The organism is Streptomyces sp. NBC_01092, from assembly GCF_045039535.1.
Lineage (GTDB): Bacteria > Actinomycetota > Actinomycetes > Streptomycetales > Streptomycetaceae > Streptomyces.
On the sequence record NZ_CP108659.1, the window covers coordinates 9,516,108 to 9,630,070 of the forward strand.

Sequence of the window (113,963 nt, forward strand, 5' to 3'; positions counted from 1 at the left end):
ACCGGGGCGAGCAGGCCCCGCCCATCCGCCACGGGGGAACGGCGGACGGACGGGGAGCTATGAGGCGGGACGTGCGTCCCACTGCTGTTGGTACTGGTGGATGTACTGACGGACGAAGTCACAGCAGCCCTCGCACGCGAAGGCCGGGGCCGTCTCGCCGCCATGCTCGACGGGGCCTATCCAGACCACCATCCGATCGCCTCGGCGACAGAGGAGACACCAGCCGGTGACTAACGGCCTGCGCCTCATGACTTCGGCTCCACAAGCACGTAGTCGGTGACGCTGCGCTTGAAGCGGTTGTGTCCTGTACCGGCGCGATGTACGGCCATCCAAAGGTTCGCCGCCTTCTCGGCGCCCAGGTCGCCTGAGGACGCGCCGCACTCCTCCTCTTCGCCCGACACGCAGACCGCAGCCCAGGTCACTTCCCCAATGGGGTCCCGGTTGATCTTGTAGTCCACGAAGCGGAAGACTGACCTGACACTCATTGGGTCTGCGCCTCGTTCTTCGCCACGTAGATCCTCAACAGGGCAAAGGTGATGGTTGCCAGCTCGTCCATGAACGCAAAGGCGTCATAGGCAGACGTGGCCGGCATAGGGCGGTTGGACAGCTCAAGCTTCCTGTACGCCTGGCGGTACACCTTCATCACGTCGTCGTCCTGGTCGGCTCCCAGGTCCACGGCAAGTAGCTCTCTCAGGTGACTGATGAGGTCATTGGTCCTCGCGTCGATGTCCGCTCGGGTTGACCTGCTCAGCTCCATGAGCTGAACGACGGTGATGGTGTCCCTGAACCAGTCAACTTCGAGAGACGAGCCGTCGATGCCGGTCGTGCGGTTTCCCTCAGTCACGCTCGTCACCACGCTTCTCCCTCCGCTGTGTGTGACCCACAGTCAACGGAGGCTGCGACATCCTCGGTTGCTTAGGTCCGGCCACGAACGTAGAGCGGTCGCCACCCAAGTCCCAAGAAGATTGCGCGAGTTTGCAGCAAGCCGTTTGACGGTCTCGAACGTGTCACCGACCATCAACGTGTCGCGCAAACCGATGCAAGGCAGCGGACGGGAGAGCAACCATGAAGCTACGGTTCCTTGGTAAGAACTCCACTCCTGGAGACAGCCCCACCCTGTACGCCAGCGATAAGGACAGCTACGTCGTCCAAGGCTGGAAGATCTATGCCCAAGACTTGCTCATGCAGCTGGATGTGCCGGAAGGTCAGACGGCCGTCGAGGTGCCGACGGAACTCTTCGAGCACCTGACCAAGGACGGTCTGACGTCCGGCGAGATCAAGAAGTTCGAAGCCCCGATCATGCTTGTCACCGAACAGGGCACGTGCATCGTGCAGGGTCCGATGATGCGTGACGCCGAGGCCCTGAGCCAGATGCGTTTGCCTGACTACGAAGATTGCATCGAGGTCCGCAAATCCTCGATCACGGCCCTACTGGAGGAGAACAGTGGACCTGATCACCCCCGCTGCGCGTGACGAACTGTTCAGCAGCTTCGAACGCGACGCGTTCCATCTGGAGCTGAGGGACGACTACGGCTCGCCGGTAGAGGACACGCCGTACGCCCGCTGGCAGCGGGGTGAGCCTGATGACTACTCCTGGCTCGACCCCTGGATGACACTCATGAAGCGGGTCACGGGCGAGGGCAAAACCGTGCGTCGTGTCCGGGTGATCAGTGAGCCGCACTCCGAGTACGTCACTTGGGAGCACTCGCTGACCCGTCTCAACATTGAGGCCGGCGAGGACATCCGGTGGCTACCGAGGCACCAGCTGCCCGAGGGCATCACGTTCCCGGTGGAGGGGAACGACTGGTGGCTCTACGACGATCGGCTACTTGCTGTCGGCCATTTCGACCCCGAGGGGCGGGTACTGGGATCAGAGCTGGTTGAGGATCCTGGCGCCGTGGCTGAGTGTGTCCGCCTGCGAGACCTCCTCTGGACCATCGCCATCCCACACACCGAGTACAAGCCCTGACCCATCAGTGAGCAACCAAGCACAAGAAGCACGAGAGGCGCTGGGTGCCCGGCTTCGCGGGTTCCGTAAGGATGCGGGGTTCGCGAGCGGTCGGGCATTCGCCCTTGCCACAAGATGGGCAGAGTCCAAGGTCTCTCGCATTGAGAACGGGAAGCAAAACGCCAGCGAGGAAGACATCCGAACTTGGTGCATCGCCACCAACAAACAGGATCAGATCGATGATCTGATCGCGACTGTGCGCCATATTGACGAGCTGTGGCTTGAATGGCGGCGCCAGTTCCAGGGTGGAGCAGAGAAGCGGCAAAGCAAAGCCATACCCGTCTACGCCAAGACCAAGGTCTTCCGCATCTGGCATCCGACCCTCGTATGGGGAACGGTCCAAACCTCGGAGTACGCCGCAGCAACCTTCAGACAGGTTGTGGACTTCTTCGACATTCCCGACGATACGGAAGCTGCCACAGCCAAGCGGCTTGAACGGCAGCAATACCTGTACCAGGGCGATCGGATCTTCAATGTGCTGCTCGCCGAGCAGGCCCTCTATACGAACTTTGGCGGCCCAGAGGTGATGAAGGGCCAGCTCGACCGACTGTTGGCCGTGATGAGACTTGCCCGACTGAGCCTGGGCATCATCCCGAGGTCTGCACCCGTACATATCTGGCCAGGCAACTCATTCTCGATGTTCGATGACAAGCTCGTCCTCGTTGAGACGTACTCCGCAGAGTTCTCCGTCACACAACCGCGCGAAATCGAGCTGTACGCCAAGGCGTTTGCCCTCTTGCAGCAGTCAGCGGTCTACGGAACGGCCGTCCGAGACCTCATCTTCACTGCGATCCAACACTTCGACCGGATGCCAACCGACTAGGAGACAACGACCTTGAAGAACCAACCGAACTGGCGAACCAGCTCGTACACATCCAACGACAACTGCGTAGAGGTCGCCGACAACGACCCCACTGTGGTCAGAATCCGGGACACGAAGCATCGAGAGTACGGACGTATGGACCTCCGGCCAGCCAGCTGGACACACTTCGTCGATTTCACGAAACGGCTACCGCTTTAACGACACCACTCCAGCAAACCGGCCCCATTGCCCTGAGGGGTTTGGCCGGTGGCCTGCCTCGTGTCGGGAAGCAGGGAGACCGCACGCTTGTGAAGTCGGGCAGCACCGCAGCTGCCTCAAGTGCCCGATCAGGTCTTCCTGCGTAGGGCCCCGACACGAGGGAGGTGGGTAAAGCCTCAGGGCCATTTGGTTGAGGCCGCAATTAAATGGTGGATTATTAAGTATCCCTACGAACAGATCTCCGCGAACCCGCCCATGCCAACCTCGCCAAGCAGTATTTTGAGAGCCTGAGGCTGACTACCATGGGCCGCCTGCAATGGTTCAGGAGGTACACAAGGTGCCAAAAGAGAGCCGTTTCCCTAAAGGTGACAAAGAGACCAGTGGAACGTCTCCTGAATCACCGCACAAGGTCCCCCACAAAGATCGACAAATCACAACTACCAAGCGCTCCAAAGAAGAGATTATCTCAATAGTTGAGCCTACCAAGTCTGAGAAAGCGCAAGCAGAAATGCAGGGGGAGCTTTTCGGACTCTCAACATGGTCGGAGCTGGAGACGAGCCCTGAGTTCCCAAGGGAGTTTGGAAGCCATGGCTACGGGAAGTTACGACTGGAAGGCATAACTGAAGAGTCATTCAGTCAGACCTTAGATCGACTGAATGAATTGTCTCGTGGAAAGGTTTTGGAGCTCCAGGGTTCCGCACTTCCCGTAGTCCTCACCCTTGGCGCCTTCACCCTTGGCGAAGTTCAGCTGAATCCAGGAACAGTGGCGGCCGGCGTCGCCATTTCGTGTGTCGGCCCGATTGCGGCTGGGTTCTTCGATGAGCTTGGTCGCAGTTTCTTTGAATACCTTCAGAGTAAACGTCGAGAACTGGCGACGGGGGATCCATTCGCAAAATGTGAAGCCGTACTAAAGCGCAAGCTGGCACTGCCGGAAGACGCACCAGAGTGGTGCCTTGAAAGTGTTACCTTAAAATTTGAGGACGAAAACAACTCCAACGTGCGAATTGACCGAGCTACCTCACCAGCAGGATTCGCAGCTCTCGGAAATATCAGGTTCGATGAGCTCAATACTCCGTTTGAAGCTCACTGGTTCTCCCTCGGCGCAGTCTGGCTGGCCCTGACGAGCGAGCAGCGGGCATACATCTGGAATGGCAGCGCATGGGCACCAGTCAGCGCACAGTAGGAAGCCGTAAGCTTACCCACTACGGGACCAAATAGCGTCCAACCAAAGCATGGCTCACTCAGTGGTCCATCCAACATCCCCCAAAGCTGACTCGAACAGCTATAGGTCATCGATCTAGCGCTACACCACTTAACAACCTCAAAACCCCGTCGCCAGACTTCTATTGTGCGACATGAAAATCAATGGCAAGTTGAAACTATGAGCTGGGTGGGAAGCCGCAGGCAGGATACTCACTACCAGATCCAGTCTTGAGCGCACCTTCGACATAAGCGGCAGTCACTTCGAATTCAGCTTTCTTGAAGGTGCTAGACTTCATAAATCGCTCCGGCCAGCAAGTATTCACGCTGACCTTTGCTTTATGAAGCGACCGTACGTGAGTAAGTTCGAGTGCTCTACCAAGGCTTGCGGCACGTAGATCAGCTCGCGATAGGTCAGCTCCCCGAAACGTCGCTCGCGCGAGGTTGGCCCCAATAAAGTTGGCTCCCGTGAGATCCGCACCCTGAAATACTGCATCTTCTAGATGCGCCTCGTTGAAGTAGGATCCTCGCAAATCTTTGTTCAGAAACATAGCATTCTTCAAGTTTTTCCCACTAAACACTACGCCCTTCACGGGATGTGAACCAGGATCAAACCCTCTTAACTCGGAAGCAAGGGCCAAACTCTGAAGCCATGTATCTCTCGCCTGCGCCTTACGAGTAACTTCTGCAGCTTCCTCCTGCGCTTGGTGAAGCGATTCCTGGACGAAGAGAAAGACAATTCCAATGATGGCACCACTGGCAAATGCAGTACCTGCACCACCTACTAAGTTGATCTTTAGCTCATCTCGACTAGTAAGTCCTTGTTTGTGCAGCATAAGTGCGGCAGATGCCATCCCAATCAAGCCAAGTGCAGCAAATCCAAAAACAAGCCCCTGCTGCCATGCAGGGACATAATCAACGATCAACACACTTCCTCCTGGGTCGCTCTAGCGTCTGCTCAAATAGCTAAACCCAGAGGTGCTGAACATTGCATAGAGCAACACATACGAGTGAATTAATAGACCTAGATGGGTGTAAATGGTTAGCCTTGAGTCTTAACTTTCCCTTCCTCCTAATGACGAAAGGATGCCGCGGCTTCCCTGCGCGTCAAGGACTTCGCACGCCGGCTCCGCCGTTCCTTGACCGCAAGAGGCCGTCAATTAAGGGAGGGAGGGAAAGATAGTCAGTCACGCAACGATGTGGTAGCCAAGCCGAGCGAACGCCTTATCGAAGCCAAAGATCTCGCGCGTCTGGTACTCATCGCAGGACACCATCACAACACAGTCCGTGTGGCTAACGCCCTCAGATGCTTCGGCAAAGAGTTGCAACGAGGCTTTGAGCGACCAGGAGCTGATGTTGTTGAGGATGAGGAAGTGATCTGTCATCTCTTCGGCGACGCGGACCGCAGTATCGTGTCCCATGATTCGCCCGAGAATGTTGAGTAGCTCCAGATAGACCGCAACAGGGACAAGGATTGTGACGTCGCTATCGCGGAGACGCTTGGCGGCTTCGACAGCCCTCGCGTGATTCGAATCCGAAGGGTGGAAGAGGGATACCAGTCCGCTGGTGTCAGCGATGATGATTCTGCGGCTACTCCCCTCCATATAGGTAGTCGTCGAGGCGGGACGATAGATCTGCTGGCCCCGTGACCTTCAGGTCTTTACCGAGCTTCGCCAACCGCAGCAATGCATCACCGGCGGTTTCCCGTGGCTTCTGGCGAGAGGTAATCGGAGCATGCACCTCGCGTCGCAGCCGCTCCGAATGTTCTATGTGTAAAGACGTTTGCAACATATATCCTGCTTATAGCAAATTTCATGATCGAAAGTCAACGTCGGCTTTTCTGGCGAGAGTTGGTCGAGAAGACGGTTCCGGCAGTCGGGGAGAGCTTTCGACTCTGAGTCCGTGGTCGTCGGCCAAGGACGGAAGGAGCCTGCACAATTGGGGCCACCGCGGTCTCTATGGGAGGAGCTGGCTCGAAGTAGTGATCGAGGTAGTACCGCTCGATCTCGTCCAGGCTGCGAAGAACGGGCGGAAGCTCGGAAAGCCTCGGTGTATGAACGCGCTGGAGGCGGTCGTCCGGAAGACGGATGAAGGCTTCGCCGACGTCGAGCTGCTGGATCTGCTGGGTCGTGTGCTCCCACTGCTCGGGGAGCGGGTAGTACGTCGGATGCGTCCGCTTCTCGGCTGCCTCGTCTGAGACCACGTGCTTGACAGCCTCGGTATCGACCGTCCCGAACAGCCGGGCCGAGTACTCCGCGTCAGGTCGGCCTGCCTTGAAGATGGCTTCGATGCCAACGTTTTGAAGCGCTCCCTTGAGGCGGTCTGAGGCCTGGCTCCAGTTCTGGTGCGCCATGACGCAGTACAGCTTGTACTTGCGGGTCTCAGAGAGCATGCGCGTGAGGCTCTCCTCGCTTTGCGCCATGAACTGCGAGAACTCATCGATCATCAGGACATGCGGCGTGCGGAGTCGTCGGCCTGCTGCCCGGAGGTTGGCTCGGCTCAGAGCTGCGGTCTCCATGCCGACGGTGAGCAGACACCCAAAGAGCCGGCGCGTGTCAGGGAACGCCACCGACAGATTGACGATCAGGGACGTACCCGAGTCGATGAGCCGTCGGAAGTCCAGGACGTTGTCCTGATGGCCGAGGGCGTAGCGAAGGATGGGGGAGAGGGTCAGGAGATCCGCCCGGTTGAGCGTGGACTCCTTCATCACGGGCGCGTCTCGTCCCCACTGATCCATGCGCAGCCGGAAGAAGCGGATGACTTGGGGGTCACGGACACGGGTGCGCAGCAGCTCGTTGCGGAAGGCCGTGTCGGTGAGAAGATCTGAGAGGCGCGTGAGGGGGAGATCTGCCTCCCGCAGGGCCACAACCGAGTGCTTCAGGATGTTCTCGAACGTCGGTGCACCGTGGGCCAGCTCCGGCCAGGCTCGCCTGGCTGCCTCGGTGACGTGCTCGGCCATCGCGTGGTCGTCGTAGGGCTGGGCGAGGAAATTGAACGGAAGGTAGCGGCCCTCTGCGGCAGCTGCCGGAATGTCCATGTAGATCAGCCGCTGTCGCTGCTCCTGGGTGTCGAGCTGCCCGAGGGCGACGAGGTGAGCAAGCACCAGTTGGGCCAGGTCGCCGTGTGGATCGATCAAAGTGACGGGCTGACCAGCCAGGTACAGCGAGAGGAAGAGGGACGCGAGGAAGTAGCTCTTGCCGGAGCCGGTCTTGCCCAATACATGCATATGAGTGCGGGCGGCCTCAAGCGGCAAGTACAGCGTCCGAGGAAAGAACCAGTTCCAGTAGGTGCCGAGCGGGATGCGTGGCTGGTGGGCAGGGAAGAGCGTCATTCGAACTCGCGCTGCACCGGCTGCGACAGGTCGTAGTTGAACGCAGGGACAGGCGGGGCGTTGACACTCACCTCCTCATCAGACTGCGGAACATCGAGCAGACTCACGGCATCTTGTTGTCCTACCGGATACCAAAGCGGCCCGAAGAAGAACGTCTTGGGTGGCGTGGTCACGGGGGAGGCCTGGGTGAGGAGGAAGACGTCAGCGAGATCCGAGTGGCCGGTGGCTTCAAGCTCCTGGCGCGTCCAGTCCGAGAGCTGTTCTCGACGGGCGCTCGTCGGCACCACCACGGCCACGGTGATGTTGTCGGTCTCGAAGGCCTCACGGTACGGGCCGATGGCCTAGGCCGTGAGAGAGGCGACCTTGCGGCGCCAGTGCTTCTGATGCTCTGTGCTGCGGTCAAGCTCCAAGGCGATTGAAACCGCCCGACCACCTGGGCCCGCCCGCCCGCGCGACCGCCCGGCCATCCGCGTGATGACGCCCGGACGTCCCCCGCCCGTCACCCGGACCGCATCCCGCAGACCGCGCCCGGATGGTAGAAGCGGGCCATGACCAACTCGCTCATCCCTCCGGCCGGTGCCCGATGACCGCCGGCATCGACACCCCCGACCGCCGCGGCCGCACCGGACTCGACCGGGCGGGCCGGGACCTGACCGGCAATCCCCGCGTCAAGGTGCGGGACGTGGAACTGCTGTCCAGCCACTGGTACGTCGAGCGCGCCACCACCTTCGACCTCCAGCACGCCGACGGCACCTGGAGCACCCAGCAGCGCGAGACCCACGACCGCGGCAACGGCGCGACCATGCTGCTGTACGACGCCGAGCGCGAAACCGTCCTGCTGACCAGGCAGTTCCGCTTCCCGGTGTACGTCAACGGTCACCCCGACGGCATGCTGATCGAGACGCCGGGCGGGGTGCTCGACGACGATGACGAGCACCCGGAGATCGCCGTGCGGCGCGAGGTCGTGGAGGAGACCGGGCACACCATCGGCGACGTCCAGCACGTCTTCGACATCTACATGAGCCCGGGCTCGGTCACCGAACGCGTCAGCTTCTACGCCGCCGCCTACGGCCCCTCGACCCGCACCCACGAGGGCGGCGGCCTGGACGAGGAGGGCGAGGACATCGAGATCCTCGAACTGCCCTTCCGCCGGGCCCTGGAGATGATCCGCACCGGCGAGATCGCCGACGCCAAGACCATCATGCTGCTCCAATGGGCGGCGCTGGAAGGGCCGTTCGCCCGCTGAAGCCTCTCCCGCCGAACGGCCCCGCTGTCTCAGCCCTCGCCGACGAAACGGTCGACCACCGCGTCCACCCCCGCGGCCAGACCCTGCGGCCCGCCCCGCTCGGCGAGGGCCGGGGCGATCGCTCGGAGCGTGGGCAGCTCCTGGGACGGCATGCGGTGCAGGCCGAGACGGAAGGCGGGATCCGGCTCGTCGGGGTTGTCGACCATGGCCCGCAGTTCCACGGAGACGTATCCGAGGACCCACGCGGTGTAGCCGTGGAACACGGCAGCGGTCCGTTCCTCGTCCAGCCCTGCCCCGCGCAGCAGCGCGAGCACCCGCTCATGGTCCCGCAGGACCGCCGGAGCCCTGCGGGCCAGCGGAACCGCCATCATGCGCGTGGCGATCAGCGGCACCACCTGAGGGTGGGCCAGGCAGACCTCGTAAGTGATCAGGGCGATGCGGTGCAGGTCGGCCCGCCACTCGGAAGGCCCGGGAGCGGGGCCCTCGGCGAGACGGTCCTCCAGTTCCAGGTAGAGGGCCTCGACCAGCCCGTCCAGCAGCGCGTCCTTGCCGGCCGCGTAGCGGTACAGGGCCATGGCCTCGACGCCGAGTTCGGATCCCAGACGGCGCATGCTCAGCGCGGAGAGACCTTCGCGATCGACCAGCTCCAGGGCGGCGGCCAGCACCCGCTCCCGACTGAGCCTGCCGTGCCGCCCACGGTCACTCGCACGCCGGGCCGGGCCTGCCTCCGGGTCCTTCGCCATACGCCTTCTCCTTCCCTATACGACGTAAACGTACAGGAGAGGTACCCTGGAAGCGCGGCAAAGTGCACGACGGCGTACTCCCGATCATGAGTTCACCCATCGAGGACTACGCCCTTCTCAGTGACCTGGAAACCGCCGCAATGGTCGGCATGGACGGGTCCATCAACTGGTTGTGCCTGCCTCGATTCGACTCTCCCGCCTGCCTGGCCGCGCTGCTGGGCACTGCGGACAACGGCTTCTGGCGAGTGGCTCCGCGCGCGGGCGGGCGCTGTACGCGCCGGGCCTACCGGCACGACACGCTGGCCCTGGAAACCGAGTGGCGCAGCGGCGGCGACACGGTCCGGGTCACGGACTTCATGCCGCCGCGCACACAGTCGCCGTGCGTGGTCCGCGTCGTCGAGGGCGTGTCGGGTTCCGTCCCCATGCGCAGCGAACTGCGGCTGCGGTTCCACCAGGGCCGGGTCGTGCCGTGGGTCCGGGACACCGAGTCCGGCACGCTCGCGGTCGCCGGGCCGGACGCCGTCTGGCTGCACGCCGACGGGCCGGTCGGCGTGCCCGACCGGCAGGATCCCACCACGCTCGACTTCACGGTCTCGGCCGGTCAGCGGCTGGCTGTGACGCTCGTATGGTCGCCGTCGCACCTGCCCGAGGCACCCGCTCCGCTGTCCGTCCCGGCCGAGACGGCGCTGAAGGAGACCAGTGACTTCTGGCGGCGCTGGACCGCCCGCTGCCGTTACGAGGGACCCTGGCGGGACGCGGTGGTGCGGTCCCTCATCACCCTCAAGGCGCTCACCTACGCCCCGACGGGCGGCATCGTCGCGGCACCGACCGCCTCGCTCCCCGGGTGCATCGGTGGGGAACGCAACTGGGACCACCGGTTCTGCTGGCTGCGCGACTCCACCCTGACCCTGTCCTGCTTGCTGCGCAGCGGCTACCGCGACGAGGCCACGGCATGGCTGAACTGGCTGATGCGAGCCATCGCGGGCGACCCCGCCCATCTCCAGACCGTGTACGGCGTCGGGGGACAGCGGCTCCTGCACGAGACCGAGGCACCCTGGCTGCCCGGCTATGAGCGATCACGGCCGGTCCGGTTCGGCAACTCGGCGGAGAACCAGTTCCAGCTCGACGTGTACGGCGAGGTCCTGGACGCCCTGTGTCTGTCGCTACGGGCGGGGATACCCATGCCGGCCCGGGTGTGGAGTGTGGTGGAGGCGCTGATGAGCGATCTGATCCGGCACTGGCGTGAACCCGATCAGGGGCTGTGGCAGGTGCGTGGTCCGGGGCGGCAGTTCGTCCATTCCAAGGTCATGGCCTGGGTGGCCGCCGACCGGGCGCTGAGCATGGGGGAGCTGCTCGGCCGCAACGGATCCTCCGGCCGGTGGCGGGCGCTGCGCGACGAGGTGCACCGGGAAGTCTGCCGGGAGGGGTGGGACGCGCGACAGGACTCGTTCGTGCAGTCCTACGGCTCCTCGTCCCTGGACGCCTCGGCCCTGCTGATCCCCAGGCTGGGCTTCCTGCCCGCCCGGGACGAGCGGGTGCGCGGCACCGTCCGGGCCGTACAGCGGCTGAAGCACGGCGGGTTCGTCCGGCGGTACGGCCCCTCGGGCGACGCTGTGCACGACGTGGACGGCATACGCGGCCCCGAGGGCACCTTCGTGGCGTGCACCCTGTGGTACGCCGACGCCCTCGCCGCCACCGGGCATCCCGGTCAGGCCCGGGAGGTCTTCGAACGGGCCCTAGCCATCCGCAACGACGTCGGTCTGCTCGCCGAGCAGTGGGACCCGGACGCGGGCCGTCAACTGGGCAACGCGCCGCAGGCGTTCAGCCATATCGCTCTGGTGGAGACGGCGTTCGCCCTGTCATCAGCACCATCCCCGAGTCGCCGTAGTCGGGGAGGGTCGGGTCGGCGTTGATCCGGGTTACCGAGAGTCGCTCGGTCAGCGGCGCGAACACCTCCCGGACCGCGTCCACGTCCACGGGGCAGCCCGGCCAGCGTGAGGCGCGTCCGATGCGGTACGTCGGCATGTTCTCCATGAACGCGGCCACCAGGTACCCGCCCGGGCCGACGCACCGGGCGAACAGACGGCAGAACTCGGTGAACTCCGTGAAGTCCTCGGTCGCGCCCTCGGCGACGAAGTGCATCGACGCGAGACCGTAGGCGCCGGCGGGCAGGGCCCGGACGTCGCCGTGCACGACCCGTACCCGCGCCAGCGCCTCCCCGAGGGTCTCCGGCAGACTCGGGACTTGTCGCCGGCACAGCGCGTAGAAGGGTTGCCAGCAGGCATCGGGGCCGTCGCGGAACTGCCCGGTCAGATAGCGGACGTTGGCCGTACCCGCCTCCACGGCGTCGATGCGGCGGCTGACGGAGGCCGCCAGCATGAGCGGGTACAGATTGGGCCCGGCGCCGAACTCGACGGACCGTGCGATGCCGCCGGGCGTCAACTCCCGGTACAGCCGGGCGTGGTGGGCGATGACCGCGGCGTCGGACGGGTGCAGCTCACGGTAGTTCTCGGCGAGGTAGTCCTGGACGGGCCAGCTGTCCCAGTCCACGTCGTCGTTGCGGATCGGAACGGCGTCGGGGGCCTCGGACGTGACCATGCCGCACTCACCCCCGCAGCCCCAGGACGCGCTGCTCGGCCAGCCGGCTCAGCGTGTCGTTGAGCCGGTCGATGTCCTCGTCGGAGTTGAGCGCCGTGATCTGGATCCGGAAGCCGACCCGGTCGCGGGGGATGAGGGGATAGGCCGCCAGGGTCACGTAGATGCCGCTCTTCCACAGGAACTGGGCGACCGCGTCCAGATCGGCGGCGTCGGCGAGCGGGATCTCCACGATCGGGAACTCGCGGACGCCCGGCGTGTCCAGGCCGAGGCCGCGGACGTGCCGCAGGACCCGTACGGTCTTGCGGTACAGGTCGGCACGGATCGCGTCCCCGCGGCGGTCGTTCACCGCCAGCCCGGCGAGCGCCGTGGCCAGGGACGCCGTCGGCGAGGGACCGGAGTAGAGATAGGGGCCGGCGGCGGTCTTCAGGTGGTCCTTGAGCCGCGAGGGCAGGGCGAGGAAGGCCAGCAGGGAGGAGTACGCCTTGGAGAAACCGCCGACGAGGACGATGCCGTCGTAGCTCTCGCCCGTGTGCCGGACCACGCTGTTGCCACGCGATCCGTACGGGCAGGGCTCCGCTGCCGTCCGCTCCCCGATGACACCGAAACCGTGGGTGTCGTCCACGTACAGCGTCGCGCCCCGGTCCCGGCAGATCCCGGCCAGCACCGGCAGGTCGGGGATGTTCCCGCTCATGCTGTCGACACCGTCCAGGCAGACCAGCCGGGGCCCGTCGGACGGCAGGGCCCGCAGCAGGGCGTTCAGTTCGGCGGGCCGGTCGGCGCGGAAGCGGTGCAGCCGTGCGCCCCGGCCCCGGGCCGACACACAGCCGTCGTACACGGTTTTGTGGGCCCTGGCCTCGACGAAGACATGGCCCGCCCCGGCCAGGACCGGGATCACCGAGCCGTGGATCAGGGTGGCGGTGGGCAGCAGCAGCGTGTCCGGTGCGCCGAGCAGGGCGGCGAGCCGCTCCTCGATGTCCGTGTAGAGCCGGGGGCTGCCCAGCAGCCGCGACCAGCTGGGGTGCGTCCCCCACCGCCGTACGGCCGGTTCGATCTCGTCGATGATCTCGGGGTCCCAGTCGAAGCCCAGGTAGTTGCAGGATGCGAAGTCGATCAGCCAGTGGCTGCCGCTGCGGATGTGCCGCCCGCGCACCTCGTCCAGGACGGCGTCGCTCATGGGGCTCGTCCGTCGCAGGTGGTCGAGGTGGTTCAACCGCGGGTCGGCCCGGCTTCCCGGGGGTGCTATGTCGCCGTCGATTGCGCGCATGGTGTGCTCCCTTGGTTTCAGGCCTGCGGAGACGGCCGGACGCCGCCGTGCCGGCGGAGCACGGCCTCGCCCTGCTCCACGGTCATCGGCCGTGCGAACAGGTAGCCCTGCCCGTACCCGCAGCCGATGTCCGCCAGCAGTTCCCTCTGCCGCTGCTCCTCGATGCCCTCGGCGATCACCTGAAGCCCGAGCGTGTCGGCGAGGTGGATGATGCCCTCGACCAGAGCGACCTGTCGGGGGTCCTTGGGAATGTCGTCGATGAACGTCTTGTCGATCTTGAGTACGTCGATGGGGAAGTCCCGGAGATAGCGCAGCGAGGAGTATCCGGTGCCGAAGTCGTCCACCGCGATGCGGACACCCAGGTCCTTCAGCGCCCGGATGAGCGTGTCGATCTGCTCGGTCCGCTGCATCAGCACCGACTCGGTGAGCTCCAGCAGCAGCGTTTCCGGGTCCATACGAGCGGTGTCCAGGGCCCTGCACACCTCGTTGAGGAAACCCGTGTCCCGCCATTGCCGCGCGGAGACGTTGACGCTGAGGTACGGCGGTCTGGTCCTGTGCTGCTGGAGCCGGGCGATGTCGGCCGTGGCGTGGTGCAGCACCCAGCTGCCGAGCACCGAGATGTTGCCGGTCTCCTCGGCGAGGGGGATGAACTGCCCCGGTGGCACCGGATCGGTTCCTAGGCGCGGCCAGCGTGCCAGTGCCTCGAAGCCCACGATCTCGCCCGCGACGATGTCCACGACGGGCTGGTAGAGCAGCGTGAACTCCTGGCGGGCGATCGCACCGTCGAGGCGCGCCCGGAGGTCGTGGCGTTCCGTCACGCGGGCGCGTTGCCGCGGCTCGAAGCGTCGCCACTGGCGCTTCCCGGAGGTCTTCGCCGCGTACAGAGCCAGATCGGCGAGGGCCAGCAGTTCCTCGGCGTCCGTGGTGTCCCTGGCCGTGGCGACCCCCACGCTGGCGGAGACGCTCACCGATTCGTCGGCCAGCTGGAACGGCCGGTTGAGCGTCTGGATCACCTGAGCGGCCAGCAGCTCGGCGTCGAGGGGCTGTTTCGCGTCCTCCATCAGCACGGCGAATTCGTCGCCGCCGAGCCGGGCCGCCGTGTCGGTCCGGCGCAGCGTCGCCGACAGCCGCTCGCCCACGGCGCGCAGCAGCCGGTCGCCGACGGTGTGGCCCAGCGTGTCATTGACGATCTTGAAGTCGTCCAGGTCGATGAAGAGCAGACAGGTGATCGTCGACTCACGGCGACTGCGCAGCAGAGCGCGCTCCGTACGCTCCAGCAGCAGGGTCCGGTTGGGCAGGCCGGTCAGCGAGTCGTGAAAGGCCCGTTGGGTCAGCTCGTGCTCCAGCTGACGCTGCTCGGTGACGTCCCGCAGCGTCACGACCAGACCACCCACGGTCCGGTCCTGCCGCAGGTCACGGCAGCGCACCTCCACCTCGATACGGTCCTCCTCGCGCACCACCCACCAGTGGTCGTGCGCCTCCTCCCGCCCCCTGTTCCGCAGGGTCGCGAGCGTCCGGATCACCCGGCCCCGGTCCTGCGGATCCAGCAGTTCCGGCAGCTGCCGCCCGGTCAGCTCGACGCTGCCGCCGAACACGGCCTGCGCGGAGGGAGTCGCGTAGCGGACGGTGGTGTCGTCGTTGACGATCAGGATGACGTCCGTGGCGTTGTGCACCAGCGTGCGGAAGTACGCCTCGCTCTCCGTGCGGATGATCTCCCGCCGCAGCGCGATGCGCTCCATCGCCAGTCCCGCGTGCGAGGCGAGGATCTCCAATGAACCCCGGATCTCGGCGAGTTGTCGTTCGGGGCCGGCTGCCAGCATCGCGCCCGGAAGCTCGCCGCCGGCCGGGCGGTCGGGCTGGACCATCGGGCAGACCAGGGCCGTCGGCAGATCCCCGAGCCGGGCGGCGATGACCGGCCCCAGCGCGGTGCCGGGAAGAACGAGGGTGCGGTGGCGGGCGGGATCGGCCGGCCTGCTCCGTGCGGGCTCGGCACGGTCCGTGATCCACCGTCCGCCGATCCGTACGGGGGACCGCGCGAGACGTATGTACAGCTGCTGGGCGTCCCGGGCCGACAGGAGCATGGCCACGTGCGGGGCCTTCGGCCCGAACAGTGTGGCGATCGCCCTGTCGCAGGCCCGGGCGACCTCCTTCGGCCAGGTCGCTCCCACCAGCGAGGCGGCGGCGGTGCGCAGCGCCTGCTCCCGCGCCATGGCCTTGCGGTGCGCCACGACCATCACCGCCAGACGCAGGATCACCAGCAGGAACAACAGACAGGAGAATGCGCCCAGTACCGCCGCGTCGCGCACCCTGCCCGCGAGCTCCTCGTACATCAGGACCGCGGGCGTGATCAGCGTGGCCACCGTGAGCAGCGCGAGCCGGCGCCAGGGCGGCAGCAGGGACTGCGGCTGGGACTGCGAGGCGGTCAGCTCCGCCATCGAGGGGTGCAGCGCGGCCAGTCCCCACGCCGTGTAGAAGATGATCCAGCCCGAGTCCAGCAACGTGCCGGTCTGCCATGTGTCGTTGAGCTGGAGGATCCCGTAGGCGATGTCGAAGCAGAGCAGTGTGAGCGTGCCCAGCACGAGGAGTTGGACGGCGCGGTTGGAGCCGGACACGGGGCTGGGGGCGAGCAGCCGCGCGAGCAGGGCCAGCACCAGGATGTCCCCGAGCGGGTAGGCGATGCTGATCGCGCGCTGCTGCCAGGTGAGGCCCTCCAGTTGGGCGAGCGGCTGCACCAGATACACCCAGACCGGCAGGGCGAGCCCCGCGGTGACGATCAGCGCGTCCAGCAGGCTGGGCAGGTCGTGGCCCACCCAGCGGTAGCGCACCAGACCGAACAGGCCCGCGGCGAACAGCGGATACACGGCGAGATAGCAGGCGTCCGCCGGGGACGGGAACGGATTGGACGCGGCGAAATACGACTCCTGCACGTTGTAGTAGGTGTCGCCCGCGGCGAAGGCCAGCAGCCCGGCGGTGAGCACCCACCACGGCCACCGGTGCGCGGGCCGGTGTACGTGCACGCCGACGAGCATCGCCCCGGCACCGGTCATCCCGATCACGGCCCACAGCGGCGTACGCAGGTCCGGGACGGTCATGTACAGGCCGGTGATGGCCCCGACCAGCACGATGAGGGCGGCCATCAGCCGGTGGGCCAGCAGCAAGGTCAAGCGCCTCCCCGGATCGGAGGACACCGCGCTGCGCGGACTGTGCCAACTTGGGCTTCCTGTATTGATCGTAGGCACGGCGGCTGCCCCGCTGCATCTTGTCGCCCGGCTCGCGAGCAGCGTCGTGAGGCCTCCCGGCGGTGACCGTGGCAGGCGCCGCGGTCGGCCCGCCTCAGGGGGCTCGGGGACTGCCGAGGGCGACACCGGCACTACTCCTTCGGGTCCGGTCGCCAGGTGGAGTCGGCGTAGCCGTGCGGGTTGAGCCGCTGGAAGCGCCACGCGTCCCGGCACAGGTCGGTGAGGTCCCTGGTGGGGTGCCAGCCCCAGGCCCGCGTCACCGCGGTCGGGTCGACGACGAGTTCGGCGACGTCTCCGGGACGGCGGGGCCCGCTGTCGTACGGGACGGGCCTGCCGCACTCCGTGGCGAACGCGGCGACGACGTCCAGGACGGAGCTGCCCTTTCCGACGCCCACGTTGTACACATGCATGCCCGGCCCGTCGGCGAAGTGGTCGAGCGCGACGCGGTGCGCGTCGATCGCGTCCATGACGTGGAGATAGTCGCGGATCGCGGTCCCGTCGCGGGTCGGGTAGTCGCTCCCGAAGACCTCCAGCCGCTCACGTCGGCCATCGGCCACCTGGGCAAGATGGGGCAGCAGGTGATCGGACGCGGAGCGGGCGTCCTCGCCGAGCAGTCCGCTGGGGTGGGCCCCGGCCGTGGTGGTGTACCGCAGGCACAGCACCGTGTACTCGGGGTGGCGGCGGCAGACGTCCGCGAGGATCTGCTCGCAGATCCACTTGGAGGCCGCGTAGGGGTTGGTGGGGCGGGCCGGGGTCGACTCGTCGAGCGGGCCTCGGCCGGCGTCGCCGTAGACCGCACCGGACGACGGGTACACGAGCCGGTGCACCCCGTGCTCGTGCATGGCCGCCAGCAGGGCGGTCGTACCGCCGACGTTGATGTCGTAGTACTCGATGGGCATCCGTGTCGACCTGCCCGCGGCCTTGTGCGCGGCAAAGTGCACAACGGCGTCCACGGAGTGGCGGTCGAAGACGGCCGACAGGGCATGTCGATCACGGATGTCCAGCTCGTAGACGGCACCGACGAAGCGGCCGGCGATCCGTTCCATGCGGGCGAAGACCTGCGAGGTGCTGTTGGAGTAGTCGTCGACCACGATCACCTCGTAGCCGTGCTCCAGGAGTTCCACGCAGGCATGACTGCCGATGAAGCCGGCCCCGCCGGTGACCAGAACGGTCGACGGCGTCCACGGAGCTTCACTTCCTTCGTCTGCACTGCTCGCCATGGCAGGACACTCCTGCTGACAGCATCGAATGCACCGTATATTTACGGTGTATATGTACACTTTGCAACATTGGTCCCGTGGAGTCAAGGCGCCCGGTCGCGCGTGAACGCTTGACTTGAAGAGCACTTCAAGCTGAAGACTCCCGGCACGTGCCCCGACCGCGGGCACGAACGGGAGGGACCACCATGAAGTACCGCACCATCGGCACCGACTCCGGCACTCGCCGCGAGGTCAGCGTCCTCGCGCTCGGCGCGATGCTGTTCGGCTCACGGACCGACGAGGCGACCTCCTTCGCCGTGCTCGACCGCTATGTCGAGGCCGGCGGGACCTTCATCGACACGTCCGACAACTACGCCTTCTGGGAGGACGCCGGCCAGGGCGGACAGAGCGAGGAACTGCTCGGCCGGTGGCGGCGCAGCCGCGGCGTCGGCGACGAGATCGTGATCGCCACCAAGCTCGGCGCCCGCCCGCTGGCCCCCGGCACCGGCTTCGTCGACAACCCGGAGGGCCTGTCGGCGAAGGTGATCCGCGAGTCCGCCGAGCGCAGCCGCGACCGGCTCGGCGTGGCCAGGCTGGACCTGCTCTACGCCCACATCGAGGACCGGAGGGTCCCGCTCCAGGAGACCGTCGAGGGATTCGCCGAGCTGGTGCGCGAGGGCACGGTCGGCCTCCTCGGCGTCAGCAACCACGCGATCTGGCGGGTGGAACGGGCCCGCGCCCTCGCCGCGGCGGCCGGCCTGCCCGGCTACGAGGTGCTCCAGTACGCCCACAGCCACCTGCGGCCCCGCCTCGACGTCCCCGACGGCCTGTTCCCCGATGGCAGCCTGGGCCACGCGGGCCCGGAACTCCTGAGCTACCTGCGCGCCGAACCCGGCCTGACCCTGGTCGCCTACTCACCGCTGCTGAAGGGCGCCTACACCCGCCCGGATGTCGCGCTGCCCGCCGACTTCGACCACCCGGGCACCGCGTCCCGCCTGAAGGTGCTGCGCGAGGTCGCCCGGGAGACGGGCGCCACCGTCAACCAGGTCGTCCTGGCCTGGCAGATCGGAGCCGAACTGCCCATCGTCCCGCTGGTCGGGGCGTCGTCCGTGGCGCAGCTGGAGGAGAGCCTGGCGGCTGTGGACTTGGAGTTGAGCCGGGAGCAGCGGGCCCGACTGGACGCGGCGCACTAGAGGTCCGACGCTGCCAAGTGCCGCGCCAACCGCGGGGAAGCGAACTGCGTCCCGCACACGAACCGCATGACGGGGCCGTACGAAGCCGCAGCGGGAAGCCCGGTGAAGTACAGCCCCGGTACCGACGAGCAGTATCCGGCGCCCAGTTTCGGCGTCCCCCTGCTGACCGCCAGTTCCGTGCACAGCTCAGGGCTGAGGAAGTCCATCGCGGCGATGTCGACCCGGTATCCGGTTCCCGCGATGACGTGGTCGGCGGACAGTTGGCGGGTACGGCCGTCGTCGGTCCGGACGGTCAGTACCGGACGTCGGTCGGGCGCGTCCGCACGGATGATCCGGGCGACTTCGGTGATCTCGGCCTTGCCCTCGAACCGGTCGCGCAGCCACCACGCTCCGAGAGGGCCGAGCACATGGCGGACCAGGTAATGACGGAGTTGGGCAGGGAGGTAGCGGTAGGGATGCGGGTAGTAGCAGAGCGCCCACAGGGACCACGCCCGGCCGAAGGGTGACTGGGGGCGGAACCTCGGCTGCTCCCACGGAGGCGTACCGAACCCGACGCTGCCGCGCCCGCGAACCACCACACGCACTCGCGCTCCCGCCTCCGTCGCCAGCGCCGCCGTCTCCAGGGCGGACTGACCGGCACCTACGACCATCAGGTCCTTGCCGGAGAACCGGCTGAGGTCATGGTGCTGGGAGGCGTGCGAGACGGGGCCCACCGGCGACGGACCGTCCGGTGCGGCGCCGGCGAGTTCCGGCGGGAGGTGGGCGAGGCCCGACAGGCCGGTCGCCACGACGACGGCTCGTGCGGTGAACAACTCGCCCGAGGACAGCTTCAGTTCGAAACCCACGGACGCGGACCCGGGCCCGACACTGCCGCGCCGGTCCACGGAGACCACCCGCACCCGCTCCAACTCCGGTACGAGCCTTTGCTGGAACCAGTCCCCGTAGGCGATGAACGTCTCGATCGGGATGATGTCATCGTCCTTCACCAGCCGGGGTATCCCGGCCGCGTCGCAGAAGTCGACGAGGGTGTGTCCGCGCTGGGGCGCGTCGATGTTGGTGGCGGCGGGGGTCGACTTGAGGAGCATGCCGGCGGGCATGTGGTCGCGCCAGCTCACCATGGGGTCGCCGAACACTCGTACCGGAATGCCGAGTGCCCGCAGATGAGCGGCGGTGGAGAGGCCGAACGGCCCGGCACCGATGACTGCTACCGGAAGATGCATGGTGTTCCTCCCGAGGACGTTGGCGGATTTCGTCAATGGGCAGGCCGACACGGGGGCGGCACAGGTGCCCGGGCCGGACGGGCTGCCCGGCGGTTGGTGCGCCACAGCTGGTACAGGTGTTTCACACCCGGCCGCACGAGGCGCGCGATCATCGTGAGGAACGGCAGCGGGTCGTCACTCGCGAACCAGCCCAGTTCCGTCCCGTTCGCGTGGGTCGGCGCGTGTGGCGTGGTGTAGCCGCTGCGGCGGTAGGCGAGCAGGGCCGGCAGGTCGATGTTCTCCACGATGTAGCGGCGGCCGGTGCACTGTTCGCCTTTCGGTACGGCGCGGCCGGTCAGGTCCAGATGCATGGCGCGTACGACGTCCATGGCGGACTCGTTCTCGAACAGGCGGAACTGGGCGCCCATGCGCGGGTTGAAGTCGAGCAGCTTGTACCGGCTGTCGCGCCGGTCGAAGCGCAGGTCCAGGTCGATGATGCCGCTGAAGCCGATCTGCTTGACGAAGCGTGCGGCGAGGTCGGCGAGTTCCGGGTTGTCGACGATGTAGGCGCAGGCCGTCATCCCCGCGTGCGGCGGCCAGGAGCGGACCTTCACGCCGGTGAACAGGGCGAGCGGGGTGGAGTCCGCGTCGAAGTAGGCGTGCACGATCCAGTCCTCGGCGTCCTCCCTCGGCAGGTACTCCTGAAGGATCACCCCGGGCCGCTCGCCCCAGTCACGGGCGAGGCTGAGCAGCCCCTCCCGGGTGGCGATCCGCGTCGTACCGTTCACCACCGGCTGCCTGCGGCGGACGAACGCCTCACGGTTCTTGGCCACCACCGGGAAGGACGCCTTCTCGGTGAACTCCTCGATCTCCTGGTACGACTGCGGGGAAACAGTCGCAGGGCTGGGGACGCCGTGTTCGAGGCACAGTTCGTGCAGCCCCTGCTTGCTGGCGACGCGGTTCGGGAGGAGCGGATCGACGCGGGGGAAGAGGAAGCAGTCCCGCAGCACATCCTGGTGCTGGGCGATGAGCACCGCGGCCTCTTCGTCGGTCGGGACGAGGACTGCCGGGCGGCCGATGCGCCCTGCGATGCGCACCAGCCCTTCGACGAGCTGCGCGTGATCCTCCGCGCCGGTGGTCGGCCACACGAAGGCGTGGCGAAGGTAGCGGGAGGCGGCCGCAGGTGTGTAGCGGTCCTCGGTGATCGCATACATCGGGACACCCAGACGCCCCAGGGTGCGGATCGCGCCCACGCCGCCGTGATGGAGTGGATAGTCGCCGAACTTCACGATGAGACCTGGCACTTCGCGGTCGGCCTCGAAAGGTATGTCGGCAGTTTCTCTGGTCATGGGATTCCTAAATGCTGCTGAGCCAGCGCACCTGATAGGCGTCCAGGTCGACCGATCGGCCGTCGACGTTCACGTGAACGGGCCGGTCCAGGGTGTTGACCATCAGCATTGCCTTGTCGTCGGCGAGCACGCGCACGGTCTCTGCGTCGTCGCCCGCCATATCAACCGGTCGAAACGCCGAACCGGGCGGGAACTCCGTGTCGAAACGGCGGATCAGGTCCATCATCGGCAGCGCGCCATCGGAGGCATTGCCGGTGACTCCGGAGCTGTGCCAGAGGCAGTCGGTGCACCGCTCGCCCCGTCTCTGCGGATTCCAGTAGAAGGCGGTGGTGGCGCCGCCCTCGGCGATGGCCATCATTGCGGCGACCTGGACGGCGAAGTGCCGCGCCTCGTGCCGGCGCTCACCGGAACCGTCGTCGTCCGACGGTTCGATGTAGTACTCGGTCCACCACAGCGGAACGGAGGTGCGGTCCCGGATCCACCGGCCGATTGCGGTGAACTTGTCGGTTGCCCGGAACTCGTCCGGCAGCGCCTCACCGTCGCGGGTGTAGCTGGCGCCGTCGACGACCACGAAATCGGCTCCGGCCTTGTGCAGGTTCCAGTAGTCGAAGGCCTCGAGGACGCGCCGGTCGACGCTGCCCCATGGGCCCTTGAGGCTGGAGCCGTACCTTGTGTGCCGGGGCCCGAAACTGTCCATGTTCAGGTACGGCCCGCCCACCAGGTTCTCCTTGTTCACCTTCTTCAGCGCGCTGTAGACCTGGTTGTAGAACGCGGTGTACCCCTCGTGGTCCCAGCGCTCTTTCGCGTCGTCGAAGAAACCCTTGAACTCGTTCCAGACGATGAAATGCCGCACGTCCGGATAGCGAGTGGCGACGGTCGCGGCGAGGTCGGCGAAGTCGTCGTAGTGATCGGGGCTCGGGGCCGTCTCCAGGGACCGCCGGGACCAGTCGGTGTGACCCGGCTTGCCGCCCTTCATCCAGTCCGGTGCGCAGCACAAGGTGATGACGGGCGTTCCGTGGGTCTCCCTGATGAGGTCGATCCGTTCGTCCAGGGTCGCGAAGTCGTAGCGGCCCGGGGACGGCTCGGGGTTGTCGGCGCCCCAGCCCATGATGTGCTGGTTCTGCGGCAGTGACTGAGCGGAGAGTGCCCCGCGCGCGGTCCGCACGGCGGCGGGGTCCCCGTCCTCGGCGCTGTACTGGGTGTGCGTGATGCCCCAGCCGAGCGAGGAATCGGCCACCGCGGACGTTGCCCCGCCGTTGCCGGGAAGCGTGACGCACAGCGCGACAACGAGCGCGAGTGTCGCCACCGCCGCGACGACTGCGCTGATCCGCCACGCTCGGGGCCTCATGTCCTGACCTGGCTCAGACACGCGCCCGAGCCGCCTTTCGAACGAACCGTCGGGATCCGCGCAGCAGCGCGTAGCCCTTGGTCAGTGCCCGGTCCACGGCGAACGTGCGGGCAACGGCCCGCCCCTCCACCAGGCGTGCGAACTCCGCAGTACTGGTGCCCCGTCGCACGGTGATTCTCCGTAGTGCATAGGGGCCTTGGCATGGATCGGCCAGCGCGTTGCCCACTGCCAGGGACTGGGCGTATCCGGCAGCGCGCACGGCCCGCCGCACCCGGCGGTTGGAGTAGCCGTACGGGTAGGCGAAGGAGACGGGAGGGACGCCGAGTTGCTCGGTGACGAGCTCTCTGCAGTGCTCCACCTCGTACTGCAACAGGTCGTCGGGGAGCTGGTCCAACTGCGGGTGGGTGTGGCTGTGCCCGCCGATCTCGGCGCCCTCAGCGACGAGTTCGTGCACCTGGTCCCAGTCGAGCATGGTGTCCAGGGCGGCGCCGTCGATCTCGTACGGGCCACGCAGCCAGCCTGTGGTGACGAAGACCGTGGTGGTGAATCCGTGTTGGTGGAGCACGGGCAGAGCATGCTGACGCACGCCCTCGTACCCGTCGTCGAAGGTGATCAGCACGGGATGGTGAGGCAGCGGTGATCCGTCACGCCAGGCTGCCGCAAGGCAGGTCGTGGACACGGGGGTGAACCCGCGTTCCGCGAGCAGTGACATCTGATCGGCGAACATCTCCGGCGAGACGGAGAATGCACGGATCGACGCCGCCGGTGCGTGCCCGATCGCGTGGTACATCAAGATGGGTACGGGTTGAGTCACCGGAAGCTCCCTCGCGGCGGTGGATCACGATGCCTGCGGTCGGGCATGCCCTGGACCTCTGCGGAAGGTCGTCGTGGCGCTACGACGTCCATCCCGGCCGGAGACGGTGCTTGCACCACCCAGGAGGGCGAACCGCCCCTGTGGGCACGCAACATGCCGACCGTGTATCCCGTCGCGGCGGTCACCACTCCGGCCACGATCGCTCCCGCACGCCCCGCCCCTCCACGGCGCCCCAGCAGGGTGTCACGCAACCCGCGGGCCACCCCGGCCGGCAACACGCGTGTGGTGTAGCGGCGCTCGGACTCCAGGCCCTTGCGCGCCCCCACGTGGTGGGTGACCTGGGCCTTGGAAAGCCCCTCGGCGTAGGTGCGGCGGCGGAAGTAGCCGAAACGCTTCCGAGCGTCGGGGACCTTGTGGTGGATGACCGCGCGATCGTCGATGAGGAGAACCGCCTCCGGTACGGCTTGCGTCAGCCGGATGCACAGCTCGGTCTCCTCGCAGCCCAGCGGGCGCTTGTCCCCGTCGCGGCCGATGCCGATGGCGAAGCCGCCCACCGCCTCGAAGGCCGTACGTCGGAAGGAGGCATTCCCTCCCAGCACGTTGCGGACCCGTATCCGTCCTTCCGGGAGCCCCTTGTAGGAGCAGCCGACGACCCAGTCGAACTCCGCGGGGAACCAGCTGGGGCGGCGACCCGACGCCCATGCCGGGACCGTACGGCCGCCCACGGCCATCACCCGTGGATCGGTGTACGGGGCCGCCATGTGCCGCAGCCAGTCCCGTTCGGCCACCGCGTCGTCGTCGAGGAAGGCGATGACCGTGCCCAGGGCCAGGGCGATGCCGGTGTTACGCCCCGCGGACAGGCCCTGCGGGCCCGCGTTGGGGAGCACCCGGACCGCCGGTCCGCGGTATCCGGTGCCCGGGTCCTTGTCGTACTCGTCGCGGAGCCGGTCGAGCAGCGCGGGGTTGTGGTCGACGACCAGCAGCGTCTCCAGAGCGGGCAGGGACTGTTCGCGTACCGATTCCACAGCGGCGAGGGTGTCCTCCCACCGGTCCTCGGTGTATGCGCAGATCACCACGGAGACATCTGTACGGGGCACGTTACTTCTCCTTGTCCGAGAGAGGCGCGAAGCCTGAGGGCCGAGACCCTTCCGGTGCGGACGTCGATGACGAGTCCGCCGGCCGACGGGGCAGCCACTGCGAGCGCCGGACGACGAGGTAAAGGGCGATCAGAGAGAGGGCCACGAGCCAGGCGAGACCTCCTCCGGCCAGGCCGAGTGTGGGCAGGAGGATCAGGGACAGGCCCAGCACGAGTACACAGAGGGCCAGCTGCAGGCCTACGACCAGGCGGAGGCGTCGACGCATCCGGGCCACGTCGACGGCCATGCTCACCAGGAGGTTCGGCAGCGCGGAGAGAGCCATCAGCCGCAGCAGTGTGGTGCCGTGCTCCTCGTACTCCGGCCCGAAGAAGGCGAGGAGACGCGGTGCGATGACGATCATCACGGCGGCCCCTGCGGACATCAGCATCGCCGAGTGACGCAGCACGCGAAACGCATGCTCGGCCAGCCGGTCGGGGTCGTGCGCCGCCTCGACGATCAAGGAACTGCCCATGTTGGTCGCGAGGAGGTAGGGGATGTAGCCGACGATCCAGGCGAGCGAGTAGTAGGCGCTTTGCGCTGGTCCCAGAGTGTTCAGCACCAGAAGGGGCACCAGCGTGTAGGCGGCCATCCGGAACAGCGAACCGAGGTAGTCCGCGGTCGCGTATCCGAGCATGCGGGGCGGCGGTCGTGTCGCTTCTGGAGCAGCTCTCTCGTGACGAGGCACTGCGCGTCGCAGCAGGAAGGCATTGGCCACGAGGATTGCCACGACCAGAGCGCCGGCCCAGGAGATCAGGATGCCTGCAAAGAGAGTCAGGAGGGCCGTGGCTGCCAGCAGAACGATCTTCACTACCGCGAAGATCGCGTTCTCGGTCGCTACCCAGCCCGGGTGCCGCACTCCCGTCAGGGCGCCGTCCTGGAGGGCGAAGATCGCATAGGCGGCCGTATACGTGACGAAGAAGAAGGCCGTCAGCGGGGAGAGGAGGAAGTCCAGGCGGGGACTGATCGTCGGCACCAGGAAGAGGAAGCCGATGGAGACCAGCACGCTGCAGACGACGCTGGCGAGATAGCAGGCCAGGATCAGGGTGCGTGTGTGACGCCCGGCGGACGGTACGAAGCGCACGAGGAAGTCGGAGAGATTGAGCTGGCCGATGGTGGACAGCAGGGTCGCGGCGGAGACGGTGGCGTAGTTGATGCCCACCGTGCTGTCGTCGTACCAGCGTGTGGCGAGCACCCAGAACACCGCTCCCAGCCCGGCGTTGACGAGGGAGCTCATCACGAGGAGATGCCCGTTGCGGAGCAGGGGTTCGCGCGGCAGCACTGCGGCGATTCTGGCGCGGGCACCTGCGGCGAAGGGGCGTTCGGCGGCGCGCGGGGACGGCGTGATCGTCGTCTGCGTCGTCGGCCGTGGGAGGCCTCGCGAACCGGTGAAGGGGGTTCGGCCGTCTGCTCCCTGGGCGGATATCGCTGCGCCGGGGGCCGGGTGACGGTGTTCGCCGGAAGCCTGGGTGGCCATGGATTCTCCAGGACCGATGGATTGCCGCGTTTACGATGTATAGATACATAATAAGCGGCTGGTGTTGTACGTCAATTAACCGGGGCTTATAGGTCTTCGTCGGCGAAACGGGACTGTCGGTGTCGAGGTGTGGTCTAGCGCTGTGGCGCGCGGGCGCGGCTCTTCGACACTCGGAGACCTGACGCCAGTACCGAGGCCGAGGTGAGAACCGCCAGAGCGAGCAGAGCGCGGGTGGGGGTGAACACCTGGCCCACGAAAAGGACCTCGGCGACCAGAGCCGAGACGGCAACGCTGACCGCTCCTGTGAGGGCCACGGATTCGAGGAGGCCCGTCCGTCCGGCTCGGGGCGTGAATGCACGTCCGGTCACCAGCAGCGTTGCGGCCAGTCCCGGACAGACGAGGAGGAAGATCACCGTGGTCGCCACTCGCACCGCAGACGCGTCCGGGAGGGCCGTCATGGCAAGGGCCACCCATCCGGACAGCCCCACACTCCATCGCAGCCAGGTCATCCGGAATTCCCTTCCGGCGGAGGACGGAACCGGTACACGATCGCGTCCGCATTGCGATAGACCGGAGTGAAACCGGGCGCCTTCGACAGCGCGGAGTTCAGTCGCCTCATGAAGTCGGGGGGCATGGCGCCATTCAGCTGGATGTCCGCGTTCTGCGCCCGGGTGAGGAGGACGTACGCCGGCTTGTCCCCCGCCCTCCGCAGGAGCGGCTGGAGCCCGGCCAGTGGGTCCTTCGCCAACAGCTGTTTCGTCGCCAGGCTCTCTTCTGTGATCTCCGCACGTTCGTGCCGGTCGTAGTGCATCTCGAGCCCGGGAGCCGCGAACGTAACAGAAATGATCAACGAGCCGGTCGGCGTCCGGGTCGTCACATACCGGGTGGCCGCGACCTCCCCGGAGGAGAAGCGGTTCATCGCTTCCTTGCTGTAGTAGCCGAACACCAGCCCTCCGAGCATGGCCAGCAGCGCGACGTAGACCACCGGGGTCCGAGCGCGCAGGTGTCCGACCGGCGGCACCAACAGCGCCGCGACCAAGAAGGCGGCGGCCGGTAGCGCGAACATGTAGGCCCGAAAGACCATCTCCCCGCCGTAGGCGTTGATCAGCGCCAGCGGTAGGGGAGAGACCACGAGCAGGGGCAGTGGGGTGCGCCGGGTCCAGCTGTGTACTACGCAGGCGACCGCGGCCGACAGGAAGATGCCCCCCGACAGGCCTCGGTCGATCCAGGCGACCACGACCTGGCTCGGGGCGGCTTCGGCGAGCCTGTTCAGACCGGACCAGACGTTGGCCTCGGGACGGGTGATCGCGCTGACGAAGTCGCCGAGGTGCTTGGACACGTACGGTCTCGCCACACTCGCGTACCAGGCCAGATTGAGTGTGAAGGCACCGGCCAGCGCCGGCAGGACCACTTGCCGGTTGCGCCGGGGCAGGGAGAGCAGCAGCAAAGCACTGATCAGCATGAGGGGGGTCAGCTGGTGGGACGTGACGATCGCGGCTTCGATCACCAGCAGGAGGATGAACCGACCCGGCGGCCAGCCCCGGGGTGACGCCCCCCGATGGGGGATCGCGGACGAGGGCAGTTGCCTGAGGACGAGGCCGATCACGGTCGCGTAGAGAAGAAAGGTGAAGGCCTGCGGTGCGAAGTAGTCCTGCCCCACCCATGAGCAGGAGTAGTAGATCCAGACGGCTCCCCAGATCAGCCTCCGGTTGGTGGTCACCGACCGGTAGATCAGCAGGAGAGGACCGAGCATCGCCACGTTGACGAGCACCTGGGCCCACAGGGCGTACCCCAGGGGGGACTCCAGTCCGGCGGCTCTCAGGAGCATCGCGTTGAACTGGAAGAAACCGGGCCACTGGTTGTAGATGCCGAGGCCTGCGGCGTCGGGTACCTCGCCGTTGTGCCGGATCATCGCGTCGATGACGGCCACGTGCTTCCAGGCCCAGGCATACCGCAGCTCCGAATAGAGCAGTGGTGGCGTGGCGTGGATCAGGCCGATCAGGGCGAGCACATACGCCGCGTAGCAACCGTGAGGGGTCCGCCGGTCGGTCAGCGCCGCACAGAAACCGAGGGCGAGGAGGGCGAGCGCGGCCCAGAACGTCGCGGGAAGCACCTGTAGCAGCCCGAGGTCGTCCATCTGGTCGAGGTGCACATCGCGGAGCGACAGCAACCACAGGGCCAGCACGGCAGGCAGCACGCAGACTGCCGTGCGGACGCCGGGCCCGGCTTGTCGCAGCGGGAACCAGGCGGGCGCGGGAGCCCGGGGGGATGGCGCGAGCCGGGTGTTCCACCAGGTGCTGGGTCCGGCACGCGGCGCAGTGGCATCATCCCCCGCCGGGGCCTTTCCGAGGCCCTCGGGATGATGCCGACCGCTCACTGACGGCTCCGGCCGGACGTGTCCGCTGAGGACAGAAGCGCTCGCTCGAACGACGTGATGAAGGCACGCGCACGCATGAACAGTCCTCCGCGGCGAAACGGCGATGCGGGACAACGAGGGGAACCCCTGCCCGCAGGCGTGATGTGTCAGAAGCGCTGGCATTCCGCGGACACCGGCGGTGGCTTCAACTCCCAGTCCACCATGATCGGTCCGCAACAGCCACTCGGCAGAGCCGGCGGGGCTCGGGATGCCGGGTCGGCTCAACTCGCAGTGCTCGGCCGGGTTCTCTCGGCGGCGGGTGCCGAGCGACTGTTCGGCCGCTCTGAGAGCAGTGTGCGCAACACCCGCTGGCCGTCCGATATGGCGTGCAGGTTGGACCGGCCGCTGCGGCGCGGCAGCTCAAGGCTCGGAACCTCCGCGATCCGCAGACCCGAGCGCAACGCATGCGCGATCATCTCGGTCTCGATCTCGAACCCGGTGGAGTGCAGGTCGAGATCGTCCAGGAAACTGCGGCGGAAGGCGCAGAACCCGTAGCAGAGATCGGTCAGCGAGGCGTGGTACAGGTGGTTCACCGTCGCCAGCAGCGCATGGTTGCCCCAGCGCCGGATGCGCGTGATGTCGAGTGATCCGCCGCCCGCGATGAAGCGCGACCCCTTCACGAAGTCGAAGCCGTTGTCCAGGAAGTGCAGGTAGTGCGGGATCTCCTCGGGCAGCATGCTGCCGTCCGCGTCGATCATCACGATGTAGTCGCCGACCGCGGCGAGGAAACCGGTGCGCAGCGCGTTCCCCTTGCCAGGGCCGCTCTGTTCGACGTGGCGGACGGTCGGCAGGCAGTGCCTGGCCATGTGCACCGTGGCGTCGCTGGAGTCGCCGTCGACCAGGATGACTTCGTCGACGCAGTCCGGGATCTGTTCGAAGACCCAGGGGATGTTGCGCGCCTCGTTACGAGCGGGCACGACCAGGCTGACAGTGGCCCGGGGCGGGGGGCGGTCCTCCGCGCGGCGCAGGGGGTGGGCGGGCCGGTCCGTGGACCTGCGGGCCGGGGGCTGAGGGGCGGCGCCGTTGCGGGACGGTGGAGCGAGGGTGCTGGGTTCTGTCAGATGGGAAGCGTTCATGGTGCTTGCATCTCCGGGCGGGCCGGTTGCGGCAGAGTCGACGCCATATGTTTACGACGTACATATACATGTTTGCCCCATATTGACCGTAAGGTCAAGGCCCGGCTCCACACGGCCCGCCGACCGCGCCCGGAGTACGCTCCGAAAAGGAGCCGAAGGAGAGTGGGCCATGCCTCTGTTCCCCAACGAGCGCAATGTCCGTACGACCCCTGAAGGCCTCCTCTGGGAACCCAGCGAGCGCTGGGTGCGCGGCCTGAAGGGCGACGTCACCGTCGTCGACAGCCGGCACCCCCTCCTGGTCTGGGAACCCGATCTCCCCGTCCCGTGCTACGCGTTCCCGCGGGAGGAGGTCCGCACGGACCTCCTCCGCCCGGCCAAGAACCCGACGCCGGGCAAGCACACCGGGTCGCAGATCTTCTACGACCTCGAAACCGACGGCGAGCCGGTGGAGAACGCGGCGTGGACCTTCCCCGCCGCCGACCTCGCCGGGCACATCGCCTTCGAGTGGTTCTGGCGGTGGGGGAGCGGCCTCGACCACTGGTACGAGGAAGAGGAAGAGATCTTCATCCACCCGCGCGATCCGCACAAACGGGTGGACGCCATGGCCAGCAGCCGTCATGTCCAGGTCGAGGTCGGCGGCACGGTCGTCGCGGACACCCACCGTCCGGTGCTGCTGTTCGAGACCGGTCTGCCGACCCGGTACTACATGCCCCGCGAGGACATCCGCCTCGACCTGTTCGAGCCCACCGACCACAGCACCGGGTGCCCGTACAAGGGCACCGCCCAGTACTGGACCTGGAGCGGCGAGGGCGAGGTCCCGCCGAACATCCTGTGGAGCTACGCCGAGCCGCTGTCCGCGGTGGGCCCCGTCAAGGGGCTCCTGGCCTTCTACAACGAGGCCGTCGACATCCGCTTGGACGGCGAACGGCTACAGCGGCCGGTCACGCCGTTCACCGCGAGCCTCAAGGCCTGACCAGCAGCTGGAAGTCGAACGCGTACCGGGACGCGCGGTAGATGTGTGTCCCGTACTCGACCGGCCGCCCCGTGTCGTCGTACGCCGTGCGCTGCATGGTGAGCAGCGCGGCGCCCTCCTTCTCGTCGAGCCGCTGCGCCTCCTCGGCGGTGGCGCAGCGGGCGCCGATGGTCTGGCGGGCGCTGTGCAGGGTGATGCCGACGGCCCGCATCATCCGGTACAGGCCGGTCGACTCCAGCCGGGCCGTGTCGAGGTCGAGCAGGCTCGCGGGCAGGTAGTTGCAGAGGATGGCCACGGGCTGGCCATGTGTGCAGCGCAGCCGCTCCAGCACCGTGACCTCCGCGCCCTCCGCGAGGCCGAGCGCGGCCGCGACGTCGGCGGCCGCCGGGACAAGCTCGTTGCGGACGACCTGCGTGGTCGGACCCTGCCCCGCCGCCTCCAGGTCGTCGTAGAGACTGCTCAGCTCCAGCGGGCGCTTCACCTGGCTGTGCACCACCTGGGTGCCCACCCCGCGCCGCCGCACCAGCAGCCCCTTGTCGACGAGGGACTGGATGGCCTGCCGGACGGTGGGCCGGGACAGGCCCAGCCGCACCGACAGGTCGACCTCGTTGCCCAGGAGGTTGCCCGGGGCGAGGGCCCCGTGCTCGATCGCCGCCTCCAGCTGCTGGGCGAGCTGGTAGTACAGCGGTACGGGACTGCCCCGGTCCAGGGCGAAGTCCAGTGAGTCCAGCGCGGAGGCGGAGCCGGCACGTGCGGAGCCGCGGGTCTTCGCCATGGGACGACCTCCCGGTCAGGGATCAGGGACTGCTCAGGGGTTGCTAGGAGTTGCTGGGGAAACCGAGGTTGATGCCGCCGTCGGACGGGTCCGGCCAGCGCGTGGTGATCACCTTCCCCTGGGTGTAGAAGGCGATGCCGTCGTTGCCGTAGACGTGCAGGTCGCCGAAGAGCGAGTCCTTCCAGCCACCGAAGGAGTGGTAGCCGACGGGCACCGGGATCGGCACGTTCACGCCCACCATGCCCGCCTTGACCTCCAGCTGGAAGCGGCGGGCGGCGCCGCCGTCCCGGGTGAAGATCGCGGTGCCGTTGCCCCAACGGGAGGCGTTGATCAGCTTGATGGCCTCCTCGTACGTCTCCGCACGCACCACCGCCAGCACCGGACCGAAGATCTCGTCCCGGTACGCGTCCGCCGTCAGCGGCACCCGGTCGAGGAGGGAGACGCCGAGGAAGAAGCCGTCCTCGTGGCCCTCAACGCTGTAACCGGTGCCGTCGACGACGACCTCGGCGCCCTGCTCGGCGGCCGACGACACGTACGACGCCACCTTGTCGCGGTGCTCGCGCGTGATCAGCGGGCCCATCTCGGAGGCCGGGTCATTGCCGGGGCCGATCTTCAGGCTCTTCGCGCGCTCGGCGATCTTGCCGACCAGCTCGTCGCCCGTGTCACCGACCGCGACCACGACCGACACGGCCATGCAGCGCTCGCCGGCCGAGCCGTAGGCGGCGTTGATCGCCTGGTCGGCGGCGAAGTCCAGATCGGCGTCGGGGAGCACGAGCATGTGGTTCTTGGCGCCGCCCAGGGCCTGCACGCGCTTGCCGTGCTCGACCGCCTTGAGCTGGATGTACTTCGCGATCGGCGTCGAGCCGACGAAGGACACCGCCTCGATGTCCGGGTGCTCAAGGAGCCGGTCCACGGCGACCTTGTCGCCCTGGACGACGTTCAGCACACCGTCCGGCAGGCCCGCCTCGGAGGCCAGCTCGGCCAGCCGGTACGACGCCGACGGGTCCTTCTCGCTCGGCTTCAGCACGAAGGTGTTGCCGCACGCGATGGCCAGCGGGAACATCCACATCGGCACCATGGCGGGGAAGTTGAACGGCGTGATGCCGGCGACCACGCCCAGCGGCTGGCGGATCGAGGCCACGTCCACCCGGGACGACACCTGCGTCGACAGCTCGCCCTTCAACTGCACGCTGATCCCGCAGGCCAGCTCCACGATCTCCATGCCGCGTGCGACCTCGCCGAGCGCGTCGGAGTGCACCTTGCCGTGCTCGGCGGTGATCAGCTCCGCGATCTCGTCGCGGTGCGCGTCCAGCAGCTCGCGGTACTTGAAGAGGATCGCCGTGCGCTTGGCCAGGGAGGACTGGCCCCAGCTCTCGAACGCGGCCTTGGCGGAGGCGACGGCGGCGTCCACCTCGTCCACGGTCGCGAAGGCGACCTGCTTCTCCTGGGCGCCGGTGGCCGGGTTGTAGACGGGGGCGAAGCGGCCGGAGCCGCCCTCGACGGGCTTGCCGTCTATCCAGTGGGTGATGGTCTTCATGGTGCGCAAGGGCCTTTCATGAGGGCGTTCGGAGGGGGAGTTCAGAGGTGGCGACGGCGATCACAGGTGGCGACGGCGATCACAGATGGTGGCGGCGTCCGGTGACGTGCCGGTCATAGCGTTCGCGGGCCTCGACGGCGGCCTCACGCGAGGCGACCTCGGCCACGGGCACGTCCCACCAGGCCTCGGCGCCCGGCGAGCCCGGGTTCATGATGTCCGTCTCGACGTACACGCAGGTCGGCCGGTCGGAGGCGCGGGCCGTGGCCAGCGCCTCGCGCAGCTCGCCCACCGTCTTGGCGCGCAGGACGTCCATGCCGAGGCTGGCCGCGTTGGCGGCGAGGTCGACGGGGAGCGGGGCGCCGCTGAAGGTGCCGTCGGCGGCGCGGTAGCGGTAGTCGGTGCCGAAGCGCTCGCCGCCGGTCTCGGCCGACAGTCCGCCGATGGAGGCGTAACCGTGGTTCTGGATCAGGACGATGTTGACCGGCAGTCCCTCCTGGACCGCGGTCACGATCTCGGTCGGCATCATCAGATAGGTGCCGTCGCCGACCAGCGACCACACCGCCGTGTCCGGGGCCGCCTGCTGGATGCCGATCCCGGCCGGGATCTCGTAGCCCATGCAGGAGTAGCCGTACTCCAGGTGGTACTGGCGCGGCGAGCGGGACCGCCACAGTTTGTGCAGGTCGCCCGGGAGCGATCCGGCCGCGTTGATCACCACGTCGTCGTCGCCGACGACCGCGTCCAGCGCGCCCAGCACCTGGGTCTGCGTCGGTACGGCCGTGTCGTCGTCGGCGCGGTAGGCGGCCTCGACGACCGCGTCCCAACGCTCCTTGCCGGTGCGGTACTCGGCCTCGTATGCGGCGTCCACGCGATGGCCGGAAAGCGCCCCCGTCAAGGCCGTGAGCCCGGCCCGCGCGTCGCAGACCAGCGTCCGGGCGGCCAGCTTGTGCGCGTCGAAGCCGGTGATGTTGAGGTTGAGGAAACGCACGCCCGGCTTCTGGAAGAGCGTGCCGGACGCGGTCGTGAAGTCCGTGTACCTCGTCCCCAAGCCGATCACCAGGTCGGCGGTGCGCGCGATGTCGTCGCTGACCGACGTGCCGGTGTGGCCGATGCCGCCGAGGTCGGCGCGGTGGTCGTACCGCAGCGAGCCCTTGCCCGCCTGGGTGGAGGCGACCGGGATGCCGGTGGCCTCGACGAACGCCTTCAACGCGTCCTCGGCCTCGCTGTGGTGGACGCCGCCGCCCGCGACGATCAGGGGGCGCTCGGCGGCCCGGATCGCCTCGACGGCCGCCGCCAGCTCGACCGGGTCCGGCGCGGGACGCCGTACGTACCAGACGCGCTCGGCGAAGAACTCCTGAGGCCAGTCGTATGCCTCCGCCTGCACGTCCTGGGGGAGGGCCAGCGTCACCGCGCCGGTCTCGGCCGGGTCGGCGAGCACGCGCATGGCGTTCAGCGCGGACGGGATCAGGGCCTCGGGGCGGGTGATCCGGTCGAAGTACTTCGACACCGGCCGGAGGGTGTCGTTGACCGACACGTCCGCCTCGGTCGGGTGCTCCAGCTGCTGGAGCAGCGGGTCGGGGGCGTGCGAGGCGAAGTAGTCGCCGGGGAGCAGGAGGACCGGGAGACGGTTGATCGTCGCCAGGGCCGCACCGGTCACCAGGTTCGTCGCGCCCGGACCGATCGACGTCGTCACCGCCTGCGCGGAGAGCCGGTTGAGCTGGCGGGCGTAGCCGACGGCCGCGTGCACCATGGACTGCTCGTTGCGGCCCTGGTGGTACGGCATGACGTCCTCGCCGGCCTGGAGGAGGGCCTGGCCGATGCCGGCCACGTTGCCGTGGCCGAAGATGCCCCAGGTGCCGGCGACCAGCCGGTGCCGTACGCCGTCGCGCTCGGTGTACTGGGCGGACAGGAACCGCACCAGCGCCTGGGCGACGGTCAGGCGGACGGTGGATGGGCTCATCGGGGACCTCACTGGGACGGAGCGGTGTAGAGGGGCAGACGGGGGTCGACGGGCTGGTCCGGCCAGGTGCCGCGGATCCAGGCGTGATCGGGGTGGTCGCAGATCAGCCAGGCGCGCTCGGCCTCGGGGCCCGCCATGACGTTGAGGTAGTACATGTGGTGGCCGGGCACCGCCATGGAGGGCCCGTGCCAGCCGTCGGGGATCAGCACGACGTCGCCGCCGCGGACCTCGGCCAGGACGTCGGTGTTCCGGCCGTGGCCGGACGGGGAGACACGCTGGTATCCGAGGCCGGGGGTGCCTTCGTGGTCGGCGAACTCGAAGTAGTAGATCTCTTCGAGGACCGACTCCTCTCCGGGGCGGTGCTCGTCGTGCTTGTGCGGCGGGAAGGACGACCAGTTGCCGCCCGGCGTGATGACCTCGACCGCGATGAGTTTGTCGCACTCGAAACCCTGTCCATCAGCGCCTCCGGCGCGGGCAGCCGCACCGAAGTTGTTCACCTGGCGGCTGCTGCTGCCCGTGCCGCGCAGCTCCACCGGCACCGACGACGCCGGTCCGTAGCGGGCGGGCAGCCGGCGCGAGCAGCGCGCGCCGGTCAGCGCGAACCGTCCGCCGCCGGGCGACGAGACGGTCGTACGGGCGTCCCGCGGCACGTAGGCGAAGTCGCTGACCGCGCTGAACACGCTGTCGCGGCCGGTGAGTTGAAACGTGTCATGGCCGAAATCGTCGGTGGCCTCGACCGTGCAGCCGCCCTTCAGCGGCAGCACGATCCACTCGCTGTCACCGGTGTCGAAGCTGTGCGAGCCGCCGGGCGGCAGCTCCAGGACCTTCAGGCTGGAGTAGCCCCAGCCGGCCTTCTCGGGCGTGACGTCCACGACGTACGGGCCGCCGAGCGCCTTTCCCGCGGGAAGGTGATACGTCATCGTGTTCCTCCGGGTCACGACAGGCAGGTCACAAGAGGTGGGTCACAACAGGTAGGTCACAACAGGCGGGTCACAGCAGACCGACGGCCGTGTCCACCGCCGTCTCCACACTGCCCTCGGCCGGGTAGAGCAGCGAGCGGCCGACGACCATGCCCTGGACGGTGGGCAGCCTGAGCGCCTTGCGCCAGCGCTCGTACGCCCCCGCTTGTTCTTCGGCGGAGCCCCCCACCTCGCCGCCCAGCAGGACGACGGGGAGCGTGGACGTCTCCAGGACCTCGGCCATGTCGTCGGGGTCGTCGGTGACGGGCAGTTTCAGCCAGGTGTAGGCCGAGGTGCCGCCGAGCCCCGACGCGATGGCGATCGACTTGGTGACGGCCTCCGCGGACAGGTCGTTGCGCACCTTGCCGTCGATCCGCCGGGAGAGGAACGGCTCGACGAACAGCGGCAGCCGCAGCGCCGCCATGGCGTCGATGGCGCGGGCCGTGGACTCCAGGGTGGTCAGCGAGCCCGGGTCGTCGTAGTCGATCCGGACCAGCAGCTTGCCCGCGTCGAAGCGGAGCCTCGCGATGTCCTCGGCGCGGTGGCCGGTGAAGCGGTCGTCCATCTCGAAGCACGCGCCGGCCAGGCCCCCGCGGTTCATGGAGCCCATGACAACCTTGTCGTCCAGCACGCCGAGGAGCAGCAGGTCCTCCAGTATGTCGGCGGTGGCCAGCACTCCGTCCACGCCGGGCCGGGACAGCGCCGTGCACAGGCGTTCCAGCAGATCGGTCCGGTCGGCCATGGCCAGGCGCCGGTCGCCGACGCCGAGGGCGCCGCGGGCCGGGTGGTCGGCCGCCACGATCATCAGGCGGCCGCTGTCGCCGATCAGCGGGCGGCGCACCCGGCGGGCCGCGGCCTCGGCGATCGCCTCGGGGTGCCGGGCTCTGATCGCGGTGAGGTCGGGGATGGTGATGCTCAAAGGAAGCTCCGTTTCAGGGGTGGCTCGGCCGGCCGTCATGACGCCCGCGCGAGGAGGTCCTCGACCTCGGACTCGGTGGGCATCGCGGAGGAGCAGGCGAGGCGGGAGGCGACGAGCGCGCCGGCGGCGTTGGCGTACCGCATGGTTTCGGCCAGATCCCAGCCGGACAGCAGCCCGTGGACCAGTGAGCCGCCGAAGGCGTCGCCCGCGCCGAGCCCGTTGGCGACCTCGACCGGAACCGGCGGCACCTCGGCCTCCGTGCCGTCCCGGTGCACTGCCAGCACGCCCTTGGGGCCCTGCTTGACGACCGCCAGCTCCACGCCGGCCGCCAGGAGCGCCTCGGCGCAGGCACGCGGCTCACGGACCCCGGTGGCGACCTCGCACTCGTCGAGGTTGCCGACGGCGACCGTGGCGTGCCGCAGCGCCTCGGTGTAGTACGGGCGGGCCTGGTCCGGGTCGCGCCAGAACATGGGGCGCCAGTCGAGGTCGAAGACCGTGGTGCCCGCCTTGTCGCGTGCCTTGAGGGCGGCGAGGGTGGCGGAGCGGCTCGGTTCCTCGCTCAGGCCGGTGCCGGTGATCCAGAAGACACGGGCCGCGCGGATCGCCCAGTAGTCCAGTTCGTCGGAGTGTATCTCCAGGTCAGGCGCCTTAGGCTGCCGGTAGAAGTACAGCGGGAAGTCGTCCGGCGGGAAGATCTCGCAGAACGTCACCGGCGTCGGATACGCGGCGACCGGCGTCACCCAGCGGTCGTCGACGCCGAAGTCCTTGAGGGCTTCGTGCAGGTAGGCGCCGAAGGGATCGTCGCCGGTGCGCGTGATCACGGCGGTGGTGCGACCGAGCCGGGCGGCGGCGACGGCGACGTTCGCGGCGGAGCCTCCGAGGAATTTGCCGAACGTCTCCACCTGCGTCAGAGGGAGGCCGGACTGCAAGGGGTAGAGGTCGACTCCTATTCTTCCCATCGTGATCAAGTCGAAGGACTTGGCTGACTCGGCCATGCGTGACGCTCCTAGAGCTGGACAGGGGTTGCAGGTCCCCAGGGGACTGCCGCCTCCCAGGTGTAGGACGTGAAGGCCGACGCTGTCAATACTTTGTACTTACATTCGGACCTGAGTGTGAAATGATGTCTTAACAAAGTATTGACAGCGGGCGCATCTAGGGATTGGATCCCGTCCCAGCGAAGCCGCCGTGTTCCACGGCACAAACGGCCCGGACAGCGCACAGGTCCGGGCCTGGATCCAAGTGATCGTCACTGATCACCACCCTTTCCCCCGTCGCACACCCGTCGCACAGTGAGGTGCTGGAAAGATGGACCGCTCTTACCCCCGCTCCCGCAAGCTGGTCCCCTTGGTGGCCATGGCCGCCGCGGCCGCGTTGACCCTCGCAGGCTGCTCCAGCAGCTCTGGTGGCAAGGAATCCGAGGAGAGCGCGGAAGGCGCCTCCGCGGGCAAGGCCAACACTCCCCGGATGAAGGTCGCCCTGGTGACCCACCAGTCGCCCGGTGACACGTTCTGGGACATCGTCCGCAAGGGCGCCGAGGCGGCCGCCGCCAAGGACAACATCGAGCTGATCTACTCCGCCGACCCGAACGCGGGCAACCAGGCCAACCTGGTCCAGAACGCGATCGACCAGAAGGTCGACGGCATCGCGATCACCCTCGCCAAGCCGGACGCCCTGAAGGATGTCGTCGGCAAGGCGAACAAGGCCGGCATCCCGGTCGTCGGCCTCAACTCCGGCGTCAGCGAATGGCAGAAGCTCGGCCTGATGGAGTTCTTCGGCCAGGACGAGACGGTGGCCGGCGAGGCGCTCGGCAAGCGCCTGAACGAGGCCGGTGCCAAGAAGGCCGTCTGTGTCATCCAGGAACAGGGCAACATCGGCCTCACGCAGCGCTGTGACGGCGTGAAGAAGACGTTCGAGGGCACGACCGAGACCCTGAACGTCAACGGCACGGACATGCCGTCCGTGAAGTCCACGATCACCGCCAAGCTCAAGCAGGACAGCGACATCGACTACGTCGTCGCCCTCGGCGCCCCGTTCGCGCTGACGGCCGCCCAGTCGGTGGACGAGGCGGGCAGCAAGGCGAAGGTCGCGACCTTCGACCTGAACAAGGAACTGACCGGAGCGATCAGCAAGGGCGACATCGAGTTCGCCGTCGACCAGCAGCCCTACCTCCAGGGCTACCTGGCGATCGACTCCCTGTGGCTCTACAAGAACAACGGCAACTACATGGGCGGCGGCGAGGCCCCGGTGCTGACCGGTCCGGCCTTCGTCGACAAGACGAACGTCGAGAAGATCGACGCGTTCGCCTCGAAGGGCACCCGGTGATGAGCATGACCCGACAGGCTGAGCCGGCGGTGACCACACCGCCGGCCTCCGGCCCCGGCAAGGAATCCGACGGGCGGACCCGGCAGCGACCTCTGGCGCTGCGCCTCCTCGCCCGTCCCGAGGTCGGTGTATTCCTCGGTGCGGTCGCGGTGCTGGTCTTCTTCCTCATCACGGCTCCGGCCGTGCGTGACGGCAGCTCGATGGCGAACATCCTGTACCAGTCGTCGACCATCGGGATCATGGCCCTGCCGGTCGCGCTGCTGATGATCGGCGGCGAGTTCGACCTGTCCGCCGGTGTCGCCGTGATCACCTCGGCCCTGACCGCGAGCATGGTCAGCTACCAACTGACCATGAACGTCTGGGTCGGTGTGATCGTCGCCCTGATCGTGTCCCTCGCGGTCGGTCTGTTCAACGGGTGGCTGCTGGTCAAGACCGGGCTGCCGAGCTTCCTCGTCACCCTGGGCACCTTTCTGATCCTGCAGGGTGTGAACCTGGCGGTGACCAAGCTGGTCACCGGCAACGTCGCGACCGACGACATCAGCGACATGGACGGCTTCGAGCAGGCCAAGGCCGTCTTCGCGTCGTCCTTCGACATCGGCGGCGTCAACGTGAAGATCACCGTCGTGTGGTGGCTGGTCTTCGCCGCCATCGCCACCTGGGTGCTGCTGCGTACGAAGTACGGCAACTGGATCTTCGCGGTCGGCGGCAACCAGCAGTCCGCCCGCGCGGTCGGTGTGCCGGTGACGTTCACGAAGATCTCGCTGTTCATGCTGGTCGGCTTCGGCGCCTGGTTCGTCGGTATGCACCAGCTGTTCTCGTTCAACACCGTGCAGTCGGGCGAGGGTGTGGGCCAGGAGCTCATCTACATCGCCGCGGCCGTCATCGGCGGCTGTCTGCTGACCGGTGGTGCGGGTTCCGCGATCGGCCCGGTCTTCGGTGCCTTCATGTTCGGCATGGTCCAGCAGGGCATCGTCTACGCCGGCTGGAACCCCGACTGGTTCAAGGCGTTCCTCGGCGTGATGCTCCTCGGCGCCGTCCTCATCAATCTGTGGGTCCAGCGCACGGCGACCCGGAGGTGACCCGAATGACCAGCAAAGAAACCGGCACCCACGGCGCCATCCTCGAAGACAAGGCCCCCGACAAGGACGCCCCGGTCGTCGAACTGCGAGCGGCGGGCAAGTCGTACGGCAACATCCGCGCCCTGCACGGCGTCGATCTGAAGGTGTTCCCCAGCCAGGTCACCTGCGTGCTGGGCGACAACGGCGCGGGCAAGTCCACCCTCATCAAGATCATCTCGGGTCTGCACCAGCACACCGAGGGCGAGTTCCTCGTCGACGGCCAACCCGTACGGTTCTCCACCCCGCGCGAGGCCCTCGACAAGGGCATCGCCACGGTCTACCAGGACCTCGCCGTCGTCCCGCTGATGCCGGTGTGGCGGAACTTCTTCCTCGGCTCCGAGATGACCAAGGGCCGCTGGCCCGTGCGCCGTCTCGACATCGACAAGATGAAGAAGACCGCCGACGAGGAACTGCGCAACATGGGCATCATCCTCGACGACCTCGAACAGCCCATCGGCACCCTCTCCGGCGGCCAGCGCCAGTGCGTGGCCATCGCCCGCGCCGTCTACTTCGGCGCCCGCGTGCTGATCCTGGACGAGCCGACCGCCGCGCTCGGCGTCAAGCAGTCCGGTGTGGTGCTGAAGTACATCGCCGCCGCCCGCGACCGAGGCCTCGGCGTCATCTTCATCACCCACAACCCGCACCACGCCTACATGGTCGGCGACCACTTCAGCGTCCTGCGCCTGGGCACCATGGAACTCAACGCCTCCCGCGACGAAGTGAGCCTGGAAGAGCTCACCAACCACATGGCCGGCGGCACCGAACTCGCCGCCCTCAAGCACGAGTTGTCCCAGGTCCGCGGAGTCGACGTCGAAGAACTGCCCGAGGCGGCAGACCTCACCGCACCCGTGGCATCCTCGGAAGGGAAGTCCTGACATGGCCCCCCTGCTGGACCGCATCCGGGTCGGCTCGGCCCCCGACTCCTGGGGCGTCTGGTTCCCCGACGACCCTGTCCAGGTGCCCTGGGAACGCTTCCTCGACGAGGTCGCCGAGGCCGGCTACGACTGGATCGAGCTGGGCCCGTACGGCTATCTGCCGACCGACCCGGCGCGCCTGACCCACGAGATCAACAAGCGCAACCTCAAGGTCTCGGCGGGCACGATCTTCACCGGACTGCACCGTGGCCCCTCCGTCTGGGAGTCCACCTGGGAGCACGTCAGCGAGGTCGCCGCGCTCACCCAGGCCATGGGCGCGAAGCACCTTGTCGTCATCCCGTCCTTCTGGCGGGACGACAAGACCGCCGAGATCCTGGAGCCGCCGGAGCTCACCGGTGAGCAGTGGGCCCACCTGACCAAGGGCATGGAGCGGCTGGGGCACGAGGTGCGGGAGCAGTTCGGCCTCGACATCGTCGTGCACCCGCACGCCGACACCCACATCGACACCGAGGCCCACGTCGAGCGCTTCCTCGATTCGACCGACTCCGACCTGGTCAACCTCTGCCTGGACACCGGTCACTACGCCTACTGCGGCGGCGACAGCGTCAAGCTGATCGAGACCTACGGCGAGCGCATCGGCTATCTGCACCTCAAGCAGGTGGACCCCGAGATCCTCGCGGACGTGGTGAAGAACGAGATCCCGTTCGGCCCCGCCGTCCAGCGCGGCGTGATGTGCGAACCCCCGGCCGGCGTACCGGAGTTGGGTCCCGTCCTCACGGCCGCGCAGAAGCTGAACGTGGACCTGTTCGCGATCGTCGAGCAGGACATGTACCCCTGCGAGCCGGACAAGCCGCTGCCCATCGCGGTCCGTACCCGCAAGTTCCTGAGGTCCTGCGGCGCCTGACGACCCGAAAGGACGGCCGATCGCCATGACTCAGCGTCCGCACACGCTCGCAGTCGCAGTCATCGGTACCGGAAAAATGGGCGCGGACCATGTGCGCCGCATTCAGGAGGTCACCAGCGGGGCACGGGTGACCGCCGTCGTGGACGTCGACGCGGAACGCGCCAAATCGGTGGCCGCCCGTGTCGACGGCTGCACCGTCCATACCGACCCGGCCGCCGCGATGGCGTCGGCCGACGTCGACGCGGTGATCATCGCCTCGCCGGGACCCGCCCACGAGGCGGCGCTTCTCGCGGCCTTCGAGCACGATCTGCCGGTGCTGTGCGAGAAGCCGCTCACGCCCGACGCGGCCTCCGCGCTGCGGGTGCTGGAGGCCGAGCAGAAGCTCGGGCACCGCAGGGTCCAGGTGGGCTTCATGCGGCGCTACGACGCCGAGTACATGAAGCTCAAGGCCGTCCTGGAGACGGGCCAGCTGGGCCGTCCGCTGATGCTGCACAACCGGCACCGCAATGTCGCCAGCCCGCCCGGCTGGACGTCCGAGATGCTCATCAACGACTCGGTGACGCACGAGATGGACGTGACCCGCTGGCTGCTCGGCCACGAGATCACGGCCGTCACCGTGCTCGCCCCGACGCCGTCGGGCAACGCGCCGGACGGCATCCGCGACCCCCAGTTCGTCGTGTTCGAGACGGACGGCGGGGCCATCGTCGACGTCGAGATCTACGTCAACTGCGGCTTCGGCTACCAGGTCCAGGCCGAGGTCGTCTGCGAACGCGGCACCGCCCGCGTCGGCGACGGCCACGCCATGGTCACCAACGCCGCCGGCCGCTGGGGCGGCATCATCGCGCAGGACTACATCGAGCGGTTCGCCGACGCCTACGACCGTGAGGTCCAGGCCTGGGTGGACGCCACCCGGCGCGGCGAGGTCGTCGGCCCGAGCGCGTGGGACGGCTACGCCGTGGCCGCGGTGTGCGAGGCGGGCATACGGGCGCTGGAGGAGGGCGGGCGGATCGCTGTGGAACTCGTCGACAGGCCCGTGCTGTACCGGTGAGAGGTGAACGTGTCACCTATGGCGAGCGTCCCGTGCGCTCAGGACAGGGGTGACCGTTGCACCGAGCGTGTTGAGCCGCCGCTGGTGGGCGAAGTCCCTCCGGGCTCATGACGCACGTGCGGTTTTCTCTCCTCGTCGGCCCGTCCGCTCCCCGTGAGCGGACGGGCCGACGAGGCTGTGGGCGAGTCCGCACTCGGCGTGCCTCAAGCGATCAGTCGACGATCTGCCCGCGTCCGGAGCCGCACGGGAGTGCGTCGGGCACGCCGCGGCACGCCGACGTTCAGCGGCTGGGCACGCCGCGGCGCACGAGCGTTCAGCGGGTGGCGGCGAGCGCCGCGAGGACGGCGTGGGTGAGGCGGGTGACGTAGGCATCGTCGGTGGGGCCGCCGACCGCGAGCATCCTGAAGTACAGCGGGGCTCCGAAAATGTCGACGGCCAAGCCCATGTCGATGTCGCCGGGCAACTCGCCGCGGTCCACCGCCTGGCGCAGGAGCGTCGCCACAGCCGCGCGCCGGGGACCAAGGACCGCCTGGTACAGCGCGTCGCGCAGGGAAGGGTTGCGGGCCGACTCGGCCACCAGGTCGGGGATGATCCGGCCGGCCAGGGGATGCCGCAGGTCGGCCATGGTGTGCCGGATGAAGCGCTCGACGTCGTCGTGCAGCGACCCGGAGTCGGCCGTCGCGGGCAGATGTGCGGCGGCGGCCTCCGAGACCAGCTCCACCACCATGACCTCCTTGGCGGGCCAGCGGCGGTAGAGGGCCGCCTTGCCGACACGGGCCCGGCGGGTCACGGCCTCCATGGACATCCGGGCGTATCCGGTCTCGGCCAGTTCCTCGAAGACCGCCCGCCTGATCGTCTCGGTCACGGATTCCCGTAGCACCGCCGAGCCGCTGGGCCTGCGGTCGAACGTGTTCCTGCTGGTGGAGTCCACCGCGCGACATTAACACCGAACGGAACGGTTGCGTTCCGTCGAGGCCGGGTGTACGTTCCGCGGCGAGACGGAACGGGTCCGTTCCGTTCCGCCCCGGAGAAGTCCGGGAAAGGAGGTCACGATGAAGTTCCTCTTCGACGATGTGGCGTTCTCCTTCCAGGCTCTGCGCACCGCCGGGCACGCCGCCTACGCCGGCGCGGACCTCGGCGAGGTCCTCGTCACCTGCCGGAACATCCCGGACGGCGACGAGCAGGCCTGGTACCGGGAGTGGACCGCTCTCGCCGAACGCCTCCACCGCATCGGCGACGAGGTGCTCGCCTCAGGCCACCGGGTCAGCGCCCGCGAGGCCCTGCTGCGGGCCTCGAACTACTACCGGACCGCGGACTTCTTCCGCGTCGACAACCGCGACGCGGACGCCGAGTCGGACCGGCTCGCCCGGTGCTCGCGGCAGACCTTCGCACGGGCGGCCGAACTCTTCGACGTGCCCGCGCTGCGCCTGGAGATCCCTTACGAGAACACCACCCTGCCGGGATACCTGTTCCGCGCCGACGGAGCCGGCGATGCGGCCCGCCGACTGCCCACCGTGATCCACCACGGCGGCTACGACTCGACCCTGGAGGAGCTGTACTTCATGGTGGCGGGCGGCGCGTTGCGCCGCGGCTACCACGTGCTCGCCTTCGAAGGCCCCGGCCAGCAGTCCGTCCGCCGGGAGCGGGGACTCGTCTTCCGGCCGGACTGGGAACACGTGGTCGGCCCTGTGGTCGACCACGCCCTGACCCGTCCGGAGGTGGACCCTGAGAGGCTCGTGTTGTGGGGCACCAGCTTCGGCGGGCTGCTGGCCGCCCGCGCGGCAGCGTTCGAGGACCGCCTCGCCGCGTGCGTCCTGCACAACGGGATCTACGACTTCTACGAACTCCCGCTCCGCGGCATCCCGCCCTACCTCGCCGAGTGGGTGGCGGAGGGCCGCGACGACGTGGCCGGGCCCGCGCTGGACGTCAGCATGGTGCAGAGCACGCGAGTGCGCTGGTTCCTGCGGCACGGCATGTGGGTCTTCGGGGCCAAGACGCCCCCCGAGGCGCTGCGCGCCTGCGCCCCGTACAACCTCGACGGCACGGTCGAGCACGTCACCTGCCCGACCCTGGTCCTCGACGCGGAGAACGACGTGATCTGCCACGGTGAGGCCCGGCGCGTGCACGACGCCCTGCGCTGCCCGAAGGAGCTGATGGTGTTCACCGACGCCGAAGGGGCCGGCGAACACTGCCAGGAAGGTGCGGCGCTCCGCTTCCACCAGCGTGCGTTCGACTGGCTCGACGAACGGCTGTCCCCGGCATGACCGTCGACGCGGACACACGGCCGGACGCCGCGGACGACACCCGGCGCCGCAGTCGCACCGTACTGACCCTGCTCGCGCTGTTCATCGTGATCAATGCTGCCGACAAGGCCGTGCTCGGTCTGACCGCGGGCCCCATCAAGGACGATCTCGATCTCACGGCCACCGAGTTCGGCACCATCGCCAGCAGCTTCTACTTGTTGTTCAGCCTCTCGGCGGTCTCCGTCGGCTTCCTCGGCGACCGCATCTGCCCCCGGCCCCTGCTCGCCGTGCTCGCCCTGGTCTGGGCAGCGGCCCAGCTGCCGATCCTCTTCCCCGCCACAGGATTCGCAGCGCTCGTCGCCACCCGGGTGGTGCTCGGCGCGGGTGAGGGGCCGGGGTACCCCCTGGCCAACTACACGGCCTTCACATGGTTCCCGGAGAAGCGGCGCGCCCTGCCCTCGGCCGTCGTGGTCGCGGGTGCCGCCGGCGGCACCGTCCTGGCCGCCCCGCTGGTCGTCCTGGTCAGTAACAGCCTCGGCTGGCGGGCCGCGTTCGGCCTGCTCGGGGCCGCCGGCGCGGTGTGGGCCGTCGTCTGGCTCAGGCTCGGCGGCGGCGGCCCGTACACCGCACGCCTCGGCCCCGCACAGGACGAACCGTCCAGGGCGGCAGGGGAGCAGCCATCCGTGCCGCTCTGGCGCGTCGTCACCACCGGCACCTGGCTCGGGGCGACGTTCTCGGCGTTCGCGGTCATGTGGACGCTCGCCCTGGGCTTCGCCTGGCTCCCGCTGTTCCTGGAGGAACAGGCCGGGTTCAGCGACGCGGAGGTAAGCGGGATCGTCGGCCTGCCCGCCCTGTCGATGGCCGTCCTCGTCCTCACCGCGGGAGCCGTCGCGCACCGGTTGCTGGGGCGAGGGGGGAGCGCCCGGGTCGCGCAGGGGCTGGTGGGCGCGTCACTTCCGCTCGTCGCCGGCGTCTGCCTGCTCCTGACGACCCGGGCCGGCCCCGCAGTCCTGCTGCCGCTGCTCGTCCTCGCGTTCTCCGCCGGCAACGGACAGACCCCGCTGACCAACGCGGCGATCGCGGACATCTGCCCGCCCGGACGACGCAGTGCGGCCCTGGGAGTGTCCTACGCCCTCGCCGCCCTCTCCAGCCTGCTCGCCCCCTATGTCACCGGGCGGATCATCGACGCCGCGCCCACCGAGTCCGTCGGCTACGGCCGGGCCTTCGACCTGACCGCCGGCCTGCTGATCACCGGTGCCGTCCTCTCCGCGTTCCTGATCCGTCCGGACCGGGACGCCCTCGCCCTGCTGCCCGAACGCCCCGTGACGTCCCCCGTGTCCGGCACGGATGCGGAGCCCTCAGCGAAGGAGTGAGCCCGATGCCCGTAGACATCGCCGTCGTCCACGGGGCCCGCACCCCGATCGGCCGGTACAAAGGCGCACTGAGCGCGGTGCCCGCCCACCGGCTGGGTGCCGTCGTGATCCGGGAGGCGGTCCTGCGCGGCGGACTGGAACCCGACGCCGTGGACGAAGTCGTCCTGGGCTGTGTCGGCCTGGTCGGCCCCGACGCGTTCAACGCCCGGCGCGCGGCATTGCGTGCCGGGCTGCCCGTGCGGACCACCGCGTACAACGTCAACCGGCTGTGCGGATCAGGTCTCCAGGCGGTCTGGTCGGCCGCGCAGAGCCTCACCCTCGGTGCGACCGATGTCGTCGTGGCGGGCGGCAACGAGTCGATGACCCGTCAGCCGCTGCTCGACTACGGCGAACGGGCCCCTGACGAGCTGACCGAAGGAACGACCATCGACGGCACCCTCTCCCTGGTCACCGATCCCTTCGGGGACTACCCCATGGGCATGACGGGCGAGGCGGTGGCCGATCGGTACGGCATCTCTCGGCGGCGCCAGGACCGATGGGCCGCCGAGAGCCAGCGGCGCGCCGCCATCGCTGTGGAGGAGGGACGGTTCCAGGACCAGATCGTGCCCGTGGCCACCGCGCACGGCATCGTCGAGCGGGACGAACACCCCCGGCCCGGTACGACGGAGGAGAAACTCGCGGGCCTGCGCCCCGTCTTCGCGGAGAACGGCACGATCACCGCCGGGAACTCCGCCGGTATCAACGACGGCGGCGCCGCCGTGCTCCTGATGCGCGCGGCCGACGTCGACTCCGGCACCACACCGCTGTGCCGACTGCGTGACGCCGCCGTCACGGCGCTGGAGCCGGAGATCATGGGCGTCGCCCCCGCGGAGACGATCCGCACCCTGCTGCGCCGCAACGACCTCACCCTGGACGAGATCGACGTGATCGAACTCAACGAGGCGTTCGCAGCCCAGGTCCTGGCCGTCATGGACCACCTCAAGCTCGAACCGGACCGGGTCAACCCGAACGGTGGGGCGATCGCCCTGGGCCATCCCATCGGCGCCACCGGATGCGTCCTGCTGCTCAAGGCGGCGCACGAACTGCGCCGCACCGGCGGCCGGCTGGCCGTGGTCGCCCTGTGCATCGGCGGCGGCCAGGGCATCGCCGCACTGATCGAGAATCCGAGCGCGGCCCGATGAGCGCGTACGCCTGGTATCCGACGCAGGAGTTCACCGAGCGGAGCAACATCACGGCGTTCTGCCGCAGGCACGGAGTCGACGGCGGCTACCGCACGCTCCAGGCCAGGTCCGCGGCCGACCCCGAGTGGTTCTGGGAGCGGGCTGTGCAGGACATCGGCATCGTCTGGCACCAGCCGCCGCTGCGCGTCTGCGACGACTCCGGAGGCATCGCGTTCACGCGCTGGTTCCCGGGCGCGTACACCAACCTCGTGGACTCCTGCCTGGAGCGCCGGGTGCGGCAGGGGAGCGGGCAGGCTCCCGCACTGCGCTGGGAGCGGGAGGACGGCACGCACGGGGTGCTGACCTACGGCGAAGCGGCCGCGTACAGCGCCCGGGTGGCGGGCGGGCTGCGCGAGCTCGGTGTCGTGTCCGGGGACCGCGTGGCCGGCTACCTGCCCCCCGGTCCCGAGGCGTTCGTCCTGCTCTTCGCCTGCGCGCGCATCGGTGCCGTACTGGTGCCGCTGTTCTCGGGGTTCGGCGCCGAGGCCATCGCCGTCCGGCTCGTCGATGCCGGCGTCCGGGTCCTGGTGACCGCCGCGAGCGCCGTCCGGCGGGGGCGTCGACAGGACATGGAGGCGGTGGCCCGCACGTCACTGGAGAGCGCCACGTGCGTACGCCATCTCGTCGTCGTCCGGGAGCCGAGCGCGCCACGGCACTCCTCGAAGGGACGAACGGCGCCTTCAGGGACCGGCGGCCACGAACGCGTCGGGCTCGCGACCACGGACTGGCACCGACTGGCCGCCCCCGACCCCGTCCCGGTCGTCTCGGTGCCCGTCACTGCCCCCTTCCTCCTGCTGCACACCTCCGGCACCACCGGCCGCCCGAAAGGGGCGGTCCACACCCACGGCGGCTTCCCGGCACAGGTGGGCAGCGAGACCCGGTACAACCTCGACCTGCGGCCGGACGACGTGGTCTTCTGGGTGACCGACCCCGGCTGGGTCATGTTCCCGCTCATCGCCGTGGGCGGCACTCTCGCAGGCGCCTGCGTCCTGGCGTACGAGGGCGCGATCGACCACCCGGACGTCACCCGCCTGTGGCGCCTGCTCGACGACCACGAGGTCACCGTCTTCGGCAGTTCGCCCAGTCTGTCCCGCATGCTGATGGGCCGTGAGCCGCGCGACCCGGTCGTGCCCTCCCGGCTACGGGTGCTCGGCTCGACCGGGGAGCCGTGGACCGAGGACGCCTGGCGTTGGTACTTCGCCGAGTTCGGCGGCAAACGCTGCCCGGTGATCAATATCTGCGGCGGCACCGAGGTCGGCGGGTCCCTGCTCGCCTCCGCGCCCACCCTGCCCCAGTCGCCGTGCGGGTTCGCGGGCCCCTGCCTGGGCATCGCCGCGGTCGTCGAGGACGACTCCGGCGCGCAGCCGCCCGAGGGGCAGCTCGGCGAGCTGGTCGTCAAGCGCTCTTGGCCGGGCATGACCCGGGGGCTGTGGCGGGCGCGCGAACGCTTCGCCCAGACCTACTTCGTCCGCAGGCCGGGCCGTTGGTCCCACGGCGACCTCGTCTCCCGCACCGGCGACGAGTGGTTCGTCCACGGGCGGCTCGACGATGTCATCAAGCTGGCAGGCAAACGGCTCGGGCCCACCGAGGTCGAGGACGCCGTCGTCGGCGATCCGGCTGTCGCCGAGGCGGCCGCGGTCGGCATCCCGCACCCCGTCAAGGGGGAGGCCCTGTGGTGCTTCGCGGTCCCGGCCGACGGCCGGTCGCTGGGCGAGACGGAGGCCGAGCGGATCCGTGAGCGGGTGGCCGGTTCGCTCGGCGCCGCGTTCCGCCCCGCTCGGGTGGTCGCCGTGCCGGAGCTGCCCCGGACCCGCAACGGCAAGGTGATGCGGCGACTCGTCCGCGGTCTCGTCACCGGCGAGGCACCCGGTGACCTGTCCACGCTCGTCAACCCGGCCTGCCTCGACGCGATCCGTGCCGCCCTGCACGAGCAGTGAAGGCAGGACCCGTGCAGGCGGGCGACCCGCCCCGGCACTCATGCATGCGGACGAGACATCCACAGCTCCAACACGCCCACCACACAAGGGAGTTCCATGCCGACGATCGACATCCTCCTGCCCGGCTTCGCCATCGACACGGACCAGGGCTATCCCGCCTTCTGCGGGGTGTTCCTGGTCCGCGGTCCGGACGCGGCCGGACGGGAGAGGAACATCATCGTCGACGCCGCCCACGTCGGCCGCCGCCCCTTCCTCCGGGACGCGCTCGCCCGACACGGCCTCACCGCCGCGGACATCGACACCGTCGTCCTCACCCACGCCCACTGGGACCACGTCCAGAACATCGACCTCTTCCCACGGGCCACCCTCGTCCTGCACCCCGACGAACGCCGGTACGCGCACCTCCCGCACGCCAACGACTGGGCCACGCCCGCCTGGACGGGGCTGCTGTTGGAACAGCTCCCCGTCCGCGAGGTCACGGACGGGGAGGAGATCATCCCGGGGGTCGGCGTCATCGGCCTGCCCGGCCACTCGCCCGGCAGCATCGGCGTGATCGTGCAGACCGAGCACGGCCGCGCCGCCATCACCGGTGACGCCCTGCACTTCGCGTACGTCGCCCGCACCAGGCGCAACCCCCTGGTGTTCTGGGACGCCGACCAGGCCGCCCACAGCATCGAGCGGGTCCTGACGGTGTCCGATCTGATCTATCCGGGCCACGACCGGCCGTTCCGGCTCACCGTGGCCGGCGACATCGACTACCTGGAGCCGTTCGAGCTCACCCTGACCGGACTGCGGCCCGACGACCACGGCCTCGCGTTCGCCGACGCCTCGGCGCGGCCGCTGTGGGTCATGCCCGGCATCCAGGAGCAGCACACGCTGTACGAGAAGAACGCCGAGGACATCCGGCGGCGGATCAGCCGGGTGCCGCGGGTGGTGCCCCCTGCTCCGCGAGAAGCCGGGCCAGCGAACGGTTGAGCCGGTCGAAGAACGCGTCGGGCGCCTCACGCGGGAAGAAGTGGCCGCCGGGGACCGGAGTCAGGCGGAAGCGGCGCACATACTGCCCCCAGGCCCGCACCCCGGCCGGGTCGACGAGCGGGTCGTCGGTGCCGGCGAACCCCTCGACGGTCAGCGGCAGCCGGGCCCGCTCGTCGTCCGGGTCCGGCAGCCCCGCCCGCTGGTGGCTCGCGCAGATCCGCAGGTCGTCGCGGAGGATCGGCAGCAGCACCCGCAGCCAGTCCTCCCGCCCCAGGAACCGCGGGTCCAGCCCGCCGAAGTCCACGAGCAGGCGGGCAAGTTCACCGTCCTGGTACCGGTCGGGCGGCGGCAGCGTGGGCGTACGGTGCGGGGCCGCGTAAGCCCCCAGGAACAGCGCCTCGGGACCGCGGCCGCCGGCGCGCAGCCGGGCCGCCGCCAGCGCGAAGGACAGCAGGGCGCCCATGCTGTGCCCGTACGCGGCCCACGGTCCCTCATCGAGCCAGGGAGCGAGGTCGCGCCCGAGGGCCGCGACCACCTCCCCGGCGTCCTGGTACCGCGGCTCGCGGTAGCGCGCCTCGCGGCCCGGCAGCTGCACCGGCAGGACGTCGACGTCCGACGGCACGCGCCGGGCCCACGAACTGAAGAACGAGGCCCCGCCGCCGGCGTGGTGAAAGCAGAACAGCCGCAGCCGGGCGTCCGGACGGGGCGCCCGGCTCAGGCAGGAGGCCGGGGCACTCGTCGTCATGCGGGGTCCCCGGCTGACGTACGGGCGAGGCGGTGGCGGGCGCGCAGGACGCGGGCGCGGGCCGAGGCGGCCCGGCGTACGGTACCCGCCGTGCCGGTCATACGCAGCGCCTGCGACAGCAGCCACAGCCGGGTCTCGGCCGCCCGGTCGGGCCGGCCGCCGAGGACATCGTTCTCCACCAGCCGCAGGTGCGGCACGGTCCGCTCCAGCAGCTCGACGTCCGAGGGGGGCGCGATCTCGTCGTCGCGGCTCGCCGCGTAGGCGACCGGCGTGCGCAGCCGGGTGAGCCGCTCCTCGTCCAGCACCCAGTCCGCCAGGGCGGCCGGAAGCAGGTCCACCGGTGTGCGCATGACGTGGGAGAGGGTCAGGTTCACCAGGTGCGGCAGCGGTGTGTGGTCCGCGGCGCGGACGAAGAACTCGCGTACCGGCGCCCCGACGGTGGCCAGCCCCCGGATGCGGTCGTCCTCCAGGGCCTGGCGCAGCGCGAGATGCCCGCCGAAGCTCAGGCCCACGACACAGGTGCGGGAGGCGTCGGCGGCGCGGCCGAGCAGGTCGAGGAGGTAGGTGAGCATGTGGGTGCTGTCCGTTCCGTAGGTGAGGGTGTTCTCGCCGACGCCGGGCAGTTCCGTGACCACGACGGCCGCGCCGAGCCGGTCGGCTCCGGCGAGCACCGGGGCCCACTGCTCCTTGGTGCCGGTGATGCCGCCCAGGACGATGATGAGCGGGAGCCTGTTCCGGGTGGACAGGCCGGCGGCCCAGCAGGCGAAGCCGTTCTCCCCGTACGGCAGATCGAGCCGGGAGATGCCGCGGACGCGTTTGCGCCAGCGGTCGAAGGCCTCGACGCAGGCGCTCTGCGCCGCCTGCCGGAACGGCCCGTCGACGTAGGGGAAGCGGGCCATCGCGTAGCAGCGGACGGCGTCCAGGTCGCGGCCGCGTGCCTCGGCCGCCACGCCGAGCGACGACCACTCGTGCACCCAGGCACCGGGGTCCTCGTCCTTGACGTCCGTGCTGAGGGTCCGCATCACCCGGTGGATGACATCCGCGGGGATGCCCTGGGCGTGCGCGTGGGGGAGGGCGAACCTCCGCAGCTCCGCGAGGGGAATCATCGGGCCGCTCCCTTCTCTTCCGGGATCCGTTCCGGGGCATCGGGCGTACCGTCGGCCGCCCGGCCGTTCCCGCGGCCGGTGACGAGGCGGGCGAGACCGGCTCGCACCCGCCTGCCGAGGCCAGGGGAGAGGAACACGTCGAGCTGGGTGTCGAGGAACAAGGCGTGGAAGTGCACGCAGGCGTCGGGGACGTCGGGCGCGGCGTCGGGTCGGGGGATGGTCACGGGCCCGCCACCACCTGGTACATCTGGCGGAACGTGCGTGCCTGGAGCACGTCGGCCACCGGGACGCGCCGATCGACGACGTCCTCCACGACGGTCACGAGCCTGAGCAGCAGCACCGAGTCCCACTCGGGGAAGTCGTCCAGCGGGCGATCGAGGTCGTCGGCCCGGACGTGCAGGCCGAGTTCCTCCTCCAGGAGCAGGCGGAACTCCGCGATGTCGGAGAGGGCGGTGGTCATGTCGGGTCTCCGTCGAACGGCCCGAACGCGGCGTGCAGCCGCAGATGGGCGGGGGCGGGGGCGAGGTCGGTCAGGTCGTGCCGGAAGAAGACGGCCTCGGGATCGTCCGGGTCGGTGCCGACCGGGGCGAAGCCGTGGCCGGCGTAGAAGGAGGCAAAGGCCGCGTTGCGGGGCGAGGGAAGATAGCGGCCCGTCACGTTGCTCGCTCCGGTGTCCCGGGCGAACCGCAGCACCGCCGCCACACAGGCGCTCTCGATGCCCCGGGAGAACACCCGGCAGCTCAGGACGAAGTTGTCGATGCGCAGCACCTCTCCCTCACGCCGCAGGAACAGCGCGCCGACCAGGCCGTGGTCGCCGAACCGGTCGCGTGCGCGCACGGCGAGCACGTGGTGCCCCGGGCGGTCCACCTGCGCCGACACCTGGGCCGCCTGCAGACGTTCGGTGGCCAGGTGGAACTGGTTGGTGCGCAGCGTGAGCTGGGAGACCCGGGCGATCTCGGACTCGTCCGGCGGCCGCAGGTCGACCTCCAGGCCGAGCCCGTCGAGATAGTCCTCGTAGGAGCCGACGTCCTCACGGAACTCCTGCCGCAGCGTCTCGGTGCGGTAGCGGCCGGCCCGCTCCAGGTCGGCCTCGGTCAGCTCGAACAGGTCGAACCAGCCGTCGGCCAGCAGCGCCGCGGGATGCAGCGCGGGCTCCTCGTCGACCCGGACCACGGCGACCTCGGGCAGCTGCTCGCCGACCAGCCCGCACTCGAAGGTGCTGTCGTCGACGAAGACGAAGCTGTCCAGGCCGAGCCCGAGCCTGTCCGCGATGTCGCGGAGATTGTCGTGCTTGGCCTTCCAGTTGGCGTTGACGCGGACGAAGTCGTCCTCGCGCAGCAGCATGCCCGGGTGGGTGCGCAGCGTGGAGCGGACCAGCTCGGTGTCGTTCTTGCTGCTGACCGCGAGCAGCACGCCCTGCGCGCCGAGCTGTCGCACCGTCCGCTGGAACTCCTGGAAGGCCTCACCGCGCAGCCCCGCGCCGAGCTCGATGCCACCGGGCCCGGCCTCGCCGAGCACCCCGCCCCACAGCGTGCCGTCCAGGTCCAGCACCAGGCACTTGCGGGTGCGGCCGAGGCGGGCGCGTACGACGTGGGCGGTCTCCCGGGCGTAGGCGGCCAGCAGCGCGTCGGAGATCCGGGCCCGGGCGTACTGCGCGGTGCGCGGCTCGCACGCCGGTACACCCTCGGCGACCAGCGGATCGAGATCCACGGTGACCACGCCCGGGTACTGCTCGGCCAGGGACAGCAGCCCGCTGTTGAACTCCCGCCACACCGCGCCGAGCCGGGCCCGCGAGCGCAGGTCGACCAGCTGGTGGGTGTAACGGCGGTGCAGCGGCACGGTGTTCAGAACGAGCAGGCCCCGGCCGGCCTGCTGGTGGGTGCGCACGGCGCCGGTCAGGAGCGAGAGCCTGGCCCGTGCGGCGGCCTCCACGTCCTCGGCTCGCCACGGCACCGTGACGTCGTCGAAGACGGTGTGCGCGTCGAGCAGGCAGAGCGTGAGCTGTGGCTGTTCCTCGTCGGCCGTGGCCGGGCGCATCAGATCCGGGAGGTAGGCGCCGTACGGCGAGACCTTCGCCTCCAGCAGCAGCCCGTGCCGGGCCAGTTCGGCGGTGAGGGGAGCCACCAACCCAGCCACGGTCGAGTGGCCGGTGACGGTGACGGTGACCACCGGCACCTCCGCGTGGCGGCACACCTCCTTGGGATCGAGCCGGGCCAGCAGCTGGCCTGCGGCCGGGAGGTCGGCCGCCGGCATGCGCGACAGCAGGGACCGTACCGAGCCGTACTCCGCCGGGAGCCTGCCCGCGCGGTGAAGGGCGCGCAGCGCGCTCAACGCCTCGGGGTCGTGCCAGGTGGCCGCCGGGTCCGGTGTGCTGCGGTTCCTGGTCGCCGTCATGAACGCTCCAGCGCGACACCGGACTTGATCCACTTGCTGGACTCGATGGCGACGGCGAGGGCGCGCCCGGGGCCGTCCCACTGCCGCAGCAGCTCCTCCAGCTGGAGGAACGGCAGCGCGTTGCCGTTGTTGCCGACGTGGCGCACCACGTTGACGCGGCGGGCGTCCGGGGCGGGCATGCCGTCGGAGATGCGGTCGCTCATCCGGCCGGACAGCTGCGGGGGCAGCAGGAAGTCCAGCTCGTGCGTGCCCCAGCCCACGTCCTCCATGAGTTCCCAGAACGTCTGCTGGGCCAGCGCGGGCACCGCCTCCTCGATCGCCTTGTAGTCCTCGAAGACGGCGGTGCGGTCGGTGTGCCGGTCGCCGAGCCCGAACCAGTCGATGACCTGGCCCGGCTCCCGGCCCAGTCCCACCAGCCGGTTGAGCACCTGGCGGATCACGACGCGGTGCCCGAGCGCCTCGTTGCTGAGCACGGCCGCGCCGGCGCCGTCGCCGAAGAGCACGTAGTTGACCAGCTCGGCCGATGTGCGCGACCCCGGGGCGAAGTCCGTTTCCAGGTGCTTGGCGCACACGTCGCCGCCGATCACCAGTACCGTGCCGCAGCGCTCGGCGAGCAGCATGGTGCGGGCCACGTCGAGGGCCTGCACGGCGCCGGCGCAGCCGGACTGCAGCTGATAGGTGGGGACGTTGTCGATGCCGAGCCGGTCCGCCACCAGGTTCACCGTGGCGGGCATCAGCTGGTCCGGCGTGGCCGTGCCCATGACGACGCAGTCGATGTCGTACGGCTCCAGACCGGCCTGGGTCAGCGCCCGGTCGGCGGCGGTCGCGGCGATGTCGGCCAGCGTGTGCCGTACCTCACCGGTCGGAAGGTCGACGGTGAAGTGCCGGGTCGCGTTGCCGATGAACATCTCGGCCCAGGTCTCGTCGACGCCGACGAGTTTGGCCAGGGTCGCGTTGTCCACGGGGTCACCGGGCAGACAGGTGCCGACCGAGGCCAGATGGACGGTGGGTGGGGTCATCAGCGGGTTCCTTCCGGGGTTGTGGGTACAGGAGCCGCGGCGCCGTCGGCGACGTGCCTCTCGCGCAGGAATCCGACCAGGTCACCCACGGTGCGCAGGCCGGCCAGCAGGTCCTCGATCGGGAGCGTGCCGAGTCGCGGGAGCGCGTCCTCGATCCGGGCCTTGAGCTCCATCACCCGGATCGAGTCGAAACCCAGGTCCTCCTGCAGCCGGTCGTGGTCGTGCACGCGCTCGGGGTCGTGCCCGCCGACCCGGCACACCAGTTGGCGTGTCAGGACGGCGAGAGTGTCCGGCAGGTCACCCGCCGGGGCCGGCGGGCACGATTCCCCGCGGTCCGCACCCCTACGGACCGCGGTGTCCGCGCCAGGAGGGACGGAGGGCGCGGACAGTTCCGGGAGGCCCGGGGCGGTGCCGGTGCGCCAGGCGCGGAACGAGTCGTCGAACACGTACGGCGGCAGTCGGCGGGGCACCCGGTCGGCCTCGGCGTACAGCGCGTCCCATTTCGGCGCGAGCCCGGCGCACCACAGCTCACCGAACAGCTGCTGGGGCCGGTGGTCCGGGGCGTGCTGGCCCGGGTGGGCGGCGTGCAGGCTCACCGGGTGACCGGCGTCCGACTTCAGCCGGGCCAGCAGCGGGGTGAGCACCGCATGCGGGCCGATCTCCACCACGTGGGTCACGCCCGCGGCCAGCAGCGCGCTCGCGGCATCGGCGAACCGCACCGGCGCGGTGATCTGCCGTGCCCAGTAGCCGGCGTCCAGGGTTTCCCCGCCGGTCAGCTCACGGCCGTGCACGGTCGAGAAGAGCGAGAGCGTCGGCCGCCGGTCGGGCACGCCCGCGCATTCCCGGCGGAACTCCTCGACGACGGACTCCATGAGCGGTGAGTGGAAGGCGTGGGAGACGGTGAGCCGCCGGGTGGCCACTTCGCGCTCGGCCAACTCGGCTTGGAGCGCGGCCAGTTCACCGAGGTCGCCGGCGACCACCGTGCTGCGCGGTCCGTTGACGGCGGCCAGGCCGAGCCGCTCCCGCCCCACCAGCAGCGGCTCGACCTCCGCGGCACCCTGGCTCACCGCGAGCATCCCGCCGTTCCCGGGCAGCGCCTCCATCAGCGCCCCGCGCCGGGCGACCAGCCGGGCGGCGTCCGCCACGTCCAGCGCACCGGCCAGGCAGGCGGCGGCGAACTCGCCGATGCTGTGCCCGAGGACGTACGACGGCGCGATCCCGCACTCGACGAGGGCGGCGGCCATCGCGTACCCCACGGCGAACAGCGCCGGCTGGGCCCAGCGCGTCCGGTGGACCTCCGGATCGCCGTCGAGGACCAGGTCGCGCACCGACCGTCCGGTGTGCGGGGCGAGCACTTTGTCGATCTCGTCGAAGTGCCGTGCGTAGGCGGGCCACGACCGGTACCAGGACGCGGCCATACGGGGGTGCTGGGCGCCCTGCCCGGTGAAGGCGAACGCCACCGACGTCGCCGCGCGCCGCCCGCCGTCCACCCGGGCGGCCTCCTCGGCGTGCTCCGCTGCCTTGCGCAACTCGGCGGCCAGCGTGGGCAGATCGGCGGCGGCGACGGCCGCCCGGTACGGCAGGCGGGACTTGACGCGATTGCTGGTCCAGCACAGCTGCGCCAGTTGGTTCTCCGAGCGGCGGGACAGGGCGTCGGACTGCGCCAGCAGATTGGCGCGCAGCCGCTCGGGGGAGCGGGCGGAGACCGTGAACACTCCGGGCGCCCGGTCGCGGCCGCGGTGCACCGCTCGGGGGGCGGAGGCGAGCACCGCGTGGGCGTTGCTGCCGCCCATACCGAAGCTGCTGACCGCGGCGTGCACGGTGCCGGACGGCAGCCTGAGCGGCGCCTTGAGCAGGGAGAGCCGGCGCCCGGGCAGGTCCAGCCTGGGGTTCGCGTCGGCCGCGAACCGGCTGGGCGGCACCGTGCGGTGGTGGAGCGCCAGCACGGCCTTGATCAGCCCGGCGATCCCGGCCGCTCCCTCGGCGTGCCCGAAGTTGCTCTTGACCGAGCCCAGTCCGACGCTGCCGCCGCTGCGGCCGCTGGTCAGCTCGCCGAGCGCCTGCGCCTCGATGAAGTCGCCCAGCAGGGTGCCGGTGCCGTGCGCCTCGACGAACCGGATGTCGTCGGCGGTGACGCCGGCCCGCTGCCAGACGGACTCGATCAGCCGTTGCTGCGCCCAGCGGTTGGGCGCGGTGATGCCGTTGCTGCGCCCGTCCTGGTTGATCCCGGTTTCCTTGAGCACGGCGTACACCGGCTGACGGTCCGCCAGGGCGTCGCTGAGCCTGCGCAGCATCAGCACCGCCACGCCCTCGGACCGTCCGATGCCGTCGGCCGAGGCGCTGAACGGCTTGCAGCGACCGTCGGGCGCCGAGAGGCCGGCCTGGGTGTAGAAGATGTTGATGACCGGCGTCATGATCAGGTTGGTCCCGGCCGCCAGCGCGTAGTCGCACTCACCGGAGCGCAGTGAGCCCATCGCGAGGTGAACGGCGAAGAGCGAGGAGGAGCAGGCGGTGTCCACGGCCAGACTGGGGCCCTTGAGGTCGAGGTGGTACGAGACCCGGTTCGCGCCCATGAAGTAGCCGTTGCCGGAGCCGTACCGGGCGGTGATCCTGTCGTAGTCGGCGAGCTGGAGATACGCCCACTCGTTGGCCATCACCCCGACGAACACACCGGTGTCGGTGCCGGCCAGGTCCTGCGGGGCGACGGCTGCGTCCTCGATGGCCCGCCACGAGCACTGCAGCAGCAGCCGCTGCTGCGGGTCCATGGCGGCGGCCTCCCGCGGAGAGATCCCGAAGAAGTCCGGGTCGAACGCGTCGGGGTCCTGGATGAACCCGCCGCGCACGGTGTTGCTGCGGCCCGGCGGCCGGGCTTCGGAGGCGCTCTGCGGCGCGGTCGACGAGGCGGCGTGGTAGCGGTCGGCGTCCCAGCGCTGGCTGGGAACCCGGTCGGTGCCGTCGCGTCCGTCCATGAGGAGCGACCAGTATTCCCGGGCGTCGCGGGCGCCGGGGAAGCGGCAGTCCAGGCCGACGACGGCGATCGGTTCGCGCTCGGTCATGACGGGTCACCGGAGGCCAGGCGCTCGGCGAGATGCTCACTGATCGCGTGGACGGTCGGGAAGTCGTAGGCGATGGTGGGGGAGACCGCGAGCCGGACGTGCGCCTCGATCTCGCCGCAGATGCTGATCGCCGCGACCGAGTCGATGCCGTAGTCGGCGAGCGGGGTGTCCGGGTCGATCTCCCCGGGGGTCCGGCGCAGAAGGAAGGCCACCCGCTCGGTGAGCCACCCTTCGATGTCCGACGCGCCGGGGTGCGGCGACGGCTGGTCCACGGGGGCGGTGCCGACGGGGGCGGCGGACTGGTCGGTGATGCTCATGGCGTGCTTCTCTCTTCCGGATCTCAGCTGCGGGAGGACACGGCTGCGGTGGGCTCGGACGCCGGGTCCGGGGCGGGGAGCAGGGCGGCGACCGGTTCCTGGAGGCGCTGGTGCAGCACGGGCAGGCCGCCGTCGAGGAACAACTGCCGCATGAGCGTGCGCTGCGTCTTCCCGCTGGTCGTCTTGCGGATCACCCCGGGGCGAACGAGCACCAGGCTTACGCCGGGCAGCTGGAACTGCCGGCTGAGCAGCGCCTGGACGTCGGCTGCGAGGCGGGCCAGGTGCTCCTCGCTGCCGCCCGCGCGGGCCTTGAGCTCCTGCACCACGACCACGTGCGAGCGGTCGGACGCCTCGTCGGCGACGGTGAACACCGCGCCGCCGCCGCGCCGGAACGCCTCCCCGGACTCCTGGACAGCCTGCTCGATGTCCTGCGGGTAGAGATTGCGGCCGTGCTGGATGAGCATCTCCTTGATCCGGCCGGTGACGTAGAGCTCCTCGTCGAGCAGGGCGCCGAGGTCGCCGGTGCGGAAGTAACCGGCCCGGCCGTCGGCCGTGACCGCCTGGAACGTCTCGGTGGTGAGCTCGCGCCGGTTCCAGTAGCCGGCGGCCACCGAGGGGCCGCGCAGCCAGATCTCGCCGATCCGGCCGCCGGGCAGCTCCTGACGGGTCATCGGGTCCGCGATCAGGACCTCGGTGTCCTTCGGCCGGCCGCAGCCCACGAGGGTCCGGGCCGGGCGGTCGCTGCGCACGGGCCGCAGCTCGTCCTGTTCCAACGCGACGGCGTCGACGGTGAGTTCGAGGTGCGGCGCCTCGGTGTCGCCGCCGGAGACCAGCAGGGTGTTTTCGGCCAGGCCGTAGCAGGGCAGCAGGGACTCGGCACGCAGTCCGTTGCCGGCGAAGCGCCGAACGAAGGCGCGCAGGGTGTCGGCGCGCACCGGCTCGGCCCCGTTCAGCGCCACCCGCAGGCTGGACAGGTCCAGCCCCGCCGACTGCTCCTCGGTGACGCGCCGGACGCACAGGTCGTAGCCGAAGTTGGGCGAGGCGGTGCCCTCGACGCGGTAGTCGTGGATCATGCGAAGCCAGCGGTGCGGTTGCTTGATGAAGGAGACCGGTGACATCTGCACGCTGGTGCCGCCCACCCACAGTGGCTGGAGAGTCATCCCGATGAGCCCCATGTCGTGATAGAGCGGCAGCCAGCTGCCCGCCACGACACCCTCCTGGGTCCGCATCGCGGTGCGGATGGCCTCCTCGTTGGCGGCCAGGTTGGCGTGCGTGACCATGACGCCCTTGGGTTCGCTGGTGGAGCCCGAGCTGTACTGGAGGAAGGCCACGTCGGTGTCGCGCACGACGGGCGGTACCCACAGGTCCGGATCGGCTCCGTCCTGGTCGTGCGGGCCGGTCGACAGGCACACCACGTCCCGCTCTCCGGCGGCGGCCAGCCAGGCCCCGATGGCCTGCCGGTACTCGGGGAGCGTCAGCACCGCCCCGACCCCGGCGTCCCGCAGGATGCCGCTGACCCGGGCCAGCCGCTCGCCCGGCTCGTCGGGCAGGGGCGCGGGAATCGCCGTACGCCCGGCGTAGAAGCAGCCGAGGAAGGCCGTCACGAAGTCCAGCGTCGGCGGATAGAGCAACAGGACCGGGCGCGAGGGATCGCCCTTGGACTCGTGGTGCAGCCGGATGGCGACGAGGCGCGCCCGCCGGTCCAGTTCCGCGTAGCCGATCTCCTCGGGTCGCATGGCCGGGCCGTCTTCGTGCAGATACACGAAGGCGGCACGTTCGGGATGGCGGTCCACGCCGGTGCGTACGGCGTCCGTCAAGGTTCGGTGCTGAAGCTGGTGCGCCACAGGCTGTCCTTTCCGCGGTCGGTGACCGGTGCGGTGTGGAACGTCCGGGAGGCACCGAGTGCCATCCGGTGCCTCTCAGCCTCGATGTGCCGTGAAAAGGCGGCGTAAAGCCGAAATTGGCGTGCACGTCATGGGTTTGCGGTTCGCCGGACGGCGCTCGCGGGAGCCTGTACAACGGTGTGTGCGCGGATCGGCACTGTCAGTGCTGGCACGGGGTGCCGGTCAACGGTCGCGGAAGGGGTTGTCATGGTCGAACCGGATGCTCTTCTCGTGGGAGATGAACCCCTCCCTGTCGGTCCGCTGCCCGCGGTGGGGTGGCGTGCGGTTCAGGAGGCCGCGCGGCGGCACGGCTACGCGGTCTGCCACGGCCGGCCGGTGGACTGGGGGCGACAGCCCGGCCCCGGCGCGCGCGAACTGCTCGGGCCTGACTGGTCGCGGTACTGCGCGGCACGCGACCCCCACGTTCGGGCGCGGCTGCTGGGCTCGCGACTGCTGCTGCGCCACACCGTGGCCGCTGTGGCCGGGGCGGAGCCGGACCGGGTCGTGCTGGGCCGCGACGGCCGTGGGCGGCCGGTCCTCCACGAGCCCCCCGGGCTGGACGTGGCCATCAGCCACACGGACGGAATGCTGGTGGTCGGGGCCGCCCGCGGCCGCCTGATCGGAGTGGACGTGGAGGCGTCGGACCGCCCGCTGCTGACGCCCGGACTGGCCGAGAGGTTCTGTCATCCGCGGGAGCTGGTGGAGCTGTCCGGGCTGCCGGCGGCCGAGCGGAATCAGAGACTGGTGCGTCTGTGGACGCTCAAGGAGGCTTATACGAAGGCGCACGGCGTCGGGCTGGCGCGGGACTTCGCACGACTGCGCCCGCGCCCCGGACCGCACGGCGACGCCTGGTGGTCTCTTGAGGCGGCGCCGGGCTGGCGACTGCGCTGCGACCGTGTGGCGGGGCGGTACCTCGTTGCCGGGGCCCTGGGTCCTGACGGTCTGTAACCGCCCTTTCGTCAAGCCGAGTTCGGGTGGGTGTGGAGCAATCGGGAACCGAGTCAAGGTTGTTTCGATACACCGTTGACTCGATTGGTCGCCAGGTCTACCGTCGGCCGTACACGGCACGAGAACGGCACTCAGCTCACGACCCCCCTCTTTCCGAGGAGCGGAATCCGTGACTTCTCAGCCTCACCTCAGGCTTGCCGAGCAAACCCCGTCGGCCGCGCACCCGCACAGGTGGCGCGTGCTCGCGGTCCTGCTGGTCAGCCTCCTGCTCGTCGTCCTGGACACCTCGATCCTGAACGTGGCCCTGAAGACCCTCGCCGAGCCGGCACCCGTCGGCCTGGGGGCCACGCAGAGCGAGTTGCAATGGTCGATCGACTCCTACACGCTCGTCTTCGCCGCCCTGCTCTTCACCACCGGTGTGCTCGCCGACCGCTGGGGACGCAAGCGGACGCTGCTGACCGGGCTCGTCGTCTTCGGTGGCTGTTCCCTGTGGTCCGCCCACGCGCACAGCGCCGGTGAACTCGTCGTCGCCCGGGCGGGGCTGGGCGTCGGCGGCGCGCTCGTGCTGCCCGCCACTCTGGCGATCATCATGGCCGTCTTCCCACCCGCCGAACGGGCCAAGGCCATCGGTGTCTGGGCAGGCGCTGCCGGACTCGCCGTGGCGCTGGGCCCCGTCACCGGTGGCGTGCTGCTGGAGCACTTCTGGTGGGGCTCGGTGTTCCTGATCAACCTGCCCATCGTGCTGATCGGCGCCGTAGCCGCGCTGTTCGTCGTACCCGAGTCCCGCGATCCCGGGCGCGGCGGCCTCGACCCGCTCGGCGTCGCCCTGTCCGTCGCCGGCCTGACCGCCCTGGTGTACGGCGTGATCAAGGGGGGCGAGTCCGACGACTGGGCGGACACCGCCGTCTGGGGGCCGATGCTCTGCGGCCTCGCCGTCCTGGGCCTGTTCGTCGTCTGGGAACACCACAGTCGGTGTCCCGCGCTGGACCTCGCCCTGTTCACCGACCGTCGTTTCAGCGCCGCCGTGGCCGTCATCGGGCTGGTCTTCTTCAGCCTGCTCGGCGCCACCTTCTTCCTGGTCTTCTACCTCCAGAGCGTGCGCGGCTGGACCCCGCTGGAGGCCGGGCTCCTGCTGCTGCCCCTGGCGGTGGCCCAGCTGACGTTCGCACCGGCCGCGACGCTCGCCGCCAAGCGGATCGGGGTCCGGCCGGTGTGCGCCGGCGGGATGCTGCTCACCTCGCTCGGCTTCCTCGCGGTGGCCACCGTCGACGAGGGGACCGAGGTCTGGGTCCTGGAGTGCGTCCTGTTCGTGATGGGCGTCGGCATCGCCTGTGTGATGCCCCCGGCGACCTCCGCCGCCATGTCCGCCGTCGGCCCGGGCCGGTCCGGCACCGGAGCGGCGGTCAGCACCACCTTTCGGCAGGTGGGCGGCGCCCTCGGCGTCGCGGTCCTGGGCTCGGTGCTCTCCGTGGCCTACCGCTCCCGGATCGAGGACCACCTGGCGCCGCTGCCCGCCGCGATGAGCGGCCCGGCGCAGGAGTCCGTCGCCGCCACCCTCACCGCCGCGCGGGAACTGGGCCCGGGCGGCGCCGCCATCGAGGACCGCGCGGTCGACGCGTTCGTCTCGGCGATGCACCTCACGTCCCTCGTCGCCGCGGCCGTCACCTTCCTCGGTGCCCTCGCCGCCCTGCTGCTCCTGCCCTCCCGTACGGCCGTCGGCACGCCCGGCGCCGAGGAGGCGACCGCCGAAGAACCCCACACCGCGGAGGTCTGAACCCGTATGCCGCCACACCTCGACCGATCGGCAGCCGCCCCGGGACGCACGGCCCGGGGCGGCCGCCAGCGCGATCCCGCCGCCGACCGGGCGATCCTGAACGGCACCCTCGCCCTGCTCAGCGAAGGGTGCAGCTTCGGCGACCTGTCCATGGACCTGGTCGCCCAGCGAGCCGGGGTGGCCCGCGCCACCATCTACCGCCGCTGGCGCAACAAGGAGGAACTGGTGCTCGCCGCGCTGAGCACCCTTGACCTTCCCGTGCCGCCGCTGACCGGGCTCAGCCTGCGGGACAAACTGGTGACCCTCGTGGACCAGCTGCGCCACCGTGGCCAGGACACCCCGCTGCACCGGCTGATCGGAAGCCTGCTCGGTGAGGCGGTGCGCCGCCCGCACCTGGTGGAGCGATTCGAGCAGACCGTCACCGCCGCCCGGCACGAGGCCCTGCTGGCGGCGCTGCGCGACGGCGTCGACAGCGGTGAGCTGCGCGCCGACCTCGATCTGGAGGATGCGGTCGAGATCCTCACCGGACCGATGGCCGCCCGTCTGATTCTGCGTCAACGCGCTGTGGAATCCAGTGCGTTCGCCGAGTCGATCGTCGACACGTTCCTGAACGGAACCCGCACGACCTGTGCCGGAGCGGGACCCGGCACAGCACCGGAGCACTCCCCACCACCACAGGAGCCGCAGTCATGAAATTCCTCTTCGACGACCCCGCCTTCGACTACCAGGCGCTGCGCACCGCCGGTTACGCCGATTACGGCGGTGCGCAGCTGGGCGAGGTCGTCGCGGTCGCCTCGCGCATCCCGAACGGCGACACCGAAGCCTGGCGGCACGAATGGGCCTCCCTCGCCGAACGCGCCCACCGGCTGGGCACGGCCGCCCGGGGCGAGAGCCGCCGCGACGACGCGCGCGCCGCACTGCTGCGGGCACACAACTACTACCGGACCGCCGAGTTCTTCCAGCGCGACGACCCACGGGGCCCGGAGGCCCTGCGGCTGATGCGGCTGTCCCGGGAGACCTTCGCCGACGCCGCCGAACTCATGGATCGGCCACCGGAGTTCGTGCGCATCCCCTATGAGGACACCTCACTGCCCGGCTACCTGTACCGGGCGGATGACTCCGACGAGCCGCGGCCGATGATCATCCACCACGGCGGCCTCGACTCCACCCTCGAGGAGGGCTACTTCTTCGTGGCGGCCGCGGCACTCGCCCACGGCTACGACTGTCTGTGCTTCGAAGGGCCGGGGCAGGGCTCGGTCCTTCGCGATCAAGGGCTGGCCTTCAGGCCCGACTGGGAGAACGTGGTCACGCCGGTCGTGGACCACGCGCTGTCCCTGCCGGGTGTGGACCCCGACCGCCTGGTGCTGGTCGGGACCAGCCTGGGCGGCCTGCTCGCCGTGCGTGCCGCCGCGTTCGAACACCGGCTGGCCGGCTGTGTCGCCCACGACGCGGTCTGGCAGCTGGGCGATGTCGTGGCGCTGCCGCCGGTCGTGCTGGAGTGGGTCGAGCAGGGCCACGACGACTTCGCCAACCCGGTGATGTGGGGAATCGCCGCGCAGCAGACCTTCACCCGCTGGATGCTGCGGCAAGCCATGTGGACCTTCGACGCCGACACCCCGGCCCAACTGCTGCGCCGGTTACCGGCGTTCGCCCTGGCCGACGTGATCGGCCAGGTGCGCTGTCCCGTGCTCGTCCTCGACGCGGAGGAAGACCTGTTCTTCACGGGGCTGGAGCACGCGAAGAAGGTGTACACGGGCCTGAACTCGCCCAAGACGCTGCACGTCTTCACGACCGACGAGGGCGGCGGGGCGCACTGCCACTCCGGTGCCATGCGCCTGTTCCACGACCGGCTCTTCTCATGGCTGCTGGAGACTCTCGGGGCGGACCGGCCAGCGGCGGCCTGACCGGCGGCGGCCGGTCCGCGGCACATCCAGGCCGAAGCAGCCCGGCCCGCTCCCCGCGGGCCGGGCTGCTCGGCTCAGAGCCACCCGGCGGTTCGTGGGAGGCGGCCGATTTCTTTCCGGTTGCCTCCCGTCGGACCGCCGAATTTCATTCTCCTTAATGACCGTGTAACGAGCGAGACTGGTATCGAAGAACAAGCTCGCATATGCTGCACGTCATAGCGAGGAAATCGCTTATCGTTTGTCGCCCCCAGACCAGGGGCGGACGGGGGATCCGAAATTTAGTTGAATGCGTTCGATGCATTCGGGGGGTTGTCGTGTCCCTGTCCCCTTTAGTGGCTGACCAAACTCTGCACTATGCGCTACTGGGGCGGCTGCGGGTGTCCCGCGGCGACGCCGATCTCACACCCGAGCCGCCCAAGCTCGCCAAACTCCTCGCCCTTCTGCTGGTCAGGGCGGGTGAGACGGTGCCGGGGGAAAAGCTGATGGCGGAACTGTGGGAGCGGGAGCCGCCGCGCTGCGCGTCCACGAGCCTGCGCGTGTACGTCTCACAGCTGCGAAAATTGCTGAATGGCGATCAACAAGCCTCCCCGATCGTCACGACCCCGCCCGGGTACATTCTCGATGTAAGCGGTGCGGTGACCGATTCTCATGAATTCGAAACGCTCTACGGTCGAGGCCGGGAACGGTACTTCGCGGCCGATTTCCAGCACGCATCCGACCTCCTGCACAGGGCACTGTCCCTGTGGCGAGGACCTGTTCTGGGGGGCATTCCGGGGTCGCTGGACATCGAATCGTTCGCGGCCGTGCAGGAGGAGAAGCGGCTGAACTGCACCGAGCTGAGCATCGACTCCTCGCTGGCACTCGACCGGCACCATGAGGTGTGCGAGCAGCTGAAGGGCCTGCTCGTGCAGCATCCCCTGCGGGAGCCCTTCTACCGTCAGCTGATGGTCGCCCTGTACCGGGCGGGCCGCCAGGGAGACGCACTGCAGGTGTACCGCCGCGCGCGGCGGGTGCTCAAGGAGGAACTCGGGGTCGAACCGGGGCCGGCACTGCGGCTCGCCCAGGAGGCCATCCTGCGGGCTGACCCCGATCGGCTCCAGGCCTCCGGGATGACCCCGTCCGTCCACTGACCGTCAGGGCCGGCCGGTCGGCGACGTCCCGCGGTGCCGGGCCGAACCGCCGACCGGCCATGGCGTGCTCTCGCCATGTCCGGCCCCGCACCGCGTCTGCTTTATCCGGCGTTTGCGGCACCTTAACCGCTCGCCCATATCGTGCGTTCGATCCCGCATGAGCGGGAGAGCTGAGCTGTCGTGCTCGTTCGTGCGTGAGCGGGCACCGGCCACGGTGCCGTGACCGTGGTCCCGGCCGACGCCGCGTTCCGAGGGCCGTCGCCCGCTCAACCTTCTCCGCCCGCACCGTTCCCGCGCTCAGGAGGAGGAGCCATGGACGGTCCGAAAGCCGTCTTCCTCGCACTCTGCCTGATCGGGCTCACCGTCGGCCCGGCGGCGCCCTCGGCGCACGGCGACACCATCGCGCGGCTGAACACCTTCCTCCCCACCCACCACGCCGACGTCGGTTCCGTGGTGCCGCTGGGAGGCGGCCGAGTGCCGTGGCCCGCACGGGCGGCGCTTTGTCCTAGGGCGTGAATTCCCCAGGCTTGCCGGAGACGACGGCGGACGGGACGGCTGCCGAGCGCATGCTTCGGAAGCCGGCCCGTCCGGGCACGGTGGAATTCCGCGGTCCGGGCGTCAACCCACTGTCGTGCGCGGCCGTGGCTCGAACCCCGCCGCCCGGTAGGACGCGTCGATCAGCGACATCGTCGCCAGCGCGTCCTCGGCGTCGAGCGCGAGCGGCGCGTCCCGGCGTATGTGCGCGGCGAACGCCTCCAGTTGGTAGGTGTACGACGAGCGCGTGCCGAGCCGCTCGGTGCGCTCACCCTCGGCCGTACGCACCACGATCCGGTCGTCCAGGTGCGGCAGCACGAAGTTCGGCGCCAGCGCCTCGCCCCGCGAGCCGACGACCCGGCAGCTCATCTCCACCTCGCCGTACGCCATGTGGCAGCGTGCGGAGGCGGTCGCGCCGCCCGGGAACTCCAGGTCGGCGTCGAGCCACTCGTCGACGCCCGGCGCGCCCGCCCGCTCCCCGCCTCGCGCCGAGACCAGCCGTGGCGCACCGCCCGCCCAGGGCGCGAGCATCCGCACCGCGTGCAGGCTGTAGCAGCCGAGGTCCATCACTGCGCCGCCCGCGAGCGCCAGCGACCAGCGCGGGTCGCTGTCGCCGGGTGCCGGTATCGCCACCAGCGTCTCCACCCGTTGCAGCTCGCCGAGTTCACCGCTCGCCAGGATCTCGTGCAGGCGCCGCGTGACCGGGTGGAAGAGGTAGTGGAAGGCCTCCATGAAGACGCTGCCGGACTTGGCGACCGCCTCCCGCACCTCGGCCGCCTCCTGGGCGTTGCTCGCCGACGGCTTCTCCGACAGGACGTGCTTGCCGGCCGCGAGCGCGGCGAGGTTCCACGGCCCGTGCAGCCCGTTGGCGAGCGAAGCGAGATGGGGGTACCCCCGGACGGAGTCTGGGGGAGGGTTGTAGACGACCTCGACCTCGGGGTCGGCGAGCAGGTCGGCGTAGGAGTCCACCACCCGCTCCACATCGTGCTCGTCGGCGAACGCCTCGGCACGGGACCGGTCGCGCGCGGCCACCGCCACGAGGCGGTGACCGGTCGTCCGGGCCGGACCGACGAGGGAGAGCTCGGTGATGCGTGCCGCGCCCAGTACTCCGATGCGCAGCGGCTCCCGGCCCGAGTCGTTCATCCCTGCCGTACCTCCTCGATCGTCACCGGACGGTGCGCGTGCAGCGACAGGGTGCAGGCGTCGGCGATCCAGCCCGCCTCCAGGGCGTCCTCGATCGTGCAGGGCGAGGGCCGGGAACCCGCCACGACCTCGGTGAACGCGGTGAGTTCGGCGCGGTAGGCCTCGGTGAACCGGTCCATGAAGAAGTCGTGCGGGGTGCCCGCCGGGAACGTCACGCCGGGCTCGACCGACCGCAGCGGCAGCTTGTCCTCCAGGCCGACCGCGATGGAGTCCGTGAAGCCGTGGATCTCCATGCGGACGTCGTAACCCCGGGCGTTGTGGCGGGAGTTGGAGACCACCGCGATCGTGCCGTCGTCCAGGGTGAGGATCGCGCCGGTGGTGTCGGCGTCGCCCGCCTCCTTGATGAAGTCGGCGCCCCTGTTGCCGCCGACGGCGTACACCTCGGTCACCTCCCGGCCGGTCACCCAGCGGATGATGTCGAAGTCGTGCACCGAGCAGTCCCGGAAGATGCCGCCGGAGGCGGCGATGTACGCGGCGGGCGGCGGCGCCGGGTCCAGCGTGGTCGAGCGGACCGTGTGCAGCTTGCCGAGCTCACCGCTCCGCACGGCGGCGCGGGCGTTGACGAACCCGGTGTCGAAGCGACGGTTGTAGCCGATCTGGATCGGCACGTCCGAGCCCTGGACGGCCTTCAGTACCTCGACGCCCTCGGCCATGGTCTTGGCGACGGGCTTCTCGCAGAAGACGGGGACGCCGGCCTCGACGCCCGCCAGGATCAGCGCGGGGTGGGCGTCGGTCGCCGCCGCGACGACGATGCCGTCCACGCCGGCCGCCAGCAGGGCCTCCGGCGAGTCGACGACCTCGGCGCCGAAGCGCTCGGCGGCGGCCTTGGCGGCGCCCGCGAACGGGTCGGTGACGACGAGGGAGTCGACCGCGTCGAGTCCGGAGAGGGTCTCGGCGTGGAAGGCGCCGATGCGGCCGAGGCCGAGGATTCCGATACGCATGAGCTCCGCTGCTTTCTTGGTGTGTGGTTGCTGTTCGTTGCCGGGACCCCGCCCCGGACCCCGGTCGCCCTTCGGGCTCGTCCTCAATCGCCGGACGGGCTGAATCAGTCCAGGCCGCCCAGAACGTTCTGGTCCCAGTCGATCACCGACCCGGTGACCACCCCGGATCGCTCCGACAGCAGGAACACCACGAAGTCGGCGATCTCGTCCGGCTGCCCGAGCTTCCCCATCGGCAGCCCGGCGGCAGCCGACTCGCGCCAGCCGTCGTCGGCACCGTGGAAGGCCCTCTGCGTCGCGTCCTCGCCCTCCGTCGCCGTCCAGCCGATGTTCAGGCCGTTGATCCGGACCCGGTCCCAGCGGTGGGCGTGCGCGGCGTTGCGGGTCAGCCCGATGAGGCCGGCCTTGGCGGAGACGTACGGCGCGAGGAACGGCTGCCCGCCGTGCGCCGAGGACGTGATGATGTTGACGATCGTGCCGGGTGCCTTGCGCGCGACCATGTCCGTGACGGCGGCCTGCATCGCGAAGAACGGCGCCCTGAGGTTGATCGCGATGTGCTGGTCGAACAGCTCGGGGGTGGTGTCGAGGAGCGTGCCCCGGGACGTGAGCCCCGCCGAGTTGACCAGGCAGTCGATCCGCCCGTACGCGTCGACGACCTCGGCGACGGACGCCTTCGCCTGCTCGGCGTCCGACAGGTCGGCCTGCACGAACATGGCTTTGCCCCCGTCGGCGGCCAGCTCGGCCACCAGGGCCTCACCGGATTCCGGGCGGCGCCCGGTGACGGCCACGACCGCCCCCTCGCGCACGGCAGCCCGCGCGATGGCGGCACCGACGCCCTGGCTGCCGCCGTTGACGAGGACGACCTTGTCGTCGAGAAGTCCCATGTCTTTCCGGGTCCTTTCAGCTGTGCTCGGCTCTGGTCAGCTCTGGCGCCGCTCGGCGCCGGCCCGTAGCTCGCCTCGCAGAGCCTCGGGAGTCCATGCCTCGCGCAGCGCGCGGCGTACGACGTCCGCCTGGGAGGGCGGGGCGAGGCCGTCGACCGGCGGGTCGCTGTCGAGGTTGGTCGGGAAGGGGTAGCCCTCGGCGCTCGCGGCGATCACGTTCGCCGTCCACGCCTCGTCCGCGCCCTCGCTCGCACGCTTCAGCAGCACGGGGAACACGGCGTTCGCGACCGCCTCCCGGTCCACCGTCTCCATCGCCCGTCCGAACGCGGAGGACACCTGGAGCAGGTTCGCCATGCGCCGGATGCCCGCCGACCGGTTGGTGCCTGCCGCGTGGAACAGCGCCGGGTTGAAGAAGGCCGCGTCGCCCTTGGCGAGGGGCAGTTGGACGTGGTGCGCCTCGAAGTACTCCTGGAACTCGGGCAGCCGCCACGCGAGGTAGCCGGGCTCGTACGTCTGCGAGTACGGCAGGTACATCGTCGGCCCGGACTCCACCGGCATGTCGCAGTGCGCGACGGCGCCCTGGAGGGTGAGTACGGGGGAGAGGCGGTGGACGTGGGCCGGGTAGGCCGCCGCGACCTCGTTGGAGAGGAAGCCCAGGTGGTAGTCGCGGTGCACGGTCTGCGCCGCGCCGCCCGGGTTGACCACGTTGACCTGCGAGGTCACCTGGTAGCCGGGCCCGAGCCACGCGGAGGAGACCAGCGCCAGGATGTCGTTGGCGTAGTAGTCGGCGAAGGCCTCGGGGTCGTAGAGGGCCGCCTTCTCCAGCGCGTTCCAGACGCGGTCGTTGGCGCCGGGCCTGGCGAAATGGTCCCCGGCGTTCGCTCCCGAGGCGCGCTGCTCGGCGATCAGGGCGTCGAACACGGCACTGAGCCGGTCGACGACCGCCGGGTCCGTGAAGGCACCTTGGAGGACCACGATGCCCGGCCCGTCGGCGAGGGCACGGACCAGTTCGGCCCGCAGCGCACGGTCGTCCTCGGCCCTGCGGAGGCGGTCGCTGTCGTAGACCAGGACATTGCGCTCCACGGCCGAGGCGTACGGATAGTCCGCCAGGTCGGTGGTCCGCTCCACGAGCTCACGGAACTCACCGAGATCGCAGTCGGCCTCGGACAGCCAGGACCGGCGGTGTACGGAGGTGAAGGACATCGGCGTCCTCTCGGTGACAGGGGCGGCTCAGCGCTGCCATTCTTGTCATGACAATCCCCTCGAACAACCAGCAGGCGACCATCAAAAACCCCTCAAGGAGCCGTCGCATGGGCCACCCCTTCCCGATCCGGGAGATCGCACGTCAGGCGGGCCTGAGCGAGGCGACGGTCGACCGGGTCCTCAACGGCAGGGGAGGGGTCCGCGAGAGCACCACGCGGGAGGTCCAGCAGGCGATAGCCGACCTGGACCGGCAGCGCACCCAGGTGCGGCTGCAGGGCCGTACCTTCATGATCGACGTGGTGGCGCAGGCACCCGAGCGGTTCACCACCGCCGTACGCGCCGCCCTGGAGACCGAGCTGCCGTCCCTGCACCCGGCGGTCGTGCGCTCCCGCTTCCACTTCCGGGAGACCGGGCCGGTGGACGAGCTGACCCGGACGCTGGACCGGATCGCGCGCCGCGGCTCGCAGGGCGTCATCCTCAAGGCACCGGACGTCCCCGAGGTCACCGCGGCCGTCGCCCGGCTCGCGGAAGCCGGCATCCCGGTGGTGACCCTGGTGACGGACCTGCCCTCCACCGCGCGCCTCGCCTACGTCGGCATCGACAACCGGGCCGCGGGCGCCACCGCGGCCTACCTCATGGGCCAGTGGCTGGGCGAGCGTCCCGGCAATGTGCTGACCAGCCTCAGCAGCGGCTTCTTCCGCAACGAGGAGGAGCGCGAGATGGGCTTCCGCAGCGCCATGCGGACCCTCCACCCCGACCGCACGCTCGTCGAGATCGCCGAGGGGCAGGGCCTGGACGCCACGCAGTACGAACTCGTCCGGGCCGCGCTGGAACGCGACCCGGACATCCGTGCCGTCTACTCGATCGGCGGCGGCAACATCGCCACGCTGCGGGCCTTCGAGGACGCGGGCCGCGCATGCGCCGTGTTCGTCGCGCACGACCTCGACCACGACAACACCCGCCTGCTGCGCGAGCACCGCCTGTCCGCCGTGCTGCATCACGACCTGCGCCACGACATGCGGGAGGTGTGCCACGTCGTGATGCGGGCGCACGGGGCCCTGCCGCCGGCGGGAGCGACGGGGCCTTCGGCGATCCAGGTGGTTACGCCGTACAACATGCCCTCTTAGGCAGTCCGGCGGCTGCGGGTCCGTTGTGGCTGGTCGCTCCCTCAAGCTCTTGGCTTCGCTCAAGCAGAGGGGACCTCCATCGCGGCGCAGCCCCGCGCCCCTTGCGGGGCGTTACTCGCCGGGGAAGTCGATGCCGGATCACGGCGGGATCCGCGATCACCCCGGCGCCGATCACACCCACCCGCACCGTCATGCCGGCACCTCCACGTCCACCCAGGAACCGCTCTCGGCGGAGCGGGACATGGCGTCCAGGACGGTGGCGCTGTGCACGGCGTCCGCGAGGGTGGCGCCGTGCGGGGTGCCCTCGGCGATCGAGCGCAGGAAGCGGTAGGCCTCGATCACCTTCAGGTCGTCGTAGCCCATGCTCGTCGCGGCACCCGGCTGGAACGCGCCGTACTCACCCTGCGCCGGGCCCACGTACAGCGTGCTGACCGGCTGGTCCTGATAGGTGGTGCCCCGGCTGATGCCGAGCTCGCCCATGCGGCGGAAGTCCCAGAAGACCGCGCCCTTGGTGCCGTGCACCTCGAAGCCGTAGTTGTTCTGCTCGCCGACCGAGACCCGGCAGGCCTCCAGCACCCCGCGGGCGCCGGAGGCGAAGCGCAGCAGGCAGCTGACGTAGTCCTCGTTCTCGACCGGGCCGAGCTCGCCGGTGGCGAGGGTGTGCCCGGCGGTGGCGCCGGTCGGGCGGGCCCGCTCGGGTACGAAGATCGCGGTGTCGGCGGACAGCGAGGCGATGTCACCGAGCAGGAAGCGGGCCAGGTCGGCGCCGTGCGAGGCGAGGTCGCCGAGCACCCCGCTGCCGCCGCGCTCACGCTCGTAGCGCCAGGTCAGGGCGCCCTGGGGGTGGGCGGCGTAGTCGCTGAAGAGGCGCACGCGGACATGTGTGACGGTGCCGATCTCACCGGAGGCGATCAGCTCGCGGGCGGCCTCGACGGCGGGCGCGTTGCGGTAGTTGAAGCCGACGGCGCTCTGCACGCCGGCCTTGGCCGCCGCGTCGGCCACCGCGCGGGCGTCCTCGGCGGTCAGGCCGACCGGCTTCTCGATCCAGAGGTGCTTGCCGGCCTCGGCCATCGCCACACCGATCTCGCGGTGCAGGAAGTTCGGGGCGGTGATGCTGACGGCCTGGACGCGCGGGTCGGCCGCGATGTCACGCCAGTCCCGGGTCGTCGAGGCGAACCCGAACTGCGCGGCGGCCTCCTCGGCCCGGCCGGGCACCTCCTCGGCGACGGTCACGAGCTGCGGGCGCAGGGACAGGTGCGGGAAGTGGTGCGGGATACGGGCGTACGACTGGGTGTGCACCCGCCCCATCCAGCCGAATCCGACGACGGCGACGCCGAGCGTGTCCACCATTGCAGCCCCTCTTTGGACCGGTCCATTTTCTGTCCAGGCCACCTTGGGACTCCGCCGTGACCGGTGTCAACCCTTTCCCCGGCCTTCCCTTCCCTTTGACAAGACGACGCAGCTCATGGAACGGTCCATGTCCATGAGACCGCCGACGATCCGTGACGTGGCCGACCGGGCCGGCGTCTCCAAGTCGCTGGTCTCGCTCGTGCTGCGCGGCTCGGAGCAGGTGCGCCCGGAGAAGCGGGAAGCCGTCCTGCGGGCCGTCCGTGAACTCGGCTACCGCCCGAACGCCGCCGCGCGCAGCCTCAGCGAACAGCGCACCCGCACCGTCGGCGTCCTCCTGAACGACCTGCGCAACCCGTGGTTCGTGGACATGCTGGAGGGCCTCAACTCCCTCCTCCACGACAACGGCCTGCACATGCTCCTGGCCGACGCCCGCCTCAACCGCCGCACCGGCCAGGATCCCGCCGGCCCCTTCCTCGACCTGCGGGTCGACGGCCTGATCGTGGTCGGCACACTGCCCGACCCTGCCGCCCTCGGGACGGTGGCCGAGCGGCTCCCTGTGGTGGTCGCGGGCGCGCGTGAGCCGGCGCTGCCCGGCGTGCACGTCGTCGCCAACGACGACGAGCGGGGCGCCCGCCTGGTCACCGAGCACCTCATCGGCCTCGGTCACCGGCGCATCGCGCACATCGCGGGCTACGGGGCCGTCGGCGAGCTGCGCCGGCGCAGCTTCGAGGCGACGATGCGGGCGCACGGCCTCGCGGACGAGGCGGTCGTCGAGGCGAGCGACATGACCGAGGAGGGCGGCTACCGCACGACGGTCCGGCTGCTGAGCCGCACGGACCGGCCGACGGCCGTCTTCGCGGTCAACGACATCGCCGCGATCGGTGCGCTGTCGGCGGCCGAGGAGTCGGGGCTACGGGTCCCGCGCGACCTCTCCGTCGTCGGCTACGACAACACGAGCATCGCCCGCCTGCGCCACGTCTGGCTCACCACCGTCGACAACGCCAGCCACGAGGTGGGCCGCCGCGCGGCCCGCTGCCTGCTCGACCGGTTCGAGGGCATCCGGGGAGCGGGCGAGATCCATCTGGCGGCCCCGACGCTGGAGATCCGGGGGACGACCGGCCCGCCCGGTGAGGGTGAGTGAAACAACCTCAGGAAGCTTCCGTCGTGGGGTTGATGAATACCGTCGAATCCTCAACCTGTCAGCTTTCAAGGACTTTTCGTGTAGCAGGGTGCTGCGCACAGCGTTAGACTTTTTCTGAGCATTCCTGTGTGGGCCCGGGGATCCATCCGCTCCGATCGAGCGTTCTTTCTTACCCTCCACTCCTGTTGGAGGAGGCCATCATGGTTCAGGGTTATGGCGACCAGCAGAGGAACATGCCGGGCCCGGAGGTCGACAAACCGTTGCGGATGGTCCCGCAGGTCGGTGAACGCAAGGATTCCGACGGGGTGTTGCGCAAGTACGTGGATCCCGGTGCGACGCTTTCTCGTGCGCCGACCGCACGAAAGGCCATCGACGGCTTCATGAGGGCGCGCGCCGATGAGCTCAAGGCGGGCGAGGTCGACCTGCGCGAGGTGGATTCGGTCGAGGGTGCGGCCACGCTGAGGGTGCGCTACCAGCAGTTCCACAACGACCTTCCGATCAGGGGCGCCACCATTCAGGCGGTCGCCGACGTCAAACAGGCCGCCGTCATCCAGGTCGATCACTCCGCGGAGGTCGACGTCTCGGACGCTCCCGAACCCGATACCGCCCGCGCCCGCGAGGATCTCGACAAGGCTGCCCTGGCACCGTTCCGGGATGATTTCGAAACCGCCGAAATCATCGAGGACGAACTCGCCTATGTGCGGTTCACGGAACGGCCCACCTTGCCGGGCAGCAACTACCCCACCGCCACGATCGAGTTGCTGAAGAAGGGGAGCAGGCCTGACGGCGCGCTGCACCTCGTACGCGATCTGCTCGTCGAGACCGGCGGGCCATTCGAGCATTTCCGTGTCGTCGTGGACGCCGTCTCCGGAAAACTTCTCTGGATCGCACTCGCCGGAAAATATGTGACGGCCACTCTCAAAGCCTTCATGCCCGATCCGGTGACCGAGTCGAACGACCCCACCATCCACGGTGGTTCCAGCGCGGCCACGCTCAACGCCTTCCGTCACGACGTCACCGCCGAGGTCGCTCCCGCCGACGGCGGGGGCACGTTCCGGCTCGACGGGGACTGGTTCCGCTGCCTCGACTGGGACCCGCCCGCGTTCGCACAGCCCGTGGAGCCGTCACCGGTCTTCTCCTACGCCAGCTACCCGGCGAACCGCGCCTTCCTGAGCGCGAACGTCTACTACTGGCTCGACAACTTCGCGCGCTACCTGCGCACCCTGGGAAACACGACGCTCAACGCCAACATGGTCAAGGTCGAGGTCGACGCGCAGGCGTACAACAACGCCGACCAGAGCGAATGGCACGGGACGCTGACGCCTCCGCGGATCCGGTTCGGGGAGGGCGGCGCGCCCGACGCCGGCGATCTCGGAGTCATCATCCATGAGTACGTCCATGGCGTGTTCGACTGGCTCGAAGCCAACCACGGCGGATCGTTGTCGTACGAGCACAGCGTCTGCGACGCCGTCCCCGCGATCTACCGTGACCGGTTCAACCCGGGCGGGCACCGGCGTACCGAGACGTTCCCCTTCGACAACAACGCCACCGACCAGTGGAGCACCGAGCGCCGGCTGGACCTTCTCCAGCGGTTCGACGACGCGGGCTTCGGCGGCTACGGCAGCGACCTGCGCAACTCGATGCTCGGTACGGCGCTGTGGCGGTGTTACCTCGGCATGGGCGGCGACTCGACCGATCCCGGTGTGCGGATCGCGGCGGCCGACGCGATGATCAGGACGCTCCTCGAGATGCTGATCGTCACCCCGGACGACACCTCCATCGGCGCCGCGCATGCGGTGAGCATGGCCCAGGGCTGCATCACGGCGGACTCGGCGCTCACCGGTGGTCTCTACAGCAAGGTGATGGACGAGGCCTTCGTGAACCAGGGACTGTGGGCGCCGCGGGCGGTGGACCTCTACATCGCGGACAACCCCGCCGACATCGGCGCGCAGCCGAGCGGCCTGCCCTACTGGACATCCCCCGACCTCTGGGTGCGCAACAACGACATCAGCGCCGGCGACAACCCCGAACTCGGTCACGAGCCGCCCATCAACAACAAGCCCAACTATCTCTACGTCCGTGTGCACAATCGGGGGACCCAAGCGGCCACGAGTGGGGCGTTCCAGGTCGAGGCGTTCCGCTGCGACCCGGGCACGGGCATGATCTGGCCGACGCACTTCCAGTCCCTGGGCACGCTCGTGATCAACCAGGCGATTCCCGCGGGCGGCGCGGTGCGGGTCGGACCGTTCGTGTGGACCCCGCAGATCGTGGATCACGAATGTCTGGTCGCCGTGGTGCACGGGGCACCCGACCCCGCCATCACCGCCACGCTCAACGGGCCGGTGCAGCACGACCGGATCGTCCGGTTCGACAACAACGTGGGGCAGCGCAACGTCGCTCCGCAGATGGCCACGCCGGGCGGCAAGACGCACATGACGATCACCCTGCGGGGCGCGCTGACCACCACGCAGGGTGCCTGGCACCTGGACGCGACCGCGCTGCCCGAGGACACCCGGATCTCGATCCGTACGCTGAGCCGCCTCGCCCGGGATGCCGCGCTGACCGACATCGCGGTGACCGAGTCCGGTCCGGTGCGCAGCACCCTGGAAATGAACGGTGGCGACAAGGCGGTCGTGGAGGGGTTCAAGCTGGACCCGAACGAACAGGTGGCGGCCGACATCACCATCGACTTCTCCCACAACGCCGAGCATCTGCGCCTGTATCCCTTCGTGGCGACGCAGTATCAGGACGGTGTCATCGCCGGGCGTCTGACGATCCAGATCACTGCGGTGAGGGAACTGGAGGACTTCTTCTTCGGCAACCCGCACAGCGGTGAACTGCACGTCTCCACCTGCCCGTACTGGTCGAGGCTCGGCGCGGACAGCAAGGTGCCGTTCCTGCGGGCTCAGGACGCGCTGGCCCGCGGATACAACGGCTGCGCGTACTGCCAACCTGCCCTGAACACAGGCTGAAGGCGGCCCGTGATGCCCTACGACACCCCGCTCGAGGACCAGCCCCTCACTCACCCCGACAAGCGGCACCCGCCCAGCCCGGCAACCCGGGTCGCGACGAAGAAGCGCGAGGACAGGCGTACACCGCCGGACGAACTCGCCGCCGCACTCGTCGAGTCGGTGTCGGCCGACTCCCTGCGGAGCACGGTCGAGGCGCTGTCGGCCTTTCACACCCGGCACACGTTCTCGCCCCTGATCGGGCCGGCCGCCGACGAGATCGTCACGCGGCTGGCCGCGGCGGGGTACTCGGACGTGGTCAGACGCGGCTGGGCCAACGGCGGTCACAGCGCCGACAACGTGATCTGCACCAAACCCGGTACGTCCGCCGACAAGCCCGTCATCATCCTCTGTGCCCACTACGACAGCCGCATGGAGGACGCGAACAACGCCACGGCGCGTGCCCCGGGCGCCGACGACAACGCCAGCGGGGTGGCCGCGATACTGGAGGCCGCCCGGGTGCTGGCCCCGGTCGCGCTGTCGTCCACGGTGCAGTTCGTGGCGTTCTCCGGCGAGGAACAGGGACTGTGGGGATCCGCCGCGTATGCCGCGGCGCTCCACGCCACGGGAACCGAGGCCTACCGCGTGCTGAACCTGGACATGGTGGGGAGACCGCCGGCGGACGGCTCCGTGACGGTGGAGCGCGATCTGGGAAACGCCGTACCGGGTAACGACGCCGCCTCGCAGGCTCTCGGCGCGGTCATGGCACAGGCGGCCGCCGACCACACCGCACTGCCGGTCAGGCTCGGTCCGATCTACGCCAGCGACTACATGCCGTTCGAGGCGCACAGCGATGTGACCATCGGCGCCTACGAGGGCGAGGGGAACCCGCACTACCACCGGACGTCCGACACTCCGGCGACGCTCGACTACGACTACCTCGCCGACATCACCCGGATCACCCTCGCGACCGTGGCCGTCGCGGCGCTCACAGATTGATCGCGTACGCCTTGCGCAGCGTCTCGTGCACCGTCCACGTCGTGCGGTCGCCCTCGCGCAGCACGGCCATGTCGCCGGGCCCGACCCGCAGCGTCGCTCCGCCCTCGACCTCGATCGTGGCCGACCCGCTGATCACGACGAACAGTTCGTCGGCCTCGGTGTCGGTGACCACGCCGGGCGTGATCTGCCAGATGCCCCGCACCTGACGCCCGTCCTCCGACTCCCAGACCACCTTGCCGGTCACCTCGGGTGTCCCGGAGACGATCTGCTCCCGGGCGAGGGGCTCGGGTTCGAGTTCGGCGTCGGGGATGTGCAGTACGAAGCTGTGCGTCATGCGGCGACCCTAACCGGGGTGAGAGTGGGAGCGGCCTCGACAGAGTGTGGGGTGTCGGACGGGGCGGCCGGACACTCCGTCGTGACCATGGGCGCCCCGCCGCATGCATGGCCCCCCGATCACCTGTGCCCAATACGGCGGACAAAATTGTTGACAATTCTGTTTGGCTAGATTTACGTTCGACAGGCACTCACTCAGGGAGGGCACATGCCGAACGAAGCCCGTCCGGGCACCGGAGAGCAGGCCAAACAGCATGCGCTCGCGCAGCTGCGGCAGGCGATCCTGCACGGCGAGATGGCACCGGCCCAGCGGCTGGTGGAGAACGAACTCGCCGAGCAGTTCGGTGTGACACGGGCCAGCATCCGCGCGGCGCTCATCGATCTGGAGGCTCAGGGACTGGTCGAGCGGATCCGCAACCGTGGCTCACGGGTGCGGGTGGTGACCGTGGAGGAAGCGGTCGCCATCACCGAGTGCCGCATGGTGCTGGAAGGGCTCTGCGCGGCCAAGGCGGCCGTCGCCGCCAGCGACGAGCAGCTGACGCAGCTGACGGATCTGGGTACGGCCATGACCAAGGCCGTGACCGACGGCGAGCCGATGACGTACTCCGAGGTGAACCAGGAACTGCACGCCAGGATCCGGGAGTTCTCCGGCCAGCAGACGGCCGTAGAGCTGCTGGAGCGGCTCAACGCACAACTGGTGCGCCACCGCTTCCAGTTGGCGCTCAGGCCCGGTCGCCCGCAGCACTCCCTGAGCGAGCACCTGGCCATGATCGAGGCGATCCGGGCCAGGGACCCGCAGGCGGCCGAGGCGGCCGTCCGCGCCCACCTCACCAGCGTGATCGAGGCGCTGCGCGAGTGAGCCGCACGAGTCGGCCGCGCGAGTAGCCGGATGTCTCGGACGGCCGCGTGACTCTGTGCCGGAGGCGGGCGCACACCTGTCACTCAAGGAGAAGCAGTCATGACGCACGCCGTTGCGCCCTCCCCCCAGCCCCCGACCTCGCCCGAGCAGGGGGGAGCCTCATCGCCGCCACGCTCGACCCTCGTCATCACCGCGCACGCCGGCGACTTCGTGTGGCGGGCCGGCGGAGCCATCGCCCTGGCCGCCTCCCGGCGCGAGCGGGTCACCGTCGCCTGCCTGACCTTCGGTGAGCGCGGCGAGTCCGCCAGGGCCTGGCGCGAGGGGAGGAAGCTGGAGGAGATCAAGGCGATACGCCGCGACGAGGCCGAGCGTGCCGCCGCCACCCTCGGCGCCGAGGTCCGCTTCTTCGACGCCGGCGACTATCCGCTGATCCCGACCCCCGAGCTGACCGACCAACTCGTCGCCGTCTACCGCGACACCCAGCCCGACGTCGTCCTCACCCACCCGACCGAGGACCCGTACAACGGCGACCACCCGGCAGCCAACCGCATGGCCGTCGGGGCCCGGATTCTCGCCCAGGCCGTCGGCTACCCCGGCGACGGCGACATCATCGGCGCCCCGCCCGTCTTCTACTTCGAGCCGCACCAGCCCGAGATGAGCGGCTTCAGGCCCGAGGTCCTGCTCGACATCACCGAGGTGTGGGAGACGAAGCGGGCCGCCATGGAGTGCCTCGGCGCCCAGCAGCACCTGTGGGACTACTACACCGACCTCGCCGTCCGCCGCGGCGTCCAGCTCAAGCGCAACGCGGGCCCCAACCTGGGCCTGGCCCACAAGACGATGGCCGAGGCGTACATGCGCCCCTACCCGCAGATCGCGAAGGAGCTGGCATGAGCGGCGTGATCGTCATCGACCCGCCGAAGGCGGAGCTCAGGGACGTCGACGCGCTGGCCGGCTTCGGGGTGGCGACGGTGAGCGAGGCCATGGGGCGAACGGGCCTGCTGGGTACGGACATTCGCCCGGTCCAGCAGGGCGTACGGGTCGCCGGCACGGCCGTCACCGTGCTGAGCTGGCCCGGCGACAACCTCATGATCCATGCCGCCGTCGAGCAGTGCGGCGAGGGCGACATCCTCGTCGTCACCACCACCTCGCCCTGCACCGACGGCCTGTTCGGCGAGCTGTTCGCGACCGCCCTGAAGCAGCGCGGCGTGCGCGGCGTCGTCCTCAACACCGGCATCCGTGACACCCAGGAGCTGCGGGAAATGGGCTTCGCCGCCTGGTCCCGCGCGGTCTCCTCGCAGGGCACCGTCAAGGCCACCGGCGGGTCGGTCAACGTGCCGATCGCCATCGACGGCCAGGTGATCCGCCCCGGCGACGTGATCCTCGCCGACGACGACGGAGTCGTGGTCGTCCCACGCGAACGCGCCCGGGAGACGGCCGAGAAGTCCGAGGCCCGTGAGGCCAAAGAGACCGCCACCCGGGCCGCCTTCCTCGACGGCCAACTCGGCCTGGACCGCTACGGGTTGCGCGAGACCCTCAAGAACCTCGGCGTCCAGTACCAGACCCACGAGGAGTACGCGGGGGAGTCGTCGTGACCACCGTGCCCACTCAGGTGCGCTGTCTGCTCATGCGCGGCGGCACCTCCAAGGGCGCCTACTTCCTGGCCGACGACCTCCCCGCCGACCCGGCCGCCCGCGACGAGCTGCTCCTGCGCATCATGGGCAGCCCCGACGAACGCCAGATCGACGGCCTGGGCGGCGCCCATCCGCTCACCAGCAAGGTGGCCGTGGTCTCTCCCTCGTCCCACCCGGACGCCGACGTCGACTACCTGTTCCTCCAAGTCGCCGTCGACAGACCCGAAGTGACCGACCGTCAGAACTGCGGGAACATCCTCGCGGGCGTCGGCCCCTTCGCCGTCGAGCGCGGACTGGTCCCGGCGGGGGAGAAGCGTACCCGCGTCCGCATCCGCATGGTCAACTCGGGCGACCTCGCCACGGCGACCTTCCGCACGCCGGGCGGGCGGGTCGACTACACCGGTGACGCCGAGATCTCCGGCGTGCCGGGCACGGCCGCTCCCGTCGTGATCGAATTCCCGCCGGGTGCCGGGGAGTTGCTGCCCACCGGCAAGGTCCGTGACGTCGTCGACGGGGTCCGGGTGACCTGCGTGGACAACGGCATGCCGACCGTGCTGATCGCCGCCGCCGACCTCTTGGTCACGGGGTACGAGACACCCAAGGACCTGGAGGAGGACGTCGCGCTCGCCGACCGCCTGCGGGAGATCCGCTTGGAGGCGGGCCGCCTGATGGGGCTCGGCGACGTGTCCGACGCGACCGTCCCCAAGCTCACCCTGCTCGCTCCGCCCCGGGAGGGCGGCACGGTCAGCACCCGCACCTTCATACCGGTGCGCTGCCACACCTCGATCGGGGTCCTCGGCGCCGCGAGCGTGGCCGCCGGGCTGCGGATCGACGGCGGCGTGGGCGCGGAGCTGGCCGAACTGCCCCCCGACAGCGACCGTGTCCGCATCGAACACCCCACCGGATTCCTGGACATCGAGAGCAGCCTCGGCACCACGCCCCGAGGCCTGGCCACCGCCCGCCGCACCGCCGTGGTGCGCACGGCCCGCAAGATCTTCGACGGCACCATCTTCCCCAGGCCCGCCGCACCACCCCGAGGAGGTCACCGATGACCCCGCCGCTCGGCGACATCGCCCACATCGGCCACGCCCAGCTCTTCACCCCGGACCTGGACGCCAGCGTCGCCTTCTTCACCGACTATCTGGGACTCACCGTCAGCGGACAGCAGGGCGACACCGTCTACCTGCGGACCTACGACGACTACGAGCACCACAGCCTGGTCCTCACCGCCCGCGAACAGCCCGGCCTCGGCCGTCTCGCCCTGCGCACCGCCGGCGAGGAGGCACTGCACCGCCGTATCGAGGCCGTCGAGGCGGCGGGCGGCAGCGGCAAGTGGGTCGAGGACGAGCCCGGCCTCGGCAGGCTGTACCTCACCACCGACCCCGACGGACACGAACACGCCCTGTACTGGGAGAGCGAGTACTACCGGGCCCCCGAGGAGCTGCGGCCGGCCCTGAAGAACCAGCCCCAGGCCAAACCCAACCGGGGCGTCGGGGTACGCCGCCTGGACCACGTCAATTTCCTGGCCGCCGACGTGCTCGCCAACGCCGAGTTCCAGGAACGGGTGCTGGGCGCCCGGCCCACGGAGCAGATCCGGCTCGACTCCGGCCGCATCGCGGCGCGTTGGCTGACGTACACGAACAAGTCGTACGACGTCGTCTACACCTCGGACTGGACCAGCTCCACCGGCCGGCTGCACCACATCGCCTTCGCGACCGACACCCGCGAGGACGTCCTGCGCGCCGCCGACCTCGCCATCGACACGGGCGTGTTCATCGAGACGGGCCCGCACAAGCACGCCATCCAGCAGACGTTCTTCCTGTACGTCTACGAGCCCGGCGGCAACCGCATCGAGCTGTGCAACCCGCTCACCCGGCTGGTGCTGGCCCCGGACTGGCCGCTGATCACCTGGACCGAGGCCGAGCGGGCCAAGGGGCAGGCGTGGGGCCTGAAGACGATCGAGTCCTTCCACACCCACGGGACACCGCCGGTCGCCTGAGGCTGGGCCCCTGCCAGACGTCACTCACCGACGGTACTGAATTGTCGCTGAGATTGTTGACAAAATAGTTGACTGTCTTGGGGTGGCTGCTTAGCGTCTGGCGCACAACGCGCGAGAGGAAAACAAGGATGGCGTCCTCCCCCGCCCCGACCGCTCGCGTCGGCAGACTGGCCGTGGTCGCCGTCGGCCTGTGCTGGCTGGCCGTCCTCTTTGACGGCCTGGACATGTTCATCTACGGCTCGGTACTGCCCCACATGCTGGCCGAGAAGGCCCTTGGCCTCACCCCCGACCAGGCCGGTGACCTGGGCAGTTACGCCACCTTCGGGATGCTGGTCGGCGCCCTGACCGCGGGCACGGTCGCCGACCGGATCGGGCGCAGAAAGCTGATGGTGGCCTGCGTCGTACTCTTCTCGCTGGCCTCCGGGCTGTGCGCGATGGCAGGAAGCGTCGCGGTGTTCGGCCTCGGCCGCACCCTCGCCGGCATCGGGCTCGGCGGCCTGCTGCCGACCGCGATCAGCATGGTCTCCGACTACGCCCCGCGCGGCCGCGGCGCCCTCACCATCGGCATGCTGATGACCGCCCACCACGCGGGCGGCATACTCTCCGCCTACGTCGCCCTGTGGGTCGTCGAACCCCTCGGCTGGCGGGCCGCGTTCTGGTTCTGTGTGCTCCCGCTGCTCTTCGTGCCGGTGCTCATCCGGTTCCTGCCCGAGTCGCTGAGCTTCCTGGTCGCCAAGGGCCGCGCCGACGAGGCGCGTGAGCTCGCCGGCCGCTACGAGGTCGAACAGCCCGCCGCCCCGGCCGACAAGCAGGCCGCCGGCGACCGCTGGAACGCGCTGGCGGGCCTCTTCCGGGGCGGCGAGTGGACCCAGACCGTCCTGTACTGGCCGGCCTCCTTCGGCGGACTGCTGCTCGTCTACGGCGTCGCCACCTGGCTGCCCACCCTGATGCGCAGCGAGGGCTACAACCTCGGCTCGGCGCTGACCTTCGTGGTCCTGTTCAACCTCGGCGGCATCGTCGGCATGCTGATCGCCGGACGCGCTGCCGACCGTTTCGGCGCCCCGCGGATCTCGGCGATCTGGTTCGCGCTGACCGCCGTCGGAGTCTTCCTGCTCAGCGTCCACATGCCGCTGGCACTCACCTTCACGGTGGTGTTCCTGACCGGGGTGTTCCTCAACAGCGCGCAAACCATGATCTACGCGACGGTCTCGATCCGCTCCCGCCCCGAGAACCGGGCCACCGCCGTCGGCTGGACCTCGGGCACGGGCCGCTTCGGTGCCGTCTTCGGGCCGTGGCGCGGCGGCCAGTTGCTCGCCGCGAACAAGGGCGACTGGGGCTTCACGGCCTTCGCCCTGGCGGGCCTGTCGTCCATGGTCTTCATCGGGATCGCCGCGTTGCGGGGCTCGAAACGGACGGCCTCCAGCGGCACCGAACAGCAACTGATCGGCGCGCACTGACCGACGGGCGCCGACCTCAGGGGGGAGAGCGGCGTCCGTCATATCAACTGGCCCGTCATATGTACTGATGGTCCGAACTGGGTTATACGACGGTCTCGCGTATTGTTGCGTCATATGCCCGCTGTGACGCGTGGCGGCTCTCGGGACGTCGGGGGCAAGTGAGTTGAAACTTGAAGGGGGACGGGGGACGTGGTGGCACTTCTCGCAGTGGTGGCCGTCATCGGATACATGGCCAGTGCCGGTCTGCCGTGGTGGGTGGTCGCGACCGTGGCCCTGCTGACGGCGGGATTCGCCGCGGGGGTGTCGGGGAGCCCGAGCCGAGGGGTCAGAAGCACCACGACGTCCGGCCCGGCGGTGCAGCCGACCGTGCCTCCGGACGACAGGGGCGTGCCCGTCCCGCCGGTCTCGGCGAACGTGGGCTGCGCGGGCCCGGACGACTGGGACGCCCCGGCGCCGACCGCGGGCGCGGACCGGGCCCTCAGGTGAGGCGCCCGCCCGTGGCCTCCCGCACATGCCGGGCGATGAGCGTGTAGACCTCGCGTGCCTTCGCGTCGTCGGTGCCGTCGTACCCGTGATCGGCACCGGCCACGTCATGGTGCTCGACCAGGGCTCCCGCCCCGCGCAGCCGCTCGGCGTACCGCTCGCCCTCGGCCCGCAGCAGGTCGTACTCGGCGGTGATCAGCAGCGCCGGTGCGATGCCCAACAGATCGGCGGTGTCCGAGGGGTGCGCCGGGGAGACGAGACGGTCCACACGCTGCCGCACGTCCGGGACGTACGAGGTGTCGAAGACGTCGGCCATCCAGGGCCGCAGCATCGGCTTGGCGATGGCGGCGCGCTTGTCCCGGGCGTCCGTCGCCAGGTCGAGCGGGGGATAGTGCAGCGCCTGAAGCGCGATCGAGGGCCCGCCTTCTTCGAGCGCCTGCCGGGCCGCGGCCGCCGCGAGCCCACCGCCGGCGCTCTGCCCGCCCACGGTGAGCCGCTCGCCGTCCCAGCCCTCTTCGGCGCCGTGCTCCGCGACCCACCGCACGACCTCGTACGCCTGCCGGGGCGGCGCCGGGAACGGATGCTGTGGGGCGACGGCGTAGTCCACGTTGATCACGACTGTCCCGGCCTCGACGGCGATGAGTCGGCACAGCGGGTCGTCGACCTCGGTGAGCGTCATGACATAGCCGCCGCCGTGGAAGTTGACGTGCACCGGTGCGGCGGCCTCGTCGTTCGGCGGCAGATACACCGTGGCCCGGGCGGGCGCGATCGACGTGGGGATCGTCAACTCGCGTACCTTGCGCGGGTATTCGGGAAACCGGGCGTGCCAGGAAGAGGCGGACCCGCGGCCGGCGGCGCGGCGTTCCGCCATCACGGTCACGCGCTGCATCACCTTGGCGACACGGGCGGCCACCGGGGGCCGGGCCAGGAGAGACATACGGCTCCGATCGGTCGCGGCCCGTGGGGCCTGCCCACTGCGGCGTGACTCTGTTGAGATAGGCAATTATAGGTGGCGACAATTATGGGTCAAGAGACAGGACGCGTCGGGGTGGGTGTGTGTATGAGGTAGTGTTGACCTGCGTGATCACGCGGTTCACCGCGTGAGAGGCACCGGGACGTGGCGCAGCTTGGTAGCGCACTTGACTGGGGGTCAAGGGGTCGCAGGTTCAAATCCTGTCGTCCCGACCAGCATTGATGCAGGTCGGAGGCCGTTCTCTCACTAACGAGAGGATGGCCTTTTTGTACGTCCGGAGCCATGGTGGTCGCAGCGTGGTCGCACGTCCGGTCTGCGGCCGGTCTCACCGGGTAGAACGGGCTGCGGCGGTACGCCGAGCCCGTCCATGGCGCGGCGGGCGCAAGAGCGGACGCGCTCATCCACTGCAAGCCCTCCCAGAGGGAGGGGAATGATCCGGCTGCCATCGACGACCGCGGCACCATGCGGTCGAACCCTCGTGCGGGCTGAGTGATTCACCAGGATCTGGCGATCAAGTCGGCCATGGCGAGCAGTCCGACCGCGGCGATCGTGCCCCGCAGGGCAACCGGCGACAGCAATCGGCCGTACCGGGATCCGAGCAGGCCCCCGACCGTCGACCCCGCCGCGACGATCCCGGCGACGTACCAATCGACGGTGGTGACGCTGACGAAGACGATCGCCGCCACCAGGTTCACCGTCAGCGCCAGAGCGTTCTTCACGGCGTTCAGGCGCTGTAGGTCCTCCGTCGTCAGTGCGCCGAGCAGCCCGATGAGGACCACGCCCTGAGCGGCCCCGAAGTAGCCGCCGTAGATGCCGGTGCCGAACACGCCGAGCCCGAGCCCCGCACCGCCGCGGCGGCGTTCGGCGGCCAGGCGTCGGGCCAGGACGGGCTGCAGGATCACCAGTGCGCAGGCCGTACCGATCAGGATCGGCACGATCTTCTGAAACCAGGCGGACGGCAGGCTGAGCAGCAGGAGGCTGCCGATCAGCGCGCCGATTCCGGCAGCCGCCGCGAGCCGCAAGAGGAGCGGGCGCTGTCCGGTGAGCTCCCGGCGGTAGCCGTACACCGCGCTGCCCATACCTGGTACGAGCCCGACATTGTTGGACACGGTCGCCAGGATCGGCGGGTAGCCCATCGCGATGAGCGCGGGGAACGTGATCAGCGAACCCGAGCCCACCACCGCGTTGACGGCACCCGCTCCTGTGGCGGCGATCGTCAGCAGTCCGAGATCCCATGCGTCCACGGCTACTCCCAACCCCTCATGGCAGCCACAGATCCGGTTCCGCACCGAGGCGGCTTCGGCTGAACAGCAGTGCGGGCTCCTCCGACAGCGGGCCGAATGTCTGGACAGCGCCGACGAGGATGGTGTGGTCGCCGGCCGGATAGGTGGATTCGACCAGACAGTCGAAGTAGGCGATGCCGCCGAGCAGCACCGGCGAACCGGTGCACGGGGCAGGCGCGTGGGCGACGTCGGAGAACGCGGCGCTGCCCCGGGTCCGGACCGGGTCCGCGAACGACCGGGCCGTCGGCTCCTGGAGAGCGCTCAACACGGTCACCGCGAACCCGTCGCCGGACAACACCTGACCGGTCGTCCGGGAGCCGGTCCCGAGCACCGCCAGGACCAGCAGCGGGTCGAGCGACACGGTGGCGAACGCATTCACCGTCATGCCGTGCAGTTCCTCGTCCCGGACGCAGGTCAGCACGGTCACCCCGGTGGGAAATCGGCCGGCCGACCGCCGGAACTCACTGGAGGGGTGTTCCGGCAGCCGCACGCGGTCGGCGCTCTCGATGCGGGTCATCGGCTGTCTTCCGAGGCGGCCGCCCGGAGGGAGCCGAGGAGATTGAAACCCGCGACGACCTTGTCCCGGGTCACCCCGAAATCGATGAGGCAGGCGATCTCGTCGACATCGGCCTTCCGGACCCGTTCGACGACGTCGATGGCCTTCTCGACGGTGCCGAGAAGACCGCCTTCGTCGAAGTACCGCTCGAAGGAGCGCTCGACCATGGCGTCGAAGTGCCGGGGGCTGAGCGTTGCGGGGTCGATCCGTCGGCCCTTCGGGCCGGAGCTCATGGTCAGCCCGGCGAAGCTGCGGAGGTAGGCGGACAAGGGCGCCCGGACCGTCTCCTTGGCGACGGCCTCGTCCTCGTGCAGGTACGCGTGGAGCATGAGGACGACGTGCCCGCGGTCCTGGTCCGAACCGGACTGGGCCGCGTACTCCTCGCGGTAGAGCGCGACCTTGTCGGACAGCTCGTCCAGGCTCTGCCCGACGAGGTGGGTCAGCAGTCCTGCCCGTGCGCGACCCGCTGCCCGGAACGTCTCGGGACCACCCGAACTCGTGATCCAGACCGGCAGTTCGGCTTGTACGGGACGCGGGTAGGACCGCACACGCTGCGGTTCGCCCGCGCCGTCGACGACGGACACCGAGCCGCCGCGCCACAGCTCGCGCACCTCCTCGACGATCGTCTCCAGCTTCGCCTTGCGGTCCGTGAAGTTCTCCGGACGCAGTGCGAAGTCCTGCGGATGCCATCCGGAGGCGAACGACACGCCGACCCGGCCGCCGGAGAGGTTGTCGACCACCGACCACTCCTCGGCGATGCGGACCGGATGGTGCAGCGGTGCCACCACGCTCCCCGCGCGGATGGCGACGCGCTCGGTGGCGACCGCGACGGCCGCCCCCAGCACGGACGGATTCGGGTAGATGCCGCCGAACTCGTGGAAGTGCCGCTCCGGTGTCCACACCGCGGTGAAGCCGTGAGTGTCGGCGAACTTCGCCCCCTCGAGAAGCAGACCGTACCGGTCCGTCGAGTCGGCCTCCGCCTCCTGCTCGTTGGCGAAGTAGAACAGACTGAAATCCATGGTCTTGCCGTCCTCCTTCAGATGTCGAGGGTCACGTCGTAGGCCGACAGCCAGCGGTTGAGCCAGAGCGCCATCTCCAGCCCGCCGCGGCTGTAGGGGAGGCTCGTCGTGCTCAGCGACCGGTCCATGACCTTGTCGATCTTGGCCCGGTCCAGGAGCGGGTGGACCGGCGCGTTCGGGTCGGCGAGCACCTCGGCCATCTCGGCCCGCAGCGCGGCTTCGTATCCCGGATCCTGCGTCGCCGGATACGGCGTCTTCTTCCGCTCCAGGATCGACGTCGGCAGCAGGTCCCGGGCCGCCGCGCGCAGCAGGCTCTTCTCCTGGCCGTCGAACGTCTTCATCTCCCATGGCGTGTTGAACACGTACTCGACCAGGCGGTGGTCGCAGAACGGCACGCGGACCTCCAGACCGACCGCCATGCTCATGCGGTCCTTGCGATCGAGGAGGGTCTGCACGAACCGCGTCAGGTTGAGGTACGACACCTTGCGCATCCGCCGGTCGACGTCGCTCTCGCCCGGCAGCACAGGCACCTCGGCCACGGCGTCGGCGTACCGGTCGGCCCGGTACCCGGGTATGTCGAGCTTCTCCCGCAAGCCGCCGTCGAGCAGGGACGTGCCGCCGAAGTACCGCGCGGATCCGGAGGTGAGCCACGGGAACGTGGTCGCGTCGACCGCCTCCGGGCGGTGGAACCAGAGGTAACCGCCGAACAGTTCGTCGGCGGACTCGCCCGAGAGCGCCACCGTCGAGTGTTGGCGGACCGCCCGGAACAGGAGGTAGAGCGACGGCCACATGTCGCCCCAGAACGCCGGCGGTACGTCGGTGGCTCGGAGCACGGCCGCCCGGACCGCCGGATCGGACAGCTCGCGGCTGTCCAGCAGGATCTCCCGGTGATCGGTGCCGACGTGCGCGGACAGGTCGCGCACGAACGGCGCGTCGGCAGCGCCGCGCACCGCGTCGGGCTCGAAGCTGTCCGTCGAGCCCTTGAAGTCCACGGAGAACGAGTTCACGCGTCCGTGGCCTTCTCGCTCCAGGACCTGGGCGGCGATCGCCGTGATCGTCGAGGAGTCCAGTCCGCCGGAGAGCAGGGTGCACACCGGCACGTCCGAGATCAGCTGCCGGCCGACGATGTCCTCAAGCAGGTCCCGGACGTTCGAGATGGTCTGCTCGCGGGTGTCGGCGTGCGGGGCCGCTTCGAGCGCCCAGTAACGGGACTTCTTGACGCCCGTCGCGTCGACTCGGATGACCTCGCCCGGAAGGACCTCGTGCATGCCGCTGAACACGGCGGCCCCGGGGGTCTTCACCATGTCCAGGGCCTCGCACAGGCCGACCCGGTCGACGGTTCGGCGCGCCTGCGGGTTCGCCAGGATCGCCTTGGGCTCCGAACCGAACAGGAGCCCGCCCGGGGTGGGGTAGTAGTAGAGCGGCTTCACGCCCATCCGGTCCCGGACGAGGACGAGCTCCTGGCGCACCGCGTCCCAGATGCCGATGGCGAACATGCCGTTGAGGTGGCGGGCGAAGTCCACCCCCCATTGGAGGTAGGCCCGCAGGACGACCTCGGTGTCGCTGTTCGTCCGGAACGTGTGGCCGTGCGTGATGAGCTCCGCGCGGAGCTCACGGTAGTTGTAGACCTCGCCGCAGAAGGTGAGGGCCGCGAGCGGGCGATCACCGTCGTGATCGGCGACCATCGGCTGCTTGCCGCCTTCGAGGTCGATGATCGACAGCCGCCGGTGTCCCAGCGCGATCGGACCGGAGATCCACATTCCCTCCTCGTCCGGACCGCGGCATTCCATGGTCTGGGTCATCTTCCGTACGAGCTCGTGATCGCGTTCGAGCCCGCGATGACGGTCGAACCATCCGGTGATTCCGCACACGTCGTGTGTTCTCCGTTTCGGATCGGGGCTAGGCGAGGCGGGTGTCGACGACCGCGAGGAGCTCACGCGGCGTCTTCGCGTCGGAGGTGATGGACTCGGGGAGCTCTATCTCGTACTGGCGCTCCAACTTCGAGATCGCGTTGAGCAGCGTCAGTGAGTCATATCCGAGTGCGTCGAAGGTGAGGTCGAGGACGTCAGGCGTCGGCTCGACCGGATCCTCGAAGTCGTTGCATTCGTTGAGCAGTTCGATCAGCGCTTCGAGAGTGAGCTTCTCCATCGGGAGGCCTTTCGTTCAGGTGGTTGGTTCAGAGGGAGGGGCCGGGGCGGAGCACCGCGTCGACCGATTCGACGAGGGCCCGCAGGAAGGCGGGGTCGAACGGCCCGTAGGTGCGCCAGCCCTCCGCCGAGCGGGCTGACATCAGGTGCCCGAGCCGCGGATGGATCGTCAGCTCGGACCGCAGGCCCTGCGCGAGCGCCGCGTGGTGCAGGAGGTGAGCCTGGCGGGGCGGCGTCGTCCAGTCCTCGCCGCCCACATGGATCGTCATCCGGCCGGTGATCCCGGCCAGTCGGCGGTACGGAGCAGGCTGCGCGAACCAGTCGCGCCAGAAGGAGGCGGGCGCCGACTCGTCGCCGTTCACCAGCGCCTGCTGCTCCCAGGTGTCGTACTCCCACGCGAGTTCGGCGCGGAGCAGTTCGAGGTCAACGGTCGGGCCGAAGCGGTCGACCAGGTCGAACTCCTCCCACCAGCCGCTGCGCCCCTTTTCGTCAGCTTTCGCCGCGGCGAGGTCGACGGTGCCGTCGGCGTCGGCGAATCCGCCCGCGCTCAGCCATTCCAGACGACGGTCCAGGCCCATCCACCGCTGGAACACAGGGCGCGCCTCGGCGCTCGGGGCGACGACCGCCAGGTGGCTGTCGCCGCCGAGGCGCTCCGCCGCGGCCAACGCCACTTCGGCACCCATCGAGACGCCCAGCAGCAGCACGCGGCCGCTGTCCACGTCGGGGTGGGCCCGTGTCTGTTCGACCACCCGGACCGCGTCGTCGACAAGGCCGGTGAACGTGAACCGAGGTGAGCCCGCGCCGTCGCGGCGGTCCTCGCTCAGGAAGCGGGTGTCGAACGCGGCCGCGGCGATTCCGGCCCGGACCAGGGCGGCACCCACATCGTCGAACAGGCGGACCGGGCCGTTCCCGGACGCCTCGGCGGGAAGGAATGCGTCCCGGTCCCAGGCGCCGAACGGGTGCAGCAGCACAACCGCCGGGACGTCCCGGCCGGGCGGGATCTCGCTCGGTAGCCGCAGTACCGCGGTGCGGCCGTCGGCCAACGACAGGTCGTCGGTGCGATCAGGGGCAGTGTTGTCGGTCATGGTCACCCCCGCCTCAGACCCGTACGAGGCTGCAGAACCACTGCATGCCCCCGGACAGGCCGGCAAGAGCTACGAGGTCGCCGGGTGCCAGCTCGTCCCGGGAGTCGTAGATGCTCAGGCACATCAGCTGGTCGGCGCAGCCGACGTGGCTCAGCTCGGCGGCGAGCGCCGCGTTCGTCCTCTCCAGCGGAACCCCGGTGGCCTTGGCGACGCCGGCCAGCGAATGTTGGTTGTCGTTCAGATAGATCAGGCGCTTGATCTCCGAAGACGACACGCCGGCCCGCTCGCAGGCACGCTCCACGACGGCGGCCACCTGGTGGTCGACGTCCTTGACGAACTGGGCGAGCTGCTCGGGTTCGCGACGGAAGTGCTGGTGGACCAGAGCCATCTGATCCACCTCGAGGTTCTCGCCGGCCGGAGCGGCGCTGCCCCCGTATTCGACCCGGAAGAAGTCCACGTAGCGCGGGTCCACGATCTGGTCCGTCGCCAGCCATTGCAGCCGCTCGTGTCCGCGCTGGACCACCGCGGCGGCGGCCCCGTCGCTGCCGAGGCAGGTGTTGTTGCGCATCCGGTTGATGTGGGTCTCGCTGACCCGGTGCACCGCGACCAGCAGGACGCGCTGGATGTCGTCCCGGACCGCCATCAGCCCGGCGATCTGCTGAAGTGCGGTCACCGCGGACGCGCACCCCTGGGTGGCGAGCAGGGTCGGCGTCGTACCCAGTTCGAGCTCGCGGGCGACTGCCGCGGAGGCGTCCCAGTTGAGGTACTCCGGGACTCCGCTGTCCGCGACCACCAGGTAGTCGATGTCCGACGCCGAGAGGCCGGCGGCGTCGAGGGCCTGGCGGGCGGCGTCCGCCGCCATACGGGTCTGCCCGATGCCCGGTGCTGCCCGATGGAAGGTGCGGTACCCCCAACGGATCACCCGGTCGGGGTCGTCGACGTAGGAGTGGGCCGTCTCGGCGACGTCGCAGGGCTCACCCAGAACGTGGGCGAGGGACGCGATTCCGAGTGCCACGGGCGCGTTCATGCCGTAACTTCCTTGGTTTCGTTGGTCTGTCGGGCCGCCAGCACGAGGAGAACCGTCGTCTGCGTACCGGCATTGATGATCATGGCGATCCACGCTCCCGTCAGCCCAAGTGGCGTGAGGACGAGCAGTGGTGCCAGGCAGAGCTGCAGGGCCGCACCGACCGTGGTGGAGGTGGCCAGCGCCTTGCCCTGCCCGCCGCCCAGGAAGATGCCGCTCAGGGTGACGTTGCAGAGCAGCAGAGCGATGTAGACCGCGAGCCACGGGATCTGGCCGTAGGCCGCGGAACGGATCGCCGCCTCGCCCGTGAGCGCGTCCACCGCGAATCCGCCGAGGAGCAGCACCGACAGACCGCCGAGAAGGGACCAGGCGATGCCGAGCCGCACCGACGACGAGCGGCTCGCCGCGAGCAGCGCGTCGTCGTCGGCGCCGTTCGCCCGGGCCGCGACGATGGTGGCAGCCTGGCGCATGGCGTACGCCGCCATCGTGAGGAACAGCAGCGTCCGTGTGACGGTCCCGTACGCGGCGACCTCGTCCGTTCCGAAACGGGCCACCACTCCGACGATCAGCATGCCGGCGGCCATCCGTACCAGGAAGTCCACTCCCAGCGGCAGGCCGGCCCGGAGGATCTCGCGGACAGGACCGGGTCCGGAGGCCGCTGGCACGTCCTGAGCGGCGCCCATCTCGCGCACCAGCGGAGACCGCCGGTAGAGCCACCAGGTCACGGCCAGCGTGACCGCTCGCGACGCGACCAGTGCCAGTGCCGCGCCCGTGACACCGAGCTCCGGGGCGCCCAGCCACCCGTAGATGAGGATGGGGTCGGCGACGACGAGGATCACGTTCGACAGGACGGCCATGCGCATCGGCGTACGCGTGTCACCGTTGGCCTTGAACGTGCTGTCCACCAGGTGCTGGCCGTAGAAGACCGCTATGCCCGGCACCGCGATGGTGAGGTAGTCGACCGACAGCCGGATCGCCGACGCCTCGTCCGAACCGAGGATCAGTTTCGCCAGAGGTTCCCTCAAGACGAAGAGCACCACGCAGATCACTGTGGTGACGGCGAGGGTGATGCGGAACGCGGCGCGCAGCAACGAGCGCAGCTGCCCGTACTCGCTCGCGCCAACGGCGCGCGACAGCACGATCGTCGTGCCGCCGCTGACCGCCAGGATGACAGCCATGAGCACGTTCTCGAGCGTGGCGGCCATGGTCACGGCGGCGAGCGCCGGCCCCCCGAGCTTCGCGATCCAGACGACCGTGATGATGCTGGCGATGACACCCGCCATGAGCTCGATGTAGACGGGCCAGGCGACGTTCAGCAGACGTGCCGGGTCGAGCCATCCCGTCACCGGCCTGCGTTTCGTCGGCGGGCTCGTTTCCACAGATGGAGTTGTCATCGCGACGCGCTTTCCTTCGTTGATCGGAACCGTTGAGGTGCGAATGCCGCCGGAATCCCGTCGGCGGCGCCGACCATCAACGCGGTCATCAGGTCCGCCGCGACCGGTGCGAGCAGGAAGCCGTGCCGGTAGTGCCCGGTGCAGACGTAGGCGTCGGAGCGGCCCGGGATGCGTCCCATGATCGGCAGATGGTCGGGGGTGTCGGGCCGCAGGCCCACCCGCGTCGCCGCCACCTCGTGGCCGGCCAGCGCCGGCACGAGCGCAACCGCTTTGCGCAGCAACGAATCAGTGGCCTGTGCCGAGGGCCGCACGTCAAAGCCCGCGTGGTCCAGGGTGGCGGCGACGATCGTCTCGTGGCCGTCCCGGCCGGCCAGGTAGACGGGCTCTCCCCGCACCACGCCCCGGATACCGTGCCGGAGCCCGGGGCCGCCGGTCGGATCCCGCAGCAGCACCACCTGGCCGCGCACCGGCGTGACCGGCCACTCGTGCAGCGTGGGCGACCACGCCCCGGTGGCGACGAGCACCGAGCCGGCCGAGACCTCGCCGAGTGAGCGGACCCGCCGGTCGACATAGCGGACTCCGAGCGCCTGCCCGGCGGCACGCAACGCCTCCCGGACCCGCTGCGCGTCGACGTGGTGGTCCTCGGTGGCGAACCCGCCACCTCGGCACTCGGCCGAGAGCAGCGGCTCCCGGGCCCGCAGTTCGTCGGCGTCCAGACTCTTGCACGGGGCGTCGAAGCCCTCCCGGAAGCTGTACATCGCGGCCAGCCGGGCTCGGTCCTCCTCGGCGTGGGCGACGAGCAGCAGACCGCTGTCCGCGTACCCGAGGTCGATCCCGCTCTCGGCGGCGAGCTCCGCCGCGAACGCGGGCCAACCGTGACGGGCCTCGTGGGCGAATGTCAGCAGGGCGGGATCGGGGAAGTCCGCCTCGCTCACCGGCGCCAGCATGCCGGGCGCGACCGCGGAGGCCGTGCCGGGGATCTCGTCGTGGAAAACCTGTACGTCGAGCCCGCGCTGAGCGCAGCGCCACGCCACAGCGAGGCCGATGACTCCGCCGCCGATGACGGCGACATCCGGACGCCCGGTCATGCGGCGTGCCCGGCCGGTTCCGGCTCACGCAGCGTCAGGCCCCGCCCCACGCTGGTGAGAACGTCGCGCAGCGCGTCGGCGAGGTCGAACCAGCGCTCCCGATCGAGCGCCTGAGCGCCGTCGCAGAGCGCGGAGGGTGGGTCGGGGTGGATGTCGAGGAGCAACCCGTCGGCTCCGACGGCCGCGGCGGCCAGCGCGAGCGGCTTGACCAGGTGGCGGTGACCGACTCCGTGGCTGGGGTCGACGATGACGGGGAGATGGCTGATGTGCTTGACCACCGCCACCGCGCTCAGGTCCAGGGTGAACCGTGTCGCCGGCTCGAAGCTCCGGATCCCCCGCTCGCACAGCACGACGTTGGGGTTCCCGGCGGCGAGCACGTACTCGGCTGCCTGCAGCCACTCGCTCACGGTGCACCCGAACCCGCGCTTGAGCAGTACCGGCCGCCCGGCCTGGCCGACGGCCCTGAGCAGGGTGAAGTTCTGTGCGTTGCGGGTGCCGATCTGGAGCACGTCGGCATGCTCGGCGACCAGGTCGACCGTCTCCGCGTCGACGACTTCGGTCACGACGGGCAGGCCGGACTCTGTGCTGACCTTGGCCATGATCCGCAGGCCCTCGTCCTCGAGCCCCTGGAAACTGTAGGGGGAACTCCGCGGCTTGTAGGCGCCACCGCGCAGCGCGACGGCGCCGCCGGCCTTCGCCATCGCCGCTGAGGCGGACATCTGCTCATAGCTCTCGACCGCGCAGGGTCCCGCGATCAACGCGAAGTCGACACCGCCAACCGTCGCCGACCCGCCGAGGGTGACGACGGACCCGAGAGGAGCGGCCGCCCGGTCGGTCAACGGCGCGTCCGAGTGGTCGGTCACCACCCGCTGCACCAGACCGGACTCGTGCAGCACCTCGGCCGGCGCGAGCTGATCGCCCGGCACGTACACCAGCAGCTCATCACCGATCCGGCACATGGTCGTGCCGTGCGCGGCCGGAACGCGGGCCTGTATTCGCTCGCGCACCGCTTCTTCGTCGGCAGCCCTGCAGACAAGCAGCACCGGGACTCCTTTCAGAGGTGGGACACCTGATGTGTGTTCGAACAAGCTCAGTGCAGGAACCGGCCGCCGTCGACGACCAACGTCTGTCCGGTGACGCCGGTGGCGGCGGCGATCCCGAACACCGAGTCGGCCACCTCCTCCAGCGTCACCACCCGCTGCAACGCGGTGGCGGCCAGGAGGCCGGCGAGGACGTCGTCGGGGAGCGAGTCGGTCATCGACGATGCGACCGGCCCCGGCGCGACGCAGTTGACCCGGATCCCCCGGTCGCCGAGCTCCCGTGCGGCCGACCGGGTCAGGCCGACCACGGCCGCCTTGGCGGCGGCATAGTGCGGACCGAACGCTCCGCCCGTGAACGCCGCGACGCTCGACAGGTTCACGACCGCACCGGCCGCCGCGGACAACGGACCCAGCAGCTCCCGCGTCACCGCGAACGGCACCTCGACGTTCAGTTGCATGCAGTCCCGCCACGCCGCGGTGCTCAGGTCGGCGTACCGCGTCGACCTCGCCCCGCCGATGCAGTTGACCAGCAGATCCACGCTTTCCCACGGCAGCGCCGCGACGAGCTCGGCGGGACCGTCGTCGCGGGTCAGATCCACCCGGACCGACGAGAGCGACGGGTGCGAAACGGCCGGGGGCCGCGTGTGGAACTGGGCGAGGACCTCCGCTCCCGAGGCCAGGGCACGGGCCACGACAGCGGTGCCGATGTCTCCGGACGCTCCGGTGACCACCACGTGCTTCATCCGGTCGGCTCCTTGTCCGAGAGCAACGCCTTGGGCTCCAGCAGAAAGCCGGTCAGACTGCCGTCGTGCGGAAGCTCCGGCCCGTTCGTCCAGGGGGCCATCCCGCCGACCACGACTCGTCGGATCCGCGGCTCCGCGAGGGCGGCTGAGGGAAGGCCGAGGTCATCGCTGAAGACCGACAAGGCGAGCGTTGGGCCGAACGGTTCCAGACCGTCGGCGGCCGACCACGGCGTGATGACGACGAAGGGGAACGGCAGCTCGGTGCCGATGGACGGATGCCGAGGGTCGGACGTGCTGAGCACGACCGGGCGCGCGGCGTACGAGCCGTCGGGCAACGCGACCGGACCACCGTCGGCCGAGTGGCGCCGGAAGCCTGCCTGTTCCAGCCCGGCGACCGTTTGACGCATCTGCGCGGCCTGTTCCGCGGAGACCGTCGGCAGCACGGCGTCGGGATGAGCCGCCGGAAGGGTCGGCAGCGCGTCCAGACGGGCCGCCAGGGCGTCGGCCACCTCCGCCGGATCCCCGCTGGTGCGGATCACCGACGTGTTGGTGCAGCGGACGCCCGCGTCCGCGGCGACGGAGCGGGCCAGCGCGTCGACGATGTCCGGCGACAACGGCTTGTCCAGCAGTACGGCACTGCGGCCGGGCCCTCGCGTCAGCACTCGGGGGTCGTCCGCCCATCGGCCCACGGCGGTCGGCCCGCCGTACACGATGCCCAGGTCGGACTTGGCAAGGAGCCGCTCACCCAGATCGTGGGAACCGGGCAGGACGGACAGGCAGTGCTTCGGCAGCCCGGCCGCCAGGAGAGCGGCCGCGAGCCGGAACGGTGTGAACGGGTCGCGCGTCCCCGGCCGCACGATCACGCCGTAGCCGAGCGACAGCGCCCGGGCCCATGTCAGATGCGGGTCGACATGGTTCGACGGGGTCACAATCCCGAGGCTCTGTCCGCGCGGCACCCAGCGGACCCGGGCCGCCGGCGCCGGCAGCTGCCGCGCGTTGCTCTCCTCCAGCTGGGCCAGCCCGTCGCGGACGCTGCGCAGGCCGTCGCTCACGACCCGGTGCGGCAGGCCCGTGGCGGCCACCACACGGCGGCGGTACTCGTCGGCCGACTCGCCGGCCGGCTCGGCCTCGGCGAAAAGCTCACCTGCCCGGCTGAACACCGCCGACGGGACGGCCGCGCCACGCAGGCGCCGCAGGGCCAGTTGGAGCAGGAGCGGCGGAGCCACTCCGACACGGGCCACCAACCCACCGTCGACGCCGGGCAGATCAGCGGTTTCGTCGCAGGCGAATGCCTCGCCGCCGACCAGCGGCTGCAGAATCGTAGGGCTCATCTAGTACACGCCCTCGATCACCTTCGCACCGGATGCCGGGCGGAAGGGCTGCACGTCGGCAAGGTCGTCGCCGTCGCCCGGCCGACCCGAGGCGATCCGGATCGCGGTGTCGCGCTCCATCATGTTGGGCAGGAACAGATCCTTCGTCAGCAGGTGCACGAGGACGCGGCCACGCTCGCCGGGCGCCACCCGGTCACCCGTGTCCGGGTCCACCACCTCGACGACCGACCGGGGCTGGAAGGTCCGGAAGACGCACGGATGCGCATCGCCGGGCTCGGGAGACCGCTGCGGCGCGATGCCCATGAGGCTGTTGCCGTAGATTCCGCGCACCTCGGCGCGCGGGAAGAACTCGGTCTGGAGCAAACGCAGAGACGTGCTGTTGATGCTGGTTCCGCTCCAGATGATGCCGGTGACGCGATCGGCCAGAATGCCGTAGAGCTTCGGGCGCGCACACAGCGCCTCCAGTACGGGGGGCGTGATGAACAGGACCCGTATGTCCTGCGACTCGGCGATGGTCTCGACCTGGTCGAGGACATGCTGGATGTACTCGTCGGCCAAGGGGCGCCGATCGGTCCGGATCAGCAGCTTCACCCAGCGCGGATCGAAGTCCACCGTGAAGAACATGGACTGGCGCAGTTGCGCCAGCCGGCGCACGGAGCGGCCGACGATGTGCGGCCCTGTCGGCCCGATGTGCAGCCAGTGGCCGGCACCGCCGAACGTGGGCAGCATGGTCTCGACCCAGTCCACGCCCTCCAGCCGGGACCGGTGCTCTACGACGCGCTTCGGCACGCCGAGCGTGCCGCCCGACTCGTACACCTCGAACGGGCTGTCGGCCGAGCCGGCCGGCATCAGGTCGTCGACCGGGACGGTACGCAGCTCGTCGCTCAGATCGGGAAACTTCCGTAGATCAGCGAACTCGTTGACGTCGCGGAGGGGGTCGAAGCCGAGGCTTTCCTTTCGCTTCAGCCAGAACGGCGACCCGGTCTCAGGGCTGAAGTGCCACTGGAGGGTGTCCTGAAGATGGCTGGTCATGTCCTTGTCTCCGTAGCCGGTCATGCCGTCACCCGCTCGGCTGCCTTCAGCGCGTTCGCCACCATGTCGAGACCCTTCTCGGTGAACAGGGATTCCGGATGGAACTGCACGCCCTCGATCGGCAGGTCGCGGTGTCGCACTCCCATGACCTCGCCGGTATCGGTCCAGGCCGTCACGACGAGCTCATCCGGCACAGACTTCGGGTCGACGGTCAACGAGTGGTACCGCGTCACGTTCAGCGGGCTCGGCAGCCCGGCGAAGGCGCCTGTTCCCTGATGGAAGACGGGGCTGAGCTTGCCGTGCATCGGCAGTGCCGCCCGGACCACGCGCGCGCCGAATGCCTCCGCGATGCACTGGTGTCCGAGGCACACCCCGAGGATCGGCACACGACGGCCGAGGTCACGGATCAGTTCCAGCGAGATGCCCGCGTCCTGCGGCCCGCCCGGGCCGGGCGAGATGAGGATCAGGCTCGGGTCGAGCGAGGCGATCTCGTCCACCGTCACTGCGTTGTTCCGCACGACGCGGCACTCGTGCCCGAGTTGGCCGATGTACTGCGCAAGGTTGTAGACGAAGGAGTCGTAGTTGTCGATGATGACGATCACGCTTGAACCTCTGATCCGAGACTGACGGCGACAGCGCGGGCGGCGGCCCGAAGCTTCGCCACACACTCATCCCGTTCGGCGCGGGGATCGGAGTCGTAGACGATCCCGCCGCCGGCCTGCAGATGTATCTCGCCGTGGTGCATGACGAGCGCGCGAATGGTCAGGTACAGGTCGGCATGGCTCACGCCGAACGATCCGACCGCGCCTGAATACAAGCCGCGCCCGACCGGTTCGAGTTCGTCGATGATCTCGATCGCCCGCACCTTCGGAGCACCGGTCATGGTGCCGGCGGGGAAGCTCGCCCGAATGAGATCGTCGGTGCGGCAGCCAGGGCGAAGCCGACCGCGCACATCGGATGTCAGATGCATGACATGCGAGTAGCGCTCGACCTCCATCAGGCGCGGCACCCGTACGGTCCTCGGCGCACAGACACGCCCGAGGTCGTTGCGGGCCAGGTCGACGAGCATCCGGTGCTCGGCCAGCTCCTTCTCGGACGAGACGAGGTCGTGCTCAGCCATGAGGTCCGCAGCGCGATCGGCTCCCCGGGGGCGCGTTCCGGCCAGCGGCCGGATGAGAACGTCACCGTCGGTGAGGGTGACGCACGGCTCGGGCGACGCACCGACGACCTCGAACTCGTCGCTGTGGTAGTAGAAGTGGTACGGCGAGCGGTTGAATTCCGCCAGTCGCCGGTACACCGTCAGGCCGTCCGCCTCGGCGGGCGCCGAATACCGGGTCGACAGCACGACCTGGAAGATGTCGCCGGCCAGGATGTACTCCTTCGCCCTGCGCACAGCCTCCAGGTACTCGTCCACCCCGTGTCCGAAGGCGCCCGCGCCGACCCGTGCCGGCGGCTCCGGGAACTCCTCAGCCCGCCGGAGCACCCGCTCGACCCGCTCAGCGGCGCTCCGGGCCGCTGAGGCCGAGGCGCCCCGGCCGACCACCGTGGTCCCGGTCCGGTCGAAACGGATCAACACCTCCGGCAGGAACAGGTCGTAGGTCGGCAGGCTCGTCGACTGCAGCGACAGCCGCTCGAAGTCGGTGACCGCGTCGTACCCGATGCATCCGTACCAGCTGCGTTCGTCGAGCGCCGCGCCGGACGCGAACTCGAGGCCCGCCAGAAAGTCGATCGCCGCCGTGACCGGAGCGGGCGCCGACAGATCGCGCTCCGGCCCCACCCGACGGGCGACCGCCAGCGTGCCGACCGCGAGCAGCACGACCGGTTCCGCCTCCGAAGCCCGGCAGCTCAGCATGATCCGGTCCGAGCCGCGCAGTGCGGCCGCCGCGTCGACCGCGTCGACATCGGGTCCGCGCAACTCGTGCCGGTGCACGATATCGCCGGGATTTAACCCGCTGCGCAGGAATGCGGGCGACTCCACGGTGGTGGCCACGTCAGCGACCCGCCGTGGGCACGGCCGCGTCGGCGTACTCCACCGCCACCACTCGGGCCGGTGCGGCCTCCACGCCGGCCACCTTGATCGGCAGGGCGAACAGCTGCACCACCGGCTGCTCCAGATCGTGCAGGTTGGCCACGTACTCCAAGATCGGAATGTCGGCGGCCAGCAGTGCGTGGTGTACCGGCGATTCGGCATCACCGGGACGCTCGGTCAGGCAGTCGAATCCGACGAGGACGGCGCCGTTGTCGATGGCCCACTGCGCGGCCGACGGCGTCATGTACGGCGGACGGTCCCAGTAGTCCGCGGCACCCCAGTTGTGGCGCAGGTAGTCGGTGCGGATGAGGAGGCGGTCCCCGGGCGTCCACAGGTCGCCCACGGCCTTGTCCAGGTCTTCAGCCGTCACCGGCTCCAAGTCGCCCTTGTGCGACAGATCCGCCACGCACGCACGGCCGATCAGGGTCTCCAGCGGGACATCCTCGATGCCCTCGGTCCCCGGATAGAAGTGCAGCTTGTATTCGATGTGCGTGCCGTTGTGGGGAAAGATGTGCAGCGTGGAGAACGTGCGGTTCGTGCCGTACGGATCCGTCTGCGGCGTCATCGCCCGGTCGAATGAGAAGCGCGGGAACCAGTCCGCCGGATACGAAGGCATGCCCTCGGAAAATCCGTGGGTCAGGTCGACAATACGCATTTGTCAGCCGTTCTGCTGGTAGTGATCTACGTTGTAGAAGCCAGCACCGTCGAGATACCTGATCGTGTTCAGATCCCGTTGCAGGACACCATCGGACTCGTGGTGCAGCGTGACGGTGAGCGGATAGGTCAGATCGTTCACGGTGGGCTGTATCGCACTGCCCGGCGCGACGAGAGTCCGCGCCGCGCGGAAGCTCGGCAAGGCCTCGATCTGCTCGAGCCCCCGGTAGGAGACGAGCGTCCCTCGGTACGGCGAAGCCAGCGCCGACCAGGCAAAATAGTGCTTGAGCCGGTACGGCGTGCCGCAGCGCGCATCGAAGCGTTCCGGCCGGACGTAGCAGTCGACGGTCCAATCGAGCTGGGATTCACCGATCGCCTCGGCCGCGAAGTAGGGCAGTTCGCCGCCCGAAATGCGTGCGCCGATCTCGACGAGACAAGGGCCGTCCGGAGTCATCTTGATCTCCAGGTGGGCCGGACCGAATTGAATCCCGAGGGCGTCCAATACGGCGAACGCATACGCGGTCAACGCGTCAAGACCGGGAGCGCCCGGCTCCAACAGGACGCTTTCCACCAGCAGATCTGTGATCCCGTTCACAGACAGCCGACCGGATCCCCAAATGTCGGTGACGTGGTGTCGACCCGCTCGGCTCACCGTGTTGACGATGTATTCCGCGCCCAGGAGATATTCCTGTGCCACCACACCGAGATTCGGCAGCGAGAAGATGTTCTCCCGCCCCATGATCGCCGCAAGTGCCGCCTCGGACTGGTCGGGACCGTCGCAGAACGTGACGCCGTCGCCGGCGGCACTGCGCAGCGGCTTGACCACAATCCGGCCGCCGACTTCCTGGTGCCACGCGCGTAGCTCCGCGCCGTCGGTCACGTGCACCTGACGCGGCGTCCGCAGTCCGGCCGCCGCCACCTGCTCGATCATCTGGAACTTGTCCCGCCTGGTGGCGCTCAACTTGGCGCCGTTGGTGTCCAGACCCATCAACTCGCTTATCTCATCAGCGAGTTCGACGCCCAGTTCGCTGCCGGTGATGACGGCCACCGGCTGGTAGGCGGACAGTTGCCGGACGGTGTCCTCGACATCGCCCCGGTGCACCACATTCGTGACGTAGTCGCTGAGATCCAGCGGACCGCGGTACACCTCCGGGACCTCCGCGGTGCTCTGCAGGCGAACGCAGGGATAACCCGCCTCCAGAAACGCGGGCGGCAATCCCCGGGCCGGCGCGTACGGATCGACCAATACAACATGCTTCATGCGATGTCTCCCACCGGCTCGGCGCTGATACGGAAGTCAGCGGCGGCAACTTGGATGGCCTCCTCGACCGTCCGGCTCGTGGTACCCCGGAACCGGAACCGGCCGCCCACGTGCTCGTAGTAGGCGTCGGCCAGCGGCAGCACTTCGCCCTGGCCCAACAGCGCCTCGGCGTACAAGCCGGGGACCCGCCCGCTCAGCGGGGTGACTTCGGTGATACGGCAGGGCCGCCGTGCCGGCGACGGCACCAGCAGCCAGCCGGCAATGTCGTCGTTCTTCAGCACCGGCGAGTCCAAGGGCTCGCCCAGCTGCAGCTTGAGGGCCGCCGCCATCAGGTCGTACCCGTGGACCTCCCGCCACAGGAACGGGATCTCACTGCCCCCCACACGAGCTCCGACCTCGAGGAATGTGCACTCCGGCTCGCCCGTGGCAGCTGCCGGCGCGACGAACAGCTCGAGGTGGAACACCAGGGGATCGGTGTCGAAGGCGCCGACGAATCGCTCCGCGGCGGCGCCGATCGCCGACACGATCGCCGGGTTGTCCTCTTCGACCGATCCCAGGTAGTCGCCGGTTCGGAAGTCCAGGCAGCTGTTGACGTACCGGGAAGCGCGGAAGGCGGCGAGGCGTCCGTTCAAATACACGCCGTCCACGTGGTAGATCGGGTGCGGGTTGTAGACCTGGGCGAGCATCGGCCGCTCGGTGAAGTCGATCTCGTCCGCGTCGGACGGCCCTCGTAACCGCGCGACGCCGTCGCTGGAGCTGCCGATACGCGGCTTGACTATGACGGGCCAGCCGTGCTCGGCCGCGAAGGCGCGGACATCGTCGGCACTGTCGACCGCCGTGAGCGCAGGCACCGGAAGACCGCGGGCGGCAACGATCTCGGCCATCACGAGCTTGTCGAGGAACCGAAGTGCCTGATCAGGCTTCGTCCCCTCGCATCCCCACTCGGCCCGGAGCGTCGCGGCCGTCAGCAGGTCGTCCTCCTTCAGCGCGATGATCCGCCGAGGGGGCCCGTGCCGCTCCGCGAGCGCCGACACCGCCCGGCGCACTGCCACCAGGTCGTCGGTGTTCGCGACGATCTCGACACCGGCGGCCAGATCCGGGACCCGGGTGCGACCGACCTCGGTCGTGATGTATGTGACGCGGTTGACCGTGTGGTCGAGCACGGCCGCGTAGTCGACGTACTCCGCCCGCCACCGGTGGATGACCACCACATGGCACTGGGCAGAGGCAGTTTTCGCGCACGCCTCAGATCTTCGATCCACGAGCCCCCCCGTTTTCAATGAATCGCTGCGCCGCGAAACGTATACCGGGGTTGATCAATCCCGCAAGCAACTTCATGGCGAACCGATCAAGGCGGATTCAAGATCGCAGCGGTCCCTTCGGGCGCAAATCGGGGCGGTCGTGACAGCGGTGCACCATGCCCGAGGTCTCCGTGATCCACTCGGACTGTCGCCGCCCCGGGTCCACCCTCTGACGGATCGGCACTCGCCGAGGCCGGGGTTACCCGGAGGGCTCGGGCTGCTTGGGTCCGATGCCCAACTCCGTCTCATAGTCCGTGTGTTCTGCACCAATGGGTTGCTGTGATCGGGGTCCGGCGCCGAGGTGGGCCCGCTTCCCTGCCCCTGCCGGGCAACCTCGCCTTCGCCCGCTGCTGCGTCGGCACAGACCTCCGCCACGCCTCCGAGCGCGGCCCACCGACCCCCAGCGACCGGGCACACCGTGCCTGGGCCGCACGTCCGCCCGCAAGGATGCCGACGGCTTTCCAATTACGTTTGCTGATGGAAATCGACCTCGTCCAGTGGCGACATCGACGGGCACGCCGACGGGCAAGATATGCGGGCGGCCGTCTCGCAATCCGAGGCCGTCGCCGTCGGGACCCCGTCTCGAGAGCGGTCGCATCGTCGAGCCCGGATCCCGCGACGAGCTCATAGCCCTGGGCGCAATGCGCCGCCCTGTTCAATCCGCAGGTCAATTGCCGCCGGCCGGGTGGTGGAGCGCCTGACCGGCGGTGGCGCTCCTCCCTTGCGGCCATGTCCGGGCGGGCGACCACTGCTTGTTCGCCGCGGCGGTACGCGAGTCCCGGCCCGCTATCGGCGATGGCGCGATGTACCTCGCCGCCAACCGAAGAACACCCAGCGGGCACGCCAAGCGCCCTCCAGGCGCTTGGCCGCAGGGTCGAGTCCAGTCGAGGGCGCCACTGACGCACCGTCAGTGGAAACGCGCTGTTGATGGAGAGCCCATTTTCACTTGATCGTCCCCGCAAATCGGACTCCACCCTTCCGTGGGGCGGGGAGTCCGGCAGCCACCGGCTGAACCGGGGTTCAGGTAGTTGTCCAGCCGGCCGACGAAGCAGAGGCGTAGATCGTCACGAGTGCGGGGTCCACCGTCCGCCATGTGTCGCCGGCGTCGCGGGGGATGGCGGCAGTGATCGTCAGACGCAGCCGCTGATCAGACAGATGGCTGGATGGGTGCTTCGGAATCGGGGTCCCTGAGTGCCGGTGCACGGGATTTCGGGACCAGTTGGGGACCACGCGATGTCATGAGTGAGAGGACGGCCTCGCGTGCGTCGGGAGCCATGGTGGAGCTGGAGAGGGCTACCTGCGCGTCGCTGTCGTCTCGTCACGGTTCACCGCGTTGGCCAGTTGGACGCGTGACTGGACGCCCAGCTTGCTGAAGACCATCCGCAGGTGTGTGCCGACCGTGTTGACCGATACGCCGAGCTCGCCGGCGGCGGAGCGGTTGGAGTGCCCGTCTGCGATCAGCAGGGCGACTCGTCGTTCCGCGGCGGTCAGGGAGGCCCACCCGGATTCGGGTCGGGTGGCGGCCGTCGACCACTTGGATCGTCGGGCGCCGGCCTGGCGCATCGCTTGTTGCACGACGTCGCGGTAGACCCGGGCGTCCATCCGGTGGTAGTCGTCCCAGGCTCGGTCGAGCAGTTCGAGGGCCTGGTCGCGCTGTCCGTCGGCCAGCAGTGCTCGTCCGTAGACGTCCGCACCGTAGGCGCGCAGGATCGGGCGGGGACTCCGCGCGAGGACCCTGGCGCTCTCGGCGATCATGGGCAGGTCACCTTTCGCGCGCCCCCGAAGGCTCAGCGCGACTCCCTCGAAGCTCGCCACGCCTGGGTTGCGCGTCGCGGCGAGTTCGGCGATCTGGACCACGACCTCTGAGAAGGCTCCGTTCGCCCCCGCGGTGCCGATCTCGAAGAACAGGCCCATCCAGCAGGGCCACAGCGGCCAGTAGCTGCATGAACTGACGGCTCCCAGGGCCACCGGACCCAGGACCTCGATCGCCTGGCCGATATCGCCCTGACCGGCCGAGAGCCAGCCGCGCATCACGGTGAGACCGGGATTGCGCACGCCGTCATCGGTATCGACGAGTTGATCGGTCTGGGCCAGGAGAGCCGCAGCGGAACGGGTGTTTCCGCGCAGCAGCTCGACGGAGATCTGCACGATGAGCGCGTCGAGTGCGTACACCTCGCTGCCGAGTTGCTGGCCGAGTTCGACCAAGGTCCGCGCGGTGGACTCGGCGTCGTCGCTGTGGCCGAGGTTGAAGTCCTGCCACATCTGGGCGCAGTGCAGCGCCGGGAGGATGGAGCGGGTGCTGTTCCTGCTGTCGGATCTGACCTCTTCCAGCAGAAGTTGCGCGTGGTCGTACCGGTCCAGGAACTGCAGAGAGGTGATCTCTTCGGCGAGCCGGAGGGGCCCGACGAGAGTGCGCAGTTCCCGGAAGCTCTTCAGGGCGTCCTGGTGGCGGCCCTCGTTGCGAGCGGCCTCGCCGACGGCGTGCAGGGCCAGGACGAGGGCGTCCTTGTCCCGACATGCCCTGGCGCACTCGAGCGCGGCTGTGGCCTCGCGCGCCGCGGGCTCGCCGGCCATCAGCCTGGTGTTGGCCAGGGCGCGTGCGGCGGTGAGGCGAGCACCCACTGCGGGGGTGAGCGAGTCCGCGGTGAGCACCGGTTCGACGCGTGTCAGAAGTTCGCCCAGCCTGCCGCCGAGCCAGAGTGCGCGTGCGGCCTCGCTCTCCACCGCGCCGACCAGATCGGCGTCATCCACGTGGGCCAGGAGGACATCGGCGACGGCGACCGCTTCCCGGGCTCGCTGGGTCTGGCAGAGCACGGACAGACAGCGTCGGCCGACGTCAAGCCATTCGGTCTGCTCCGGCAGCACGGTGCGGAACGCGAGGGCGGCCAGGTCGCCCGCGTCCTGGGGGCTGGCGGTGCCCAACTGCTCCGCGGCCGCGATCAGGATCAGCGCGCCGGCGACGTCTCCACGGGTCGCTGCCGCGCGGGCGTGCGGTGCGGCCAGCAGTGCCTGCCCGGCGCCCAGGTGGTGCTCCGCGAAGCGGCGATGCAGGGTGCGCACGGTGTCGTCGGGCATGGCCGCGAGCACCGCCTCGCGCACCAGGTCGTGACGGGCCGTCACGTTCTGCTCGGTGACGGTGATCAGTCCGGAGTCGAGCGCCGCCGCGAGCGGCCCGCCGCGTCCTGAGCCGGCGGGTTCCGCCACCAGCCGCAGTGCCTCCTGCACGGATACCGCGCGCCCGCTGACCGCCACCACTTCGATGAGGGCGCGTGAGGCGTCGGGCAGTTCGGCAAGCCGGCGGGCGATCGCGGTGCCGAATTCCTCCGGAACCGTGTCGGGCTTGCCGTGCGCTGCCGCACTCACGAGGTTGTCGAGGACGTCGAGGGCGAGGAGCGGGTTGCCGGCCGAGGCGTCAAGGAATCGGCGCGTGCGCTCATCCGGTGGGTGTCCGAGGCGGTCCTGCGCGATGTCGGCCAGATCGGCGCTCGTCAGGGGGGTGAGGCGGATGTGTTCGAGGTGCGTGCGTACGGAGCCGAGGATGTCGGCGTCGTGGTCGCGGGTGGCCAGGAGCCACACCACGGGCAGGCCGAGCAGGCGGGTGAGCAGCATGCGGATGAGGAACTTGCTGACGCGGTCGGCCCACTGGACATCGTCGATCGCGATCAGGACAGGCTTCTTCGCCGAGACGCTCTCCAGAGCGGAGGCGATGCGCTCGACCAGCAGCAGCGGTTCATGAAGCGCGTCCACGACGTGCTCGTACTGCTCGGCACCGACCAGCGGTTCACCACCGGTCCTCAGCGCTGTGATCACCGGCGCGCCGGGGCTGACCTGGTCGATCGGATCGCAGACGCCGAGGGCCGGCTGGATCTGCATCCGCTCCGCCTGTCGACACACCTCCGCAAGGAGCGCGCTCTTCCCGATGCCCGCTGTGCCACTGACGAGCACCACTCCACCGGAACCGTGGCGGTTCGCGGCGCGTACCACGGCCAACGCGCGTTCCATCGGCTCGCTGCGGCCGCGTAGCGGTCGGGGCTGCATTCGTACCACTCCTTGCTCGCACGATGGGCGGCGGCTCGGCCGGACGATCTGGGTTCTGACGGGTCGTCGACCTCGCCGAGCGACTCAGCCTCCGCGTTCTCGTTCGCGGAGACTGTCCACGAGAGCGGGGATATCCACGCCGGGCAGCGTCCAGGGCAGGAAGATCACCCGGTAGACGATGGGGGCGACGACGCGGTCGATCACGTCGTCACCGCTGAACGCGGCGCCGGGGCGGGCGGCGAAGGAGGCTGCTTCCGCTCGACGGTCGCGCAGACAGTCCGACTCGCTCTCGCCGGCCGCGGCGGCCCCGCCCCGCAGGAGGGCGGCGTTCACCGGGGTGCCGTAGTGACGCACCAGTTCCTGCGCCCAGCTGGTGATGTCAGCGCGCAGATCCCCGGTTTCGGGGAGGGGGCGCTCCGGATCGAGCCGGTAGGTCGCCAGGTCGTTGATCATGGTTCTGGCATCTCCCCACCTGCGGTAGATGCTGGAATGGTTCACTCCCGCCCGCTCCGCGACCATCGGGATGGTCACGGCGTCGGCGCCCCTATCGGCGACCAGTTCCTCGACCGCCTTCCGGATCGAGGCCAGCACCATGGCGCTGCGCCCGCCCGTCCGGCGCCGCGGGGACGCCTCTGCGCTCATGCACCCATGTTAACGCGCAGAGCTTGGCGATAACCCTTCGCACGCCTGGGCTCCCCAAGGCGCCATACGGCTCCTCGTCGTGTTCGAACCGTGCGGCCTGAGCGGCGCGAGCTCCCTCACGTGTTTGGGTGAGAGACCGCGGACCTGCCGGGTGCGACAGTGTCCCCGTATCCCCGAGATCGACTTGGGAGGTGGCCACGGGTCACCTTCACCAATCCCTCCCGGATCAGTGGTCGCAAGACATCCCATCGAAGCATCCACATGGCTACGGGCACCACCGAGAGCAGCGCCGGCACCGGGCAGGACAACTCGTACGCCACCCTGCCGAACAAGATGGTCACCGCCGCGAACGGCATCGACTACGCCTACCGGGACACGGGCGGGAGCAGTACCGGCGCCCCGCTGGTCCTGCTCCAGCACTTTCGCGGGAACCTGGACAACTGGGATCCCGCACTCGTCGACGCGCTCGCCTCGACGAGGCGCGTGATCGCCTTCGACTCCACCGGGGTCGGCGGCTCCAGTGGCAGCACGCCGAACACCGTGGAGCAGATGGCCCACGACGCCATCGCCTTCCTGGACGCGTTGGACCTGGACCTGGTCGACGTCCTGGGCTTCTCCCTCGGCAGCTTCGTCGCCCAGCAGGTCGCTCTGACCAGGCCGAACATCGTCAGGCGCCTGGTCCTGGCCTCGTCAGCACCGCAGGGCGCGGCCGGGATGCACGGCTGGGCACCGGAGGTCATCGGGGCCATCGGCGCTCCCGAGACCGGCGCCGAAGGAGTGCTCGAAGTCTTTTACACCCCGTCCCCGGCGAGCCGGAAGGCCGGGCAACAGTCCCTGCAGCGCATCTTCACCAGGACCGTGGACCGGGACGCACCCACCTCCTGGGCGACCCGGGAAGCGCAGTACGACGCGGTCTGCACGTGGGGCATCCCCGACCACGGCCTGCTCCAGCGGCTCGGTTGCCTCAGGCTGCCGGTGTTCGTGGCCAACGGCGACAGCGACCCGATGATCCTGCCCCACTACTCCCACCTGCTCGCCGGTCTGATCCCGCAGGCACGGCAGAAGATCTACCCCGACTCGGCCCACGGGTTCCTGTTCCAGCACCACGCCGAGTTCGCCGCCGACGTCGAAGCGTTCCTCACCGATCAGCGGTAGCCGCATCCGGCGAAGCCCTCCCCACAGGGGCGGCAGGGAGAAGGAGCGATGACGGAGGAGCGTGTGTCTCACTACCCGTTCGGCGCCCCCGGCCCGCGCAGCGCCTTCACGCCGCAACGCGTGGCCATCGAGACCACCGAGGGCGAGGTGCTCGAGGAACTGGACCGACCGCGGGACTCGTTCGCCGACCACACGCTCGGGACGCCGTGGACGACCCTCCAGCTGGGCTGCTTCGCCGGCACCGCGACCATCTCCTTCGCCTGATCACCCCCGGGACACCCGCCCGCGGCGGCCCCGTGACAGCCCGAGCCGGCCACCCGGACCGCACCGCGCCACGCCACCCATCAGAAGGGTCAGCACCCATGGTTACGCAGTCTCTCGGCTACGCCGTACACGTCTCCGACCCGATGCCGATCAGCGTCACCGAACCCCTGCCCAACGGCGAAGAGCGCACGTTCCAGCCGATCTCGACCACCCTCGTTCACGGCGAGCGGGACGCCGTCCTCATCGACCCGCCGTTCACCGCGGGTCAGATCGAGGAGGTCGCCGCATGGGTGGCCGCCCGCGGGAAGAACATCATCGCCATCGTCGCCACCCACGGCCACGGCGATCACTGGTTCGGCGACAACGAGTTCGCCAAGCGGTTCGATGCGCCCGTCGTGGCCACCGCCGGCACCATCGCCGTCATGCACGGCAACGTGGAAGCCCGGCCGTTCGCCTGGGACAAACTCTGGCCCGGGCTGATCCCCGACACCCCGGTCACCGCCGTCACCGTCCCCGACAACACCCTCACCCTCGAAGGGCATGACCTGCACCTCGTCGAGGTCGGCCACACCGACACCGAGCAGACCAGCGTCCTGCACGTCCCCGACCTCGGCCTCGTGGTCGCCGGCGACGCGCTCTACAACGGCGCCCACATGTACATCGGCGAGTCGGCCGGAGGCGGCCTGAACGCCTGGCGCGACGCCATCAGTACCGTCGAGGCCCTGGCGCCCCGCCACATCGTCGCCGGCCACAAGAACAAGGACCTCGACGACGACGCCACCCGCGTCATCGCCGAGACCCGCCAATACCTCGACGACGCCGAGGTTGCGCTGGAGGAGTGCTCCTCCGCGACCGAGTTCTTCCACACGATGGTCGACCGGCACCCCGATCTCCCCTACGGCAGGACCCTCCTGTGGGTCGGCGCGAAGACGATCTACGCCCTGCGCGAGCCGGGTGCCGACCCTGTCGCCGCCTCGGTGGGCGGCTGGTTCTAGCAGCCGGTGACAACCCGGGTACGGCGCTGTGGCCAGGGCCGCTTGCGGCGTCCGTGAGCAGGCGCGGAGGCGAGGAGGTTGGAATGGCATGAGCAATGCATTCGAGACGGCACCAGCGCCTCGTGGACGTGGCGTGCGGGTGCACCCCGCGACGACGCATCTGATCGTCCTGCCGGGCGGGGGCTATGCCTCGCATGCCCCACACGAGGCGGAGCCGATCGTCGCGTGGCTCTCCGCACTGGGCCTGTCGGCGAGCGTCTTCCGCTACCCGCTCCAGGTGCGGCATCCCGAACCCCTCCTGGCTCTGCGGGCCGAGATCCGCCGCAGGCGCGAACAGGGGGCGGACCGCATCGGGTTGATCGGCTTCTCGGCCGGCGGACATCTCGCGGGCCTGGCCGCACTCGCACCCGGCGACGATCAACGCGAGTCCGTCCAGTTCGCCGTACTCGGCTACGCGATCACCTCGATGGAGACCGAGACCTACCGACCCGCGCGGCTGATCCTGCTCGGCGAGGACGCACCACCGCACCTGCGCCGCCGGACCACCCTCGACGC

Annotated in this window: 103 protein-coding genes, 1 tRNA gene and 1 pseudogene (1 of these 105 only partly in view); 41 read left to right on the plus strand and 64 right to left on the minus strand. The window is 69.6% G+C overall.

Going from position 1 to position 113,963, the window contains the following annotated elements; translation table 11 throughout:
* Positions 1-245: 245 nt before the first annotated feature.
* Together OG254_RS43030 and OG254_RS43035 are read right to left on the minus strand one after the other, a co-directional pair.
* Positions 246-458 (minus strand): hypothetical protein, encoded by a 213-nt coding sequence (locus tag OG254_RS43030; RefSeq protein ID WP_405593146.1) that lies wholly within the window; start codon positions 456-458, stop codon positions 246-248.
* Between the two features lie 23 nt (positions 459-481).
* Entirely contained in the window at positions 482-853 is a 372-nt protein-coding gene (locus OG254_RS43035; protein WP_405593148.1) for a hypothetical protein, read from the minus strand.
* A 212-nt stretch (positions 854-1,065) separates the two neighbouring features.
* On the opposite strand from OG254_RS43035, the gene OG254_RS43040 reads away from it, so the two are divergent.
* From OG254_RS43040 to OG254_RS43060, 5 genes are all read left to right on the plus strand, one after another.
* Positions 1,066-1,473, plus strand: a complete 408-nt coding sequence (locus OG254_RS43040) for a hypothetical protein (RefSeq protein ID WP_405593150.1) — start codon at positions 1,066-1,068, stop codon at positions 1,471-1,473.
* Entirely contained in the window at positions 1,445-1,969 is a 525-nt protein-coding gene (locus tag OG254_RS43045; RefSeq protein ID WP_405593152.1) for a DUF6879 family protein, read from the plus strand. Before OG254_RS43040 ends, OG254_RS43045 begins: the two co-directional genes overlap by 29 nt.
* Before the next feature lie 7 nt (positions 1,970-1,976).
* Positions 1,977-2,831 carry a helix-turn-helix domain-containing protein gene (locus OG254_RS43050; RefSeq protein WP_405593154.1) on the plus strand — a complete coding sequence of 285 codons (855 nt, stop codon included), beginning with the start codon at positions 1,977-1,979 and terminating at the stop codon, positions 2,829-2,831.
* A 12-nt stretch (positions 2,832-2,843) separates the two neighbouring features.
* Positions 2,844-3,029, plus strand: a complete 186-nt coding sequence (locus OG254_RS43055; protein WP_405593156.1) for a DUF397 domain-containing protein — start codon at positions 2,844-2,846, stop codon at positions 3,027-3,029.
* A gap of 337 nt (positions 3,030-3,366) precedes the next feature.
* Positions 3,367-4,212 carry a hypothetical protein gene (locus OG254_RS43060; protein WP_405593158.1) on the plus strand — a complete coding sequence of 282 codons (846 nt, stop codon included), beginning with the start codon at positions 3,367-3,369 and terminating at the stop codon, positions 4,210-4,212.
* Positions 4,213-4,408: 196 nt separating this feature from the next.
* Here OG254_RS43060 and OG254_RS43065 read toward each other — a convergent pair whose 3' ends face one another.
* From OG254_RS43065 to OG254_RS43080, 4 genes are all read right to left on the minus strand, one after another.
* Positions 4,409-5,158, minus strand: a complete 750-nt coding sequence (locus OG254_RS43065; RefSeq protein ID WP_405593160.1) for a pentapeptide repeat-containing protein — start codon at positions 5,156-5,158, stop codon at positions 4,409-4,411.
* Between the two features lie 258 nt (positions 5,159-5,416).
* The gene (locus OG254_RS43070; RefSeq protein WP_405593162.1) at positions 5,417-5,833 is read right to left on the minus strand and encodes a type II toxin-antitoxin system VapC family toxin; all 417 of its coding nucleotides are present in this window, start codon (positions 5,831-5,833) and stop codon (positions 5,417-5,419) included.
* Positions 5,834-6,054: 221 nt separating this feature from the next.
* Complete coding sequence (locus OG254_RS43075) at positions 6,055-7,560, minus strand: type IV secretory system conjugative DNA transfer family protein (protein WP_405593164.1); 1,506 nt, start codon at positions 7,558-7,560, stop codon at positions 6,055-6,057.
* Positions 7,557-7,856, minus strand: a complete 300-nt coding sequence (locus OG254_RS43080) for a hypothetical protein (protein WP_405593166.1) — start codon at positions 7,854-7,856, stop codon at positions 7,557-7,559. The genes OG254_RS43075 and OG254_RS43080 overlap by 4 nt, the downstream gene beginning before the upstream one ends.
* 287 nt (positions 7,857-8,143) lie before the next feature.
* Between OG254_RS43080 and OG254_RS43085 the strand changes: the two genes are divergently transcribed.
* On the plus strand, positions 8,144-8,806 hold the full coding sequence (locus tag OG254_RS43085) for an NUDIX domain-containing protein (protein WP_405593168.1): 663 nt from the start codon (positions 8,144-8,146) through the stop codon (positions 8,804-8,806).
* Positions 8,807-8,835: 29 nt separating this feature from the next.
* Here OG254_RS43085 and OG254_RS43090 read toward each other — a convergent pair whose 3' ends face one another.
* Entirely contained in the window at positions 8,836-9,549 is a 714-nt protein-coding gene (locus OG254_RS43090) for a TetR/AcrR family transcriptional regulator (protein ID WP_405593170.1), read from the minus strand.
* An 86-nt stretch (positions 9,550-9,635) separates the two neighbouring features.
* Between OG254_RS43090 and OG254_RS43095 the strand changes: the two genes are divergently transcribed.
* The gene (locus tag OG254_RS43095) at positions 9,636-11,462 is read left to right on the plus strand and encodes a glycoside hydrolase family 15 protein (RefSeq protein WP_405593172.1); all 1,827 of its coding nucleotides are present in this window, start codon (positions 9,636-9,638) and stop codon (positions 11,460-11,462) included.
* Here OG254_RS43095 and OG254_RS43100 read toward each other — a convergent pair.
* The 4 genes from OG254_RS43100 to galE form a co-directional block, all read right to left on the minus strand.
* Complete coding sequence (locus OG254_RS43100; RefSeq protein ID WP_405593174.1) at positions 11,371-12,147, minus strand: class I SAM-dependent methyltransferase; 777 nt, start codon at positions 12,145-12,147, stop codon at positions 11,371-11,373. The two genes, OG254_RS43095 and OG254_RS43100, sit on opposite strands and share 92 nt — an antisense overlap.
* 7 nt (positions 12,148-12,154) lie before the next feature.
* Positions 12,155-13,411, minus strand: a complete 1,257-nt coding sequence (locus OG254_RS43105; RefSeq protein WP_405593176.1) for an aminotransferase class I/II-fold pyridoxal phosphate-dependent enzyme — start codon at positions 13,409-13,411, stop codon at positions 12,155-12,157.
* Between the two features lie 17 nt (positions 13,412-13,428).
* Positions 13,429-16,575, minus strand: coding sequence for a putative bifunctional diguanylate cyclase/phosphodiesterase (locus tag OG254_RS43110; protein WP_405593178.1), 3,147 nt, complete (start codon positions 16,573-16,575; stop codon positions 13,429-13,431).
* Between the two features lie 206 nt (positions 16,576-16,781).
* Positions 16,782-17,870, minus strand: coding sequence for a UDP-glucose 4-epimerase GalE (galE, locus tag OG254_RS43115; protein ID WP_405593180.1), 1,089 nt, complete (start codon positions 17,868-17,870; stop codon positions 16,782-16,784).
* 185 nt (positions 17,871-18,055) lie between these two features.
* On the opposite strand from galE, the gene OG254_RS43120 reads away from it, so the two are divergent.
* Positions 18,056-19,042, plus strand: a complete 987-nt coding sequence (locus tag OG254_RS43120; protein WP_405593182.1) for an aldo/keto reductase — start codon at positions 18,056-18,058, stop codon at positions 19,040-19,042.
* Here OG254_RS43120 and OG254_RS43125 read toward each other — a convergent pair.
* From OG254_RS43125 to OG254_RS43165, 9 genes are all read right to left on the minus strand, one after another.
* Positions 19,039-20,262 carry an FAD-dependent oxidoreductase gene (locus tag OG254_RS43125; RefSeq protein WP_405593184.1) on the minus strand — a complete coding sequence of 408 codons (1,224 nt, stop codon included), beginning with the start codon at positions 20,260-20,262 and terminating at the stop codon, positions 19,039-19,041. The two genes, OG254_RS43120 and OG254_RS43125, sit on opposite strands and share 4 nt — an antisense overlap.
* 32 nt (positions 20,263-20,294) lie before the next feature.
* Entirely contained in the window at positions 20,295-21,590 is a 1,296-nt protein-coding gene (locus OG254_RS43130; protein WP_405593186.1) for an ATP-grasp domain-containing protein, read from the minus strand.
* Positions 21,591-21,597: 7 nt separating this feature from the next.
* The gene (locus tag OG254_RS43135) at positions 21,598-22,938 is read right to left on the minus strand and encodes a GH39 family glycosyl hydrolase (protein ID WP_405593188.1); all 1,341 of its coding nucleotides are present in this window, start codon (positions 22,936-22,938) and stop codon (positions 21,598-21,600) included.
* Positions 22,939-22,951: 13 nt separating this feature from the next.
* Complete coding sequence (locus OG254_RS43140) at positions 22,952-23,728, minus strand: polysaccharide deacetylase family protein (RefSeq protein WP_405595538.1); 777 nt, start codon at positions 23,726-23,728, stop codon at positions 22,952-22,954.
* 20 nt (positions 23,729-23,748) lie between these two features.
* Positions 23,749-24,849, minus strand: coding sequence for a glycosyltransferase family 2 protein (locus tag OG254_RS43145; RefSeq protein WP_405593190.1), 1,101 nt, complete (start codon positions 24,847-24,849; stop codon positions 23,749-23,751).
* A 1-nt stretch (position 24,850) separates the two neighbouring features.
* A complete protein-coding gene (locus OG254_RS43150; RefSeq protein WP_405593192.1) occupies positions 24,851-26,362 on the minus strand; it encodes a lipopolysaccharide biosynthesis protein in 1,512 nt (503 codons plus the stop codon).
* A 134-nt stretch (positions 26,363-26,496) separates the two neighbouring features.
* Entirely contained in the window at positions 26,497-26,871 is a 375-nt protein-coding gene (locus tag OG254_RS43155) for a hypothetical protein (RefSeq protein ID WP_405593194.1), read from the minus strand.
* On the minus strand, positions 26,868-28,559 hold the full coding sequence (locus tag OG254_RS43160; protein WP_405593196.1) for a glycosyltransferase: 1,692 nt from the start codon (positions 28,557-28,559) through the stop codon (positions 26,868-26,870). The genes OG254_RS43155 and OG254_RS43160 overlap by 4 nt, the downstream gene beginning before the upstream one ends.
* A gap of 440 nt (positions 28,560-28,999) precedes the next feature.
* Positions 29,000-29,854 carry a glycosyltransferase family 2 protein gene (locus OG254_RS43165; protein ID WP_405593198.1) on the minus strand — a complete coding sequence of 285 codons (855 nt, stop codon included), beginning with the start codon at positions 29,852-29,854 and terminating at the stop codon, positions 29,000-29,002.
* A 169-nt stretch (positions 29,855-30,023) separates the two neighbouring features.
* Here OG254_RS43165 and OG254_RS43170 point away from each other — a divergent pair, with 169 nt between their 5' ends.
* Positions 30,024-30,827: a DUF427 domain-containing protein gene (locus OG254_RS43170; protein ID WP_405593200.1), complete on the plus strand. Its 804-nt coding sequence runs from the start codon at positions 30,024-30,026 to the stop codon at positions 30,825-30,827.
* On the opposite strand, the gene OG254_RS43175 is transcribed toward OG254_RS43170, so the two are convergent.
* The 6 genes from OG254_RS43175 to iolC all read right to left on the minus strand — a co-directional run bounded on the left by OG254_RS43175 (position 30,817) and on the right by iolC (position 37,969).
* Positions 30,817-31,602 (minus strand): GntR family transcriptional regulator, encoded by a 786-nt coding sequence (locus tag OG254_RS43175; protein WP_405593202.1) that lies wholly within the window; start codon positions 31,600-31,602, stop codon positions 30,817-30,819. The two genes, OG254_RS43170 and OG254_RS43175, sit on opposite strands and share 11 nt — an antisense overlap.
* A 43-nt stretch (positions 31,603-31,645) precedes the next feature.
* A complete protein-coding gene (locus OG254_RS43180) occupies positions 31,646-33,139 on the minus strand; it encodes a CoA-acylating methylmalonate-semialdehyde dehydrogenase (protein WP_405595541.1) in 1,494 nt (497 codons plus the stop codon).
* Between the two features lie 79 nt (positions 33,140-33,218).
* Positions 33,219-35,096, minus strand: coding sequence for a 3D-(3,5/4)-trihydroxycyclohexane-1,2-dione acylhydrolase (decyclizing) (iolD, locus tag OG254_RS43185; RefSeq protein WP_405593204.1), 1,878 nt, complete (start codon positions 35,094-35,096; stop codon positions 33,219-33,221).
* 8 nt (positions 35,097-35,104) lie between these two features.
* Positions 35,105-36,016 (minus strand): 5-deoxy-glucuronate isomerase, encoded by a 912-nt coding sequence (iolB, locus tag OG254_RS43190; RefSeq protein ID WP_405593206.1) that lies wholly within the window; start codon positions 36,014-36,016, stop codon positions 35,105-35,107.
* Between the two features lie 70 nt (positions 36,017-36,086).
* Entirely contained in the window at positions 36,087-36,974 is an 888-nt protein-coding gene (locus OG254_RS43195) for a deoxyribose-phosphate aldolase (protein WP_405593208.1), read from the minus strand.
* Between the two features lie 35 nt (positions 36,975-37,009).
* Positions 37,010-37,969 carry a 5-dehydro-2-deoxygluconokinase gene (iolC, locus tag OG254_RS43200; RefSeq protein WP_405593210.1) on the minus strand — a complete coding sequence of 320 codons (960 nt, stop codon included), beginning with the start codon at positions 37,967-37,969 and terminating at the stop codon, positions 37,010-37,012.
* Positions 37,970-38,279: 310 nt separating this feature from the next.
* Here iolC and OG254_RS43205 point away from each other — a divergent pair, with 310 nt between their 5' ends.
* The 5 genes from OG254_RS43205 to OG254_RS43225 are packed head-to-tail and all read left to right on the plus strand — an operon-like array spanning position 38,280 to position 43,241.
* The gene (locus tag OG254_RS43205) at positions 38,280-39,296 is read left to right on the plus strand and encodes a sugar ABC transporter substrate-binding protein (RefSeq protein ID WP_405593212.1); all 1,017 of its coding nucleotides are present in this window, start codon (positions 38,280-38,282) and stop codon (positions 39,294-39,296) included.
* The gene (locus OG254_RS43210; RefSeq protein ID WP_405593214.1) at positions 39,296-40,375 is read left to right on the plus strand and encodes an ABC transporter permease; all 1,080 of its coding nucleotides are present in this window, start codon (positions 39,296-39,298) and stop codon (positions 40,373-40,375) included. The genes OG254_RS43205 and OG254_RS43210 overlap by 1 nt, the downstream gene beginning before the upstream one ends.
* A gap of 5 nt (positions 40,376-40,380) precedes the next feature.
* The gene (locus OG254_RS43215; RefSeq protein WP_405593216.1) at positions 40,381-41,289 is read left to right on the plus strand and encodes an ATP-binding cassette domain-containing protein; all 909 of its coding nucleotides are present in this window, start codon (positions 40,381-40,383) and stop codon (positions 41,287-41,289) included.
* Position 41,290: 1 nt separating this feature from the next.
* Entirely contained in the window at positions 41,291-42,193 is a 903-nt protein-coding gene (locus OG254_RS43220; protein WP_405593218.1) for a sugar phosphate isomerase/epimerase family protein, read from the plus strand.
* A gap of 25 nt (positions 42,194-42,218) precedes the next feature.
* Positions 42,219-43,241 carry a Gfo/Idh/MocA family protein gene (locus OG254_RS43225; RefSeq protein ID WP_405593220.1) on the plus strand — a complete coding sequence of 341 codons (1,023 nt, stop codon included), beginning with the start codon at positions 42,219-42,221 and terminating at the stop codon, positions 43,239-43,241.
* A 313-nt stretch (positions 43,242-43,554) separates the two neighbouring features.
* On the opposite strand, the gene OG254_RS43230 is transcribed toward OG254_RS43225, so the two are convergent.
* Positions 43,555-44,172 (minus strand): TetR/AcrR family transcriptional regulator, encoded by a 618-nt coding sequence (locus tag OG254_RS43230; protein WP_261989304.1) that lies wholly within the window; start codon positions 44,170-44,172, stop codon positions 43,555-43,557.
* 121 nt (positions 44,173-44,293) lie between these two features.
* Between OG254_RS43230 and OG254_RS43235 the strand changes: the two genes are divergently transcribed.
* The 5 genes from OG254_RS43235 (at position 44,294) to OG254_RS43255 (ending at position 50,989) form a co-directional block, all read left to right on the plus strand.
* Positions 44,294-45,505: an alpha/beta hydrolase family protein gene (locus OG254_RS43235; protein ID WP_405593222.1), complete on the plus strand. Its 1,212-nt coding sequence runs from the start codon at positions 44,294-44,296 to the stop codon at positions 45,503-45,505.
* A complete protein-coding gene (locus OG254_RS43240; protein ID WP_405593223.1) occupies positions 45,502-46,857 on the plus strand; it encodes an MFS transporter in 1,356 nt (451 codons plus the stop codon). Before OG254_RS43235 ends, OG254_RS43240 begins: the two co-directional genes overlap by 4 nt.
* Before the next feature lie 5 nt (positions 46,858-46,862).
* On the plus strand, positions 46,863-48,038 hold the full coding sequence (locus tag OG254_RS43245) for a thiolase family protein (RefSeq protein ID WP_405593224.1): 1,176 nt from the start codon (positions 46,863-46,865) through the stop codon (positions 48,036-48,038).
* Positions 48,035-50,014: an AMP-binding protein gene (locus OG254_RS43250; protein WP_405593225.1), complete on the plus strand. Its 1,980-nt coding sequence runs from the start codon at positions 48,035-48,037 to the stop codon at positions 50,012-50,014. The genes OG254_RS43245 and OG254_RS43250 overlap by 4 nt, the downstream gene beginning before the upstream one ends.
* A 96-nt stretch (positions 50,015-50,110) precedes the next feature.
* Positions 50,111-50,989 (plus strand): MBL fold metallo-hydrolase, encoded by an 879-nt coding sequence (locus OG254_RS43255; protein WP_405593226.1) that lies wholly within the window; start codon positions 50,111-50,113, stop codon positions 50,987-50,989.
* On the opposite strand, the gene OG254_RS43260 is transcribed toward OG254_RS43255, so the two are convergent.
* Genes OG254_RS43260 through OG254_RS43300 form a run of 9 tightly spaced genes read right to left on the minus strand, consistent with a single transcriptional unit; the run spans position 50,928 to position 61,470 of the window.
* Positions 50,928-51,734 carry a thioesterase II family protein gene (locus tag OG254_RS43260; RefSeq protein ID WP_405593227.1) on the minus strand — a complete coding sequence of 269 codons (807 nt, stop codon included), beginning with the start codon at positions 51,732-51,734 and terminating at the stop codon, positions 50,928-50,930. The two genes, OG254_RS43255 and OG254_RS43260, sit on opposite strands and share 62 nt — an antisense overlap.
* On the minus strand, positions 51,731-52,840 hold the full coding sequence (locus tag OG254_RS43265; RefSeq protein WP_405593228.1) for an alpha/beta fold hydrolase: 1,110 nt from the start codon (positions 52,838-52,840) through the stop codon (positions 51,731-51,733). The genes OG254_RS43260 and OG254_RS43265 overlap by 4 nt, the downstream gene beginning before the upstream one ends.
* Positions 52,837-53,064 (minus strand): hypothetical protein, encoded by a 228-nt coding sequence (locus OG254_RS43270; protein ID WP_405593229.1) that lies wholly within the window; start codon positions 53,062-53,064, stop codon positions 52,837-52,839. Before OG254_RS43270 ends, OG254_RS43265 begins: the two co-directional genes overlap by 4 nt.
* A complete protein-coding gene (locus tag OG254_RS43275) occupies positions 53,061-53,300 on the minus strand; it encodes a phosphopantetheine-binding protein (protein ID WP_405593230.1) in 240 nt (79 codons plus the stop codon). The genes OG254_RS43270 and OG254_RS43275 overlap by 4 nt, the downstream gene beginning before the upstream one ends.
* A complete protein-coding gene (locus tag OG254_RS43280) occupies positions 53,297-55,234 on the minus strand; it encodes an HAD-IIIC family phosphatase (RefSeq protein WP_405593231.1) in 1,938 nt (645 codons plus the stop codon). Before OG254_RS43280 ends, OG254_RS43275 begins: the two co-directional genes overlap by 4 nt.
* Positions 55,231-56,253: a 3-oxoacyl-ACP synthase III family protein gene (locus OG254_RS43285; protein ID WP_405593232.1), complete on the minus strand. Its 1,023-nt coding sequence runs from the start codon at positions 56,251-56,253 to the stop codon at positions 55,231-55,233. Before OG254_RS43285 ends, OG254_RS43280 begins: the two co-directional genes overlap by 4 nt.
* Positions 56,253-59,309 (minus strand): type I polyketide synthase, encoded by a 3,057-nt coding sequence (locus OG254_RS43290; RefSeq protein WP_405593233.1) that lies wholly within the window; start codon positions 59,307-59,309, stop codon positions 56,253-56,255. Before OG254_RS43290 ends, OG254_RS43285 begins: the two co-directional genes overlap by 1 nt.
* Positions 59,306-59,626, minus strand: a complete 321-nt coding sequence (locus OG254_RS43295) for an acyl carrier protein (RefSeq protein ID WP_405593234.1) — start codon at positions 59,624-59,626, stop codon at positions 59,306-59,308. Before OG254_RS43295 ends, OG254_RS43290 begins: the two co-directional genes overlap by 4 nt.
* Before the next feature lie 23 nt (positions 59,627-59,649).
* On the minus strand, positions 59,650-61,470 hold the full coding sequence (locus tag OG254_RS43300) for a fatty acyl-AMP ligase (RefSeq protein WP_405593235.1): 1,821 nt from the start codon (positions 61,468-61,470) through the stop codon (positions 59,650-59,652).
* Between the two features lie 270 nt (positions 61,471-61,740).
* On the opposite strand from OG254_RS43300, the gene OG254_RS43305 reads away from it, so the two are divergent.
* The 6 genes from OG254_RS43305 to OG254_RS43330 all read left to right on the plus strand — a co-directional run bounded on the left by OG254_RS43305 (position 61,741) and on the right by OG254_RS43330 (position 67,781).
* The gene (locus tag OG254_RS43305) at positions 61,741-62,457 is read left to right on the plus strand and encodes a 4'-phosphopantetheinyl transferase family protein (RefSeq protein ID WP_405593236.1); all 717 of its coding nucleotides are present in this window, start codon (positions 61,741-61,743) and stop codon (positions 62,455-62,457) included.
* 169 nt (positions 62,458-62,626) lie between these two features.
* Positions 62,627-64,231 (plus strand): DHA2 family efflux MFS transporter permease subunit, encoded by a 1,605-nt coding sequence (locus OG254_RS43310; protein WP_405593237.1) that lies wholly within the window; start codon positions 62,627-62,629, stop codon positions 64,229-64,231.
* Between the two features lie 6 nt (positions 64,232-64,237).
* Positions 64,238-64,924: a TetR/AcrR family transcriptional regulator gene (locus OG254_RS43315; protein ID WP_405593238.1), complete on the plus strand. Its 687-nt coding sequence runs from the start codon at positions 64,238-64,240 to the stop codon at positions 64,922-64,924.
* A complete protein-coding gene (locus OG254_RS43320; RefSeq protein WP_405593239.1) occupies positions 64,921-66,135 on the plus strand; it encodes an alpha/beta hydrolase family protein in 1,215 nt (404 codons plus the stop codon). Before OG254_RS43315 ends, OG254_RS43320 begins: the two co-directional genes overlap by 4 nt.
* 314 nt (positions 66,136-66,449) lie before the next feature.
* A complete protein-coding gene (locus tag OG254_RS43325; RefSeq protein WP_405593240.1) occupies positions 66,450-67,265 on the plus strand; it encodes a BTAD domain-containing putative transcriptional regulator in 816 nt (271 codons plus the stop codon).
* A 312-nt stretch (positions 67,266-67,577) separates the two neighbouring features.
* Positions 67,578-67,781 (plus strand): hypothetical protein, encoded by a 204-nt coding sequence (locus tag OG254_RS43330; RefSeq protein ID WP_405593241.1) that lies wholly within the window; start codon positions 67,578-67,580, stop codon positions 67,779-67,781.
* A 102-nt stretch (positions 67,782-67,883) separates the two neighbouring features.
* Here the strand turns inward: OG254_RS43330 and OG254_RS43335 are convergent, their stop codons facing one another.
* The 4 genes from OG254_RS43335 to OG254_RS43350 form a co-directional block, all read right to left on the minus strand.
* Complete coding sequence (locus OG254_RS43335; protein ID WP_405593242.1) at positions 67,884-68,942, minus strand: Gfo/Idh/MocA family protein; 1,059 nt, start codon at positions 68,940-68,942, stop codon at positions 67,884-67,886.
* The gene (locus tag OG254_RS43340) at positions 68,939-69,943 is read right to left on the minus strand and encodes a Gfo/Idh/MocA family oxidoreductase (protein ID WP_405593243.1); all 1,005 of its coding nucleotides are present in this window, start codon (positions 69,941-69,943) and stop codon (positions 68,939-68,941) included. The genes OG254_RS43335 and OG254_RS43340 overlap by 4 nt, the downstream gene beginning before the upstream one ends.
* A gap of 104 nt (positions 69,944-70,047) precedes the next feature.
* Entirely contained in the window at positions 70,048-70,824 is a 777-nt protein-coding gene (locus OG254_RS43345; protein WP_405593244.1) for an SDR family oxidoreductase, read from the minus strand.
* A 36-nt stretch (positions 70,825-70,860) separates the two neighbouring features.
* On the minus strand, positions 70,861-72,027 hold the full coding sequence (locus OG254_RS43350; protein ID WP_405593245.1) for a phytanoyl-CoA dioxygenase family protein: 1,167 nt from the start codon (positions 72,025-72,027) through the stop codon (positions 70,861-70,863).
* Positions 72,028-72,134: 107 nt separating this feature from the next.
* Here OG254_RS43350 and OG254_RS43355 point away from each other — a divergent pair, with 107 nt between their 5' ends.
* The gene (locus tag OG254_RS43355) at positions 72,135-73,154 is read left to right on the plus strand and encodes a LacI family DNA-binding transcriptional regulator (protein ID WP_405593246.1); all 1,020 of its coding nucleotides are present in this window, start codon (positions 72,135-72,137) and stop codon (positions 73,152-73,154) included.
* 189 nt (positions 73,155-73,343) lie between these two features.
* Here OG254_RS43355 and OG254_RS43360 read toward each other — a convergent pair whose 3' ends face one another.
* Positions 73,344-74,504: a Gfo/Idh/MocA family protein gene (locus tag OG254_RS43360; RefSeq protein WP_405593247.1), complete on the minus strand. Its 1,161-nt coding sequence runs from the start codon at positions 74,502-74,504 to the stop codon at positions 73,344-73,346.
* A 133-nt stretch (positions 74,505-74,637) separates the two neighbouring features.
* Here OG254_RS43360 and OG254_RS43365 point away from each other — a divergent pair, with 133 nt between their 5' ends.
* From OG254_RS43365 to OG254_RS43375, 3 genes are all read left to right on the plus strand, one after another.
* Positions 74,638-75,645, plus strand: coding sequence for a LacI family DNA-binding transcriptional regulator (locus OG254_RS43365; RefSeq protein ID WP_405595543.1), 1,008 nt, complete (start codon positions 74,638-74,640; stop codon positions 75,643-75,645).
* A 200-nt stretch (positions 75,646-75,845) separates the two neighbouring features.
* On the plus strand, positions 75,846-78,617 hold the full coding sequence (locus tag OG254_RS43370; RefSeq protein ID WP_405593248.1) for a hypothetical protein: 2,772 nt from the start codon (positions 75,846-75,848) through the stop codon (positions 78,615-78,617).
* Between the two features lie 12 nt (positions 78,618-78,629).
* A complete protein-coding gene (locus OG254_RS43375; RefSeq protein WP_405593249.1) occupies positions 78,630-79,592 on the plus strand; it encodes a M28 family metallopeptidase in 963 nt (320 codons plus the stop codon).
* Here OG254_RS43375 and OG254_RS43380 read toward each other — a convergent pair.
* Positions 79,582-79,926: a cupin domain-containing protein gene (locus OG254_RS43380; protein WP_147995630.1), complete on the minus strand. Its 345-nt coding sequence runs from the start codon at positions 79,924-79,926 to the stop codon at positions 79,582-79,584. The genes OG254_RS43375 and OG254_RS43380 overlap by 11 nt on opposite strands.
* A gap of 207 nt (positions 79,927-80,133) precedes the next feature.
* On the opposite strand from OG254_RS43380, the gene OG254_RS43385 reads away from it, so the two are divergent.
* The 7 genes from OG254_RS43385 to OG254_RS43415 all read left to right on the plus strand — a co-directional run bounded on the left by OG254_RS43385 (position 80,134) and on the right by OG254_RS43415 (position 86,357).
* Positions 80,134-80,784: a GntR family transcriptional regulator gene (locus tag OG254_RS43385; RefSeq protein ID WP_405593250.1), complete on the plus strand. Its 651-nt coding sequence runs from the start codon at positions 80,134-80,136 to the stop codon at positions 80,782-80,784.
* A 99-nt stretch (positions 80,785-80,883) separates the two neighbouring features.
* On the plus strand, positions 80,884-81,675 hold the full coding sequence (locus OG254_RS43390; RefSeq protein ID WP_405593251.1) for a PIG-L deacetylase family protein: 792 nt from the start codon (positions 80,884-80,886) through the stop codon (positions 81,673-81,675).
* Positions 81,672-82,376 carry a 4-carboxy-4-hydroxy-2-oxoadipate aldolase/oxaloacetate decarboxylase gene (locus OG254_RS43395; protein WP_405593252.1) on the plus strand — a complete coding sequence of 235 codons (705 nt, stop codon included), beginning with the start codon at positions 81,672-81,674 and terminating at the stop codon, positions 82,374-82,376. Before OG254_RS43390 ends, OG254_RS43395 begins: the two co-directional genes overlap by 4 nt.
* Before the next feature lie 32 nt (positions 82,377-82,408).
* Positions 82,409-83,467, plus strand: a complete 1,059-nt coding sequence (locus tag OG254_RS43400) for a 4-oxalomesaconate tautomerase (protein WP_405595546.1) — start codon at positions 82,409-82,411, stop codon at positions 83,465-83,467.
* On the plus strand, positions 83,464-84,414 hold the full coding sequence (locus OG254_RS43405) for a catechol 2,3-dioxygenase (RefSeq protein ID WP_405593253.1): 951 nt from the start codon (positions 83,464-83,466) through the stop codon (positions 84,412-84,414). The genes OG254_RS43400 and OG254_RS43405 overlap by 4 nt, the downstream gene beginning before the upstream one ends.
* A 128-nt stretch (positions 84,415-84,542) precedes the next feature.
* Positions 84,543-85,871, plus strand: coding sequence for an MFS transporter (locus OG254_RS43410; protein WP_405593254.1), 1,329 nt, complete (start codon positions 84,543-84,545; stop codon positions 85,869-85,871).
* 192 nt (positions 85,872-86,063) lie between these two features.
* A complete protein-coding gene (locus tag OG254_RS43415; RefSeq protein ID WP_405593255.1) occupies positions 86,064-86,357 on the plus strand; it encodes a hypothetical protein in 294 nt (97 codons plus the stop codon).
* Here OG254_RS43415 and OG254_RS43420 read toward each other — a convergent pair.
* Entirely contained in the window at positions 86,350-87,291 is a 942-nt protein-coding gene (locus tag OG254_RS43420; protein ID WP_405593256.1) for an alpha/beta hydrolase, read from the minus strand. The two genes, OG254_RS43415 and OG254_RS43420, sit on opposite strands and share 8 nt — an antisense overlap.
* 174 nt (positions 87,292-87,465) lie before the next feature.
* On the opposite strand from OG254_RS43420, the gene OG254_RS43425 reads away from it, so the two are divergent.
* Positions 87,466-87,542: transfer RNA gene (locus OG254_RS43425), tRNA-Pro, on the plus strand.
* A 103-nt stretch (positions 87,543-87,645) separates the two neighbouring features.
* Here the strand turns inward: OG254_RS43425 and OG254_RS43430 are convergent.
* The 21 genes and pseudogenes from OG254_RS43430 to OG254_RS43530 all read right to left on the minus strand — a co-directional run.
* Positions 87,646-87,828 (minus strand): annotated as a pseudogene (locus OG254_RS43430) (4'-phosphopantetheinyl transferase); the annotation flags it as partial.
* Positions 87,822-88,571 (minus strand): sulfite exporter TauE/SafE family protein, encoded by a 750-nt coding sequence (locus OG254_RS43435; protein WP_405593257.1) that lies wholly within the window; start codon positions 88,569-88,571, stop codon positions 87,822-87,824. The gene OG254_RS43435 and the pseudogene OG254_RS43430, both read right to left, overlap by 7 nt.
* Before the next feature lie 16 nt (positions 88,572-88,587).
* On the minus strand, positions 88,588-89,127 hold the full coding sequence (locus OG254_RS43440) for a flavin reductase family protein (protein WP_405593258.1): 540 nt from the start codon (positions 89,125-89,127) through the stop codon (positions 88,588-88,590).
* Complete coding sequence (locus tag OG254_RS43445) at positions 89,124-90,185, minus strand: MupA/Atu3671 family FMN-dependent luciferase-like monooxygenase (RefSeq protein WP_405593259.1); 1,062 nt, start codon at positions 90,183-90,185, stop codon at positions 89,124-89,126. Before OG254_RS43445 ends, OG254_RS43440 begins: the two co-directional genes overlap by 4 nt.
* A gap of 17 nt (positions 90,186-90,202) precedes the next feature.
* A complete protein-coding gene (gene asnB / locus OG254_RS43450) occupies positions 90,203-92,056 on the minus strand; it encodes an asparagine synthase (glutamine-hydrolyzing) (RefSeq protein ID WP_405593260.1) in 1,854 nt (617 codons plus the stop codon).
* Between the two features lie 28 nt (positions 92,057-92,084).
* Positions 92,085-92,333, minus strand: coding sequence for an acyl carrier protein (locus OG254_RS43455; RefSeq protein WP_093910532.1), 249 nt, complete (start codon positions 92,331-92,333; stop codon positions 92,085-92,087).
* Between the two features lie 28 nt (positions 92,334-92,361).
* A complete protein-coding gene (locus OG254_RS43460) occupies positions 92,362-93,417 on the minus strand; it encodes an alpha/beta hydrolase family protein (RefSeq protein ID WP_405593261.1) in 1,056 nt (351 codons plus the stop codon).
* 13 nt (positions 93,418-93,430) lie between these two features.
* On the minus strand, positions 93,431-94,444 hold the full coding sequence (locus OG254_RS43465; protein WP_351187312.1) for a 3-oxoacyl-[acyl-carrier-protein] synthase III C-terminal domain-containing protein: 1,014 nt from the start codon (positions 94,442-94,444) through the stop codon (positions 93,431-93,433).
* Positions 94,441-95,835 carry an MATE family efflux transporter gene (locus OG254_RS43470; RefSeq protein WP_405593262.1) on the minus strand — a complete coding sequence of 465 codons (1,395 nt, stop codon included), beginning with the start codon at positions 95,833-95,835 and terminating at the stop codon, positions 94,441-94,443. The genes OG254_RS43465 and OG254_RS43470 overlap by 4 nt, the downstream gene beginning before the upstream one ends.
* Positions 95,832-96,923 carry a glycine oxidase ThiO gene (gene thiO / locus OG254_RS43475; protein WP_405593263.1) on the minus strand — a complete coding sequence of 364 codons (1,092 nt, stop codon included), beginning with the start codon at positions 96,921-96,923 and terminating at the stop codon, positions 95,832-95,834. Before thiO ends, OG254_RS43470 begins: the two co-directional genes overlap by 4 nt.
* Positions 96,920-97,966 carry a 3-deoxy-7-phosphoheptulonate synthase gene (aroF, locus tag OG254_RS43480; protein WP_405593264.1) on the minus strand — a complete coding sequence of 349 codons (1,047 nt, stop codon included), beginning with the start codon at positions 97,964-97,966 and terminating at the stop codon, positions 96,920-96,922. The genes thiO and aroF overlap by 4 nt, the downstream gene beginning before the upstream one ends.
* 47 nt (positions 97,967-98,013) lie before the next feature.
* On the minus strand, positions 98,014-98,706 hold the full coding sequence (locus OG254_RS43485; RefSeq protein ID WP_405593265.1) for an SDR family NAD(P)-dependent oxidoreductase: 693 nt from the start codon (positions 98,704-98,706) through the stop codon (positions 98,014-98,016).
* Entirely contained in the window at positions 98,703-100,037 is a 1,335-nt protein-coding gene (locus OG254_RS43490; protein WP_405593266.1) for an aldehyde dehydrogenase family protein, read from the minus strand. Before OG254_RS43490 ends, OG254_RS43485 begins: the two co-directional genes overlap by 4 nt.
* A complete protein-coding gene (locus OG254_RS43495; protein WP_405593267.1) occupies positions 100,038-101,093 on the minus strand; it encodes a phenazine biosynthesis protein in 1,056 nt (351 codons plus the stop codon). It abuts the gene before it with no gap.
* Positions 101,090-101,671 (minus strand): anthranilate synthase component II, encoded by a 582-nt coding sequence (locus OG254_RS43500; RefSeq protein ID WP_405593268.1) that lies wholly within the window; start codon positions 101,669-101,671, stop codon positions 101,090-101,092. The genes OG254_RS43495 and OG254_RS43500 overlap by 4 nt, the downstream gene beginning before the upstream one ends.
* Positions 101,668-103,059: an anthranilate synthase component I family protein gene (locus tag OG254_RS43505; protein WP_405593269.1), complete on the minus strand. Its 1,392-nt coding sequence runs from the start codon at positions 103,057-103,059 to the stop codon at positions 101,668-101,670. Before OG254_RS43505 ends, OG254_RS43500 begins: the two co-directional genes overlap by 4 nt.
* Before the next feature lies 1 nt (position 103,060).
* Positions 103,061-103,753 (minus strand): cyclase family protein, encoded by a 693-nt coding sequence (locus tag OG254_RS43510; protein ID WP_405593270.1) that lies wholly within the window; start codon positions 103,751-103,753, stop codon positions 103,061-103,063.
* A 3-nt stretch (positions 103,754-103,756) separates the two neighbouring features.
* Entirely contained in the window at positions 103,757-105,013 is a 1,257-nt protein-coding gene (locus tag OG254_RS43515; protein ID WP_405593271.1) for a biotin carboxylase, read from the minus strand.
* On the minus strand, positions 105,010-106,224 hold the full coding sequence (locus tag OG254_RS43520; protein WP_351187290.1) for a biotin carboxylase: 1,215 nt from the start codon (positions 106,222-106,224) through the stop codon (positions 105,010-105,012). The genes OG254_RS43515 and OG254_RS43520 overlap by 4 nt, the downstream gene beginning before the upstream one ends.
* Before the next feature lie 1,383 nt (positions 106,225-107,607).
* A complete protein-coding gene (locus OG254_RS43525) occupies positions 107,608-110,352 on the minus strand; it encodes an AAA family ATPase (protein WP_405593272.1) in 2,745 nt (914 codons plus the stop codon).
* Positions 110,353-110,436: 84 nt separating this feature from the next.
* A complete protein-coding gene (locus tag OG254_RS43530; RefSeq protein ID WP_405593273.1) occupies positions 110,437-110,994 on the minus strand; it encodes a helix-turn-helix domain-containing protein in 558 nt (185 codons plus the stop codon).
* 261 nt (positions 110,995-111,255) lie between these two features.
* Between OG254_RS43530 and OG254_RS43535 the strand changes: the two genes are divergently transcribed.
* The 4 genes from OG254_RS43535 to OG254_RS43550 all read left to right on the plus strand — a co-directional run.
* Positions 111,256-112,149: an alpha/beta fold hydrolase gene (locus OG254_RS43535; protein ID WP_405593274.1), complete on the plus strand. Its 894-nt coding sequence runs from the start codon at positions 111,256-111,258 to the stop codon at positions 112,147-112,149.
* Positions 112,150-112,197: 48 nt separating this feature from the next.
* Entirely contained in the window at positions 112,198-112,413 is a 216-nt protein-coding gene (locus OG254_RS43540; protein ID WP_405593275.1) for a hypothetical protein, read from the plus strand.
* Between the two features lie 98 nt (positions 112,414-112,511).
* Complete coding sequence (locus OG254_RS43545) at positions 112,512-113,408, plus strand: MBL fold metallo-hydrolase (protein WP_405593276.1); 897 nt, start codon at positions 112,512-112,514, stop codon at positions 113,406-113,408.
* 88 nt (positions 113,409-113,496) lie between these two features.
* Positions 113,497-113,963, plus strand: the 5' portion of a protein-coding gene (locus tag OG254_RS43550; RefSeq protein ID WP_405593277.1) for an alpha/beta hydrolase. The gene runs 253 nt beyond the window's last position; 467 of the gene's 720 nt are visible here — the first part of the coding sequence; it begins with the start codon at positions 113,497-113,499; the stop codon falls past the right edge of the window.

What these genes read in the sequence shown, in the direction of transcription:
- OG254_RS43040 (WP_405593150.1), top strand. Translation starts at nt 1,066, where the DNA reads ATGAAGCTACGGTTCCTTGGTAAGAACTCCACTCCTGGAGACAGCCCC.
- OG254_RS43070 (WP_405593162.1), bottom strand. Translation starts at nt 5,833, where the DNA reads ATGGAGGGGAGTAGCCGCAGAATCATCATCGCTGACACCAGCGGACTG.
- OG254_RS43075 (WP_405593164.1), bottom strand. Translation starts at nt 7,560, where the DNA reads ATGACGCTCTTCCCTGCCCACCAGCCACGCATCCCGCTCGGCACCTAC.
- OG254_RS43085 (WP_405593168.1), top strand. Translation starts at nt 8,144, where the DNA reads ATGACCGCCGGCATCGACACCCCCGACCGCCGCGGCCGCACCGGACTC.
- OG254_RS43090 (WP_405593170.1), bottom strand. Translation starts at nt 9,549, where the DNA reads ATGGCGAAGGACCCGGAGGCAGGCCCGGCCCGGCGTGCGAGTGACCGT.
- OG254_RS43095 (WP_405593172.1), top strand. Translation starts at nt 9,636, where the DNA reads ATGAGTTCACCCATCGAGGACTACGCCCTTCTCAGTGACCTGGAAACC.
- OG254_RS43100 (WP_405593174.1), bottom strand. Translation starts at nt 12,147, where the DNA reads ATGGTCACGTCCGAGGCCCCCGACGCCGTTCCGATCCGCAACGACGAC.
- OG254_RS43105 (WP_405593176.1), bottom strand. Translation starts at nt 13,411, where the DNA reads ATGCGCGCAATCGACGGCGACATAGCACCCCCGGGAAGCCGGGCCGAC.
- galE (WP_405593180.1), bottom strand. Translation starts at nt 17,870, where the DNA reads ATGGCGAGCAGTGCAGACGAAGGAAGTGAAGCTCCGTGGACGCCGTCG.
- OG254_RS43120 (WP_405593182.1), top strand. Translation starts at nt 18,056, where the DNA reads ATGAAGTACCGCACCATCGGCACCGACTCCGGCACTCGCCGCGAGGTC.
- OG254_RS43125 (WP_405593184.1), bottom strand. Translation starts at nt 20,262, where the DNA reads ATGCATCTTCCGGTAGCAGTCATCGGTGCCGGGCCGTTCGGCCTCTCC.
- OG254_RS43130 (WP_405593186.1), bottom strand. Translation starts at nt 21,590, where the DNA reads ATGACCAGAGAAACTGCCGACATACCTTTCGAGGCCGACCGCGAAGTG.
- OG254_RS43135 (WP_405593188.1), bottom strand. Translation starts at nt 22,938, where the DNA reads ATGAGGCCCCGAGCGTGGCGGATCAGCGCAGTCGTCGCGGCGGTGGCG.
- OG254_RS43140 (WP_405595538.1), bottom strand. Translation starts at nt 23,728, where the DNA reads ATGTACCACGCGATCGGGCACGCACCGGCGGCGTCGATCCGTGCATTC.
- OG254_RS43150 (WP_405593192.1), bottom strand. Translation starts at nt 26,362, where the DNA reads ATGGCCACCCAGGCTTCCGGCGAACACCGTCACCCGGCCCCCGGCGCA.
- OG254_RS43155 (WP_405593194.1), bottom strand. Translation starts at nt 26,871, where the DNA reads ATGACCTGGCTGCGATGGAGTGTGGGGCTGTCCGGATGGGTGGCCCTT.
- OG254_RS43165 (WP_405593198.1), bottom strand. Translation starts at nt 29,854, where the DNA reads ATGAACGCTTCCCATCTGACAGAACCCAGCACCCTCGCTCCACCGTCC.
- OG254_RS43170 (WP_405593200.1), top strand. Translation starts at nt 30,024, where the DNA reads ATGCCTCTGTTCCCCAACGAGCGCAATGTCCGTACGACCCCTGAAGGC.
- OG254_RS43175 (WP_405593202.1), bottom strand. Translation starts at nt 31,602, where the DNA reads ATGGCGAAGACCCGCGGCTCCGCACGTGCCGGCTCCGCCTCCGCGCTG.
- OG254_RS43180 (WP_405595541.1), bottom strand. Translation starts at nt 33,139, where the DNA reads ATGAAGACCATCACCCACTGGATAGACGGCAAGCCCGTCGAGGGCGGC.
- iolD (WP_405593204.1), bottom strand. Translation starts at nt 35,096, where the DNA reads ATGAGCCCATCCACCGTCCGCCTGACCGTCGCCCAGGCGCTGGTGCGG.
- iolB (WP_405593206.1), bottom strand. Translation starts at nt 36,016, where the DNA reads ATGACGTATCACCTTCCCGCGGGAAAGGCGCTCGGCGGCCCGTACGTC.
- iolC (WP_405593210.1), bottom strand. Translation starts at nt 37,969, where the DNA reads ATGGCCGAGTCAGCCAAGTCCTTCGACTTGATCACGATGGGAAGAATA.
- OG254_RS43205 (WP_405593212.1), top strand. Translation starts at nt 38,280, where the DNA reads ATGGACCGCTCTTACCCCCGCTCCCGCAAGCTGGTCCCCTTGGTGGCC.
- OG254_RS43210 (WP_405593214.1), top strand. Translation starts at nt 39,296, where the DNA reads ATGAGCATGACCCGACAGGCTGAGCCGGCGGTGACCACACCGCCGGCC.
- OG254_RS43215 (WP_405593216.1), top strand. Translation starts at nt 40,381, where the DNA reads ATGACCAGCAAAGAAACCGGCACCCACGGCGCCATCCTCGAAGACAAG.
- OG254_RS43220 (WP_405593218.1), top strand. Translation starts at nt 41,291, where the DNA reads ATGGCCCCCCTGCTGGACCGCATCCGGGTCGGCTCGGCCCCCGACTCC.
- OG254_RS43225 (WP_405593220.1), top strand. Translation starts at nt 42,219, where the DNA reads ATGACTCAGCGTCCGCACACGCTCGCAGTCGCAGTCATCGGTACCGGA.
- OG254_RS43235 (WP_405593222.1), top strand. Translation starts at nt 44,294, where the DNA reads ATGAAGTTCCTCTTCGACGATGTGGCGTTCTCCTTCCAGGCTCTGCGC.
- OG254_RS43240 (WP_405593223.1), top strand. Translation starts at nt 45,502, where the DNA reads ATGACCGTCGACGCGGACACACGGCCGGACGCCGCGGACGACACCCGG.
- OG254_RS43245 (WP_405593224.1), top strand. Translation starts at nt 46,863, where the DNA reads ATGCCCGTAGACATCGCCGTCGTCCACGGGGCCCGCACCCCGATCGGC.
- OG254_RS43250 (WP_405593225.1), top strand. Translation starts at nt 48,035, where the DNA reads ATGAGCGCGTACGCCTGGTATCCGACGCAGGAGTTCACCGAGCGGAGC.
- OG254_RS43255 (WP_405593226.1), top strand. Translation starts at nt 50,111, where the DNA reads ATGCCGACGATCGACATCCTCCTGCCCGGCTTCGCCATCGACACGGAC.
- OG254_RS43260 (WP_405593227.1), bottom strand. Translation starts at nt 51,734, where the DNA reads ATGACGACGAGTGCCCCGGCCTCCTGCCTGAGCCGGGCGCCCCGTCCG.
- OG254_RS43265 (WP_405593228.1), bottom strand. Translation starts at nt 52,840, where the DNA reads ATGATTCCCCTCGCGGAGCTGCGGAGGTTCGCCCTCCCCCACGCGCAC.
- OG254_RS43275 (WP_405593230.1), bottom strand. Translation starts at nt 53,300, where the DNA reads ATGACCACCGCCCTCTCCGACATCGCGGAGTTCCGCCTGCTCCTGGAG.
- OG254_RS43280 (WP_405593231.1), bottom strand. Translation starts at nt 55,234, where the DNA reads ATGACGGCGACCAGGAACCGCAGCACACCGGACCCGGCGGCCACCTGG.
- OG254_RS43285 (WP_405593232.1), bottom strand. Translation starts at nt 56,253, where the DNA reads ATGACCCCACCCACCGTCCATCTGGCCTCGGTCGGCACCTGTCTGCCC.
- OG254_RS43290 (WP_405593233.1), bottom strand. Translation starts at nt 59,309, where the DNA reads ATGACCGAGCGCGAACCGATCGCCGTCGTCGGCCTGGACTGCCGCTTC.
- OG254_RS43295 (WP_405593234.1), bottom strand. Translation starts at nt 59,626, where the DNA reads ATGAGCATCACCGACCAGTCCGCCGCCCCCGTCGGCACCGCCCCCGTG.
- OG254_RS43315 (WP_405593238.1), top strand. Translation starts at nt 64,238, where the DNA reads ATGCCGCCACACCTCGACCGATCGGCAGCCGCCCCGGGACGCACGGCC.
- OG254_RS43320 (WP_405593239.1), top strand. Translation starts at nt 64,921, where the DNA reads ATGAAATTCCTCTTCGACGACCCCGCCTTCGACTACCAGGCGCTGCGC.
- OG254_RS43330 (WP_405593241.1), top strand. Translation starts at nt 67,578, where the DNA reads ATGGACGGTCCGAAAGCCGTCTTCCTCGCACTCTGCCTGATCGGGCTC.
- OG254_RS43335 (WP_405593242.1), bottom strand. Translation starts at nt 68,942, where the DNA reads ATGAACGACTCGGGCCGGGAGCCGCTGCGCATCGGAGTACTGGGCGCG.
- OG254_RS43340 (WP_405593243.1), bottom strand. Translation starts at nt 69,943, where the DNA reads ATGCGTATCGGAATCCTCGGCCTCGGCCGCATCGGCGCCTTCCACGCC.
- OG254_RS43345 (WP_405593244.1), bottom strand. Translation starts at nt 70,824, where the DNA reads ATGGGACTTCTCGACGACAAGGTCGTCCTCGTCAACGGCGGCAGCCAG.
- OG254_RS43350 (WP_405593245.1), bottom strand. Translation starts at nt 72,027, where the DNA reads ATGTCCTTCACCTCCGTACACCGCCGGTCCTGGCTGTCCGAGGCCGAC.
- OG254_RS43355 (WP_405593246.1), top strand. Translation starts at nt 72,135, where the DNA reads ATGGGCCACCCCTTCCCGATCCGGGAGATCGCACGTCAGGCGGGCCTG.
- OG254_RS43360 (WP_405593247.1), bottom strand. Translation starts at nt 74,504, where the DNA reads ATGGTGGACACGCTCGGCGTCGCCGTCGTCGGATTCGGCTGGATGGGG.
- OG254_RS43365 (WP_405595543.1), top strand. Translation starts at nt 74,638, where the DNA reads ATGAGACCGCCGACGATCCGTGACGTGGCCGACCGGGCCGGCGTCTCC.
- OG254_RS43370 (WP_405593248.1), top strand. Translation starts at nt 75,846, where the DNA reads ATGGTTCAGGGTTATGGCGACCAGCAGAGGAACATGCCGGGCCCGGAG.
- OG254_RS43375 (WP_405593249.1), top strand. Translation starts at nt 78,630, where the DNA reads ATGCCCTACGACACCCCGCTCGAGGACCAGCCCCTCACTCACCCCGAC.
- OG254_RS43380 (WP_147995630.1), bottom strand. Translation starts at nt 79,926, where the DNA reads ATGACGCACAGCTTCGTACTGCACATCCCCGACGCCGAACTCGAACCC.
- OG254_RS43385 (WP_405593250.1), top strand. Translation starts at nt 80,134, where the DNA reads ATGCCGAACGAAGCCCGTCCGGGCACCGGAGAGCAGGCCAAACAGCAT.
- OG254_RS43390 (WP_405593251.1), top strand. Translation starts at nt 80,884, where the DNA reads ATGACGCACGCCGTTGCGCCCTCCCCCCAGCCCCCGACCTCGCCCGAG.
- OG254_RS43395 (WP_405593252.1), top strand. Translation starts at nt 81,672, where the DNA reads ATGAGCGGCGTGATCGTCATCGACCCGCCGAAGGCGGAGCTCAGGGAC.
- OG254_RS43400 (WP_405595546.1), top strand. Translation starts at nt 82,409, where the DNA reads ATGCGCGGCGGCACCTCCAAGGGCGCCTACTTCCTGGCCGACGACCTC.
- OG254_RS43405 (WP_405593253.1), top strand. Translation starts at nt 83,464, where the DNA reads ATGACCCCGCCGCTCGGCGACATCGCCCACATCGGCCACGCCCAGCTC.
- OG254_RS43410 (WP_405593254.1), top strand. Translation starts at nt 84,543, where the DNA reads ATGGCGTCCTCCCCCGCCCCGACCGCTCGCGTCGGCAGACTGGCCGTG.
- OG254_RS43420 (WP_405593256.1), bottom strand. Translation starts at nt 87,291, where the DNA reads ATGTCTCTCCTGGCCCGGCCCCCGGTGGCCGCCCGTGTCGCCAAGGTG.
- OG254_RS43440 (WP_405593258.1), bottom strand. Translation starts at nt 89,127, where the DNA reads ATGACCCGCATCGAGAGCGCCGACCGCGTGCGGCTGCCGGAACACCCC.
- OG254_RS43445 (WP_405593259.1), bottom strand. Translation starts at nt 90,185, where the DNA reads ATGGATTTCAGTCTGTTCTACTTCGCCAACGAGCAGGAGGCGGAGGCC.
- OG254_RS43455 (WP_093910532.1), bottom strand. Translation starts at nt 92,333, where the DNA reads ATGGAGAAGCTCACTCTCGAAGCGCTGATCGAACTGCTCAACGAATGC.
- OG254_RS43460 (WP_405593261.1), bottom strand. Translation starts at nt 93,417, where the DNA reads ATGACCGACAACACTGCCCCTGATCGCACCGACGACCTGTCGTTGGCC.
- OG254_RS43465 (WP_351187312.1), bottom strand. Translation starts at nt 94,444, where the DNA reads ATGAACGCGCCCGTGGCACTCGGAATCGCGTCCCTCGCCCACGTTCTG.
- OG254_RS43470 (WP_405593262.1), bottom strand. Translation starts at nt 95,835, where the DNA reads ATGACAACTCCATCTGTGGAAACGAGCCCGCCGACGAAACGCAGGCCG.
- thiO (WP_405593263.1), bottom strand. Translation starts at nt 96,923, where the DNA reads ATGACCGGGCGTCCGGATGTCGCCGTCATCGGCGGCGGAGTCATCGGC.
- OG254_RS43485 (WP_405593265.1), bottom strand. Translation starts at nt 98,706, where the DNA reads ATGAAGCACGTGGTGGTCACCGGAGCGTCCGGAGACATCGGCACCGCT.
- OG254_RS43490 (WP_405593266.1), bottom strand. Translation starts at nt 100,037, where the DNA reads ATGAGCCCTACGATTCTGCAGCCGCTGGTCGGCGGCGAGGCATTCGCC.
- OG254_RS43495 (WP_405593267.1), bottom strand. Translation starts at nt 101,093, where the DNA reads ATGACCGGCTACGGAGACAAGGACATGACCAGCCATCTTCAGGACACC.
- OG254_RS43510 (WP_405593270.1), bottom strand. Translation starts at nt 103,753, where the DNA reads ATGCGTATTGTCGACCTGACCCACGGATTTTCCGAGGGCATGCCTTCG.
- OG254_RS43515 (WP_405593271.1), bottom strand. Translation starts at nt 105,013, where the DNA reads ATGAAGCATGTTGTATTGGTCGATCCGTACGCGCCGGCCCGGGGATTG.
- OG254_RS43525 (WP_405593272.1), bottom strand. Translation starts at nt 110,352, where the DNA reads ATGCAGCCCCGACCGCTACGCGGCCGCAGCGAGCCGATGGAACGCGCG.
- OG254_RS43530 (WP_405593273.1), bottom strand. Translation starts at nt 110,994, where the DNA reads ATGAGCGCAGAGGCGTCCCCGCGGCGCCGGACGGGCGGGCGCAGCGCC.
- OG254_RS43535 (WP_405593274.1), top strand. Translation starts at nt 111,256, where the DNA reads ATGGCTACGGGCACCACCGAGAGCAGCGCCGGCACCGGGCAGGACAAC.
- OG254_RS43540 (WP_405593275.1), top strand. Translation starts at nt 112,198, where the DNA reads ATGACGGAGGAGCGTGTGTCTCACTACCCGTTCGGCGCCCCCGGCCCG.
- OG254_RS43545 (WP_405593276.1), top strand. Translation starts at nt 112,512, where the DNA reads ATGGTTACGCAGTCTCTCGGCTACGCCGTACACGTCTCCGACCCGATG.